Origin of the sequence: Caballeronia sp. PC1 (genome assembly GCF_021353155.1) — a bacterium.
Lineage (GTDB): Bacteria > Pseudomonadota > Gammaproteobacteria > Burkholderiales > Burkholderiaceae > Caballeronia > Caballeronia cordobensis.
This window is the reverse complement of record NZ_JAJUBH010000001.1, coordinates 797,442-910,785: the sequence shown is the minus strand read 5'-3', so window position 1 is coordinate 910,785 and position 113,344 is coordinate 797,442. Positions and strand designations below refer to the sequence as shown.

Below are 113,344 nucleotides of genomic sequence, written 5' to 3'. Positions count from 1 at the left end.
TATCTCGCGAAGGAACTCGGGCCGCACGGCATTACGGTCAACACCATCGCGCCGGGCGCGATCGAAACGGACTTCGGCGGCGGCGTGGTGCGCGACGATCACGACACGAACCGGTTCATCGCGGATAACACGGCGCTCGGGCGCGCGGGCGTGCCGGACGATATCGGCGGCGCGATCGCGGCGATGCTTTCGGACGGCAATCGATGGATGACGGCGCAGCGCGTCGAGGTGTCGGGCGGCATGTTCATCTGACGCGCCCTCTTCGCCCCGCGCGCGCAAAAAAAAAACCGGACGCCGCGGCGTCCGGTTTTTTGCATGCAGCATGCGTAATGCTTGATGCATTACGCCGCGTCGCTTACACGTCGCTTAGAAGCGGTGGATGATACCCACGCCCGCCGCGAACATGCTGCGCGATGCCGACGGCGCGCTCTGGAAGCCGTCGCCGATCGTCGCGATCGCAGCACCCTGAACCGGGCGCGTCGTCGCGCCGTTGCTCGGGTAGAACAGCGTATTGCCGTTCGCGCGCTGGAACGCTTCCAGTGCGTACAGACCCGTGCGCTTCGAGAGCGAGTAGTACTGGGACAGGTTGAACTGATGGTAAGAAGCCGCGTCGTTGATGCCGTTCGACTTGCTTGCCCACGTGTAGCTGTAGCCTGCCGCGAAGTCCCATGCCGACGTCGCCTTCCAGTGCAGCACCGTGCCGGCCGTGTTGAACACGGCTTCGTCGGTGAAGCCGGAGTTGATGCCCGGGATGTACTGAACGTTCGTGTACGTGACCGAGATATCCCACGCGCTGTTGAACTGGTAGCCGCCCGCGACTGCGAAGCGTTGCTGAGCCTGCGCGCGCTGATAACCCGCGGTCACAGCCGACACGCCCGGCTGGCCCGAGCCGTCCGTCGCCGCCGTGTTGTTGACCGTCGTCGACTGGCCGCTGTAGATGCCGCCGCCGTTAGCCGCGTTGTTGATGCGCGAGAACGCCACCGCACCGCCGATCGGGCCTTGCTGATACTGGAGCGCAGCCGACCACGTCGAGCCCTGGTACACGCTGTCGGGCACGCCCGCGAACGAGTACGAGCCGCTCACCGTGAAGCCGTAGAGCTTCGGCGACGTATACACCACCGAGTTGTTCGCGCGGTAGATCGTGTCCAGGCCGTCCAGATCGCCCGGGTGCGCGCCGAAGTAGCCGGTCAGCCAGTTCGTCGGGCTATACGGCGAGAGCAGCGTGTAGTACGAGGTGTACTGGCGGCCCAGGGTCAGCGTACCGTAGCCGGGGTTCGTGAGACCGACCCATGCCTGGCGGCCGAACATCGCGTTGGAGAACTGCTGGCCGCCGCTGTTGATGTCGAAGCCCGATTCCAACTGGAAGATCGCCTTGTTGCCACCGCCCAGGTCCTCAGCGCCCTTCAGGCCGAAACGGCTGCCCGCCCAGATGCCCGACGCCATCTTGACGTTCGAGCGGCCCGGCTGCGTGCGGTTCAGGTTCGTCTGGCTGTTCTGATAGACGATCGAATCGTCGACGATACCGTACAGCGTGACGCTGCTTTGCGCGAACGCCGGCGCCGCGGCTGCGAACGCCGTGGCTGCGACGATGGCGACCTTGGTCATCGTGAAACCCTTCATTTTTTCTCCTCAAGCGGTGGGCAATTACTTCCGGGCGAGTCTTGGAACCGGTGCCGCCGTGGCGACTTCGTATTGTTTCAACTCGTAACTTTTGTCGCTCGCAAGTGTATGGCTTACAGCCGCAATGGGAAAGAAAGACGCATCTTTGTGTCGTTTTTTTTCACTGTCTGGTTAACCAGTATTTTCCGGCATGCAGATATTGGGCAATCCGTCACGAAACTGACGGTGAGCTGACAAGAACGGGGCGTATGAGCGGCTGGAAAAGCCGCCGCGGAATCGCCCGCAGGCTTATCGCGCAAGGGTTACGCGAAGATTGCCCCGCCTGGCGTGGCGTGAGGAAACGAGGATGAAGGCTGGAATCCGCCCAGACCGGCGGCCGCTTTTCAGAACGATGAAAAACGCCGGCGCATCGAAAGGTTTTCGCAAGAAAACCTTTCGATGCGCCGGCGTCAAAACAGGCTGCGCCCGGAGGCGGCGCGAAGCGTCAATGCTCGATCTTCGAGCGCAGTTCGCGTGCGGTTTCGAGCAGCCCTTCGTAGCCCGAGCGGGCATGCGAGGGCAGATCCGGGTCGCCGACGAGGGTGCCGAGCGTCTCGATGATGCTGTAGAGAATGCCCTTCGCCGCGCCCGCCGCCATCTTGCCCGCGGCATAGGATTCGTCGACGTGGGAGATGGCCGCATCGAACTGTTCGACCTCGGGATGCGCGTCTCCGATCTCCGGTGCGTCGTCGCGCGGGTCGGTCGGGTCGCTGTTCATGATGAGGGTCCTCCTTACGTGGTGTCTGCCTTCTGTATAACGCGACGGCGCGACGGGCGCAAATAGCGGTTTGCCGCAGTCGTCAGGACGCGGGCAGGTCCTGCACCGGCTGGATGAAATGCACGCGCCGCGTCTCGCCCGCGCCCTTCCCCGCGCCATGCGGCACGCCGCGCTCCATCAGCAGCGCGCGCAATTCGTTGATGACCGGAAAGACCTCGTGGTTGTGGTCCGCGCCCTGCCTGTCGTGCGCCTCCTGCTCGCGCTCGACGATCCAGCGATCCTCCTTGAAGATGCGCTCGGTAAACCAGACGAGCAGCGGCCACGCGGCGTCGAGCAGGCCCGGAATCTTCGGGCGCTTGATCGACAAGAGACCGAACGTGCGGTTCGTGCGCTGTTCAGCGTCGAGCGGCACGTAGGCGATCCACAGGTCCATCACCATCGTGTCGTCTTTCGTGCGGATCTTGAGTGTCTGATACGGGTATTCGGTGCGGATCGTCATCACGTCCTTGTGGCCGTCGTCGGGCTTCGAGCCGCGCTTCTGACCAAAGACGAGCGCCTCGCCGATCGGCTGCTTGCCCGCCTCGCGCGCGAACGTGTAATCGACCTCGATCCAGTCGTCGCCGCGCCGTCTGCCGAGCGAGCGCGCGCGCATGTTGCCCATCTGCCGCCGATGCAGGAACTGATGGTTCATGTCCATCAGATTCTCGTGCATGAAGGTGTAGTGGCACTTCACTTCCTGGCCGAAGCGCCGCGTCTTGTACGCGGGATCGCTGGCGGAGACGAGGTCGGGGAATTTCGCGGTCGCGGCGAGCGCCGGGTCGCCCGTGAAGACGAAGACGAGCCCGCCCGCCTCGCGGCACGGATAGGCGCGCACGCCGTTGGGCAGCCGTTCGCGGCCGAGATAGGGAATGTCCGTGCAGCGGCCGGTGCAGTCGTACGTCCAGCCGTGATAGCAGCAGCGGATCGATTCGCCGTCGACGACGCCCGCCGAGAGCGGCACCTGCCGATGCGCGCAGCGGTCTTCCAGCGCGAACACGCTGCCCGATGCGGTGCGCACGAGCACGATCGGGTCGCCCGCAAAGCGCACGGCGTGCGCGTGCCCGGTCTTGACCTCGCGCGACCACGCGAGCGGATACCAATGATCCGGATGAATGTCGATGCGGCGCAGATCGCGCGGCGGCCTCGTCGGGGTATCGATGGAACCGGCTTCCTGCTCGCCCTGCGGCAACGCTGCGTGCATGTACGACGCCTCCGCTAAAAAGGAGATCGGATGGAGCGCCGCGTTCACCTGCGGCGCAATGAACGACCATTCGCAGTCTACACGGCGTCGAACAATTCGGCGCGCGGCGAATTGCCGGGGAATGTGCGCATCCGCGCGGGCGTCATGCTCGCTCTCCGAGATGCGCGTGCAGATGATCGATCAGCGCGCGCACTTTCGGCGGCAGAAAGCGGTTGGGCGGATACAGCAGCCAGACCGGCCCCCGATACGCGCGCGCCTGCAATTCCCAGTCCGCGAGCACCGGCTGCACGCGGCCCGCGGCGAGCGCGTCGCGGGCCGCGAAATCCGGCAGCGTGGCGATGCCGAGCCCGCCCTCGGCCGCCTCTAGCCGCGCGCCCGCGTGATTGGCGAGATAGCGCCCGCGCACGGCGACCGTCACCGTCTCGCCGTCGCGCACGAAGCGCCAGCGGTTGTCGTCGGCGGTTTCGCCCAGCGGGATGCAGGCGTGCTGCGCGAGCTCGCGCGGATGCGCCGGCGCGCCATGCTCGCGCAGATAGACCGCCGAGGCGCACAGCAGCCAGCGCACGCGTCCGAGTTGCCGCGCGGCGAGCCCTTGCGGCGGGTCGCTCGTCGCGCGAATGACGAGATCGACATCGCTGTCGAGCGGATCGATGTCGTGATCGGCGAAGACGAGCTGCAGGTCGACATCCGGATACGCCGCAAGAAACGCCGGCACGAGCGGATGAATGACCGATTTCGCATAGGCGGTCGGCGCCGAGAGCGCGACGCGGCCCTGCGGCTTGCCCGACGACTGCCCGGCGGCATCGACCGCGCCGGATGCGGCGGCCGCCATGTCGCGGCAATGCCGATACACCTGATAGCCCGATTCGGTGACGCGGATCTTGCGCGTCGAGCGTTCGAGCAGCCGCGTGGCGAGCGCCTCCTCGAGACGCTTGATGCGCCGGCTGACGGTCGATGGCGTGCTGCCGAGCTGGCGCGCCGCGACCGAAAAATTGCCCGTATCGACGACGCGCGCGAACACGGCCATGTCGGGCATCAGGTCGAAGAGATCGGCGGAATTCATTCGGGCTTTTATGCGTTATCGACAACAAGGCTGTGCGTCGCGACCCGATTATCGCGCCGGCTGCATCATTCGACAATGGCGGCTTCCCGCTCCCGGAGCCGCACAATGACCGCCCGACGCCTCCTCCCTCTCTCCGATCTGCTGCTCTTCGCCGTCGCGATGGTGTGGGGCAGCAGCTACGGCATCGTCAAGAGCGCGCTCGCGTTCTATCCGGTGCTGGCGCTGCTCGCCCTGCGCTTCGGCATCACGTTCTGTCTGCTGGCCGTGAACCTGCGGCATCTGCGGCACGCCAATGCGGCGGCGCTGCGCGGCGTGCTCGTTCTGGGTTGTCTGCTGCTGTCGATCTTTCTCGCCGAAACCTTCGGCGTGCTCCACACGCGCGCCGCGAACGCCGCGTTTCTCATCAGCCTGTGCGTGGTGCTGACGCCGCTCGTCGAATGGGCGCTGCTCAAGCGCCGTCCGGCCGCGGCCGAGTGGCTCGCGGTCGGCGTGTCGCTGGCGGGCGCGTGGCTGCTCGCAGGCGACGGCGCCCTGTCCTTCGACTTCAATCTCGGCGATGGCCTGATTCTCGCCGCCGCCGTGCTGCGCGCATTCGCGGTCTGCGTGACCAAGCGCGTGCTGCGCGCGACGCCCCTGCCCGCGCTCACCGTGACGGCCGTGCAGGCGGGCGTCGTGGCGTCGGGCAGCGCGGCGCTCGCCTTGCTGTTCGCGCCGTCGCAATGGCAGCCCTTGCCCGCGCTCGCCGGACACGGCGTCTTCTGGGCTTCGGTGCTGTATCTCGTCGGCGCCTGCACGCTCTTCGCCTTCTTCGCGCAAAACTATGCGATCGGACGCAGCAGTCCCACACGCGTCTCGCTTCTGATGGGCAGCGAGCCCGCGTTCGGCGCGCTCTTCGCGAGCGTATGGCTCGGCGAGCATGTGTCGATGACGGGCTGGATCGGCGGCGGCATGATCGTCGCGGCTTCGCTGATGGCGACCGCGCCCTGGCGCAGCCTCTTCGCGGCGCGTCCGAGCGAAGCCTGAGCCCGCGCCGGCTTACGCGTTCTTCTCGAACACGACGCTGAAGTTATTGGCCGGCATCGCGACCGTTTCGACGAGCGTGAAGCCGGCCGTCTTTGCCAGCGCTTCGACGGCTTCCATGTCGCGCACGCCCCAGCGCGGATCGCTCGCGCGCAATTGCTGATCGAACGCCTCGTTGCTCGGTGCGGTATGCGCCCCGTTGCGCCGGTACGGCCCGTACATGAACAGCACGCCCCCCGCGCTCAGGCGCACGCCCGCGCCGCGAAAGAGCGCTTCGGCCGCTTCCCACGGCGCGATGTGGATCATGTTGATGCACACGATGGCCGCCGCTTCGGCGATGCCCCAATCCTCGTTCGTCACGTCGAGCGCGAGCGGCGCGTTCAGATTGACGAGCCCCGCGTGAGCGCGCCATGCGGCGATGGAATCGCGCGCGCCGGCATCCGGATCGCTCGGCTGCCACACGATGCCCGGCAACGCCTGCGCGCAGTGAACGGCGTGCTGCCCGGTGCCGCTCGCGATTTCCAGCACGACACCGCCAGGCGGCAGCACGCGCGCAAGGACCGACAGGATCGCATCGCGATTGCGCTCGGCCGCGGGCGCGCGGCGGCGCACGGCGGATTCGGGATGCGGCGTGTCGCCGTCGGAGTGGGATGCAACGGGAGGCACTCGATTCATAAAGCGATGGCGCATGCGCGCGGTAGCAAAGTCGTATCGAGCCTAAATGGACCCGCAGCGAAGCGTCAAGCGCGCTTTCCTGACGATGGCGAGCGCGCGGGAGGCGTGGCGCGATTCGTGCTGCATTGCCGCGCTTAAAAGCGCGGCCCGCGAGCAAACCTGTGTATGCTCCGGGTTGATCCCGCGTCCGCATTCGCATTTTGCATGCACGCACGATGCATTCTGAATGCCAAATCGAATGCCGCCCGAATGCGTCGCGCACGCATGCATCGCGATCGACATGGAGTAAACGAACATGCAGCACGACTCGAACCAGAATCCACCGAAGCAATCGAACGACGGCCCCGACGACGACATGATCGCCTTCGCGAGCCAGGTGTTCGATGTCGCGCGCCGCGGCGACGCCGCGATGCTCGAAGCGCTCCTCGCCAAGGGCTTGCCGCCCAACCTGCGCAACGACAAGGGCGACAGTCTCGTGATGCTCGCGAGCTACCACGGCCACGCGGACGCCGTGCGCGTGCTGCTCGAACACGAAGCCGATCCGAACCTGCGCAACGACAATGGCCAGACGCCGATCGCGGGTGCCGCGTTCAAGGGTTTCGCGGAGGTGATCCGGACGCTGCTCGATCACGGCGCGGATGTCGAAGGCGCATCGCCCGACGGCCGCACGGCGCTGATGATCGCGGCGATGTTCAACCGCGTCGAGATCGTCGACTTGCTGATCGCGCGCGGCGCCGATCCCGATGCGCGCGATGCCGGCGGCTTTTCCGCGCGCGACGCCGCCGCGAAAATGGGCGCAGCGGATACGCCCGCGCAACTCGCGAAAGCGTCCGATGCGCGCACGCCGAAGGCGTGATGACGGACGCACGCTCATGACGCGATGTTCATTGCATGCATGATTCAATCCGCTTCGCGCGCACGCAAAATACAAACCAAAGCGAACGAATGCCCCCGCGCGCGCGTCGAAGCGATCCGACAACGAACAAAACAAGCAGGTGACTTGGAACCATGGAGCTTTTGCGATGACAGGCGGTTTCCCGCATCGGGGTGATGCGTCGTCGATCGGCCTTCAGGTGCTTATGCGAGCGTGTCGGGCGGCGGGCGCCTTCCATGCCGCCGCGCGCCTGATCGTGCGGATGGCCGCGCTCATCGTCGCGACCGTGCGCAGCGTGCGCGCGCTGCGCCTGACGACGAGCCTGTCCATCGCCGCCACGTTCGCGCTTTCCGCGTGCGGACTGATGCCGCAGCAGACGCCCGCGCCGATCGTCGAGCACTCCTATATCCCGACGCCGGACGAGGCAGGCTCCGGCGAGCCCGAGGAACCGCTGCCCGCCGTGCAGGCCCCGGAACCCGCCTCCGCCGTCAAACCCGCGCCCGCGCCGAAGCCCAGGCGCCGCGTCATCAAGCCGAGGCCGCCTGAGCCGGTCGTGGTCCCGCCGCCCGAGCCGCCGGAGCCGCCACCGCCGCCGCAGATCATTTCGACGCGCATCATGCAGCACGACCAGTTGCACGGCCTGCTCGATGCCGAGGTGCAGCGGCCGGACGGCAAGGTCGTCGGCCGCGCGGTGGACATGTATGTCGATGCGGCCGCGAAGCCGAAGCTCCTGATGGTCAATCTGGCGGGCTTCATGGGCGTCGGCGACCGCAAGGTCAACTTCCCGTGGAACGCGTTCAAGTTCACGCCCAATTCGAAGACCGCGCCGATCACGTTCGTGCCGCCCGCGCCGGCCGCCAAGGGCAAACCGGCCGAACCGGTGGTCAAGCCGCAGCCTGTCAACGAGGCGCCCGCGAACCTCATGCAGCTCGTCGATTCGACGGTGGCGCAAAAGAGCGGCGCGCGCATCGGGCGCGTGGTGGATGTGCTCGTCGATTCGCAGGCGCAGCCGCAGGCGCTCGTGGTCGATCTTTCCAGTTCGCTCGCGGGCGACAAGCGGCATGTCGCGGCCAACTGGAGCGACCTGCACGTCCTCGCGCGCAATAAACAATGGTTTTTGCAGATGGATTTCAACGACGCGCAACTGAAGGCCGCGCCGACCTACTCGCCCGAGCAGCCGATCAAGATCGTGTCGCCCGTGGTGCCCGCGCCGGCTTCGACGGCAAGCGCTGCATCGGCGCCGGGTGCATCGGGGACAGCGGGCGCGACGGCTTCCGGCGCCGTCTCGACGCCCGCGCAGGCTTCCGGCGCGCGTCTCGCCAGATAACGGATAACGACATCGGAAACAGATTCACAACATGGTAATTGCACGCAGTCTGCGCGCGCTCGACTGGCTGAACTTCTTCGTCGCCAACGTGCAGACCGGCTTCGGCCCTTTCATTGCTTCGTACCTCGCGGCCAATAAATGGACGCAGGGCGAGATCGGCCTGATGCTTTCCGTCGGCACGATCAGCGCGATGGCGAGCCAGTTGCCGGCAGGCGCGCTCGTCGACGCGATGCGCAACAAGAAGTTCGCTGCGCTTTCCGCGATCGTCGCGATCATCGTGAGCGCGCTGTTGCTCGCCGCGAGCCCGACCTTCGTCCCCGTTTTCGCCGCCGAAGTGCTGCACGGCTTCGCGAGCTGCATGCTCGTCCCGGCGATGGCGGCGATCTCGCTCGCCCTCGTCTCCCGCGCCGATCTCGGCGACCGGCTCGGGCGCAATGCGCGCTGGGCGTCGATCGGCAGCGCGTTGACCGCGGCGTTGATGGGCGCGTTCGGCGAGTATCTGTCGCTGCGCTCGGTGTTCTTTCTGACGGCGGCGCTCGCGTTGCCTGCGATCGTCGCGCTGCGCATGATTCACTATGACATTCCGCCCGCCGTCCCGCGCGTGCCGAAGGGCACGCCGAAGAGGACGCCCGAAGGTGAAGAGCGCGAATCCTTGCGCGAGCTGCTGAAGGACCGGCGCCTTTTGATTTTCGCGGCGTGCGTGGTGCTCTTTCACCTGTCGAACGCGGCGATGCTCAATCTCGCGGCCGGCGAAGTCACTGCGCACATGGGCGACAACGTTCAACTCGTGATCGCGGCGTGCATCATCGTGCCGCAGTTCATCGTTGCGGCGTTGTCGCCGTGGGTGGGGCGGCAGGCACAGAAATGGGGGCGCAGGCCGGTGCTCATTCTCGGGTTCTGCGCGCTTCCCGTTCGCGCGATTCTGTTCGCGGGGGTGTCGAGTCCGTATCTGCTCGTGCCGGTGCAGATGCTCGATGGCATCAGCGCTGCTGTGTTTGGGGTGATGCTGCCTCTCATTGCCGCGGATGTCGCCGGTGGGCGGGGGCACTACAACCTGACGATCGGGTTCTTCGGGTTGGCTGCTGGTGTTGGGGCGACGCTTTCGACGGCTGCGGCTGGGTTCGCTGCTGATCGGTTCGGGACTGCGATGAGCTTCTTTGGGCTCGCCGGGGCGGGGGCGCTTGCGGTGGCGATGGTTTGGCTTGCTATGCCGGAGACGCGGGGGGCGGATGGTGTTAAGGAGGATGAGGCTGAGCCTCGGGTGGGGGTTTGAGGGGTTGGTTTTGTTTTTCGTGGAACTTGCTTTGTTGTTGGTTTATTAGCACTGCCCCTCCCCGGGGCGGGGGTAACTTTCTTTGCTGCTGCAAAGAAAGTCACCAAAGAAAGCAGCTTTCTCACCGCCCGCGGTCACACGTAGTTTGGCCACTCTTCTCCTCGGGGAACGGCCCTCGCCTAAAGAGTGTCCTCACAGGACCCATCGGGCTTGGATCGCGCACGGTCTGCCGCATCGCGCCACTTAATGTGTTGGTACAGCCATTTCAAGTTCCGGCCCGCTTCGCGGCCGATGGGAAGAGCGGGTTTGCGTGCGCCTTCGTGTTCCGCTGGTTTCCCCCGCATACCCCACGGCAGCGCGCAGCGCTGTGCCGAAGCTATTTCGTGCTGAACCAGCGCGTTCAAAGTTATGGCTTGTCAGACCGTGCGCGATCCAAGCCCGGTTGTTTCTTTGAGGGCACTCTTTAGGCGAGGGCCGTTCCCCGAGGAGAAAAATGGCCAAACTGCGTGTGACCGCGGGCGGTGACAAAGCTGCTTTCTTTGGTGACTTTCTTTGCAGCAGCAAAGAAAGTTACCCCCGCCCCGGGGAGGGGCAGTGCTAATAAACCAACAACAAAGCAAGTTCCACGAAAACCAAAACCCGCAATTCACCTCAACGGCCCCAACCCTTCAAGCAAAGTAGGAACCAACTCACTCACAGTAGGATGCACATGCATAGCCCGCTGCAGCGTCACAAACGGCGCATCCGCATTCATGATCTCGATGAAAGTATGAATCACCTCATCCCCTTCGATGCCATAAATCGCCGCGCCTAAAAACCGTTGCGTACGCGCATCCACCAGCGCCTTCATGAACCCATCGGTTTCCCCGCGCTCCCGAGCGCGCCCCACCCGTGTCATCGGCATCGTCGCGATCAGGGCCTCGCGGCCGTCCTTGCGCACCTCCTCTTCGCTCATCCCGACACGCGCGAACGGCGGATCCACGAAAACGGCATACGCCATAATGCGCGTATCGACGCTGCGCGATTCGCCATCGAGCACATTCGAAGCAATGATCTCGTAGTCGTTCCACGACGTATGCGTGAACGCGCCACGCCCGTTCACGTCGCCGAGCGCATACACGCCCTCGACGCCCGTGCGCAACTGCCCGTCCACATCGATCATGCCGTGCCTGTTCACCTCGATGCCCGCATGCGCAAGACCAAGATCGTCGGTGTTCGGCGTGCGGCCCGTCGCGAACAGCAGATGCGATGCGTCGATCGTCTCATCGCCGACAAAAACGCGCACTCCGCCCGCCGACCGCTCCACCTTGCCAATCTGCGCGCCAAAGCGAAACTCGACGCCCTCGCGCACGAATACCTCCTGCATCGCGCGCGCGACATCCTCGTCCTCCCGCGTCAGGATGCGCTCGCCGCGCACGAGCAAGGTCACGCGGCTGCCGAAGCGCCGGAACATCTGCCCGAATTCGAGCGCGATGTAACTCGCGCCCACGATCACGAGATGCGCCGGCACCTCGGTCAGTTCGAGAATCGTGGAATTGGTCAGGTACGGAACCTGTTCGAGCCCGTCGATCTCCGGCACCGTCGCGCGCGTGCCCGTGTTGATGAAGATCAGATCGGCGTCGATGTCTTGCGTCGAGCCATCGCTCGCTTCGATCGAAAGCGCATGCGGGCCCGTGAAGCGTCCGTGGCCCTTGAAGACAGTGAGATTCTTCGTGCCGCGCAGCCATTTTTCGATGCCCGTGCGCGAGCCGCCGATCACCTCGTCCTTGCGCGCCTTCACGCGCGCCATGTCGATGGCGATATCGCCGCCGATCATCACGCCGTACCGTGCCGCCGTGCGTGCGACATGCGCCGCGCGCGCGCTCGCGACATAAGTCTTGGTCGGCGTGCAGCCGACGTTCACGCAGGTGCCGCCGAACAGATGCCGCTCGATCACGGCCGTGCGCCTGCCGCTTTTTGCGAGCCGCGCGGCAAGCGGCGAGCCGCCCTGCCCCGTGCCGATGACGACCGCATCGAAGTGCTGTGACATGTCGCGTTCTCCCTGGTTTTTTGCATCCGTCATGCAAAAAAACATGCAAATAAAGCGGATGACGAATGGAGATGCCCGAACCGAAATGCATCTTACGCGCAAGTCGATAAGCAGGCAGACGCGCTGCTCGAACCACCGTTTGAGGCGCGCGCTTCGGACACGGGCATGGCTCGTGCTGCGTTTTCCGGAACGCGCCGCGCGTTGCGGCGCGCGGCCCCTCGACAACCCGCGGCAAGCAGTCGAAACCCGCACCCGAAGCCCGAAGGCATTCATGACCGAGACGATCTGGTTTCTCGTCGTCGGCGGTGTGCTCATCTTCATGGGCCTCGCCAGCTCGACGTTCAAGCGCCTGCCGATCAGCACCGCGATGTGCTATCTCGCGATCGGTTTCGCGATGGGCCCCGCCGCGTCGAATCTGCTCGCGCTCGACCTCACAAGCGATGCGACGGTCCTTCGACGCATCACCGAAGTCGCGATGCTGGTGTCGCTCTTCGCGATCGGCCTGCGCCTGCGCGTGCCGCCCACCGACCGCATCTGGATTCTGCCGATCCGCCTGGGCCTCGTCGCGATGGTGCTCACCGTCGCCGTGCTCACGCTCTTTTGCGCGTACGTGCTCGGACTCGGCTGGGGCCCGGCGCTCCTGCTCGCGGCGATGCTCGCGCCGACCGATCCCGTGCTCGCCCACGACGTGCAGGTCGAAGCGCCCGGCGACATCGACTTGCTGCGTTTCTCGCTGACGGGCGAAGGCGGCCTGAACGACGGCATCGCGCTGCCCTTCGCGCTGCTCGGCATCGCGGTGTGCCGCATGCAGGCGACGCCCAGCGAAGCGCTGCACTGGAGCTTCGCGTTGCAGGCGGCGTGGGGCATCGCGGGCGCGCTCGTGAGCGGCTGGCTGCTCGGCGCGCTCTCGGTGCGGCTCGTGGCCTGGCTGCGCACACGCCACGGCGAGGCGCTCGGACCGGAGGGCTTTTATGCGCTCGGCCTGATCTCGCTGTCTTACGGCGTCGCCGAACTGCTGCACACCTATGCCTTTCTCGCGGTCTTCGCCGCGGGTCTCGCGATGCGCCGCGTCGAGCAGAAGGCAAGCGGCGGCAAGTCCGCGCGCGAGGCGGTCGGCAAGATCGATGCGGACGATGTCGGCGCCGCCGCGTCCGATCCCGAGCGCGCGCACGCATTCATGGCCGAGCGCGTGCACGGCTTCACGCTCGAACTCGAACGGATCGCCGAAGTGGCGATCATGCTGATCGTCGGCGCCGTGCTTGCGACGATATGGCGCGAGCTTTTCACATGGCAGGCGGCCGCGCTCATCGTCGCGCTCTTTCTCGTGCTGCGGCCCGCGGCGGTGGAAGCATCGCTCATCGGCTCGCACGCGGCCGGCGCGCAACGGCGGCTCATGAGCTGGTTCGGCATACGCGGCGTCGGCTCGTTTTACTATCTGCTTTATGCGCTCGAGCACGCGCCGCACGACGTGGCCGCGCCGCTCGTGCCGCTCGTCATCGCGACGATCACCGCATCGGTCGTCGTGCATGGCATCACCGCGACGCCGCTCATGAAGCGATATCGACGCACGATAGCCGACGACTGATTTCAAGGAACGAAGCGTGAAGCATCTGATTTTCTTCTGCGGGCACGCGGGCGCGGGCAAGACGACGCTCGCGAAGCGGCTCTTCGCGCCGCTCATGCACGCGAGCCGCGAGCCCTTCTGCCTGCTCGACAAGGACACGCTCTACGGCGCCTACAGCGCCGCGGCGATCGGCGCGCTGACCGGCGATCCGCACGATCGCGACAGCCCGCTTTTCATCGAGCATTTCCGCGATCCGGAGTATCGCTGTCTCCTCGATACCGCCGCGGACAATCTCGCGCTCGGCGTAAGCGTCGTGGTGGTCGCGCCGCTCACGCGCGAAGTGCGCGGCTCGCGGCTTTTCGATCGCGCGTGGCTCGGCATCGGCGAGGATGTGGAGATTCGCGTCGTGTGGGTGCAGGTGGATGAAGACGTGGCGCGCGAGCGCATCGTCGCGCGCGGCGATCCGAACGATGCGTACAAGCTCGCGCATTGGGAAGACTATCGGCAGCGGCTGTTCGTGCCGGACGCGGCGCTCGCGCAGACGCTCGTCATGTTCGACAACACCGCGCCGGACGATGCCGCGCGCGAGGCATTGCTCGCGCGCCTGCTGGCCTGATTACTGACTTAGGCCGCCGCGAGTTGCCGCGCCGTCGCCAGCGCGTTCGCGCCTTCGTACAGCTTGCCGAAGCGGTTGTTGAGGAACGCGTCGAGCGGCACCTGCTCCTGGCGCACGAAGCCGCGTTGCGGCAGCACGCCTTCGCGGAAGAGATCGAGTTCCGCGCAGATCGCGCCGGCGGTCGTGATCTGGATCGCACTCATCGGCACACCACACACGTCCTTCGCGAAGATCTTGCGCGTGAACACGTCCTGCACGAGCTGGCCGCGGCGCATGCCGGTGACGGTGACGAAGATCAACACGACATCCTGCGCCGTGGACGGCACCGCGCGCTTCAACATCGTCTTCAGACCGTCGCGGTCGGTGGACATGCGCAGATCGTCGAGCAGGAATTTCATCAGCTCGCGATGGCCGGGATAGCGCACCGACTTGTAATCGAGCGTCTCGACTTTGCCGGCGAGCGTTTCGCACAGCGTGCCGAGACCGCCCGACGTGTTGAAAGCCTCGTACTCGATGCCGTCGAGCGAGAAATGCTCGACGCCTTCGAGCGGCTGCACCCATTGCGTGCGGCCTTCGCGAATGGCTTCGCACGGCTGGCAGTACTCGTTGATGAGGCCGTCGATGCTCCACGTGAGGTTGTACTTCAGCGCATTCGTCGGAAACTCGGGCAGCGCGCCGACGCGCATCTTCACTTCGCGCACGTCGTCCAGACGCTTGGCCAGATCGTGCGCGACGATGCCGATGAAGCCCGGCGCGAGACCGCATTGCGGCATGAAGGCGAGTTCCGAATCGTCGGCGATCGCGCGGATCGCGTGCGTCGCGCGCACGTCTTCGGTCAGGTCGAAGTAATGCACGCCCGCCGCTTTCGCCGCCGACGCGACATTGATCGCGAGGTAGTAAGGCAGCGCGTTGACGAGCGCATCGAAGCCGATGAGCGCCTGGCGCAACGCGGGCGTATCGGCGGAATCGACACGGCGCGTCGGGATGCCCTGCGCATCGAGGAGCGCGAGCGCGTGTTCGTCACGATCGAACGCGACGACGTCGAAGTCCCCCGTTTCTCGCAGCAAATGCGCAATGCTCTGACCGATCAGTCCGGCGCCGACGAGGGCCACTTTCATATTCATCTCCTTTATGTGCGTTTGGGCCATAACCACTTACTCACACAGTTTAGGAGCGGGCGAATACTGATCCTAGACACAAAATGATGCGCTTCGACGATGAATTTCGTCATTTCGACGATGAAACGCGACGAATCGTCGTGCCCGGCCGCGATCAACCCGCGCGCTCACCCCGCGCGATCGATCTTCCGCGCCAGGATGATCGATGTCGTGGTCCGCTCGACGCCTTCCAGCGCGCCGATTTCGTCGAGCAGGTCGTTCAGCCGGTCGGGCGAATCGGCGCGCAGCCATGCGACGTAATCGAACTCGCCGCTCACCGCGCAGAGCAACTGGATCTCCGGCATGCGCGCGAAGCGCTTTTGCAGATCGCGGCCGTACTTCGGCGTGAGCTTGATGCCGACATACGCCTGAATGCTCGCATCGAGCACGTCCTGCCCGAGCCGCACGCCATAGCCCGCGATCACGTTGTTCTTTTCGAGCCGCGCGATGCGCGCGATCACCGTCGTGCGCGCGACGCCCAGTTGCCGCGCAAGGTTCGCGACGCTTTCGCGCGCGTTCATCTGCAAGAGCGCGATGAGATTGCGGTCGATGTCGTCGAGCTGATCGAGGCGCGGCGGTCTCATGCGGGTGTCGTCCTTGGCATTTTGCGTTTTGAGTTATGCGTTTTGAATGCCATCGGGCATTCCGCGTTTTGTGTTTTGCATTATCGCCGACCCGCGTGCCCGTCAGACGCCCAGCCGGGCCACCATGAAATCGACGAAGCTCGCGAGCTTGGGCGTCGCACGCGTATCGCGCGGATAGACGAGATGCACCGGCGAAGGCTTCGGCAGGAAGTCGTGCAGCACCGCGACGAGCGCGCCGCTCGCCAGTTCATCCTCCACAAGCGCGTGCGGCTGAAGCACCAGACCGAAGCCCGCGAGCGCGGCCTTCTTGAGCGCCTGGCCGTTGTTCGCCCGAAAGCGCGAGGACTGCGCGCGGCGGGCGAGCGTGGCGTCGTCTTCGCCTTCGAGCCGCCAGCCTGCTTCGCGCCCCTGATGCACGAAGCCGAGGCATTCGTGAGCGGCAAGATCCGCGGGCGTCGCAGGCGTGCCCGCGCGCGCGAGATAGCCGGGCGAAGCGCAGACGGTCATCGCGTAGGCTTTTAGCGGACGCGCGACGAAGCTCGAATCGGCGAGCGGACCGATGCGCACGGCTGCATCGAAACCTTCCTCGACAATATCGACCATGCGATTCGTGAGATCCAGTTCGACGCTGATCTGCCCGAACGCCGCGAGAAACTCGGTCACGGCGGGCGTCACGAACTGCACGCCGTACGTGAGCGGCACCGTCACGCGCAGCACGCCGCGCGGCGTTGCGCCCATCGCTTCGGCGAGCGAATCGGCGGCGTCGACTTCCGCGAGGATGCGGCGGCATCGCTCGTAATACGCGCGCCCGATCTCCGTCAGACTCTGACGGCGCGTCGTGCGCACGATGAGCCGCGCATCGAGCCGCGCCTCCAGCGCCTGAAGATGCTTGCCCGCCATCGGCGCGGAGATGGAAAAGCGCTCGGCGGCGGCGCTCAGGCTGCCCGCCTCGACGATGGCGACGAAGACCCGCATGCTCAACAAGGTATCCACTGCGTTATTTTCCAGAGACGTTTCGAATGTAAGCAGTTGTGGCAATGCGGGCGATTCCGCGTGCAATCGTGATACTAATATCCGCCGATGGCGTGCTCACGTCGCCTTACAGGCTGGCTTACGAAGCGCGCCGCTATTCCTTGCCGCTATTCCTTATCGATCGAAGGTAAATTCCGAATGAAAAGAACTCTCGTTGCACTGGCCGCGTTCTGCGCACTGAGCCCGGTATTCGCGCAAACGCAAGCGCCCGCTGCGGCATCGGCGGCCGCGGTACAGGCTGCGGCGTCCGCCCCCGCCGCCAACAAGCGCGAGGCGCGCGTCGAAGAGCGTATCGCGGAACTGCATTCGAGCCTCAAGATCACGCCGCAACAGGAAGCGCAGTGGTCGAAATTCGCCGACGTGATGCGCGACAACGGCCGCACGATGGCGGATCTGTATCGTCAGCGCATCGCGCAGCGCGACACCATGTCCGCGCTCGACGACATGAAGCAATACGAGCAGATCACGCAGGCGAACGCCGACGGCACCAAGCGTCTCGTCGAGGCTTTCGAGCCGCTTTACGCGAGCCTTTCGCCGGAGCAGAAGAAGCTGGCCGACACGAACTTCCGCGAGGATCACGGCAAGGCGCGGCAGCATCGCGCGCATCGCCGTTCGCATGCGGCAGGCGCCGACGCCGCGTCCACGACGAAGCCCTGAGCCGGGCACACGTCGCAGAGAGAACCCGCATCGCGATGCGGGTTTTTTTCTTTCGCCGGATGCAAAATGGCGCGAATGCCGTTACGATCCGGCACCGTCACTGCCACCGCCCTTCCCGATAGCACCATGCTCCATTTGTCCCAGCTCGATCTCGCCGCCGATCCCGCCGCATGCCGCGTCGTGAAAGACGAAGCCGTAACCGTCGAATTCGCCATGTCGGCAGGCGAGCTGATGAGCCTCGAAGGCCCGAACCGCTATGCGAGCGGCGATGCGATCGTCACCGGCAGCGGCGGCGAGCGCTGGGTTGTGTCGCGCGAACGCTTCGACGCCAAGTACGTGCCCGAAGGCGGCATCGCGCATGGCGACGCGGGCACGTATCGCAACCGGCCGAGCATCGTGCTCGCGAAGCAGATGCAGGAGCCTTTTTCGATTGCGCGATCCGCCGCGGGCGACATCCTCACCGGCGACGCAGGCGACTGGGTGATGCAGTACGCGCCCGGCGATTACGGCGTCGTCAAGGCGGCGCGCTTCGCCAGCGTCTACCGGAAGGCCTAGGCGAAGTCCTCGCCCATTTCGATTTCCACTTCGCGCGGCACGGTCTCGCCGTTCGCATACGTCTCTTCGAGCGATCCGAGCGTCGCTTCCACATACGCGCGCAGCACCGCGTAACTGCGCGCGTGCATGCGCGGCGGCATTGCCCGATAACGTGCGAGCGCGGCCGGATCGAAGCGCACGTCGATCGTGATGCGCCGCGCCGTCGCGCCGAAGCGCATCGCCACATAGTGAATCACGAGCGACGTGCGTCCCGCTTCGTCCCGGCGTTCGGCGAATTGCGTCTGCTCGGGAAAGAGATCGCAGATCACGTGCGCGAGCATGTCGATGTCCGCGCTCGGACAGTCGTATTGATAGTCGTCCATTCGATGTCGATAGTCGATTGAATCGCCGCTCAGGTGCGTTCAGGCCCCTTCGGGCGTACGCGCGGCGGCACGGCGATAGTAGCGCACGAGCGCAACCGCAACGATCACGCCGAGCACGAGATACACGGCGTCGGCGGCGATCAGCGGCACGAGCCGCGCCTGAAAGAGCGCGGCGGGCAAGCCGACGAGCGCATGGGCGGCCACGAGAAACGCCAGCGCATGACGCGAGCGCTCGCGCAGCATCTGCCACATCAGCGCGGAAAAGCCGAGTTGCAGCACGAAGGCGCTCGCGCGCTCGACGAGAAAAATGCCCGCCGATACGGGCGAAAGACTCAGCAGCACGAGATGGATCCGCGCGATGGCTTCGAGCGGCGCGTGCGCGAATTGCGCATCGAGCGTGCCGCGATTGGCAAGCACGGCGTAGACGATCCATTGCGCCTGGACGAACACGCCGACGATCCACGCCTCCGCCCCGCCATGCCCGATGCCGTATCCGAGCGCCGGACCGTGGCGATCGAGCGCGCCCGGCTCGCGCGAGACGAGCCATTTCATCGCGAGAAAGCGCCCGACCTCTTCGCACAGGCCCGCCGCGACCGCGCCGTAAATGACGAAGACCGCGGGATTCATCAGCCACGCGGATGTGACCGGGTTGCTCAGCATGAAGCCGTGCAGCGCGCGCTCGATGACCATCGCGAAGAGCGCGAACACGGCGATGCCGAGAATCGCCTCGCGCGGCGCGATGGAAAAGCGCGGCCGCAGCTTCCGGTACAGCACGACAGGCATGGCGGCGACGATGAGCGTCGCCACCGCGAGGCACAGCAAGGTCGAACCACTGACCATTCAGATTCCTTGTGATGCGTGTTGCTTGTCTCGTGCCGTCGATGCGCGCACGACCAGTTCGCCCGGCAGCAGGCATTCGCGCGCGGGCATCGCTGCGCCGCCGAGCCGTTCGTGGAGAAATTCGACCGCGCGCCGGCCGATATCGTACGTCGGCTGACGCACGGTTGTCATGCCGGCAAGCTGCGCCCATTCGGAATCGTCGATCGACATCAAGGCGACGCTCGCCTGCCAGTCCGGGCCGTGCCGCTCCTTGAGATGCACCGCGACGCGCAACGCCACCGGCCCGTTCGCCGCGAAGAGCGCGACCCGCCGGCCCGCCGCCTGCGCCGCCGTCACGCGCGTATCGAGCGCGGCGAGCGCGGGCGAGGCATCGGCGAGATCGATCACGAGCGTCGAGCCGCTTGCGCCGAGCGCCGCGACGGTCTCGCGAAACGCCGCTTCGCGCAGACGCCGCGAGCTGACGTGCGTGACGGGCTGCACGATGAACAGCAGCTCGTCGAACCCTTCATCGACGAGATGACGTGTCGCGAGTTGCACGGCGGCGGGATTGTCGAGCCCGACCATGTCGGTGATGAAGCCTTCCACGGAGCGATCGACGAGCACGACCGGAATGCCGCCTTGCGCGAAGCCTTGCAGCAGTTCTTCCTTCACCCCGAGCGCGTTGACGATGACGCCTTCGACGCGATACGTGGTGAGCAGTTGCAGATAGCGCCGCTCCATGTCGATTTCGTTGGCCGCGTGACAGATGAGCGGCATGTAGCCGAGCGCGTGGCACGCGGCTTCGACGCCTTGCAGCACTTCGACGGAATACGGATTGGTCAGGTCGGCGAGCAGCATGCCGATCAGGCGGTTACGGCCGCGCTTCAGCCCGCGCGCCATCTGATTCGGCCGGTAGTCGAGCTTCGCGATGGCCGCCTCGATACGCTCGCGCAGATCGGGCGACAGCACGCTCATCTCGCCGTTCAGATAGCGCGAGATGCTGGTCTTGCCGGTGCCGGCTTCGCGCGCGACATCGGTGATCGTCGCGCGGCGCGCACCGAATGCGACCGGGCGGTTGGTCAATGTGGGATCGTCGGACATAGTGGTCGTGGGCGCGCGCCTCGCGGTTAAGCGTGACGCGATGCCGTCGTTATCGTTCTCCTCGCATCGCATGTTAGCGCATGCGCGCGCCCGACCTTTTGCTTTTAGCGCGCAAGCACGTCGCGATTGACGATGTTCTGCGTGAGCGTGCCGTTCAGTGCGCCGATGAGATTTTCGGCGGCGTTGCGCGCCATTGCGTGCCGCGTTTCGTGCGTCGCCGAGCCGATATGCGGCAGCGCGACGACGTTCTTCATCGCGAGCAGCGGCGAATCGGCGGGCAGCGGTTCGGTCTCGAACACGTCGAGGCCCGCGCCGCGAATCGTGCCGTTCTTGAGGGCTTCGATGAGCGCGGCTTCGTCGACGGTCGGCCCGCGCGATGCGTTGATGAGTATCGCGCCCGGCTTCATTTTCCCGAGTTCGTTCGCGCCGATGAGATTGCGCGTTTCGGGCGTGAGCGGCACTTGCAGGCACACGAAATCGGATTGCGCGAGGAGTTCATCGAGTTCGACCCGCTTCGCGCCGTATTCCTTTTCCGCCTGCTCGTTCGCGCTGCGGTTGGTGTAGAGCACGTTCATGCGAAAGCCGAGCGCGGCGCGGCGCGCGACCGCTCCGCCGATGCGTCCCAGACCTACGATGCCGAGCGTCTTGCCTTGCACGTCGACGCCGAAGTTCGCTTCGCCGATGCTGGCTTTCCAGTTCCCTGCTTTCACCCATTCGGCGAGTTCGACGACGCGGCGCGCGCTCGCGAGGATCAGCGCGAAGACGGTGTCGGCGGTGGACTCGGTGAGCACATCGGGGGTGTGGGTGAGGACGATGCCGCGGCGCGTGAGGTCGGCGACGTCGAACTGGTCGAAGCCGACTGAGATCGTCGAGAGTGCTTTCAGGTTCGTTGCGCCTTCGAGCATGTCGGGGGAGATTTTTACGCTTGCACCGATGGCGCCGGTGGCGTGTTTTAGCGCCTCTACGAAGGCGGGTTTGTCGTTGGGGTCGACTTTGATCACTTCGGCGTGGGCGCGGAGGTAGGTTTCTACGTCGCTTGGTAAGGGTTTGTAGGCTACGATTTTTTTCATGGTTCGGGTGGGTTTGGGTTTTCGTGGAATCCTGATTTCGCGTCGCTCTATTAGCACTGCCCCTCCCCGGGGCGGGGGTAACTTTCTTTGCTGCTGCAAAGAAAGTCACCAAAGAAAGCAGCTTTTCAGGCCCGCGGTCACACGTAGTTTGACCACTTTTCTCCTCCTAGGTGACACTCGCCTAAAGAGTGCCCTCGAAGGACCAGTCGGGCTTGGATCGCGCACGGTCCGTCACATCGCACCACACAACAAACCGGTACAGCCATTTCAAGCTCCAGCCGCTTCGCGGCCGATGGGTCAATCGGGTACGCGAGTGCCTTCGTGTTCGCCGGTTTCCCTCGCATACCCCACGGCAGCGCGTAGCGCTGTGCCGAAGCTATTTCGTGCTGAACCAGTGTCCTTTGTGTACTGGCTTGTCGGACCGTGCGCGGTCCACGCCCAGCGCGGCAACGGGAACACTCGCTACTCTGGGTTCCATTCAGCCAATCGCCTGTGCCGCGGCCGGCGTGAAGTGCTTAGGCTGGGGAAAGCTGCTTTCTTTGCCTACTTTCTTTGCAGCAGCAAAGAAAGTAGGTGCCGCCCCGCACAGGGGCAGCGCAAATAGACCAACACGAAAACAAGCTTTCACGACCGAACAGCCACCCCAGCCCGCACAGAACCCTGCGGTTTAACCGCCAAAGTCAGCCAAACAGCCAACAACAACGCCACACTCATAAACACATAAGAGGCAGCCGGCGACCCCGTCGCCCCATTCAGATATCCAACGAAATAAGACCCGACAAACGACCCCAACGCCCCCATGCTATTGATAAGGGCCATCGCCCCCCCGGCGACATTCTTCGGCAATAACTCCGGCACGATCGCGAAGAACGGTCCATACGGCGCATACATCGCCGCACCGGCAATCACGAGCAACGTATAGGAAGCCCAGAAGTTCGTCGACCCGAGCAGATACGATCCCGCGAACGCCACCGCGCCGATCAGCAGGAACGGCCACACGAAAACCTTACGCGCCTGCAGCTTGTCGGAAGCCCACGAGGCCAGCAGCATCGCGATGGTCGCGGCCAGATAAGGCACCGCCGAAAGCCAGCCCGTCTCGACCATGCCGAGCGTCGAGCCGCTCTTCAGAATCGACGGCAGCCACAGCACGAAACCATACACGCCAATGCTCCAGCAAAAGTACTGCGCGCACAGCTTGATCACAGCCGGCGACTTGAACGCCTCGCGATAGTTCTTCACCGGCTTGATCGCCGCTTGCTCGGCACGCAGCGTCGCATCGAGATCGCGCTTTTCCTGATCCGACAGCCAGCTCACCTGCGCAGGCTTGTCCTTCACGATGAACCACCAGATCACCGCCCACACGACCGCGGGCAAGCCCTCCGCGATGAACATGTGACGCCAGCCGAACGAGTTCACGAGGTAGCCCGAGACGACCGACATCCACAGCACCGTCACCGGATTGCCGAGAATCAGGAACGTGTTCGCGCGTGAACGCTCGGACTTGGTGAACCAGTTCGCGATGAACACGAGCATCGCCGGCATCACCGCCGCCTCGACGACGCCGAGCACGAAGCGAATCGCCATCAGCGAAGGAATGTTGCTCACCATGCCCGTGAGCGTGGCGCACCCGCCCCACAGAATCAGGCTCCAGAACACGAGCTTCTTCACGCTGCGGCGCTCGGCGTAAATCGCGCCCGGAATCTGGAAGAAGAAGTAGCCGAGGAAGAACAGCGCGCCGATCAGCGACGACAAGCCCTTGCTGATGCCGAGATCCTGGTTGATGCCCGCAGCCGCGGCAAAGCCGTAGTTGGCGCGGTCGAGATACGCGAGGCTGTACGTGATGAAAACGATCGGCATGATCGCCCACCAGCGGCGCACCGCGAGCTTGGGAGTGGAAGATTGCATGGTTGTCTCCGAAGACATTTCGGTTGATCTCTCAGGTTCGCCCCTCGAAGGGCTGTGATTGATGTATTCGTCAGGCCAGATCGAACGCGGTTTTGACCGTCTTGTCGCTGGAATCCTGTGCTTCGAGCAGATCGAGCGCGGCGCGCGTCGGCAGCCCTTCGCTGTCGCCGATCACCTGAATCGCCAGCGCGCCGATGCGGTTGCCGCGCGCGATCGCATGACGCACGTCGCGGCCTTCCAGCAGCGCGCTCACGACGCCGACCGCGAAGCCATCGCCCGCGCCGACCGTATCGACGACGTTCTCGACCGGCACGCCCGGCACGATGCCCGCGTCGCCATCGACGGTGCGGAAATACGCGCCGTGCGCACCCAGCTTCACGACCACGCCTTTCGCGCCACGGTCGAGATAGAACGCGGCGATGTCTTCGGGCTTCGCGTAGCCGGTGAGCGTCAGGCCCTCGGACACACCCGGCAGCACCCAGTCGGCCAGCGCGGCGAGCGCGTTGAGCGATTCGGCCATCGCCTCGCGCGACGGCCAGAGCGTCGGGCGCAGGTTCGGGTCGAACGAGATCGTCTTGCCTGCCGCACGCATTTCGCGCGCCATGTGGAACGCGAGCTCGCGCGAACTCGCCGAAATCGCGGGCGCGACGCCCGTCAGATGCAGATGACGCGCGCCGAGCACGTAATCCGCGGCGTAATCGTCGAGCGACAGATGGCTCGCGGCCGAGCCACGGCGGAAATATTCGACCGCCGGATCGCTGCCGTCGTCGCATTTGCCCTTTAGCTGGAAGCCGGTCGGATAGCGCTCGTCGATAGTCACGCGGCGCGCATCGATGCCTTCGGCGGCGAGCACGTCGAGCACGTAGCGGCCGAACGAATCGTTGCCGACGCGGCTCATCCAGCCCACCTTGAAGCCGAGACGCGAAAGGCCGATCGCGACGTTCAGATCCGCGCCCGCGACGCGCTTCGTGAATTGAGCGGCCTTCGCGAGATCGCCGGTTTCGGCGGCGACGAACATCGTCATCGCTTCGCCGTAGGTGACGATATCGAGAGCGTGAGGCTTGGCTTGCATGTCGAGTCCTTGCAATTGAATGCTGAATGCTTGATGCGTAATTCAGAATGCCGCGATGCGCGCGACCTGGCGCGCCGCGTCCGCGTCGAGCGAGACGTCGACGCCGGGAATGAACGGATATTCGATGCCGCGCGGCACATCGTTCGGCAACTGCGAAAGCAGCGTCGCGAAGCGCGCGTCGCCGTTCGCGGGCGCGGCGGCGAAACGGCGCGCGCCCTCGCCCATCACGGCCTTGCAATGCACGTAGGCGACGTGCCGCGAAAGGCGCTTCGCCGCGTCGAGCGGGTCTTGCTCCGCCCAATGCCAGTTGCCGGTGTCGAACGTCATCGCGAGGCCGCTTGATTCCGGCAGCGCGGCGAACAGCGCTTCGAACGCGCCGATCGTGCCGCCCGCCTTCAGTTGCCCGTTCTCGACGACCACGCGCGCTTTTGATGCGGCGATGCCCGACATCAAGCGATCGAGCGTGACGGCGTCGGTCGCGACCGCGCTTTCGGTGCCGCCCAGTTGCAGCTTCACGATGCGCGCGCCCAGCGCCGCCGCCTCGTCGATACCGAGACGCAGCGCGTCGCTATCGAGCGCGCCGTCGTCGCGAAACAAGGTCGCGGGCGTCGAATAGACAGCCCATGCGCCCTGCGCGCGAATATGCGCGCCGAGTCGCGCGAGCGCTTCGGGCTGGGCATCGGTTTCGTCGGCGAACAGTTCGCGGCGCACTTCGAAACCATCGGCGCCGGCACGTGCGGCGGCTTGCGCCCAGACCGCGTGGCCGTCGCGACGGATCGCATCCGCGCCGAAGGCGCTTGCGACGATTACGACTGCCGCGCGCTGTACTTCGCTCGAAGAGACTGTCATCTGATTTGCTCGCTTTTTGCCGCCGTTCCGGCCCCAAACAACATATGGAACCGGTTCCATTTACGATTTTCAAAAAGGACGCCGCAGCGCCCTGTTGAGAACGAATGGTGCGTCAGACCGGCGTCCGCACGCCATAGTGGAATTCCCTAGCCGAGCGCGCCCGGCTCCTCGCACAGTTCGAGAAAGCGCGCCGCGGCGCGCGATGGCGTCGCGGCATGCGGCAACAGGATCGAAAAACGGCGTGTAAATGGCGCCGGCGCGATGCGCACGCGCCTGAGCGCGCTGTCCTCGTGGCGGATCGACATCGCCGAAACGAAGCCGATGCCCATGCCGGCGCGCACCGCTTCCTTCACGCCCTCGACGCCCGCGATTTCGAGCGCGACACGCATCGGCACGTCGACGTCCGCGAACGCGCGCTCGACGATCTGCCGCACGCCCGAGCCGGGCTCGCGCAGCACGAGCTTGTGCTCGCCGAGCGCGTCGAGCGTGACGGCCTCGCGGCCATCGGCAAGCGGATGGCCGTTCGGCAGGATCGCGACGATTTCGTCCTCGCGCCAGGACGTGACCGTCGTGCCGAGCGGCAGATCATGGCCCGGCGCGCCCTCGACGAGCGCAATATCGAGCGAGCCGAGCGCGGCGACGATGTCCGCCGTATTGCCGTCGATGGTGGTCACGACGACGTCCGGAAAAAGCCGGTGAAACGCCGCGATCAGATACGGCAGCAGATAGCTCGCGGGCGTCGTGCTCGCGCCGATGCGCAGCGTGCCGCGCTCCAGCCCGCGCAGCGCGTCGCGCAGCGCATGCGCCTGGCGAAAATTCTCGCGCAGACGCTCCGCGTGACCGAGCAGTTGTTCACCGGCGGCGGTCAGACGCACGCCGCGGCCATCGCGCTGATAAAGCGGCTCGCCGAATTCTTCCTGCAAAAGCCGCAACTGGCCCGACACCGCCGGCTGCGACAGATGCAACGCCACGGCCGCGCGGCTGATGTTGCCGTGTTCCGCGACGGTGGCAAAGGTTATCAGTTGTTCCGGGGTCATAAATCGCAAATATCAGTTTATCCGATACTTCACATTCTAAATCACGATTTTTCATATTCATATATCGAGAATAGGATTAGCCCATCGATCCTCCAACTTACCAACGGGTTCATCCATGTCTACGGTACAGTCCGCCCATTCCCTGGCGCCCGCCGCGTCCTCCACGCGCGGACAGCTCAACGGCATTCTTTTCGTCGCGTTGTTCGCCGCGGCCGTCACCCGGCTCGCCGCCGTGCCCGCCGTCGCCGGACTGGGCATCAGCCCGCTGATCGTCGGCATCGTCGCGGGCGCGATCTATGGCAACGCGCTGCGTCACGGTATGCCCGATAGCTGGGCCGCCGGCGTCAACTTTTCGGCGCGCAAGCTGCTGCGCATCGCGGTCGCGTTCTTCGGGCTGCGCGTGAGTCTTCAGGAAATCGCGCAAGTTGGCGTGTCGGGCTTCACGGTGTCGGTGCTCGTCGTCGTGAGCACGCTCGTGATCGGTACGTGGGCCGGCATGAAGCTGATGAAGCTCGACCGCGACACCGCCCTGCTCACGGCGGCGGGCAGCGCGATCTGCGGCGCGGCGGCCGTGCTCGCGTTCGAATCGACCCTGCAGTCGAAGCCGCACAAGAGCGCGATGGCGGTCGGCAGCGTCGTACTGTTCGGCACGCTCTCGATGTTCCTCTACCCGCTCGCGCTCAACGCCGGCTGGCTGCATCTCGATACGCTCGGCGCGGGCCTCTTTTTCGGCGGCACGATTCACGAAGTGGCGCAGGTCGTCGGCGCGGCGAGCAACGTGAGCCCGGAAGCCACGCATATCGCCACCATCGTGAAGATGACGCGCGTGATGCTGCTCGTGCCCGTGCTGCTCGTGGTCGGTTTCTGGATCAGCCGTTCGCGTAGCGAAGGCGCAGCGCAAGGCAAGGGCAAGATCGCGGTGCCCTGGTTCGCGCTCGGTTTCCTCGCGCTTGTCATCGTGAACTCGCTGCATATCCTTCCCGATGCCGCCACCAGCACCATCAACACGCTCGATACGTTTGCCCTCACGATGGCCATGACCGCGCTCGGCATGGAAACGCGCATCGCGCAGATCCGCCAAGCCGGCCCGCGGGCCCTTGCCACCGGCGCGATCCTGTATGCGTGGCTCGTCGGCGGCGGTCTTGCCATCACGCTCGGCGTGGAAAAGCTGTTCGGCTGACCGATGCACTGAAGCACTGAAGCACCCATCGCGCGAATACCCCATTCGCGCGATAACGCTTTGAAGGAGCACTCATGGAACACGGCACTCGCACCCAGAACGAGAAGCTCGATGTCAAGACCACGACGTGCTACATGTGCGCATGCCGCTGCGGCATCCGCGTGCATCTGCGCGACGGCGAAGTCCGCTACATCGACGGCAATCCGAACCATCCGCTCAACCAGGGCGTGATCTGCGCGAAGGGCGCGTCGGGCATCATGAAGCAGTACTCGCCCGCGCGCCTCACGCAGCCGCTCATGCGCAAGAAGGACGCGCTGCGCGGCGAAGCGCAGTTCGAGCCGGTGTCGTGGGACGTCGCGCTCGACATGCTCGAAAAACGGCTCGCGCATCTGCGCGCGACCGACCCGAAGCGGTTCGCGCTCTTCACGGGCCGCGATCAGATGCAGGCGCTGACCGGCCTCTTCGCGAAAAATTTCGGCACGCCCAACTACGCCGCGCACGGCGGCTTCTGCTCCGCGAACATGGCCGCGGGCATGATCTACACCATCGGCGGATCGTTCTGGGAATTCGGCGGCCCCGACCTGGACCGCGCGAAGCTCTTCTTCATGATCGGCACGGCGGAGGATCATCATTCGAATCCGCTCAAGATCGCCCTGTCCAAGTTCAAGCGCGCGGGCGGACGCTTCATCGCGATCAATCCGATCCGCACGGGCTACGCGGCGATTGCGGACGAATGGGTGCCGATCCGCCCCGGCACCGACGGCGCGCTCTTCATGGCGCTGATCCACGAGCTCATCGCCGCCGACGCCTACGATCACGAGTTCGTCACGCGCTACACGAACGCGGCGGAATTGCTCGACATGAACGAATCGAGCGAGACGTTCGGGCTGTTCGTGAAAGACGGCAACGCGCCCGAGTCGAACGCGCTCTTTCCGCAGAATCATCTTTGGTGGGACAAGAAGACGAATCGCGCGGTCGCGCATCATGCCGACGATACCGAACCCGCGCTCGACGGACGCTACACGCTTCCCGACGGCACGCCCGTCACGCCTTCCTTCGCCTTGCTGCGCGAGCAGGTCGCGTCGTGCACGCCCGAATGGGCGGCGGAGATCACCGGCATTCCCGCCGCGACGATCCAGCGCCTCGCCGCCGAAATGATCCAGGCGGGCCGCGATCACAAGATCACGCTGCCGATCGAATGGACCGACGCATGGGGCAAGAAACACGCGACGGTCACGGGCAACCCGATCGCCTTTCATGCGATGCGCGGACTCGCCGCGCACTCGAACGGCTTCCAGTCGATCCGCGCGCTCGCGGTGCTGATGTCGCTGCTCGGCACCATCGACAGGCCCGGCGGCTTCCGGCACAAGTCGCCGTTTCCGCGCGCGGCGCCGCCCTCCGCGAAACCGCCGAATCATCCCGATCAGGTGAAGCCGAACACGCCGCTCGCAAGCGGCCCGCTCGGCTGGCCCGCCGCGCCCGAAGATCTCTTCATTCACGACGACGGCACGCCTGCGCGCATCGACAAGGCGTTCTCGTGGGAGTATCCGCTCGCGGTGCACGGCGTGATGCACAGCGTGATCACGAACGCGTGGCGCGGCGATCCGTACACCATCGACACGTTGATGATCTTCATGGCCAACATGGCCTGGAATTCGTCGATGAACACGATGGAAGTGCGCAAGATGCTCGCCGACCGCCACGACAACGGCGAGTACAAGATCCCGTTTATCGTCGTGTGCGATGCGTTCCAGTCGGAGATGACCGCGTTCGCCGATCTCATCCTGCCCGACACGACCTATCTCGAACGTCACGACGCCATGTCGATGCTCGATCGCCCGATCTCCGAGTTCGACGGTCCCGTCGATTCGGTGCGCGTGCCGGTCGTGCCGCGCACGGGCGAATGCCGGCCGTTTCAGGAAGTGCTGGTCGAGCTCGGCAGCCGGCTCAAGCTGCCCGCGTTCACCACGCCCGACGGCGCGCGCAAGTATCGCGACTATCCGGATTTCATCGTCAACCATCAGACCGCGCCGGGTTCGGGCGTCGGCTTTCTGATCGGCTGGCGCGGCAAGGACGGCCGTGACGCGCTCGTCGGCGAGCCGAACCCGAATCAGTGGGAAGAGTACGCGAAGCACGACTGCGTCTATCACTACACGCTGCCCGAAGAACTGCAATACATGCGCGGCCAGAACGGACCGTATCTGCAATTCGCCGTCGACAAGGGCTTTCGCAAGTTCGATACGCCGATCCTCATCCAGCTCTATTCGGACGTGATGCAGAAGTTCCGGCTCGCCGCGCAAGGCCGCACGAAAGGCCGGCAGCCGCCGGATCATCTGCGTGCGCGCATCGAGCAGTATTTCGATCCGCTGCCGTTCTGGTATGCCCCGCTCGAACTCGAGACGACCGATCTCGCGCAGTTTCCGCTCGCGGCCGTCACGCAGCGCCCGATGGCCATGTATCACTCGTGGGACTCGCAAAACGCGTGGCTGCGGCAGATTCACGGCGAAAACCTGCTGTACATGAATCCGCGCATGGCGAAGGCGAACGGCATCGAGGATGGCGGCTGGATCTACGTCGAATCGCAATGGGGCAAGGTGCGCTGCATGGCGCGTTACAGCGAGACCGTCGAGCCGGGCACGGTCTGGACGTGGAACGCGATCGGCAAGGCGGCGGGCGCGTGGAGCCTCGGCCCCAACGCCAACGAATCGCAGCGCGGCTTTCTGCTCAATCACCTCATCACGGACGAGATTCCGGATGCTTCGCGCGAAGGCGCGCGCTTCTCGAACTCGGACCCGATCACGGGACAGGCCGCGTGGTACGACGTGCGCGTGCGCGTCTATCCCGCTGAAAGCGATGCGCGCCACACGCTGCCGCAATTCGCGCCGATGCCGCCCCCGCCCGGCATGGCAGGTTCGATTCAACGCGTCGTGCAGACCTACTTCGCCGGGCGCGGCGAATTCGCGGCGCGATTGCGCAACGCCGTCAAGCGAAACACGAACGACTGAAGGAGACCGACATGACCCAGATGGCCCTCGTGATCGATTTGAACGTGTGCGTCGGATGCCACGCCTGCGTGACGAGCTGCAAGGAGTGGAACACGTCCGGCGAAGCGGGCAGTCTCGCGGACCAGCGCCCTTACGACGCCGATCCGTCCGGCACCTTCTTCAACCGCGTGCAGACGTATGAAGCCGGCGAATTTCCGCTCGCCGATACGATCCACTTTCCGAAGTCGTGTCTGCACTGCGAAGACCCGCCGTGCGTGCCCGTCTGTCCGACCGGCGCGAGCTACAAGCGCAAGGAAGACGGGCTCGTGCTCGTGGATTTCGACAAGTGCATCGGCTGCAAGTACTGCGCGTGGGCGTGCCCTTACGGCGCGCGCGAACTCGACGAAGCGCGCCAGGAAATGACCAAGTGCACGCTGTGCGCCGACCGCATCTACAACGAGGCGCTGCCCGAGCGCGATCGCAAGCCCGCATGCGTGCTTGCGTGCCCGACATCGGCGCGGCTTTTCGGCGATATCCACGATCCGGAGTCGGTCGTGTCGAAGGCGATCGAGGAACGCGGCGGCTATCAGTTGATGCCCGAATGGGAGACGCGGCCCGCGAATCATTATTTGCCGCGCCGGCCGGTGAATGCGTGCAGTGGCGACAGCCAGTGCGGCTGCCATGACAACGACACGGCAGCGCACGGCGATCTCAATCTCGCGGCGATGGCCGTGCGCGTCTGACTTTCATCGGAGCTCGAACATGAAACCCGCGTTTTCCGTCGTGTTTCTCACGACACTGAGCGGCGCCGCGCAAGGCTTGCTGATCGCGCTCGTGGGCGTCGAGGCACTCGCGAAGCTCGGCCTCGTCGCCGCGCCCTCGCAGATGTTCTTCGTCGCTGGCGCGGCGTTGTCCGTCGTGCTGGGGGGCCTTGGGCTCGTCGCTTCGTTTTTCCATCTCGGGCATCCGGAGCGCGCGTGGCGCGCCATCGCGATGTGGCGCACGTCGTGGCTTTCGCGCGAATGCCTGTGCCTGCCCGTGTTTCTCGCATGCGGCGCGGCGTATGGCGTGGCGCACTGGTTCGGTTCGCCGTGGTCGCTTGCCGTCGGCGTGGCGGGCGTGCTGGCATCGGCGGCGCTTTTCGTGTGCACCGCGATGATCTACGCGTGCCTGCGCTTTCTTCAGGAATGGGCGACGCCGCTCACGATGGTCAACTTCGTGCTGCTCGGCTGCGCCTCCGGATTCACGCTCGCAACGGCTTGCGCCGCGTGGCTTGCGCCATCGCTCGCGGCGGGACTCGCGGCCTGTGCGTGCGCACTGACGCTCGCGGGCTGCATCTCGCGCGTGGCGTCGCTACGGCGCAATGCGCGTCTGCGTCCGAAGTCCACCGTGCAGAGCGCGACGGGCATCAAAGGGCCGAACGTCGTGCAGAAATCGCGCGGCTTCACGGCGGGCGCGTTCAATCTGCGCGAGTTCTTCCACGGACGATCGGCCGAAGCGATCGCGCGCATCAAGTGGACGTTTCTCGTCGGCGCGTTCGGCGTGCCCTTCGTGCTGATGGTGCTCGGGATCGGCGCGCAATCGGTCGCGCTGTTCTGCCTTGCGTGCGTCACGCAATACCTGGGGCTCGTCGCCGAGCGATGGTTCTTCTTCGCCGAAGCGCGGCATCCGCAGAATATCTACTACGCGCGCGCTTCGTGAAACTCGCTAGAGCGCGTCAGACGGCTAGCTTCAACGCCTGATCGAAGTCGGCGATGAGATCGTCGATATCTTCGATGCCCGCGGACAGGCGCAGCATGCCGTCGGAAATGCCCATCGACTTGCGCACCTCGGGGCCGGCCTCATAGAAGATCGTCGGCGCGACGGGGATGATCAGCGTGCGCGTGTCGCCGAGGCCCGTCGCCTTGACGGGCAATTGCAGCGCGTTCACGACGTCGATCATGCGTTCGGCGTTGCGCAGTTCGAACGACAGCAGCCACGACGCGCCCTTGAACAGCGCCTGCGCGATCTCGTACTGGGGATGACTCTTCAGGCCCGGATAGAACACATGGCCGATGGCCTCGTGCTTTTCCAGAAACTGCGCCAGCGCGAGCGCGTTCTCGCTGCATTTCGCGACGCGCAGCGCGAGCGTTTCCGCGCCCATCGCGATGGAGTGCGCCTGCTCCGACGACAGCGCCGCGCCCATGTCGCGCAGCCCTTTCTTGCGGATCTGCAACAGCCCCTGCTCTTTCGACGCCGAACGGCGATACTCGTCGGCGATATTCGGATACGCGCTCCAGTCGAAGAGACCCGTGTCCGTCACCGCCCCGCCGAGCGCCGCGCCATGACCGGCGATGGTCTTCGTCAGCGAATTGAGGACGAGACTCGCGCCGACCGCTTTCGGCTTGAAGAGCGCAGGCGACGTGATGGTGTTGTCGACGACATACGCGAGGCCGCGCGCGCGGCACAGCTCGCCGATGCCTTCGAGGTCGGGAATCTGCGTGCCCGGATTCGCGATGGTCTCGACGAACACCATGCGCGTGTTCGGCTGGATCGCGTTCGCAACGTTCTCGGCGGAGGTGGCATCGACCATCGTCACGTCGATGCCGAGCGTGCGCAGCGTGCCGAAGAGGCTATTCGTGTTGCCGAACACATAGCGGCTCGACACGAGATGATCGCCCGCGCGCAGCAAGGTGAGAAAGATCGCCGACAGACCCGCCATGCCGGTGCTGAAGCAGATCGATCCGACGCCCTCTTCGAGGCGCGTGATCTTGCGTTCGAGCGCGGCCGTGGTGGGCGTGCCCTGGCGCGCGTAGTTGAAGCCGCCCTTCTTCGTGCCCTGAAACACGCCGATCAGATCTTCGACGCGCTCGAATCCGTACTGCACCGACGTGTGAATGGCCTGACGCACGCCGCCGTGCTCCACGCCCGTGGTTCTGTCGCCGTGAACGATGCCTGTGGTGAAGCCAAGCTTTTCCATCCCATCTCCGCTACGTGTCGATACGCAAAACATCGATTTTGCCCGATTTTCTGACGGATACGTGTCTATCCCGCGTCGCCGCGATGCGGGAATGCGTGTTGCTCGCCCGTGCGGTATTTGCGCTATCAGTAACAAGCGCACTCTTTCGGAGACCCCTTTCTCATGGCTTACGAACTTTATTACTGGGATGGCTTGCAGGGCCGCGGCGAATTCGTGCGGCTCGCGCTGGAAGACGCGGGCGCGGAATATATCGACGTCGCGCGCGAATCGAAGAAAAGCGGTTACGGCATGGACGCAATGATGAAAGTCCTGAACAGCAAGACCGAGCCGCACATTCCTTTCGCCCCGCCGTTTCTGAAAGACGGCGAGCTGATCGTGCCGCACGTCGCGAACATTCTGCTGTATCTCGGACCGAAGCTGAAGCTCGAGCCAAAAGACGAAGGCCTGCGCTACGTCGCGCACGGCTTGCAGTTGACCATCGCCGATTTCGTCGCGGAAGTGCACGACACGCATCATCCGCTCGCAACCGATCTTTATTACGAGGATCAGAAAGACGCCGCGAAAATCCGCACGCAGAATTTTCTCGACAAGCGCGTGCCCAAATTCATGCATTACTTCGAGCGCGTGCTGAAGCAGAATCCGCATGGTCCGGCGCAGATGGTCGGCGAGGCGGCGAGTTACGTCGATCTCTCGATCTTTCAGATCGTCGAGGGCTTGCACTACGCTTTCCCACGCGCGACGAAGAAGTTCGGCAAGCAGTATCCGCACGTGAGCGCGCTGCACGATGCGGTGCTGCAAAGGCCGAACATCGCGGCTTATGTCGATTCGGAACGGCGTATCCCGTTCAACGAATCGGGCATTTTCAGGCACTATCCCGAACTCGATCAGGACGCTTGACGCCTGTTCGAAGCCTCAACGCAAACCAGGAGCCAGCATGGTAGAAACGATTCCTTCCTTCGGTCTCGGCACGTTCCGCGTCGATGCAGCGAAGACCACGAACGCCGTGAAGAGCGCATTGCAGATCGGCTATCGGCATATCGACACCGCGCAGTTCTACAACAACGAGGCGGCCGTCGGTCAGGGCGTGCGCGACTCGGGCGTGCCGCGCGACGATATCTGGATCACGACGAAAGTCTGGTGGGAGCGGCTTTCGCGCGATGCGCTCATCGCGAGTCTCAAGGACAGCCACGCGAAGCTCGATATCGGCACCCTCGATATCGCGCTCGTGCACTGGCCGTCGCCCGATCGCGCAGTGCCCATCGCCGAAACGCTCGCGGCGCTGCAGGAAGCGCAGAAGCTCGGCCTGATCCGTCATTACGGCGTGTCGAATTTCACCGCGCCGCTGCTCGAAGAAGCGTTGAACGCGCCCGGCGGCAAGGAGATCGTCACGAATCAGATCGAGGTGAGCCCGTTCCTCGCGAACCGCAAGCTCGTCGAAGCGACGCAGCAGCTCGGCGTCAAGGTGACGGCGTACATGCCGCTCGGCGAAGGTCGCGCGCACACGGACCCGACGCTTAAGGCGATCGCTGAGAAGCATGGCGCGACGCCCGCGCAGGTGACGTTCGCATGGCTGTTGTCGCGGGACATCGTGGTGCTGTCGGCCTCGACGAATCCGGCGCATCAGCAAAGCAACTGGGACGCGCAAAAACTCAGGCTCGACGCCGGCGATATCGCAAAGATCGACGCGCTCGACGAAGGCAAGCGCAACGCGAATCCACCGTTCGCGCCGCAGTGGTGAGACGCGAACGCTGCGCACTGCATCGCACGCAGCCCGGCTGGCGCCGGGCTTTTTTTCGTCTGCACAACCGCCTTGCAATGCTATCCTTGCGAGTCGCTTATTCCATTTGCTTCTAAGCTATCCACGATTTCGCAAAAGTGCTTTCATTCCTGCTCAAGCTCCGTACACGCGCCCAACGGCTCTTCCGTCTGTCGGACTCGCATACGATGCTCGTCTGGGCGGTCGTCGTCGGCGTGGCCGGGGCTTTCGCGACCTCCCTCTTCCGCGAAGGCATCGAGTTATTGCAACGGCTTTTCGGCAATCATTCGGAAGGCCTCGTTGCGCTCGCGCAGACCTTGCCCTGGCCCGCGCGCATCGCATTGCCGGCAGTGGGCGGGCTCGTCGCGGGCGGCTGCCTGCTGATCGCGCGCAAACGCGCCAGCAAGCACGCGAACACGGACTATATGGAAGCCGTCACCATCGGCGATGGCGTCGTGCCCGTCTGGCAGAGCTTCTGGCGCAGCCTGTCCTCGCTCATCACGATTTCGAGCGGCGGCTCGATCGGCCGCGAAGGCTCGATGGTTCAGCTCGCCGCGCTCGCCTCGTCGCTCATCGGACGCTGGGTCCACTTCGATCCGCCGCGCCTGCGGCTGCTCGTCGCATGCGGCGCGGCGGCGGGGATCACGTCGGCGTACAACGCGCCGATCGCGGGCGCGTTCTTCGTCACCGAACTGGTGCTCGGCTCGATGGCGATGGAAAGCTTCGGCCCCATCGTCGTCTCGTCGGTCGTCGCCAATATCACGATGCGCGAATTCGCGGGCTACAAGCCGCCGTACGAGATGCCGGTGTTCCCGGCCGTCACGGGCATCGAAATACTGCTCTTCGTCGTGCTCGGCCTACTGTGCGGCGTGCTCGCGCCGCATTTCCTGCGGCTGCTCGCGGCATCGAAAAAACGCTTCTCGACGCTGCCCCTGCCCTTGCCGGTGCGCCTCGCGCTCGGCGGCCTGATCGTCGGCGTGATCTCGGTCTGGTGGCCCGAAGTCTGGGGCAACGGCTATGAAGTCGTGAACTCGCTGCTGCACGAGCCGTGGGCGTGGACCACGCTGCTCGTCGTGCTGGTCTTCAAGATCATCGCGACGGCGGCCACGGCGGGCTCGGGCGCCGTCGGCGGTATTTTCACGCCGACGCTTTTCGTCGGCGCGGTGCTCGGCTGTCTCTTCGGCATCGGCGTGCATGCGATCTTCCCGCAATACACGTCCGCGCCCTTCGCCTACGCAATGGTCGGCATGGGCGCGTTTCTCGCCGCCGCCACGCACGCGCCGCTCATGGCGATCCTGATGATCTTCGAGATGACGCTGTCCTATCAGGTCATGCTGCCGCTGATGCTCTCGTGCGTGATCGCGTATTTCATCGCGCGCACCTCGGAGCAGACGTCGATGTACGAAGTCACGCTGCGCCGCAATCGTGAGGAGAAAGAACGCCTGCGGCTCGCCGCGACGCAGATGCGCGAGCTCGTCAAACCCGCCGATACCGTCGTGCCGCTCACGGCGGACATCAAGGACATGACGCGCGTGTTCCTCGAATATCCGGTGAAGTATCTTTATGTCGTCGATGAAGCGGAGCGTTTTCGCGGCGTCGTCGCGCTGAAGGACATCACGTCCGATCTGCTCGACGAGCAGGACACGAAAACCAAAACCGCGGCGGACTATCTTCAGCCGCAATTCGACGTGCTCACGCCCGACATGTCGCTCGGCGAAGCGTTGCAGCATTTCCTCGCGTTCCAGGGCGAGCGGCTGCCGGTGATCGAAAAAAAGACGCAGCCGCTCCTGCTCGGCGTCGTGTACAAAACCTCGCTTCTGGACGCATACTTCCGTTTGAATCCGACCTCGCGCTGAATCTGCGCAGCCGTGCAATTTCGCGGCGCGCAGGCCGCTTTGCGATCGCCTTTCGGGCGAGTTCGGACGACTTCACATTTCACTCGAAGTGTTTCCGCGCGACGCCCGCTCGTCGCGCCCGTGCATGCATCGCCCTGACGGGCCGCGTGCACGGCGGGCAGTGCAGAAGATTATCGGCATAGGCTTTGCTTGATGCTTCTCGCTGCCTGACAGAGGAGGGGTTGCCCGATGAAGACCTCAACGTTGTTGTCGATGGCGCTGGTTTCGGTGTCGTGTTACGCCGCGCCGCTGCACACGGGTTCGACGGACGAACCCACCGCCAACGCCGCCGCGATTCGCGCCGCGTTGCGCGTGAACGCCGCGCCCGTTTCGCCGCCCGCGCCGGAAATCTCCGCGCAGGATCTCGATCACGCCCGCTGGCGTCACGTGCCGATGCCGAAGTCGCGCGCGCCGAGCCACGGCATGGCGAGCCAGCGAATCCAGGTGCAGACCTGACACCCTCCTCTTTCGCACTTCGACACGGGACTCCGAATGACCGACACGCACGCAAAACACGCCTTGAATGACGAGCCGATCGACGACGAGATCGCCCAGGTGCTGCGCACCGTCAGGTACCCGGCCAACAAGGATGCGATCGTCGATGCGGCGCGCGCGGCGGGCGTCTCCAACGACGTCATCACGCTGTTCGACGGCCTGCCCGAGCAGGACTACCGCGACGCGGATTCGGTCGAGCAGTTGCTGGGCAGCAATGGCGCATCGGGGCTATCGATCTGAACCCGGCGGGTTATCCCCAGCGGATGGGGAGCACTCTGTTGAAAAGTCGCTGAAAACTGGCGCACACCCCTGATTTGCAAGAGAAAACCGCCGCTGCCTCGCAGCGCGGCGTCGCCCGGGCCATTCGCGTTCAGCGCGCACCCCAACTTCGTTTCGGATCACGCGCTTGCTTGCGGATAAGTTATCCCCAGGCAATGGGGAAAGGCCTGTGGAAATCGCCTGAGTGTCTCAAGCAGTTTCTTGATTTCGCGGCGAAATCCCCGTGCGATGCGGATCGCGTCACTTGCCACGCTCGCGCCATGCCGTGACACGATGCCCGAGTTATCCACAATTTCTGTGGACAGCTTTGTTGAGAAGGCCATCAACATGCGACTTAAGTGCTTGATGAATAAGCATTTGTCAGACGCGATGGGCTTCTCAGCTTCCCTTGTACGCCGCGCCGCTCGCCGCCGCCGGCGCAGTCGGCTTCTTCGTCGCCTTGTCGGCCGCCCCGCCCGCCGCCGCGTCCGACGACATATAAGCCGGCGCGGCCTTCGCCTTCTGCTTCTGGCCGGCCGGCGGCGCGGTCGGTGCACGGCTGATGTCGGCGAGCATCTGCTGGCACGGCAGCGGCTTGTTGTTGCTCGGCGCGATGAGCGGAATCAGCGCGGCGAACGGGTTGATGAGACCCAGCCCCACCGCTGCAGCGCCGCGCAGCGCGAGCACCGGGCTCACGCCGACGTGCGGATCCTTGAACGTGCCCTTCACATACAGCGGCGAGCGCAGCGAGAAGATGCGCAGGCCCTTCGTATGCGGATGGACGCCGAGATCCATGTCCTCCGTCTTCAGATTGATCGTGCCATCGACGTTGATGACGGCATCGTCGGTATCGAGCGCGAAGACGCGCGAATCGAGCACGCCGTCCGTGACGACGAAATCCGCCGCCGCGCAGTTGATGTTCACGTCGCGCTTGCCGAAGAGCTTCTCGTACACGACGTTCGCCACGTTCAGCCCCGCCGCCTCCATGTACAGGCGGCTCACGGTGCCCTCGGTGATGAGCGCCTTCACCTCGCCGTTCGACGAAGCCGCGAGCGCCGCGGGTGAATTGCCGGTCGCGGAGAGCGCGGCGTCGCCGTTGATTTCGCCGAGCGCGGACTGCATCGTCTTGACGGTCGGGAACAGTTGCTTGAGCTTCAGATGCCGCGCCTGCGCAGAGACACGGCCCTTGAGCGGCGCGACGCTGCCGTCGAGATGGATGTTCGACGCCATCGTGCCGCCCGCCACGCCGAACTTGAGCGGCTCGAACGACAGCACGCCGTCTTTCATGATGACGTGCGTGTACAGATCGGTGATCGGCAAGTCCGGGTCCTTGACGATGCGCTGGCCGGTGAACTTCACGTCGGCATCGATGGCCTTCCAGCGGTCCGTCTTGAACTCCTCGGTGGGCAGCGCCTTCGACGACGGCTGCTTCTCCGTCTCGCCGCGCTTGGCCTTGCTCGCGTTCGAATCCGCCCCGATGATCGGCGCGAGATCCTTGAATTGCAGCAGATGCGACACCAGTTCGCCCTGCAACAGCGGTCGCGGCTTCCTGCCCGCGTACACCAGCGAGCCGTTGATGTCGCTGCCTCCCACGCGGCCCGTGAAATTCTCGTAGTGGAACACGTTGCCGTCCTCGCGGAACTGCCCGGTCAAGCGTCCTTCGGTCGCGAACGGCGGCGTCTCGGGCAACGTCACGCCGGTGAACGGATACAGATGCGCCATGCTCACGGCCTGAATCCACAGGCGCAGATCGAGCGCGGCGAGATGCGCGGGATCGGTCACGGTGCCGACAAAGGCGATATGCGTGTCGCCAAGGCGCACATCGGCCTGCACGGGGAACGGGCGCTGCGCGTCGCGCACGGCGAGCACGCCGCCGAGCTTGCCGTCGCCGGACACTTTGCCGCCGTTGTAGGTGCCCTTCACGGTCCAGCCGAACGCATAAGGCGGAATCGGCGGCTTCGGCCCTTCCTTGGTGGTGATGCTCGCATTGGCCGACGTGCTCGCCGGATTGGGTGACGACGCATTCGCGGCGGCCGCCGCCGACGCCGCCGATGCCGCCGACGCTTCGGATGCCGCGGCCGCATCGGCCTGTTTGTTGAGCTTCGCCGCGCCGCTCTTGCCGACCATCTCCGCCGACGATTTCGCCGACGCCGCTTCCTGCTGCTTCATCGCCTCGCCGATCGGCACGGGCTGACCGAGCGTATCGACGACGATCTGCATCTCGGCCTTGGTGACTTCATCGCGCACGCCGATGGTGCCTTTCGCGAGCGAAATATCGCCGAGCTTCAGATTCCAGGTGGAAGGCTCGGTCGATTGCTTGAACTTGAACGTCCAGTTGTTGCGATTGTCCTTGAGCCGCTCGATATCGATCGACGGGTTCACGAGGTTGATGGTCGGGATCACGATGTCGTGCGCGAGCAGCGGCAGCACCTGCACCTGAAAGTCGATTTCGTCGAGCGTGGCGAAGTGCTGCTGCCGCGCCCAGTCCGGATTCGCGATGGTGATTTTTTCAGCGGAGAAGCGCGGCCACGGCACCCAGCGTTTCCAGCCCGTTTCGTTGGGCGGGCGCTGCCAGCCGACTTTCAGATCGCCGGTAATTTCGAAACGCCGGCCAATCGCTTCCGAGACTTTGTCGTCGATCCAGGGCCGCAGCCGGTTCCAGTCGAAAGTGAGGAAAATCACGACGAGTATTGCGATGAGAACCGCCAGAACGGCAAAAAACCACGCGACGATCCTTCCGATTTTTCCGGGCGTTCGGGCCTGCGCCATGATGCTCCATCCGTTTTTTCTGATTATGTGTGCGGTAGCACATCGTGTGCCCGCGCGATGCCGTGCTGCGGCGCGGCCAATGCAACGTAAGATGTGCGCTCCAAGAACGACAACCCACCCTACGATGCCCGACGCGACATCGCTCGTCTCCACGCACGGCGTCACGCGGCGCGACGCGCGGCGCGCCACGGTGCTTCTGCATCCCACGAATCTCACGCTTTACGCCGGACAGCGCGCGGCGATCACCGGGCCTTCGGGCTCGGGCAAGAGCGTGTTTCTGCGCACGCTCGCGCTGCTCGATGCGAGCGATGACGGTTTCGTCGCATGGCGCGGCGAGCGCATCGCCCGATCGGCCATTCCGGCGTATCGGCGGCGCGTCGCGTATATCGCGCAGCGCCCCGCAATGCTCGACGGCACTGTCGAAGACAATCTGCGCTATCCGTTCTCCCTCAGAACCTATCGGGATGCGCATTTCGATCGCGATACGGCCATGCGGCTCGCGCTCGCGGCCGGGCGTACCGCGGATTTCCTCGACAAGCTCGCAAGCGATCTGTCGGGCGGCGAGGCGCAGATCGCCGCGCTCGTGCGCGTGCTGCAACTCGCGCCGGACGTGCTGCTGCTCGACGAGCCGACCGCATCGCTCGATCCGGGGTCGGCGCGCGCGATCGAGGCGCTCGTGCGGACCTGGTTCGACGCCGACGCGGCCCGCGCCTGCATCTGGGTTTCACACGACCCGGACCAGGCGCGCCGCGTCGCCACGCGCCATCTGACGATGCATGCCGGCGTGCTCGGAGACAACACGCGATGAACGGCTATCAGGACCTCTCTCTCATCGATATCGGCCTTGCGGCGGCGTTGATCGTCGTGAACGGCGCGTTGTCGGTCGCGCTCAACCTCGGGCTCGAACGCAAGCTGCTCGTCGCGGCGGTGCGCACCATCGTGCAACTGCTGCTGATCGGCTACGTGCTCGGCTGGGTGTTCGCGTTCAACCGCTGGTACGTGGTGCTGCCGCTGATGGTGGTCATGACGGTCATCGCCGGTTTCGCCGCCTCGGACCGCGGGCGGCGCACCTACGCCGGACAGCGCGCGGACAGCATTCTCTCGATCTGGGGCAGCTCGTGGCTCATCGGCGCGTTCGGGCTCTTCGTCGTGATCCGCATTCAGCCGTGGTACGAGCCGCAATACGCGATTCCGATTCTCGGCATGATCCTCGGCAATTGCCTGACGGGCGTGTCGCTCGGCATCGAACGCATGACGGAGGAACTGACCGCCGGCCGCGCGGCGGTGGAAATGTCGCTCGCGCTCGGCGCGTCGCGCTGGGAAGCCGCGCAAGGGCCCGCGCGCCAGGCCGTGCGCGCGGGCATGATTCCCACCTTGAACCAGATGGCGGTGGTCGGCCTCGTCAGCCTGCCGGGCATGATGACGGGTCAGGTGCTCGCCGGGCAGTCGCCGTTGCAGGCGGTGCGATACCAGATCGTCATCATGTTTCTGATCGCGGCGGCCTCGGGGCTCGGCGTGGTCGGCGCGGTCTTGCTGACTTACCGGCGGCTGTTCTCGCCGGATCACCGGTTCATGGCGTCGAAGCTCGTCGAACGAAAAGCCAGAAAGCGCGCCGCCTGAGCGCGCTTATTCGCCGTTGTAGGCGCGGTCGAGCGCCGGGAGATCGAGCTTGATCATGCCCATCATCGCTTTCATGGTGCGATCGGCCTTCACCGGGTCGGGGTCCTGCAGCATCTTGAGCAGGCGCCGCGGCGCGATTTGCCACGTCACGCCGAAGCGGTCCGTGAGCCAGCCGCACGATATCGTCTGGCCGCCGTCCCGCAGCTTGTCCCAGTAGTGGTCGATTTCATCCTGCGTATCGCACTTGATGAACATCGAGATCGCCGGCGTGAACTTGAATTCGGCACCGCCGTTGAGCGCCATGAAGTCCTCGCCTTCCAGCTCGAACAGCACCGCGAGCACGCTGCCGGCCGGGCCCGGGCTCGATTCGGTATGGCGCATGATCTCCGTGATGCGCGCGTTCCTAAAGGTCTCGACGTAGAAGTTCACGGCCTCCTCGGCGCTGCCGTCGAACCAAAGACAGGGCGAAATCTTTTGCATGTGCGAGTCTCCGTTCGTTGGAATCGTGCTCACTGGCACGGCTGCTGCAACATGGCCTGCTTCATGTCCTCTGGCGTGACGTCGCGCTTGTGCGTGGCCACCGACCATTGATGGCCGAACGGGTCTTCGAGACGCCCGTAGCGGTCGCCCCAGAACATGTCCGCGACGGGCATCGTGACCTTCGCGCCCGCGCTTTCGGCCTGCTTGACGGTGGCGTCGACGTCTTCGACATACAGATGGATCGTGACGGGCGAGCCCTTCAGCGCCTTCGGGCCGACCGAGCCGAATTGAGGGAATTCGTCGACGAGCATCAGCATCGAGTCGCCGATCTTGACCATCGCGTGCATCAGCTTGCCGTCCGGCGCGGGCATGCGGCCCAGCTCGACGGCGTTGAAGGCGCGCTTGTAGAACTCGATCGCATCGGCCGCGCCCGCGCACACGAGATGCGGGGTCAGCGAATGCATGCCTTGAGGAATGGGATCGACAGCGGGACTGGACATGGATCGGCTCCGTTGAGTAAATGAGACGCGCCCGGTTCGGCGCACTCATACCCTACAACGAACGGGCATGCCGTGAATCGACATCGACGCGCGCCGAACGTTAAATTTTTTCGACGGCGTGAGCGAATCGGCTGCCTATAGCTTATTTCGAAGGCTGCTCCGCAAGCGATTGAATCAGCGCTTCGAGCCGCGAGAAGTTGACGGGCTTGGTCAGATGATCGCGAAATCCTGCTTCGCGGCAGCGGCGAATGTCCTCGTCCATGCCGTAGCCCGTGATCGCGACCGAGGGCCGGTCGGGCTGCAGGTTCTGCCACGCGCGCGCGATATCGAGACCGCTGCCGTCCGGCAGGCCGATATCGCTCACGAGCAGATCGAACGGCCCGGCCTTCGCGCGTTCGAGCGCCTCGGCGACGGTCACCGCGACCGTCACTTCGTGGCCGAGCATTTCGAGCACTTCGGCCATCGCGGACGAGGTCTGCTCGTTGTCCTCCACGAGCAGCACACGCAGCGCGCGTTCGTGCTCGCGGCTCGCCCGCTCGACGAGCGGCTCGTCCGCGCGCGCGGGCTGCACCTTCGCGAGCGGCAGCGTGAGCGTGAAGCGCGCGCCGGCGTCGCGGCCTTCGCTGTATGCCGACAGCGTGCCGCCGTGCTTCTGCGCGAGCGTGCTCGCGATCGCGAGGCCCAGCCCCAAACCGCCGAACGAGCGCGTGATGGAATCGTCGGCTTGCTCGAACGCCGAGAAGATGCGCGGCAGCGCCTCCGCGCTGATGCCGATGCCGCTGTCCGTCACCGATACGGCGATCGTCGATGCATCCGGGTTCCACGTGCGCACCTCGATGCGCCCGCCCGCCGGCGTGAACTTCACCGCGTTCTTCATCAGATTCCAGACGATCTGCTGAAGCCGCGCGGCATCGCCCAGCACGACCACAAAAGCCGCGTCGAAACGGGTTTCGAGCGTGAGCGTCTTCCCGCGCAGATCGGCCTCGGACATGTCGAGCGCGCTCGTGAGCAGCGTGTCGAGCGCGACGCTCGCGAAATTCAGCGACAGCTTGCCGCGCGCGATGCTCGTGAGATCGAGCAGATCGTCGATCAGGCGCGCTTCGAGCTCGACATTGCGGCGAATCAGATCGAGCGTCGGATGCGCCTCGCGCGGCAGCGCGTGCTTCATTTCGAGCAGGCGCACGGCGGCGAGGATCGGCGTGAGCGGCGTGCGCAATTCATGCGACAGCACCGCCAGAAAATGATCCTTCGCGCGATTCGCCGATTCCGCCTGATCCTTCGCGAGCCGCAGCGCGTCGGCGGCCATGTGGGCGTCGGTCGCGTCGCGCACGATCTTCGAGAAGCCGATCAGCTCGTCGTGCTCGCTGCGGATCGCGGTCGTCACGCCCGAGGCGAAGAACGAGTGGCCGTCCTTGCGCCAGAGCCAGCGGTCGTCGCTCGCGCTGCCTTCGCGCCGCGCGGTGTCGAGCTCGTTGTCGAACACGCCCGCTTCGCGGTCTTCCTGCGCGTAGAAGATGCTCGCGGACTGGCCGAGCACGTCTTGCGCGGGAAAGCCCAGAATGCGCTCCGAGGCCGCGTTCCACGTGCGGATGCGCCCTTCCGGATCGAGCGTGATGACGGCGTAATCCTTCAGCGCATCGATGAGCAGACGGAAATGCGTCTCCGTCTCGCGCAGCGCCCGTTCCACCGCGATGCGTTGCGCGCGCTCGGCGCTCTCGCGCATCGCGCGGCGCACGACCGCGGGCAGGCGCTGCAGACGCTGCTTCAGCACGTAATCGGTCGCGCCGCGCTTCAGCATATCGACGGCGTGCTCCTCGCCGAGCAATCCCGACACGAAGATGAACGGCGTGTCGGGCGTTCGCTCGCTCGCGATGGTCAGCGCCTCGATGCCCGAGAAGGTCGGCATCACGAAGTCGGCGAGGATCACGTCGAAGCGCTTCTTGTCCAGCTCGGCGATGAAGCTCGCGGCGTCGTACACGATCGACGCATCGACCGTATAGTCCGCGCGTTCCAGCTGGGCGATCGTCAGCTCCGCATCGAGTGCGTTGTCTTCGACGAGAAGCAGATGCAGCGGCTGCATGATCTAGACGCCCTCGCAAAAGGACGCACTGAACGGGAGCGCGGACATGGGCAAGGCGATCATGGCGCGGAGGGCGGACGGCGAAAGCGCGTGGACCCCGGCGGCGGCTCGTTGAGCACGGCCCAGAACACGCCGAGATCGCTGATCGCCTCGACGAATTCGGCGAACTCCACCGGCTTCACGACATACGCGTTGACGCCCAATTCGTAGCTGCGAATGAGGTCCTGCTCTTCGCGCGACGACGTCAGCATGACAACGGGAACGCTCTTCAACGACGCGTTCGAGCGGATCATGTCGAGCACTTCGAGACCGTCGATTTTCGGCAGCTTCAGGTCCAGCAGAATCACGGCGGGATTGCCGGGCGCGCGCTCCTTCCACTCGCCTTCGCAAGTGAGATAGTCGATGGCTTCCTGACCGTCGCGCGCCACGATCACTTCGTTCGCAAGCTGGCTCTTGTCGAGCGCAACGAGTGTGAGCTCGAGATCGTTCGGATTGTCTTCGACGAGCAGTATCGGTTTAAGCATGGTCTCTTCTTGGCTTCATTGCTGACATCCCCTGCGCTCCGCCGGCGTTGCGGAACACGACCGGCAGGGAAAAGTAGAATATCGCGCCCTCTCCCAGCCGTCCTTCGGCCCACGTGCGTCCCTCGTGCCGCTCGACGATGCGCCGCACGTTGGCGAGTCCGATGCCCGTGCCTTCGAACTCCTCCGCGCGATGCAGGCGCTGGAACACGCCGAACAGCTTCGCGCCATACTTCATGTCGAAGCCGACACCGTTGTCGCGCACGCCGATCACGTATTCGTCGCCGCTTCGGGACGCGAATATCTCGATTTTCGCCGATTCCCGCGTTCTCGTATATTTCACCGCGTTCGAAATCAGGTTGCGCAGCGCGAGCTGCAGGAACGCGGCGTCGCCGGTCACGCGCGGCAGATCGCCGATCGCCCATTCGATGCGCCGCCCGCCGCTGTCCTGCTCGAACTCCTGCACGACGCCGCGCACGAGCAGATTGAGATCGACGGGCGCGGGGCGCAGCGCGGCGCGTCCCATCTGCGAGAAAGTCAGCAAGTCGTCGACGAGCGTGCCCGCGAAACGCGCGGAATCGAGCATGTTGTTCAGAAAGCGCCGGCTTTTGTCCGACATGCGCTCGCCTTCCTGCTCGCGCAGCAGATCACCGTAGCCCGCGATATGGCGCAGCGGCGCGCGCAGGTCGTGCGACACCGAGTACGAGAACGCTTCGAGTTCCTTGTTCGCGCGCGCGAGTTCGGTCGCGAGTTCGGCGCGTTTCTCCGCGCGGCGCAGCACGATATTCAGCAGCGCGCCGCGCAATTCGCCGGCGATTTCCAGTTCGCCCTGACGCCACGAAGCGGAATGACCGCGCACCGTTTCGAGCCACGGCAAAAAACTCGTGCGCGGCGCGCTCGCGCCATTGGACTGCTCGATCTTGACCGGCTCGCCCGCCCACTTGATGGTCTGCATGACCTCGGGCCTGAACCACAGCAGATAGTTGCGAAAGATCTGCGAGACCGGCACCGCGAGCACGCCGCACGCCTTGTCCTCGTGCGCCTTCGCGGGCGGCCACTGGCGCGCGAGGGAGTCGGTGGCCCACACGCCCGAGGTGTGCTCCGCGAGCCAGTGCGTGAGCGCGCGCACCGTGTCTTCGTCGGGCGTGGCGCCGAGCAGCGTGACGTGATCGTCGAACACGATCGCAGCGCCCGCGGAACGCGCGAAGCTCAGCACCTCCTGCGGCACCGCCTGCAAACCCGCGACGAAGTCGTCATGCTCGCCCATCGCACCGATCAGGCGGCCCATCGTGCGGCGCAGCGCGGCGAGATACTCGCCTTCGGCGCGCTCTTCCTTCGCTTCGATCTGCAACGACACCATGTGCCCGAGATGCTCGACCGCGACGCGCGTGTTGAACGGCACGATGCGCGGGTCGTGATCGTGGCACGAGATGAGACCCCACAGCTGACCGCGCACGACGATCGACACCGACATCGACGCATGCGTGCCCATGTTGCGCATGTACTCCAGATGCACCGGCGAGAAGCTGCGCAGCGTGGTGTAGGTGAGATCGGTGGGACGGCCCGTGACGGGATTCACCGCGGGCACGAGGCGCGCGGGCCGATAGTTCACGTCGGCAACGAGCCGGATGCGGTTTTTCAGATACAGCGCGCGCGCCTGCCGCGGAATGTCCGACGCGGGAAAGAACTGATGCAGGAACGACACGTAGCTTGCGTCGCGGTCTTCCGCGAGGACATGGCTGCGGCCTTCCTCGTCGAAGCTGTAGAGCATCACGCGGCCGAAACCGGTGATCGCGCGCACTTCGCGCACCGCGAGCTCGGCGAGCGCCTGCACGGTCGGCGCGTCCTGCAGCACGCGCGCGAACGTGCGCACGAGCGGGTACATGGAGGCGAACGCATCGCCCGTCGCGGAGGCCGCTTCCATTTCGACGACGAGCGCGCCGTCATGACGATGCAGCGTGACGTCGAAGGACGCGGCGGACGTGAGTTCGATCGCGCCGATATAAAGCGGCGCATCGTCGAGCGCAGCCGAAGCGGCCGCCTGTTCGATGCGTCGCGCTCCCTGCGCGCCGAGCACGGCATCGAGCGGCTTGCCGGGCAAGGTATCGACGCTCGCGCCCGTCAGCGAAGACATGTTCTCGCTCGCCTGCAGGATGCGCAGATCGTCGGCGAGCACGAGCAGAAAGCCGTGCGGCTGGATGCCGCCCGGAATGTGGATCGGCTCGGCGTCGCAGTCCTTCGAGGCGACGCCGGAGCTGAGCGTGCGGCGGCGCGCTTCGGCATCGGGCGGCCCGTACGGCCGTTTGCTCGAAGCGTCGCTCATGACGCCGCTCCCGGCGCCGCTTCGATCTCGGCCGCTTCGGGGCACAGCCACACGCGCAGGCTTTCGAAGGTCGCGATGGCGGCCTGCACCGCGTCGTCGTACTCGCGCTCCGGCACTGACGCCGCCGCGGTCGCGCGAAACGCATTCCACATGCTGCCGGTGCGCGGCCCGTAGCCGTCGAAGTAGGCGTTGCCGACACCCGGTTCGAGATGGAGACGCGTGGCGACATGCGGCGCGATGAAGCGCCCGCCGAGCGTGCTGCCTTCCATCACGTACATCGAGCCGAACGCCTCGCCAAGCGTATGCATGCGCGGCAAGTCATGGCATGGATCGAGTTGCGGCTGTTTCCCCGTCAGCGCGGCGAGATCGGCGGCGAGCAGCGGCGCCTTGCGTCGCGCATCGAAGAAGTCCGCGAGCGATGCGGGCATGCACGCGGCAGCCGCGTCTTCCCACGGCGCGACGAAACCATAGAAACGTTCGAGCAGTGCGATGTATTCGTCGCGTTGAAGGTCGTCCCGCATCAGGTCGAGTGCATCTTCGAGCCGCGCGTGACACGCGGCGGTTTCGTGCTTCAGACGGGACAGGAGGTCGAGTGGCATGTTGCGTTGGATTGGCTGCTGGGCGCTGTGCGGGCGTGATGCATGCATCGGAAGGGCTTACCGGTTCGAAGGCTCGCGCAACGGGTGCATCGGTAGAAAGAACGCGGCGAGTGTTGTTTTTCAAATCCGCTTTCGATCAACGAATCATTCTACGCAAGCGCACCGCGCGGTGCCATTCGCCGCAGCGCTTCAGCGCTTGCCTTGAGTTTGGCGTTGATACTCGCTTCCGCCACGCCGGTCCGTATCGACGAGTCCGCGCTCGATATCCTCGTGCGCCTGCTTGCCGATATCGCGCGCCTCCTCTTCGTGCTGCGACTCGACGCTCTGATCGGTCTCGTGCGGCAGCGGCGCATTCGATGCATCGTCATGCGCTTGCGTATCGCGGTCCTTGCTCGCCATCTCGCGACCCTGCTCGGGCACGCTTTGCGGCGCTGTGTTCGACTGTTTCATCATCGTCTCCCTGTGTGTGCCACTTCACTTGCGCTCGCCGTTCATGCCGAGCCGCTTCTTCATCTCCGCGGTGAGCCTTTGACGCGCCTTCTCGTAATCCGCCCACGGATCGCGCTTCAATGCGTCGAGCCGCTCGCGCGCGTTGCCGATGTTCCATTGATCGCCGCTCGTGACGTCATCGAGCTCGTCCCACGATAGCGGCATCGACGCGCCGAGCCCGGGGCGCGCGCGCAGCGAGAATGCCGCGACCGTGCTCGAACCGCGGTTGTTGCGCAGATAGTCGATGAAGATCTTGCCCTTGCGGTTCTGCATGCCCATCTTCGCCGAGAAGAACTTGGGCAGCGCGTTCGCCATGTGCTGCGCGACCGCCTGCGAAAACGCCTTCATCTCGTCCCAGTCCGCGTGCTTCCTGAGCGGCACGACCACATGAAATCCCTTGCCGCCGCTCGTCTTGCAAAACGATGTGAGCCCGAGTTCCGCGAGCAGTTCCTTCGTGAGCTTCGCAGCCTCGATCATGCGTTCCCAGCCCACGCCTTCGCCGGGGTCGAGATCGAACACCATGCGATCCGGCTTCTCGATGTTCGATGCCACCGCATTCCACGTATGCAGCTCGATCGTGCTCATCTGCGCGGTGCCGACGAGCGCTTTCGACGATTCGATCGTGAGCAGCGGCGGATGTCCCGGATCGATATCGGGATGCTGCGTGATATGCGGAATCGCGAGCTTCGCGCTGTGCTTCTGAAAGAACAGCTCGCCGCCGATATCCTCGGGCGCGCGCACGAGCGACACCGGACGATCCTTGAGATGCGGCAGCATCCACTTGGCGACCGATGCGTAATATTCGACGACATCGAGCTTGGTGTAGCCGGCGGATTTATCGATCACACGATCGGGATGACTGATCTTCACGCCTTCGACTTCGGCCGAGCTTGCCTTGGCCTTTTTCACGGCAGCGGTTTTCTTCGCCGCCACTTTTTTCGCCGCCACCGGCTCTTCCTTCACGATCTGACGCGCGGGTTTATCGTCACGCAGACTGACGAACGATGCTTGTCGCACGATGCGCTCCTTGGTCCATTCCGCGAAATTGCACTCGGCCACGAGTTCGGGCTTCACCCAATGCACGGGCGTGCGGCTGCGTTCCTGCGGCTCGCTCGCAAACGGCATGCGCGGCGTCTCGCGCTTGTCGAGCTCCTTCTTCACCGCGACGAGCATCTTCTGATCGAAGCCGGTGCCCACGCGCCCCGCGTATTGCAGCTTGCCGCTCTTGTCGTACACGCCGAGCAGAAGCGCGCCGAACTCCCCGCGGCTGCCCGACGGCTCCGAATAACCGCCGATCACGAACTCCTGGCGGCGTCTGCACTTGAGCTTGATCCAGGAATTGCCGCGCCCCGGCACATACGCGCTGTCGATGCGCTTGCCGATGATCCCTTCGAGCGCCATGTCGCACGCGCTCTTGAGCAGCTCGTCCGCATGAAAGGCGAAGTCCTGCGAATAGCGCAGCACCGAATCGTCGACCGGCTCGATGAGCGCCTTCAGCATCGCGCGCCGCTGCACGAGCGGAACGTGACGCAGGTCGTAGCCGTTCAGATACGGCACATCGAAGAAATACACGACGATGTCCTGCGGCCGTCCCGCATCGAAGGCGTTTTGCAGCGCCTGAAAATCCGGCAGGCCGCGCTCGTCGAGCACCACGGCTTCGCCGTCGAGCCAGCCGCTTTCGATATCGAGCTTCTCGAGCGCCTTCACCTGCTTCGAGAACTTCGCGCTCCAGTCGTTGCCGTTGCGCGTATAGATGCGGATGTCGCGCTTGCCGCGGGTCGTTTCGATGCGCGCCAGCATGCGATAACCATCGAACTTGATTTCGTAGGCCCAGTCTTCGCCGGGCGGCGCGGCATCGACGAGCGTCGCGAGCTGCGGCTTGAACGTCGCGGGCAGTTTCGCCTTGACCGCGCCTTCGATGGCCGGCTCGTGCGACAAGGTGCGCAACGATTCCGCGCTGCGGTTCGCGACGATATCCGGATGCGCGTGCCCGTCCGACTGTTTGCGCGCCGCTGTCCTGCGCGCGGGCGCTTTCTTCGCGGCGGCCTTGCGTTCGGCACGGTCGATGAGCGCGCCGTTCTTCGCGCGCGCGCCGAGCGATTCGGAAAGCACGCTGCCCGGTTTTTTCAGCAGGATGTCGTACTCGGCTTCGGACCGCGCTTCGTCGTCGCGTTCCTTGATGAGCAGCCACTGCTCCTTGTCGCCGCTGCCGCGCATGTGGCTTTTCACGAGCGTCCAGCCGCCATGCAGCTTTTCGCCGTCGAGCACGAATTTGAGCTTGCCCTTCTCGTATTCGCGCGCCGCTTCCTCCACGCTGCCCGACTGCGGCGCCCAGGTCCCGCGATCCCACACGATCACGCTGCCCGCGCCGTAGTTGCCTTCCGGAATCTCGCCTTCGAACGACCCGTAATCGAGCGGATGATCCTCGACATGCACCGCGAGACGCTTCACCGATGGATCGAGGCTCGGGCCTTTGGGCACCGCCCATGACTTGAGCGTGCCGTCGAGTTCGAGCCGGAAATCGTAATGCAGACGGCGCGCGTCGTGTTCCTGGATGACGAAGGACATGGCCCGCTTTGCGGTCTTCTTCGTCGCGGTCTTTTTCGCGCGCGCGCCGCCGCTGCGCTTCGCCGCGCCGGACGGTTCCGGCGTCTTGTCGAAACGCCGCATCCGCTGATAGGTGTCGAGTTTCTCGGCCATCGTCGTGTGCTTCCAGACTCACGCGCGCTTGCGGCGCGTAGTCGTCTTGCGTGCGGGACGCGCGGTTTCCGCGGCTGCTTCGTCCTCGGCTTGCGCGGCTTTCCCGCCGCGTTTGGCCGGCGCCGCGCCGCCCTTCTTCAGGCTGCGCTTGAGCAGTTCCGACAGATCCAGAATATCCGCCGACGGCTTATCCCCGCCTTCCTCGATCGTCATGACTTCGGCGACCTTGCCTTCCTTCACCTTCTTGTCGACGAGCGCCATGATGTCGTCCCTGAAGGTGTCGTGATACTTGGACGGGTCCCACGTGTCGCTCATGTCGTCGATGAGGCGCTTGGCCATCTCCAGTTCCTTCGGCGTGACGCCGGCCTTCTTCGTGTTTTCGTCGGGGAACTTGAATTCGGTGAAGTCGCGGACTTCGTCGCCCCAGCGCAGCGTGTTGAGCGCGAGCGCCGGCCCGACAGGAATCAGCGCGGCGAGATGCTGCTTGTTATGCAGCACGACGCTCGCGATGCCCACTTTGCCGGTGTCCTTCAACGCGTCGCGCAGCAGCGCATAGACCTTTTCGCCCTTGCGGTCTGGTGCGAGGTAATACGGTGTATCGAGCGAGAGAAACGAGATGTCGGGCGCATCGACGAAGGCGAGGATATCGACCGTCTGCGTCGATTCGGGATTGGCCGCGCGGATTTCGGCGTCGGTCATCACCACGTATTTGCCCTTCTCGTATTCGAAGCCGCGCACGATGTTGTCGCGCGTGACTTCCTTGCCCGTGTTCTTGTTGATCTGCTTGTAGCCGATGGGGTCCATCGAGCGCTTGTCGAGCAGATTGAAGCCGACCTTCTCCGACTGCGTCGCCGGATAGAGTTGCACGGGCACGTGGACCAGCCCGAAGCTGATCGCGCCTTTCCAGATCATATGCGGCATCGCGGCACCTTCGCTGTCGGTTCGAGGCTTGCGCCGCGCGCGGACGCGGCGCGGCATCGTAAGGAATCGCACGAAGCGTGCCAAGAAGCGCACACACGGATAGGCGCGTCGCGCTCGGGCGATGGCGTAAACGTGCGCTGTCGCCGCGCCCTCACCGTCTGTAAGCCTTACTGCCGTGTTGTTTCTCGTGTGCGCGGAACGAAAAGACGGTTAGTTGCGATTCGATCGATAAAAAAACGCGCCGACGGGGAATCGGCGCATCCAAAAACTCACTTCCGGCTTGCGGTGACGGTCAGTTGCGTGCCGTCGTCGAGCGTGACGGTTTTCTTCGAGCCGGTCGATGTCGGCATCGAAAAACGGACGATCTGGCTCAACCGGTTATCGACCGGGCATTGCAGGCTCTTGCCGCCGACCGTGACCTTGTTCGTGCCTTTCGGCGCGTAGGCGCGAAAGCTGATCTGCACGTTGGCCGAACCGTTGTCGCCGACGACCGGCGCGAAACGGATCTGCACTTGCCGCACGGCCTGGCCGTCCGCGCTCTTCGGCACCGCAGCCGCGCCCGGGCAGCCGTCCGGCACGGCCTGCGCGCCGCTTGGCGCCGTGCCCTGCCAGGTGAAGTCATCGGTCTGTCCGGAGCGGATGGTGCGCGTTTCCTGCTCGTTGCCAAAGTTCTTCGACACCATTTTCACGGTGTATTTGATCGGTCCGTCGTTCGGCGCTTCGGAGAGAACCTTGATGCCTGGCGTCGCGTGAGCCGTCGCGGCGAACATCGCGAGCGCGGCGACGGAAACGATGCGACGAACGTTCGAAAGACGGTTCATGCCGCCACCTCCGTATCGAGCGCTGAGGAAGGCCGGCGTCGCAAGCGCGCCGGCATGCTGTAGGGCGGATCAAGTCTAGCGCCCCGCATGCCGGGTCATCCTAGTGGAAAACCCGCGTGAGCGGCAAAGTCAATGACGTTCGTCAACGCGCGATCAGAAGCCGGTCAGAACCAGCTTGCCAACCGTGCGCCCTTCCTCCAGAAGCCGATGCGCCTCGCGCAGATTGCTCGCGTTGATCGTGCCGAGATTCCTGCCGAGCGTCGTGCGGATCGTGCCTGCGTCGATCAGCCGCGCCACTTCGGACAGCAGTTTGTGCTGCTCGATCATGTCGGGCGTCTTGAACATCGCGCGCGTGAACATGAACTCCCAGTGAAACGCCGCGCTCTTCGATTTCAGCAATTCGACCGCGACCGGCTTCGCGTTTTCGACGATCGTGCAGATGCCGCCCTGCGGCTTGACAACTTCGGCGGCGGCCGGAAAGTGCCGGTCGGTGTCGTTGAAGATGAGCACGTAATCGACTTGCGCGAAACCGATGTCCTTCATCTGCTGCGCAATGTCACCGAAGTGATTGACGATGTGATCCGCGCCGAGGTCTTCCGCCCATTTCACCGATTCGGGCCGCGACGCGGTCGCGATCACCTGCAGCTTCGCGACGCGCTTCGCAAGCTGAATGCCGATGGAGCCGACGCCGCCCGCCCCGCCGATGATCAGCACCGACTTGCCTGCGTCCTTGCCTTCCGCCGACACGCCCAGGCGCTCGAACAGCGCTTCCCACGCGGTGATGGTCGTGAGCGGCAGCGCGGCGGCGCAGGTGAAATCGAGCGACTTCGGCTTGGCGCCGACGATACGCTCGTCGATCAGGTGAAATTCGCTGTTCGCGCCCTGCCGCGTGATGTCGCCGGCATAGTAGACCGGATCGCCGGCCTTGAAGAGCGTGACGTCCGGACCGACGGCTTCGACGACGCCCGCCGCGTCCCAGCCGAGCACGCGCGGCGCGTCCTCGACCTTGTCCTTCGGCGCGCGCACTTTCGTATCGACGGGATTCACGGCGATGGCCTCGATTTTCACGAGCAGGTCGCGGCCCGTGGGCGTGGGTTTGGCGAGTTCGATATCGACGAGCGATTCGGGGTTGGAGATCGGAAGGTAACGGGTAAGGCCGATGGCTTTCATGGGCGGGCTCCATTCATGGATTGAACTGGTTCCGATGTTAGTACGCGACCGGCATCTGTAAAACCGTCATAATCGCTGAAACATTCTTCGGGAAATCCATCAAATGACGAGCGAAGCTCTCGCGGATGCCACGACGCGCGACCGCCTCGATCTGCTCGATGTCGGGCTTTTCATGCGCGCGGCGGCGCTCGCGAATCTCTCGGCGGCGGCGCGCGAGTTCGGCCTGTCGCCGGCGGTGGCGAGCGCGCGCATCGCCGGGCTGGAGCGCATGCTCGGCGCGCGGCTCTTGCACCGGACGACGCGGCGCGTATCCGTCACGCAGGAAGGCGAGATTTTCGCGGCGCACGCGCGCGAGTTGCTCGACGCCGCCGAGACCGCGCGCGCGTCGGTCGGGCGGGCGCGGGAGCAGCCGCACGGACGCCTGCGCGTGACGATGCCCTCGTCGCTCGGCCGGCAGCACATCTCGCCGCTGATTCCCGCGTTCCTGCGCCAGTATCCCGGCGTCGCGGTCGAGCTGCGCATGACCGATCAGATCGTGGATCTCGTCGATGAAGGCATCGATCTCGCCATCCGTATCGGCGCGCTGAAGGATTCGACGCTGGTCGCGAAAAAGCTCGCGAGCAACCGGCGCGTGCTGTGCGCATCGCCCGCTTATCTCGCGGCGCACGGCACGCCGCGCCATCCCGCCGATCTCGCCCAGCACGAATGCGTGATCCTCGCCGATCAGCGCGACTGGAGCTTCGTGACGCCGACCGGCGTGTTCGACGTGCGCGTGTCGGGACGGCTCGTGACCGACAACGGCGAAGTGATCCGCGATGCGCTCGCGGCGGGCATCGGCATCGGGCTGAAATCGACATGGAGCGTCGCGCCGCTCATCGCGAGCGGCGAGCTCGTTACCGTGCTCGACGATTACCCGCTCGCCCGAGAGGTCGCCATCTGGGCGGTGTATCCGAGCCGCGCGTTCGTGCCGCCCAAGACGCTCGCGTTCATCGGCTTTCTGGCGGCGCAGTTCGGCGAGCCGCCGTACTGGGATGTCGATCCGGCGCGCGTGCAGCGCTGAAGGTTCTTTACAATGTCGGTTTCGCCGCCCTTCTTCTGCTCTTTTTTCGATGAATCTCGTCATTCAAGCCCTGGCACCGATTTCCGATTCGCATCTGCGGCCGCTCGCGGCGCTCGCCCGCTCGCGTGAAACGCATCGCATCGACGACACGCTCCTGCGTCTCATCGGCGCCGATCCATTGCAGCGTCCTGACATCGACGCCTATTGCGGCGCGCACGCGCTCGATTACGCCTATGTCGCGCCCGGCGCGAAGCTAGCGGACTTCGGCCTCGTCGCGATGGACATGGATTCGACGCTCATCACGATCGAATGCATCGACGAGATTGCGGATTTCTGCGGCCTGAAAGCGGAAGTCGCGGCGATCACGGAAGCGTCGATGCGCGGCGAGATCAAGGACTTCAACGAAAGCCTCACGCGCCGCGTCGCGCTGCTCAAGGGCCTGGAGGCGAGCGCGCTGGAACGGGTCTACGAGGAACGTCTGACGTTGTCGCCGGGCGCGGAACGCATGCTCGAAGGCGCGCGCGCGGCGGGCCTGAAAACGCTGCTCGTATCGGGCGGATTCACGTTTTTCACGGAGCGGCTGAAGGCGCGCCTCGGCCTCGACTACGCGCGCGCGAACACGCTCGAAATCGTCGATGGCAAGCTGACCGGCAAGGTCGTCGGGGAGATCGTGAACGCCGATGAGAAGGCGCGCACGCTCATCGATACGTGCGCGGCGATCGGCATCGATCCGAAGCGAGCCATCGTCATGGGCGACGGCTCGAACGATCTGAAGATGATGGCCGAAGCCGGTTTGTCGGTGGCGTTTCGCGCGAAGCCGGTGGTGCGGCAGTCGGCGAGCGTCGCGTTCAACTTCGTCGGCCTGGACGGGTTGCTGCGCCTGTTCTGACGGCGAAACGGCGCCTTCCGGCGCCGTTTGTCGTTCAGGCGAACGCTTTTGCGAGCGCCGCTTCCAGGTCCGCGCGCAAGTCGCTTTCCGCTTCCAGCCCGATATAGAAGCGCACCAGCACGCCCTCGTGCGGCCATTGCGACGCGGTGCGCATCGAGCGCACGTTGTACGGCATCGCGAGGCTGTGCGACCCGCCCCAGCTCCAGCCGATCGAAAACAGTTCGAGCGCTTCGACGAAGGCATCGACCTGAGCGGCGCTGTAGCGGCCATCGAACACGATCGAGAACAGCCCGCCCGCGCCGCCCTTGAAATCGCGCTCGAAGAAGGCGTGACCCGGGCAGTCTTCCAGCGCCGGATGCAGCACCGCGGCGACTTCCGGGCGCGTCTCGAGCCAGTGCGCGAGCGCGAACGCGGTGCGGTCGTGCGCCTCGTAGCGCGTTTGCATCGTCGGCAGGCTGCGCAGCACGAGCGATGCATCGTCCGCCGACACGCCAATGCCCATGCGCATCCGCGCTCGCTTCAGCTTCTTGTGCAGCTCGATATCGCGCGTGATGGTTGCGCCCATCAGCAGATCGCTGCCGCCCGACTGATACTTCGTCAGCGCCTGCACGGAGATGTCGACGCCATGCTCGAACGGCTTGAACGCGAGGCCCGCCGAAAACGTGTTGTCGATGGCGGTGACGATGCCCTTCGCCCGCGCGACCGCGACGATCGCCGGCACGTCCTGCACTTCCATCGTCACCGAGCCGGGCGCTTCGAGCCAGATGATCTTCGTGTTCGGGCGGATCGCATCGGCGATGCCCGCGCCTGTCATCGGATCGTAGTAGGTCACTTCGAGACCGAAGTCCGCGGCGAGCCAGTCCGCGTGCTCGCGGTTCGGCGAATACGCGTTGTCGGGCACGAGAACGTGGTCGCCCGCCTTCACCAGCCCGAAGTAGACGTTAGAGATTGCCGCCAGCCCCGACGGCTGCAGCAGCGCGTGTTCGCCGCCCTCGATCACGGCGAGGCGCTGCGCGAGCGCGATCGTCGTCGGCGTGCCGTGCAGGCCGTAGCGCCATTTTGAATCGTCGCTCCAGACGAGCGAGCGCATCGTCGCGAGATCGGGAAACACGACCGTCGATGCGCGCGCGACCGGCACCGAAAACGACTCGAAGCCGGGCGTGATGCGATCCTTCGGTTGCACGATGCGGGTTTGCAGATCGTGGTCGTTAGTGTTCTTGCGTGAATCGGTCATGGCTTCGATGTGAATCGCAAAAAAGAAAAGCCGCCGGATCGGGCCGGCGGCGTAAAAACAAGTCGGGCTACTCGCCGATGATGACGTTGCTCGTGCCGCCCACGGCGTTCTTGGGCGGCGCAGGCGGCGCCGGTTCCAGCGACGGCGCGGGTGGCGCCTTCGCCGCACCTGCCGGCGGTATCGCGGGCAATTTCACACCCGCCACGGCCGGACGCAGATCGAACGGCTGCCCGTTGGAATCGTCCGGGTCCATGCGCTCGCCCGACAGGCTGCCGTCCGCCGCGATCTTGCCGACCCAGTTGCCCGTGATGTGCGTGCCGTCGTTCGATTCCTCGATCTCCAGCGTGTCGCCGTCGCGATCGCCCGCGACGAGAATCACATTCGGACTGCCGGCGAAACGATACTCGCCGTGCAGGCCGGAAGGGTCGTCGGTTTTCGCGCCGAGCTTCATCTCGATCTGCCTGCCGCCGAGCGTGCCGACATAGCGCGGAAAGCGCGCGAACTCCGGATTCGGCGTGAGCGGCTTTTGCGGCGGCAGCGCGAGTTCCTTGATCGCCGCCTGCGCGCCGTGCACATCCGCGCCGGCGGGCTCCCGCTCGTTTTGCGGAATCACGCCGGTCGAGCTTTTCGGCATCGGCGAATTGCAGGCGGCGAGCGTCGCCGCGATGGCCAAAGCCGCGAGCATCCGCGGCCCCTTCATGCTGTGCGTCATCCTTGCTTCCTTTTGCGTCCTTCAGATGCGCTCGAAGATCGCCGCGATGCCCTGCCCGCCGCCGATGCACATCGTCACGAGCGCGTAACGCCCGCCGATGCGCTGCAGCTCGTACAACGCCTTCACGGTGATGAGCGCGCCGGTCGCGCCGATCGGATGGCCGAGCGAAATGCCCGAGCCGTTCGGATTGACCTTCGCGGGATCGAGCTTCAGTTCCTGCGACACGGCGCACGCCTGCGCGGCGAACGCCTCGTTCGCCTCGATGACGTCGAGATCGCCGACGGAAAGCCCCGCACGCTCCAGCACTTTTTGCGTCGCCGGCACCGGGCCGATGCCCATGATCTTCGGATCGACGCCGGCGTGCGCGTAGGCGACGAGGCGCGCGAGCGGTTTCAGGCCGCGCTTCTCCGCGACGGCGCGCTCCATCAGCACGACGGCTGCGGCCGCGTCGTTGATGCCCGACGCGTTGCCCGCCGTGACCGTGCCGTTTTCCTTCGCGAAGACCGGCTTGAGCTTCGTGAAGTCGTCCGGCGTCGCGTTCATGCGCACGTGTTCGTCGCGGTCGAAGACGATGTCGCCCTTCTTCGATGCGATCGTGATCGGCAGAATCTGTTCCTTGAAGTAACCGGCTTCGGTCGCATGCGCCGCGCGGCGGTGCGATTCGAGCGCGAGCGCGTCCTGCATCTCGCGCGTGATGCCGAACTTCCGCGCGACGTTCTCCGCCGTCACGCCCATGTGAATCTTGTCGAACGGATCGTTGAGCGCGCCGACCATCATGTCGATGACGCGCGCATCGCCCATGCGCTGGCCGAAGCGCGCCGCGGGCATGATGTACGGCGCGCGGCTCATGCTTTCCGCGCCGCCGCCGATGGCGACATCGGCATCGCCGAGCAAAATGGCCTGCGCCGCCGAGACGATCGCCTGCAAGCCGGAGCCGCACAGACGGTTCACGGTGAGCGCGGGCGCGTGCTGCGCAACGCCGCCGTCGAGCGCCGCGACGCGCGCGAGATACATGTCGCGCGGCTCGGTATGGACCACGTTGCCGAAGACCACGTGACCGACTTCATCGCCCTTCACGTTCGCCCGCGAGAGCGCCTCGCGCACGACGCGCGCGCCGAGATCGGTCGGGCTGAAGTCCTTGAGCGCGCCGCCGAAATCGCCGATCGCCGTGCGCACGCCGCTTACCACCACCACTTCTCGCTGCATGTTGTCGTCTCCTTTGCCTGGGTGTTCGTTTATTCCGCTCGATTATTCCGCCAGCGCGCGCTCGACCTCGTCCTTGCGCGGAATCGGCGCGACGGCGCCAAAGCCTTGCGTCGAGAGAGCCGCCGCCGCGTTCGCATAGCGCGCGGCCGCGAACGCGTCGTCACCCGCGACGATGCGCGCGATGAACGCGCCGCCGAAGCAGTCGCCCGCGCCGGTCGCATCGACCGCCTGCACGACGCGGCCCGGCACGACACGCCGCTCGTCCGGCGTCGCGATATACGCGCCTTCCCGGCCGAGCTTCAGCGCGATGATTGTCGGGCCGAGCGCCAGCAATGCGTCGACGATGGCGTCTTTGTCCTCGTGGCCCGTGAGCAAGGTGACGTCGTCCCAGCTCGGCAGGCAGATATCGGTCGCGCGGATCGCTTCGGTCATCACCGCGCGGGCGCGCGCGAGCGGCCACAGCTTCAGGCGCAGGTTCGTATCGAAGCTGACCTTCACGCCGTGCGAGCGCGCATGATCGATGGCGGCAAGCGCGGCGTCGCACGCCGCCACGCCGATCGCGAGGCTGATGCCCGACAGATGGATGATCTTCGCCGCCGCGATGGCATCGAGCGGCAAATGCGACGGCGCGTAGCGGCTCGCCGCCGAGCCCGCGCGCAGATAGTCGAAGCGATGCCCGCTCTCGCCGTGCGACACGAAATAGACGCCCGTGGGGGCGTCATGATCGACGCGCACGGTCGATGTATCGACGTTTTCCGCGCGCCACAGATCGAGCAGCAATTGCCCGAAATGATCGTTGCCGACGGCGGACACGAAACCGGTCGACGCCCCCTGACGCGACGCCGCGATCAGGAAGTTGGAGACATCGCCGCCAAAGCCCTGCAGATAGTTCGGCTGATCGCGCGTGGACTGATTGAACTCGACCATGGCCTCGCCGAGCGCGAGAACGTGCGGCATCGCTGGCATGTGCTTACACCTCGCCCCAGAGATCGTGGCCGTCCGCGCCGGTGATCTTCACCGAAACGAAGTCGCCGGCCTTGTAGCGCTTCGATGCCTTGGTCGCCGGCGCGATGTAGACGACGCCGTCGATTTCCGGCGCATCCGCTGCCGTGCGGCCGACGCCGCCATCCGTGCTCACTTCGTCGACGAGCACTTTCAGCGTCTTGCCGACCTTCTTCTTCATGCGCTTGGCCGACAGCTCTTCAGCCAGTTCCATGAAGCGCGCGCGGCGGTCCTCGCGCACATCGTCGGGCAAGGCGCCGTCGAGCTCGTTCGCGCTCGCGCCTTCGACCGGCGAATACGCGAAGCAGCCGACGCGGTCCAGGTCCGCTTCCTTCAGGAAATCCAGCAGCGTCTGGAACTGCTCTTCCGTTTCGCCCGGAAAGCCCGCGATGAACGTGCTGCGGATCGTCAGGTCCGGACAGATTTCGCGCCACGTCTTCACGCGTTCGAGCACCTTTTCGGCGTTGGCCGGGCGCTTCATGCGCTTGAGCACGTCGGGGTGCGCGTGCTGGAACGGCACGTCGAGATACGGCAGCACGTGGCCCCTGAGCGGACCTTCGGCCATCATCGGGATGACTTCGTCGACGCTCGGATACGGATACACGTAATGCAGGCGCACCCACGCGCCGTACTGCGAGGCGAGTTCGCCGAGCGCGCCGACGAGATCGGTCATGCGCGTCTTGAGCGGCTTGCCGTTCCAGAAGCCGGTGCGGTATTTCACATCGACGCCGTAGGCGCTCGTGTCCTGCGAAATCACGAGCAGTTCCTTCACGCCGGACTTGAAGAGATTTTCGGCTTCGAGCATCACGTCGGCGACGGGACGCGACACGAGATCGCCGCGCATCGACGGGATGATGCAGAACGTGCAGCGATGGTTGCAGCCTTCGGAAATCTTCAGATACGCGTAGTGACGCGGCGTGAGCTTGATGCCGGCGGGCGGAACGAGATCGGTGAACGGATCGTGCGGCTTGGGCAAATGCGTGTGCACCGCGTTCATCACTTCGTTGGTCGCGTGCGGGCCGGTGACGGCGAGCACTTTCGGATGCACTTCTTCGATGAGACCCGTGCCGCTCGCGCTCTTTTTCGCACCGAGACAGCCGGTCACGATGACCTTGCCGTTTTCGGAGAGCGCTTCGCCGATGGCATCGAGGCTTTCCTGCACGGCTTCGTCGATGAAGCCGCAGGTGTTGACGACGACGAGGTCCGCGCCGTCATACGTGCCGGAGATTTCGTAACCTTCGGCGCGCAACTGGGTCATGATCTGCTCGGAATCGACGAGCGCTTTCGGGCAGCCGAGGGAAACCATGCCGATTTTCGGCGCGGGATTCGTCTTGGCGATTGAATCTAAAGTGTTTTTCACGGGGAGAATGTCGTTTCTGGTCGCACGAGGCCAATCCATTATTTTACCCCGGCGCGCTGGGGCGGCGGATTTTGCGATTGCCGCCGGAGACCGCACAACCGCTATGCCGCGCCGATGAGCACGTCGGCCGGAATGTTCAAGCCTTCATGCAGGCGGCGAATCATCGCGAGGCTCAATGCGCGTTTGCCCGCGAGCACCTCGTAGACCCGGTTCGGGTTCCCGATGTACGGCTGCATATCGGGCACGGACAGGCCCGCCTGCTCCATGCGGAATTTGATCGCCTCGATCGGGCTGGGAGCGGCCAGCGGAAAGCGCTCGGCTTCGTATCGCTCAATGAGGATCGTCAGGATGTCGAGCGCGTCACCCTCTGGCGTGCCGGGAGCGGGATCGGCGTCCACGAGCACCGCCACGGCCGCGAGCGATGCGGTGTAATCGGCTTCGGTGCGAATCGGATGAATCTCCATGGTCTTACTCCATCTCGACGGTTGCCGCGTCGACCTTGTCGTATTGCGCATGCGTGCCGACGAATTTGATATAGGCGACGCCCACGCGATACGCCACAGCCACGATCAGTCGATACTCGTTGCCTTTGATATTGAAAACGACGCGATTGCGGCCCACGAAACTCGCGGACGAATACTGCTCCTTGATGTCCTGAGGCGTTCTCCACACCGCCTTGGATGCTTCCGCGTACCACGCCAACAAGGCTTGCTCGGCCTGCGCATGCCTTCGGATGAAAGCAGACAACGATTTTCTCGCGACGATTCGCATACGGCTCCACTTTAGTCCCATATTGGGACTGAGGCAATGGCCGAATTTTAGCGAATGTACGTGGCGCAGACCGGAAAAACACACACTTTTCCACAATTTGCAGCCATGACGCGCCCTACTATCACGTCCTCGCTCCGCAATCCGTAGGCAATATGCTCGACCACTCCGCGCTCCGCCATTTCAACCCGCTCTTCATCACCCCCTGCTATTCCGGCCAGGTCACGTCGGGCTACGCCACCAGCATGCTCACGCTGACGAACGAACTGTGGCGCCTCGGCGTGCAGGGCTCCATGCGCATCCGCGCCGGCGAAAGCCTCGTCACCCGTGCGCGCAACGAAGCCGTCGCGCATTTCCTGGCTCAGAAGCAGCACACGCATCTTTTCTGGATCGATGCGGACATCGCCTTCACGCCGGACCAGGCGCTGCGCCTTCTGCTCGCGGACCGCGATGTGGTCGCGGGCGTGTATCCGTTGAAGCGCATCGACTGGGCGGGCGAGATTCCCGCCGGACTCACGCAGGAACAATTTTTTGCCCGCGCCCTGCGCTATCCGGTGAATTCGCACGACGGCGCGCGCGGGACAATCGACGACGACGGGTTCATGGAAGTGAGCGAAGCCCCGACGGGCTTCATGTGCATCCGCCGCGCGGTGCTCGAAACGATGATCGAGCGCATGCCCGAACTGCGCTACGTGCCCGACGCGCCGCCGGACTCGCCGCTGCACGGCCACTGCCATCGCTTTTTCGACGTGATGGTCGAGCCCGGAACCGGGCGCTATCTTTCCGAAGACTACGCGTTTTGCCGGCGCTGGCGCGATCTGGGCGGAAAGGTCTATGTGGATACCCGCTCGAAGCTCGCCCATCACGGCGCGTTCACGTATCGCGGCGATTTCAGCGCGGCGTGGGCGCAGGACCCGGCGCGCGCGGTGGGCGGACTGTGAGCGGACGGCATGCGGGCGCTCACGCCAAGGCGCGAGAAGCCTCGACGCCGGCCGCGCCCGTGAAACCGGCTACTTCTTTTCCGTCGACGAAGGCGTGGGCGTCGGGAACGGAAACGTGTTGAACATCGATTTCGCCTGCGACTGCATCTGCTCCTGCATCTGCACGAACATGTTCTTCGACTGCTCGATGTAGCTCGTCATCATGCCCTGCATCATCGGCGCCTGCATGTTCATGAACTGCGACCAGACTTCCGGGTTGAGCGCGTTGCCGTCGTACATACCCTTGCTCTGCTCGGTCAGCTTCTGCTGAATGTCGATGAACGCCTGGATGTTCTTCTCCAGATACGTGCCCATCATGCCCTGCATCGCATGGCCGTAGAAGCGGATGATCTGCGACAGCATCACCGACGAGAACATCGGCAGCCCGCCGCTTTCCTCTTCGAGAATGATCTGCAAAAGAATACTGCGCGTGAGATCGTCGTTGGACTTCGCGTCGAGGACCTTGAAGTCTTCCTGATCGAGCACGAGTTGCTTCACGTCGGACAACGTGATGTAAGTGCTCGTCTCCGTATCGTATAGCCGACGGTTTGGATATTTTTTGATGAGTCGTTCGGCGGCTTTCTTTGTAGTAGTAGTGGTCATTTAACGCCTTTAAACGCAAAACTTTACTGCGATGGCAGCAAGCAGGTCTTGCGTTGTCGCAAAAAAGCGCTGCTGCGTGTTCGCCGCATCGTTGATTAAACCGGCGAGTGGCGGCTTCCCGCGCGCACTCGGGCGCGTCGCGGGAAGCCGCCGCCCGTCAGCCCATGTGCAAGCCGCCGTTCAGCGAGAAGTCAGCACCGGTCGAGAAGCCCGATTCGTCGGACGCCAGCCACGCGCAGATCGAGCCGATCTCGTCGGGCGTGCCCAGACGCCGCACGGGAATCGTCGCGACGATCTTCTCGAGCACTTCCGGACGGATCGCCTTCACCATATCCGTGCCGATATAGCCCGGCGACACGGTGTTGACCGTCACGCCCTTGGTCGCCACTTCCTGCGCGAGCGCCATCGTGAAGCCGTGGATGCCGGCCTTGGCGGTCGAGTAGTTCGTCTGGCCGAACTGACCCTTCTGACCGTTCACCGACGAAATGTTGATGATACGGCCAAAGCCGCGCTCCACCATGCCGTCGATGACCTGCTTGGTCACGTTGAAGAGGCTCGTCAGGTTCGTGTCGATGACGGCGGTCCAGTCTTCATGCGTCATCTTGCGGAACACGACGTCGCGCGTGATGCCCGCATTGTTGACCAGCACGTCGACCTCGCCGACTTCCGCCTTGACCTTGTCGAACGCGTTCTTGGTCGACTCCCAGTCGCCGACATTGCCTTCCGAGGCGACGAAGTCGAAGCCGAGCGCTTTCTGGTCTTCGAGCCATTTCACCCGGCGCGGAGAGTTCGGACCGCAACCCGCGACGACCGTGAAGCCATCCTTGAGCAGGCGCTGGCAGATGCTGGTGCCGATGCCGCCCATCCCGCCCGTTACATACGCTATGCGCTTCGTCATTCCTCACTCCATTTTGTTATGCGAGCGGCGCTCGAACTACACCGCCCGCTTGCCCTTCCCAATGTTGCCTTGTTACGGACGCTCCACCGCCAGCGCGACACCCATGCCGCCGCCGATGCACAGCGACGCCAGGCCCTTCTTCGCGTCGCGCTTCTGCATTTCGTGCAGCAGCGTGACGAGAATCCGGCAGCCCGATGCACCGATCGGATGGCCGATCGCGATCGCGCCGCCGTTCACGTTGATCTTTTCCTGATCCCAGCCCATCTGCTTGTGAACCGCCAGCGCCTGCGCCGCGAACGCCTCGTTGATTTCCATCAGATCGAGATCGTTCACGCTCCAGCCCGCGCGCTCCAGACAGCGCTTCGACGCCGGCACCGGGCCCATGCCCATGATCTTCGGCGACACGCCCGCGTTCGCGTACGCCTTGATGCGCGCGAGCGGCGTCAGACCGAGCGCCTCGGCCTTCTTCGCCGACATCACCACGACCGCCGCCGCGCCGTCGTTGATGCCCGATGCGTTCGCCGCCGTCACCGTGCCTTCCTTCGAGAACGCCGGCTTCAGGCCCGCGAGCGCTTCGGCCGTCACGCCGTGACGCACGAATTCGTCCGTGGCGAACTGGATCGGGTCGCCCTTGCGCTGCGGAATCGCGACCGGCACGATTTCGTCGTTGAAACGGCCTGCCTTTTGCGCGGCCTCGGCCTTGTTCTGCGACAGCGCCGCGAACGCATCCTGCTGCTCGCGCGTGATGCCGAATTCCTTGGCGACGTTTTCCGCCGTCGTGCCCATGTGATAGTTGTTATAGACGTCCCACAGGCCGTCGACGATCATCGTGTCGATGAGTTTGGCGTCGCCCATGCGGAAGCCGTCGCGCGAGCCCGGCAGCACGTGCGGCGCGGCGCTCATGTTTTCCTGGCCGCCCGCGACGACGATATCCGCATCGCCCGCGATGATCGCGTTCGCGGCGAGCATCACCGCCTTCAGGCCCGAGCCGCAGACCTTGTTGATCGTCATGCCGGGCACCATGTCGGGCAAGCCGGCCTTGATCAGCGACTGGCGCGCCGGATTCTGGCCCGAGCCTGCGGCCAGCACCTGACCCATGATGACTTCGCTCACCTGATCCGGCTTCACGCCCGCGCGCTCCAGCACGGCCTTGATAATCGTCGCACCCAGGTCCGGCGCCGCGATCTTCGCGAGCGAACCGCCGAATTTGCCTACCGCCGTACGCGCGGCCGATACGATCACTACGTCAGTCATTTCAGTTTCCTTTGGTATCGAATGTTAATGCGGCTTTGGGCCGGCATCGCGTGCTCTCATGCACGATCGCGCCGCTCAGTAGTCGCGTTCCAGAACGTAGCGGCCAGGTGCGGCCTCGATCACCGGATACTTCTTCGAACCCTGCGCCGCTTGAGGCTTGACCTGTTCGCCCGCGTTCTGCGCGAGCCACTTCGACCAGGTCGGCCACCAGCTTCCGGGATGCTCCGCCGCGGCGTCGAACCACGCGTCGGGATTGTCGGGCAGGCGCTTGTCGTCGCTGTCGATCATCCAGAAGCTGCGCTTGTTCTTCGACGGCGGATTGATCACGCCCGCGATATGCCCCGACGCGCCCAGCACGAACTTTTGCGGGCCCGTGAGGAGCGGCGCGGAGGCATAAGCCGATTTCCACGGCACGATATGGTCTTCGCGCGAGCCGTAGATGAAGGTCGGCAGCTCCAGGCTCGACAAGTCGATCGACTCGCCGCACACGGTCAGCGCGTTCGGATTCTTGAGCTTGTTCTCGAGGTAGGTATTGCGCAGATACCAGACGCACATCGGGCCGGGCAGGTTCGTCGAATCGCTGTTCCAGAACAGCAGATCGAAGGCCTGCGGCGTGCGCCCCTTGAGATAGTTGTCGACGACGTAGTTCCACACCAGATCGTTCGGGCGCAGATACGAGAACGTGTTCGCGAACTCGACGCCCCGCATGAGGCCCGCCGGCGCGCCGCCCTTGCCGCCGATCGCCTGCTCGCGCATCTGCACGTGCGCCTCGTCGACGAACACGTCGAGCACGCCGGTATCGGAGAAGTCGAGCATCGACGTGAGCAGCGTCATCGAAGCGGCCGGCTCCTCACCGCGCGCTTTTGCCACGGCGAGCGCGGTCGAGAGAATCGTTCCGCCGATGCAGAAGCCCAGCGTGTTGATCTGGTCTTCGCCGCTGATCTCCCGCACGACGCCGATCGTCTCGAGCACGCCCTGTTCGACGTAGTCGTCCCACGTCTTGTGCGCGATCGACTGATCCGCGTTGCGCCACGAGAGGATGTACACCTGATGCCCTTCTTGCAGCGCGTAGCGCACGAGCGAGCTTTCCGGCGACAGATCGAGGATGTAGTACTTGTTGATGCACGGCGGCACGATCAGAAGCGGGCGCGCGTAGACCTTCGGCGCGAGCGGCTTGTACTGGATCAGTTGCAGCAGTTCGTTCTCGTACACGACCGAGCCCTCGGTCGAGGCAATGTTCTTGCCCACTGAAAAGCGCGATTCGTCCGACTGCGAGATCTTGCCGCGCTGCATGTCGCCGAGCAGGTTCAGCATGCCCTGACGCAGGCTCTCGCCCTTGCTCTCGATGAGCGCCTTTTGCGCCTCGGGATTGAGCGCGAGGTAATTGCTCGGCGAAGCCGCCGCCGCCCACTGCTGCACCGTGAAGCGAATGCGCTCGCGCGTTTTCGGATCGCTCTGCACGGCATCCGCGAGTTCCTGCAGATAGCGCGCGTTGAGCAGATACCACGCGGCCGTGAAGGCATACGCGGGCGTCGATTGCCACGAGACATCGGTGAAGCGCCGGTCTTTCAGCGCGGTCGGATCGATGGCCTGCGCGCCGGCCTGCTTGAGCAGCTCCGAGGTATCGCGCGCATAGTCGCTCTGCAACTGCTGGAGCCGCTCGGGCGGGATCGCGGCGGTGGGAATCTTCGGCAGCGTGGGCAGACCCTGCATCGCCGCGCCGAAGCCCGGCATGCTGCTCGCGAGCTTGGCGAATTCCGCGAGGCCGTCCATCTTCGTGATGTCGGGCATCTGCGGCATGGCGCCGAGCGTCGGGAAGGCATTTGGGAATGCCGAGGGAAATCCGTTCGGAAAACCGTTGGCGAATGCGCTGAATGCCGCGAACGGCGACGCCGCTGCATTCGCGGTGTCGGCGGCGTTCGGCGCGCTCGACGCAGCTGCGCTATTCGTCTGTTGAGTGAGCTTCGCCCATTGCGCGGGGTCCGCGACGGAACGCCACGCGTTCAACCATTGATCGAACGCCTGCTGTACGCCTGTCGATTCGGCAGATGACGCCTGAGCCGAAGTGCTGTCGGCGGTACGGGAGCGGGAAGAGGAGGAAGTAGATTTGGAAGCCATACCCGCTTTTGACCTGTGAGTCTCGTAAGACCTGGATTGCTAATGCAGGCATCGCCGGGCTTTCCTGACCAGCGCGCAAGTATTGGTGCGCCTTATGCGCGTGGCAAGAAAGAGCCTTGCTACGCCGTGCCCGATTGAATGAATTCCGGGAACATTCTTGCTCCAGGATGTCAGGCATGTCAATGCTTCGTCCCGATTTTGCCGCAGTGCGATATTTTTTTAATTATCGTTTTCCCCCATGCGAAATATGTGTTTCACATGGGGTTTCGTCGGCGGCTTCGTTTCCGGTTTCGTACGGAGTTTCGTCACAACGAGGCAATGATTATCGGATAGCATCCAACACGATTTGCGCGCAGTTAATCGGCGAGCCAGATCATCGCCGCCATGCGGCCGGTTACACGGTCGCGCCGATACGAGTAGAAACGCTCTTTTTCCGTGACCGTGCAATGCGTGCCGCCGTGAATGCGCGCGGCATCGACGCCCAGATCGGCGAGGCGCAGGCGCGCGAGTGCGTAAATATCGGCGAAGTATTTGGCGGGCGCACCGCCAGCGGCCCTGAACGCCGCTTTCGTCGCGTCGCGGCGATCGGGCGGCGCGGCGGCGGCGAAGGCATCGAGCACGTCCTCGCCCACTTCGAACGCGGCCGGGCCGATGGCCGGTCCGAGAAACGCGTTGAGCGTCGAGGCCGGCACGCCCGCGAGCGCCGCGACCCGCTCGCCCGTTTTCTCGATGATGCCGCCCGCAAGCCCCCGCCAGCCCGCGTGCGCGGCGCCGACGGCGCGGCCTTCGTCGTCGCAAAAGAGCACCGGAAGGCAATCGGCCGTCATCACGACGCACACGACGCCCGCGCGGTCGGTCACGCTGGCGTCGGCGCGCGTGCGTTCGCCTTGCGCCAGACGTTCGATGACCGCGTGCGCGTCTTCGACTTGCGTGCCGTGAATCTGTTCGAGCCACGCGGCATGGGGCGAAGCCGTCAGGGCGAGCGCGCGACGGCGATTCTCGCGCACGGACTCCGGTGCATCGCCCGATGAAAAGCCGAGATTGAGCCCGCCCGCGCCGGGTGCGCCGCCACCGAAAGGCGCGATGCTCACGCCGCCCGCGCGCGTCGTGACGAACGCCCGCACGCGCGGCGACACCTTCCATTGCGGCCAGAGGCAGTCCTTCGATTGCAGATCGGCGGTGTCGTGCGTCATGCTTCGTCGTCCTCGTAGTCTTCGTCGTCCCAGTCGTCTTCGCCCTCGCCCATTTCGTAGGCTTGCGCGAAGTCGCCCTCCTCGTCGAATTCGACTTCCTCATCCTGCCCGAAGCCGAGTTCCGCGGCGAGCGCCGCGATGTCTTCCGGCACGTCTGCGCGCCAGTGCACGTCCTTGCCGGTCGCGGGATGGATCAAGCCGAGCCGCCACGCGTGCAGGGCCTGACGCGCGAAACCGTTCGGCAACGGCGTCACCGAACGCTTGCCGCGCGCGCGTCCGTACACGGGATCGCCGAGCAGCGGATGCCCCGCGTGCGCGCAATGCACGCGAATCTGATGCGTGCGGCCGGTTTCGAGATCGCAATGAATGGCGCTCACCGGCTGGCCGTGCCACGTCGTGCGGTCGATCGTCTTGAAGTGCGTGCGCGCCGGTTTGCCCGATGCGCTCTGCACCACCGCCATGCGCGTGCGCTCGCGCGGATCGCGGCCGATGGGCGCGTCGATCGTGCCTTCGTCGCGCATATTGCCCCACACGAACGCGACGTAGCGGCGTTTCACCGTGCGCGCCTGCAACTGACGCACGAGGTCGGTCTGCGCCTGCAGCGTGCGCGCGACGACCATGAGCCCGGAGGTTTCCTTGTCCAGCCGATGCACGATGCCGGCGCGCGGCAGCCCCGCGGCCGCCTCGCCGTAACGATGCAAGAGACCGTTGAGCAGCGTGCCGCTCCAGTTGCCCGCCGCCGGATGCACGACCATGCCCGCGGGCTTGTTGATGACGACGAGCGTCTCGTCCTCATACACGATATGCAGCGGCACGGCTTCCGGCGCGAACGCGAGCTGCTCGGGCAGCAGGTCCGGCACGAGCGTGATCATGGCGCCAAGCGGCACGGGCTGGCGCACCTTCGCGAGCGCGCCGTCGACGAGCACGCGCCCTTCCTCGATCCAGCCCTGCATGCGGTTGCGCGAGAACTCGGGGAAGATCCTGGCGAGCACCTTGTCGAGCCGCTCGCCCGCGAGCGCGTCGGGCACGCGCGCCTCGCGCGGCGCTTCGCGGTCCGCGCCGGCTGCGGAATCGGCGGATGCCGAGTCGTCGCCGGTGGCGCTTCGGCTATAATCTTTGAGTTGGTCTTTGGTACGACGAGTACTTGAGCGGGTCATTTGAACGAAAATTCGGCGGCATGAGGCTGCAAAGGCGGGCTGCATAAAGCGGCCCATGAAGCGGCAAGCCACGCCGGAAACACAGCTAGAAACAGCGAAGAATCTGCAAGAATCAGCCAGGAACAGCAAGCACTGATGCGAGCCTTCAACACCATTCATCACTCGATGCGTCAATCGATCAAGTATCTGGCGCTGGCCGCGAGCGTCGCCGTCGTCGCGGCCTGTCACGGACTGCCCGAGAAGACCGACGAAACGGCAACGTGGAATAACAACAAATTATATACGGAGGCTCAGGACGCGCTCTCCGGCAGCGACTGGGGCAAGTGTGCCAAGTACTTCGAGGCGCTCGAAGGGCGCGACCCGTTCGGCCATTTCGCGCAGCAGGCGCAGATCAACGTCGCGTACTGCAACTGGAAGGACAGTGAAACCGCGAACGCCGACCAGGCCATCGACCGTTTCATCAAGCTGCACCCGGATCATCCCGAGATCGCGTATGCGTACTATCTCAAGGGCATGATCCACTTCAACGACGACCTCGGCCTCTTCGGCCGCTTTTCGGGTCAGGACATGAGCGAGCGCGATCCCAAGTCGCTGCGCGAGTCCTATGACGCGTTCAAGGTCGTGGTCGACCGGTATCCGCAAAGCAAGTACGCACCCGACGCCGCGCAGCGCATGCGCTATATCGTGAACGCGCTCGCTTCGCACGAAGTCCACGCGGCAGATTATTACTATCGCCGTGGCGCGTATGTCGCCGCGATCAATCGCGCGCAACTCGCGATTCGCGAATACAAGAACGCGCCGGCCACGGAAGACGCGCTGCATATCATGATGCTGTCGTACGAGAAGCTCGATCAGCCGCAACTCGCCGACGACACCAAGCGCGTGCTCGCCGCGACGTTCCCGGACAGCCCGTACGTGACGGGCAAGCGCCGCGCGAACGCCGACAAGCCCTGGTACCAGATCTGGTAATTCAGGCACGACGCAAAAATGGCCGGTTATCAACCGGCCATTTTTTTGTTTCGACAAATAGTCAGGACTCCGAGCGTTATTCCGCCAGTTCCGTTTTCCATTTCGCCGCGTCGGTGAAAAACTCGCGCACCACGTCCAGTTCGCGCGTGCGCTTGAACGGCGGCAGGCTTTGCCAGATGCGCCGGCCGTAAGGCTTGTCGACGAGGCGCGTGTCACAAATCATCAACACGCCGCGATCCGTTTCCGCGCGAATCAGACGCCCCGCGCCCTGCTTGAGCGTGATGACGGCCTGCGGCAACTGATGCACGGCGAACGGGCTCAGGCCCTTCTTGGTGAGCGCGTCGAGGCGCGCGGCGAGCACGGGATCGTCCGGCGGCGCGAACGGCAGCTTGTCGATGACGACGAGCGAAAGCGCGTCGCCACGTACATCGACGCCTTCCCAGAAGCTTTGACTTCCCACGAGAATCGCGTTGCCGTAGGCGCGAAAACGGTCGAGCAATTCGGTCCGGCTCGCGTCGCCCTGCACCAGCAGCGGATTGTCCCAGCCGCGCCGCTCGATCACCTCGCGCAGACGCGTGGCGATGCGATCGACCGCGCGCAGCGTCGTGCACAACACGAACACGCCGCCGCCCGCCGATTCGATAACGGGCAGCGCCGCTTCGAACACGGCATCGGTGAATTGCGGGGACGAAGGCTGCGGCAGGTTGCGCGGCACGTACAGCAAACCCTGCGACGGATAGTCGAACGGGCTCGGCAAGGTCATCGAACGGCGCGCGTTCAGGCCCATTTGCGCCGCGTAATGCGTGAAATCGCCGCGCACGGAAAGCGTCGCCGACGTGAAGATCCACGCGCGCGGCACGCCCGCGCGCTGCTTCGCGAAAATCGGCGCGACGGACAGCGGCGTTTCGTGCAACTGGACCGTGTGCGAGAACACTTCGATCCAGCGCACCATTTCGTTCGGTTCTTCTTTCGCGGCTTCCCTGGCCGTGTCCTCGTCGGCGACGACAGCGCGCTCCAGCGAAGTCGGCGGCGTGGTCCAGCCCGCGAGCAGATCTTGCAACTCGCGCGCGCGGCGCACCAGCGCCTGCAACGATTCCGCGCGCTCCGCATGCGAGCCGAGCGCGGAGGCGAGCGCCGCGAGATGCGTTTCGAGCGTGTCGAGCGCTTCGAAGATCGGATGGCCATCCGGCAACTGGCCGAGCGACAGGCGCACCGAATCTTCCTTGAACGCGAGCCGCACGTCGCGCGCGGCGCGTTCGAGCGCGGCGCCGAGCTTCGTCCAGTCGGCGGCGTCGCGCGCATGCGAAAGACCTTCGGCGACCGTATCGCGTGCGAGTTCGAGCAGTTGAGTGGTCGAAAGCGTCTCGCCGAAAAAGAGCGTCGCCGTTTCGGGCAACTGATGCGCCTCGTCAAAAATGATCGTGTTCGCCGTGGGCAGCAGTTCGGCCATGCCGGTGTCGCGCAGCATCACATCGGCGAAGAACAGGTGATGATTCACCACGACGATGTCCGCCTGCTGCGCCTCCTTGCGCGCCTGCATGACGAAGCATTCCTTGTAGTGCGGACATTCCTGGCCGAGACAGTTGTCGCGCGTGGACGTGACCATCGGCCAGACCGGCGAATTCTCCGGCACGCTCGCGAGCTCGGCCTTGTCGCCGGTGCGCGTGATCTTCGCGAAACGGACGATCTCCTGCAGATGCGACGTGTCCTGGCGCGACGGCAGACGGCCGTTGTCGGCGGTGCGCTCGAGGTAATAGTGGCACAGGTAGTTCGCGCGGCCCTTCAGCATCGCCACCGACACCGGCACGGCAAGCGCGTCGCGCACGGTCGGAATGTCGCGCTGAAAGAGCTGATCCTGAAGGTGCTTCGTGCCCGTCGAGACGATGACCTTGCCGCCCCACAGCATGGCCGGAACCAGATAGGCATAGGTCTTGCCCGTACCCGTTCCAGCCTCGACGATAAGCGTGTTCTCGCCGCCGTCGATAGCCGTCTTCGCCGTCGCGATGCCGATATCCCCGGCCGGCTGCTCTTCCGGCTCATAAGGCTTGTCCGACGGGCCGAGCTTGCGCGCGGGGCGGCGCTGCGCCTCGAACATCGCGGGCTCGGGCATGGCGCGGCCGGACGCTTCCATCGCGGCCGCGACCGAGCGCGCCATTTCGATCTGCGACGCACGCGATCGATAACCGTCGATCGCGCGTGCGAGAAGCCCCTGGGCGGAGAAGATAGCGTCGAGCTCGGCGCTGCGCTTGGTCGTCAGCGCGAGCGACGCGGTCGCGTCGTCGCTGGTTTGTGCGGATGAGTTCAAGGCGTGCTAATTCCTGCGGGTTCCGGCGCGCTCAGCTTCGCGAGACGCCGGCGCCAGCGCGAGCCCGCGGCCGGCGCGCGGCGTTCAGTGCGCGTCCGAGTCCAGCTGCAATTGCAGCAGGAGAATGGTGTCCTTCACTTTGAGCTTGCGCTTTTTCAAGCGCCTCAGCTCCAGATCGTCGATGCCGGACAACTTGTCGATCAGCGTGTCCAGGCTGTGATGCTCGTCCTGCAATTGCGCGATGCGATCGCGAAGCACGGCGGCATCCGTGGCGGGTTGACGGGGTGCGTTCAAGCGCTGCTGCATGCTCGCCTCCTTTCATCCTCTTCGCTCGGGCTTGCCCGGCTCGCGCCACAGCCCGCCCTATTTACCTTGCTGCTGCTGTTGTTGCTGCTTGAGCTTCAGTTGTTCCTGGCGCTCCTGCTCCTGCTGCTGCGCCTTTTCCTGCGCCTTTCTCGCGGCTTCCTTCTGGCGCGCCTCGACTTCCGCGCGATGCTGCGCCGCTTCCTGCTGCTTCTGCTCGAAGCGCTGCGCTTTCTCGTCGCGTTCCTGCGCGTCCTGCACGCCGCGTGCGCGCGCTTCGTCGAGCTTCTTCTGGTAGTCCGCCTGCTTCTGGTCGTAGGCCTTCTGATTGGCCGCGCGCTGCGGCGCTTCGCCCTCGCGCTGCGCGGCGGCGAGCGCGTTCTGACGCTGCTTGTCCTCGAAAGCCTTCTGGCTTGCCTGCTCGTTCGCCGCGCGCTGCGGCGCTTCCGCCTGATATTGCGCCCGTTTGATCGCGGCCTGCTGATCGCGCTCCTTCGCATGTTCGGCGCGCTGCTCGTCGTCGAGCGCGAGCTGCTCCTGACGGATCTGCTGACGCGCGTCGCGCATTTCGTTGCGCGCGTTGTCGAGACAATGATTCACGAAGAACTTGCTATAGCAGTCGTGCTGCTTCACGCCGTAGCGGTAGTTGTTTTCTTCGGTGCGCTGATCCAGCACTTTCTGCCGCTCGACGAAGCCGGCTTTCAGCGCGTCGTCGGCGCTCTTTTCGGATGACGGCGCGGCGTCGAGCGGACGCGCACTCACGGACGTGCCGGGATCGATCGGTTTGGCGGATTGAGCGAGCGCGCTGGACGGAGCAACTGCGCCCGTTACGCACGACAGCAACACGGCCGCCGCGGCCGGCAGGTACGAAAGGCGAAAGTTGGGCAAATGAATGACGGGCAACGTGATAAGGAATCAGGTGCGAAGCGGCTTCGCCGATGCCCAAATTCTATCATCGCGCGCCGGAGCGCTCCGGCATTTATGGCAAAATGCCCGGCTCAGCAACCCGGTCCGAACCCCGCTCGTCACGCGGCCGCCCGCCCGCAGCGCCTCGCTCACGCGAATCCGGCGCACGCGGCGCGGACCGCGCCGCCGAGCCGAAGACAGCGCAGAATCATGACGGAAACCGTAGCACTCAAGATCGTACAGCGCATCGCCACCGAACTCACCGTGCAGCCGCGCCAGGTCGCCGCCGCCGTGCAGCTTCTCGATGAAGGCTCGACTGTCCCGTTCATCGCCCGATACCGCAAGGAAGTCACGGGCAACCTCGACGACACGCAATTGCGCACGCTCGAAGAGCGCCTGCTCTATCTGCGCGAACTCGAAGACCGCCGCGCCGCGATTCTGTCGAGCATCGACGAGCAAGGCAAGCTCACCGACGAATTGCGCAACGCCATCGAAGGCGCCGACAGCAAGCAGGTGCTCGAAGACCTTTACCTGCCCTACAAGCCCAAGCGCCGCACGCGCGCGCAAATCGCCCGCGAAGCCGGACTGGAGCCGCTCGCGCAGGCGCTGCTCGCCGACCCGACACTCGACCCGCAAGCCGAAGCCGCCAAGTACGTCGATGCGGACAAGGGCGTCGCCGATACGAAAGCCGCGCTCGACGGCGCGCGCGACATCCTCTCCGAGCAGTTCGGCGAAACCGCGGAAATTCTCGGCAAGCTGCGCGAGCATCTGTTCGGCCAGGGGCTCGTCATGTCGAGTGTGGTGGCCGGCAAGGAAGGCGAAGAAGGCGAGAAATTCCGCGACTACTACGACTACAGCGAAACGATCCGCACGGTGCCGTCGCATCGCGCGCTCGCGCTGTTTCGCGGCCGCAATGCGGGTGTTCTAAGCGTCAAGCTCGGCCTGGGCGAAGAACTCGACGCGCAGATTCCGCACCCGTGCGAAACGATGATCGCGGGCCATTTCGGCATCGCCAATCGCGGACGCGCCGCCGACAAATGGCTCTCCGACGTGTGCCGCTGGTGCTGGCGCGTGAAGGTGCAGCCGCACATCGAAACGGAATTGCTCACGCAGTTGCGCGAAGAAGCCGAACACGAAGCCATTCGCGTGTTCGCGCGCAATCTGAAGGACTTGCTGCTCGCCGCGCCAGCCGGTCCGAAGGCCGTCATCGGTCTGGACCCGGGTCTGCGCACGGGCGTGAAGGTCGCGGTCGTCGATCGCACGGGCAAGCTGCTCGCCACCGACACCATCTATCCGCACGAGCCGCGCCGCGACTGGGACGGCTCCATCGCGAAGCTCGCGCGCATCGCGGCGCAGACGCAGGCCGAGCTCGTGTCGATCGGCAACGGCACCGCGTCGCGCGAAACCGACAAGCTCGCGAGCGAGCTCATGGCCAAGCATCCGGACCTGAAGTTGCAAAAGATCGTCGTCTCGGAAGCGGGCGCGTCGGTGTATTCGGCGTCGGAACTGGCGGCGAAGGAATTTCCGGAACTCGACGTCTCGTTGCGCGGCGCGGTGTCGATCGCGCGGCGTTTGCAAGACCCGCTCGCCGAACTCGTGAAGATCGAGCCGAAGGCGATCGGCGTCGGCCAGTATCAGCACGACGTGAATCAGCGCGAACTGGCGCGCTCGCTCGATGCGGTCGTCGAGGATTGCGTGAACGCGGTCGGCGTCGATGCGAACACGGCATCGGTCGCGCTGCTCGCGCGCGTGTCGGGGCTGAACGGCACGCTCGCGCGCAATATCGTCGATTATCGCGACGCCAACGGGCCGTTCCCGTCGCGCGAGCATCTGAAAAAGGTGCCGCGTCTCGGCGACAAGACCTTCGAGCAGGCAGCAGGCTTCTTGCGCATCAACAACGGCGAGAATCCGCTCGATCGCTCGTCGGTGCACCCGGAAGCGTATCCGGTCGTCGAGCGCATGCTCGCGAAAATCAAGAAGCATATCGGCGATGTGCTCGGCAAGCGCGAGGCATTGACGGGACTCTCGCCGACGGAATTCGTCGACGATCGTTTCGGTCTGCCGACCGTGCGCGACATTCTCGCCGAACTGGAAAAGCCGGGCCGCGATCCGCGCCCCGAATTCAAGACGGCGACGTTCAAGGAAGGCATCGAGAAGATTTCGGATCTCGTGCCGGGCATGATCCTCGAAGGCGTCGTGACGAATGTGGCCGCATTCGGCGCGTTCGTCGATATCGGCGTGCATCAGGACGGCCTCGTGCACGTGTCGGCGCTGTCGACGAAATTCATCAAGGATCCGCATGAAGTCGTGAAGGCGGGCCAGGTCGTGAAGGTGAAGGTGCTGGAAACCGATGTGAAACGCCAGCGCATTTCGCTCACGATGCGCCTCGACGACGACCTTGCGCCGGCCAGTTCCAACGCCGGATCGCAGCCGCGCGGTGCGTCGCAAGATCGCCGGCGCGATGCACGTCCGAACCAGCGCCGCGAGCCGGAACCGGGAGGCGCAATGGCGGCGGCGTTCGCGAAACTGAAACGCTGAGACTTCAGGCTGCCAACAAAAAACCCCACGTCTTGCGACGTGGGGTTTCTTTTTGCGCGCCTGAAAAACGCTGCGTCAGATTTCGATCTTCGTTCCCAGTTCGACGACCCGATTCGCGGGAATGCTGAAGAAGTCCGTCGGCTTTGCCGCGTTCTGATGCATCCACGCGAATACGCGCTCGCGCCACACGGACATGCCCGGCAGTTCCGTTGGCACAACGGTTTCGCGCGCCATGAAGAACGACGTGTCCATCAGCTCGAAGGTCATCGCGTGCGTGCGCGTGATCTGCTCCAGCACGGCCTTCACGTCCGGCGTCTCGTTGAAGCCGTACGCCGCTTTCACGAGGAACAGGCCGCCGCCGATGTCCTTCACTTCGAGGCGATGCGCGTCATCGACATAAGGAATGTCGCGCGTCGTGAAGTTCATGAAGATGGTGCGCTCGTGCAGCACCTTGTTGTGCTTCAGGTTGTGCAGCAGGCTCACGGGCACGAGCGAATCGCTGCCGGTGAGATAGATCGCCGTGCCCGACACGCGATGCGGCGGATGCGCGAGCAGGCCTTGCAGGAACGGCATGAGCGGAATGCCGTCCGCGGCCGTGCGATCCTTCACGATCATGCGGCCCTTGTACCACGTCATCAGCAGGAAGAAGAGCGCGCCGCCGATGCACAGCGGCAGCCAGCCGCCCTGCTCGATCTTGAGCAGGCTCGCGCCGAAAAAGCCGATGTCGATCATCAGGAACACCGCGATCATCCCGCCGACGAGAAAGCGGTTCCAGCCCCACAGATTCACCATCACCACCGACACGAGGATGGTGGTCGTGAGCATGGTCGCGGTAACGGCGAGACCGTACGCCGCCGCGAGATTCTCCGAACTCTTGAAGCCGATGACGATGCACAGGATGATGAACAGCAGCATCCAATTCACGAGCGGAATATAGATCTGGCCGATCGCGAGTTCCGACGTATGCAGGATCTTCATGCGCGGCACGTAGCCCAGCTGGATCGCCTGACTCGTGAGCGAGTACGCGCCCGAAATGACTGCCTGCGAGGCGATCACCGTCGCGACCGTCGACAGAATCACGAGCGGCAGCAATGCCCAGTCGGGTGCGAGCAGGAAGAACGGGCTTTCGATGGCCTTGGGCGAATGCATCAGCAACGCGCCCTGGCCGAAGTAATTGAGCAGCAGCGAGGGCATCACGAGGCCGTACCAGCCGTAGCGGATCGGCTTCACGCCGAAGTGGCCCATGTCGGCATACAGCGCTTCCGCGCCCGTCAGCACCAGCACGACGGAGCCGAGCACGATATACGCCTGCAGCACGTGCTCCTTCATGAACGAAAACGCGTAATACGGATTGAGCGCGACAATGATGCGCGGCTCCATGATGATGTGCGCGGCGCCCAGCACGGCGAGCGTCACGAACCACACGACCATGATCGGGCCGAAGAGCTTGCCGACCACCGCGGTGCCGTGGCGCTGAATCCAGAACAGCGCGATCAGGATGACGATCGTGATCGGCAACACGTAGGGCGTGAGCTTGGGCGCGGCGATTTCGAGACCTTCGACCGCCGACAGCACCGACATCGCCGGCGTGATGACCGCATCGCCGTAGAACATGCACGCGCCGAAGATGCCGAGCATCATCAGCACGCCCGAGACCTTGCCCGCCTGATTCACGCTGCGCAGCGCGAGCGTGGTCATGGCGAACACGCCGCCCTCGCCGTTGTTGTCGGCGCGCATGACGAAGAGCACGTATTTGACGGCGACCACCATGACGATCGCCCAGAAGAGCAAGGAGATGACGCCGAGGATCGACGCCTCGGACAAGCCGATGCCGTGCGATGGGCTAAAGGCTTCCTTCAACGAATAAAGAGGACTCGTGCCGATGTCGCCGAAAACTACGCCGATGGCCGCGAGCGCAAGCGAGGACATGGGTTGTTTATGCTCGTGCGCGTGAGTCGTGTTAGTCATAAAAGCGATGTATCCGTCCAGAGCGGAATAAAACGAACGCCATTCTATCTAACGTCGCACGCGAAGATGTCTTCTTGCGTGTTGCTCATGCGCCACGAGAGCCGCGAGTGAGAGTTTAGCATCGCGCCCCGTGCGCGTCGGCGGGCGCGCTCGGCACGGGTTGCGAAGCCCGCCAGCCGTGCCCGCAAACGACAACGCCGTTGGCCCGGGCAGCGTGCCCGGACCAACGGCGCTCGTCTCGTGATGCTGTAAAAAACGATCAGGCGTCTCACCTTACCCGCGGCCGTTTTGCATGCCCCGCTTGATCCACGCGCCGAGGTTGTGCGGGCGCACCGTGTCCCACTCCTCGAACGGCTGATGAATCCACGGGTTCGTTTCGAGAAACTGAACGTGATAGTCGGGCTTGATCTTCGAGCACGCCTTGTACCAGAGCACTGCCGAGCGCACCGACGTGATGCCCGGGTAGCGCTCCTTCAGATGCTCCTGCACGCGCGCGAGCGTGACGCCGGAATCGACGAGATCGTCGACGAGCAGCACGTTGCCGGACAGATCGCCGCGCGTCATCGTGATGTACTGCGCGATGTCCAGCTCGCCCTGCTCCGTGCCCGCGGCTTCGCGGTACGAGCTCGTGGCGAGAATGGCGAGCGGCAGGTCGTAAATGCGCGAAAGCTGATCACCCACGCGCAGGCCGCCGCGCGCGAGACACAGGATCTTGTCGAACTTCCAGCCCGACTCGTGCACTTTCAGTGCGAGGACTTCGATCAGCCGGTGGTATTCATCCCAGCCGACCCAGAGGTTCTTTTCGTCGTTGCGCGGGTCCGTCATCGCGATCATGGTGAGGCTCTTTCAAATGCTTAGGTTATATACGAAATGTGGCCGCAGGGAGGCGGCCACATTTTTTACAGCGTCCGGTTCGGGTCGAGGCTCGGAAGCGCTCAGACCTTGAACGGATGGCGCAGCAGGATGGTTTCGTCGCGGTCCGGGCCGGTCGACACCATGTCGATCGGCACGCCCGCCACTTCCTGCACGCGCGTGAGATAAGCGCGCGCGTTCGCGGGCAGCGCATCCCATTGCGTGATGCCGATGGTGCTTTCCTTCCAGCCGCCGAAGGTTTCATACACCGGCTCGCAACGCGCCACTTCCGATGCGCCGCGCGGCAGGATGTCGACCGGCTTGCCGTCGAGCGTGTAGCCCGTGCAGAGCTTCACTTCGTCGAGGCCGTCGAGCACATCGAGCTTGGTCATGCACAGGCCCGAAATGCCGTTGATCTGGATCGAGCGGCGCAGCGCGGCGGCGTCGAGCCAGCCGGTGCGGCGCGGACGGCCCGTGACCGAACCGAATTCCTTGCCGACGGTCGCGAGATCGAGGCCGACCTTCTCCTGACGCTGCGGATTGTCGGCGTCGTACAGCTCGCTCGGGAACGGGCCAGAACCGACGCGCGTGCAGTACGCCTTCGTGATGCCGAGAATGTAGTTCAGCCGCTGCGGCCCGATGCCCGCGCCAGCCGTCGCCGCGCCCGCGACGCAGTTGCTCGACGTGACGAACGGATACGTGCCGTGGTCGATGTCGAGCAGCGTGCCTTGCGCGCCTTCGAACAGCAGATTGTTGCCGGCGTGGTTGGCGTCGTAGAGGCGGCGGGAGACGTCCGTGACCATCGGCGCGAGACGGTCGGCGTAGCCGAGCATCGTGTCGAGCGTTTCCTGGAAGTCGACGGCCTTCGCGCCGAGATACTGCGTCAGCACGAAGTTATGGAAATCGAGCGCTTCGCGCAGGCGTTCCTCGAACACGGCGGGCTCGAAGAGATCCTGCACGCGCAAGCCGCGGCGGGCCACTTTGTCTTCGTACGCCGGGCCGATGCCGCGGCCGGTCGTGCCGATCTTGCCCGCGCCGCGCTTGGCTTCGCGCGCCTGGTCGATGGCGACGTGATACGGCAGAACGAGCGTGGCGGCTTCGGAGATGAAAAGGCGCTTCGAAACGTCGATGCCCGCGGCTTCGAGTTCGTCGATTTCCTTGAACAGCGCTTCCGGCGACAACACGACGCCATTGCCGATGTAACAGGCCGTGCCCGCGCGCATGATGCCCGACGGAATGAGGCGCAGAATGGTTTTCTTGCCGCCGATGATGAGCGTATGGCCGGCGTTGTGACCGCCCTGGAAGCGCACGACGCCCTGGGCGTGGTCCGTCAGCCAGTCGACGATCTTGCCCTTGCCCTCATCACCCCACTGGGTGCCCACCACGACGACGTTGCGCCCGGGGTTCACATTCACTGCACTGGCAGACATGTTGATTCGTTAGCTGGTTAAAAACGTATTTTACCTAGGTTCGCGGAAGGTTCCGAGTTTTTCGGGCCGCGTTTCGCGATTTCGTCACGCTCGCATGATCGACATCGGCTAATAAAAAGTCCTTTCCGATCAAGCGACTGTATTTGCCGTGCTCAAGTGCGCGGCTCGATCGTCCATGCGCCGTCGCGCTCGACGAGCACGCGGTCGAACGCGAATTCGTCGAGCACGTGGTCGTGGCCGGGCAGCGCCTGAATGACGACTTCGCCCGCATCGCGCAGCGCGAGAATCGCCGCGCGCAGCGGTTCGTCGTGCTTCCACGGCGCGAGAATCGCGCTGCCGCGCGCGTCGACGGGCGAGATGCGCGCCACTTCGCGCAGATCGAGCGAGAAGCCCGTCGCCGGCCGCGCACGACCGTACGCGAGGCCAACGTCGTCGTAACGGCCGCCTCGTGCAACGGCATTGGGCACGCCATCGATGTAGGCGGAGAACATGACGCCGCTGTGGTACGCGTAGCCGCGCAAATCCGCGAGATCGATCATCAGTTCCGCGCCTTCGACCTGACTTGCGAGGAACGCGAGGTCGTCGAGCGCGCGCGCGATCACCGGCAGATTGGGCAGACGGCCCCGCGCAATTTGCAGCACCGAGGCATCGCCATACAGCGACGGCAACGCGCGCAACGCTTCGCGCGGCACTTGCCCGAGATGCGCGGTGAGTTCATTCAGACGCGGCACGTCCTTGCTCGCGAGCGCGTCGTAAAGCCCTTCGCCGAGCGACGCCGCGGCCGGTTCGAGCTCCAGCAGCGCGGCGAGCACGCCCGCGTGGCACAGATCGAGACGCACTTTCCTCAGACCTGCCAGATGCAGCGAATCGAGCATCAGTTGCTGAATCTCGAGATCCGCTTCGAGCCCTGCGTGGCCGTAGATTTCAGCGCCGATCTGGATCTGCTCGCGCGTCGCGTGCAGCCCGCGCGGCCGCGTGTGCAGCACCACGCCGGCATAACACAGGCGCGTCACGCCCTTCCGGTTCAGCAGGTGCGCGTCGATGCGCGAGACCTGCGGCGTAATGTCCGCGCGCAGGCCCAGCGTGCGGCCGGACAACTGATCGACGAGCTTGAAGGTGCGCAGGTTCAGATCGCTTCCGCCGCTCGTCAGCAGCGATTCGAGGTATTCGAGCATCGGCGGCATCACGAGCTCGTAGCCGTACGAACGGAACCGGTCGAGCAGGCGGCGGCGCAGCTCTTCGATCTTGCGGGCCTCCGACGGCAGAACGTCGGCGATATTCTCAGGAAGTAACCAGGTGGACATCGATGCGATTCCTACGGGACGCGAGCCTTCGCGCTTCAGGCGCGAGGACTTCGACGGTCAGGGACGAAAGGATAAAGACAAGATAGGCGATATGGCGGCGCGCTGCCCGCCGCGGTTTACGTGGCGATCAGCAGCAGGATCAGGCCGAGCACCATCGCGACCAGTCCGCCGATGCGGATATGGTGCGTGGGCCGCTCCGCGATGCGGCGAAAGGTATCGCGCCACGCGGTCGGAAAAACGAAGGGAAACATGCCTTCGATGATCAGCATCAACGCAACAGCGAGCAGTAACGTCTCGGCCATGTCCAGGGGATCGTAGGCGCCGCGCCGGCCGGAAGCCGGCGCGTGGCGCGGGCGGGAATCAGCGTTTCGCCGTGGCGGGAGGCGACGTGTCCGCCGCGCCGCCCGTCGGGCTCTTCATGAAGCGGAAGAAATCGCTGCTCGGGTCGACGACCATGACATCGCCCGGCTTGAACGTCTTCTTATACGCTTCGAGACTCTGATAGAACTGGTAGAACTGCGGATCGCGTCCGTAGGCATCGGCCGCGATGGCCGCCGCCTTGCTGTCTCCTTCGCCCTTGATCGACTGCGCCTGGCTGTAGGCGTCCGCGAGAATCGCCTGTTGCGTGCGTTCCGCGTCGGCCTTGATCTTGTCCGCTTCCGCCGTGCCCTTCGCGCGCTCGTTCGCCGCCGCCTGCTGCCGCGCCGCGATCATGCGCTTGTAGACCGAATCGGCCACCGCCGACGGAAAGTCGATGCGCGTCATCTGCAGATCGACGAGTTGCACGCCGAACGCCGCCGCCGCGCCTTCGACGCTCTTTTGCGCGTCGCTCGCGAGCGCCTGCTGATTACCGAGCGACTCGGTGAGCGTGTGCTTCGCGAAGCTGCTCGCGAGCGCCGTGCGCGCGAGCGCGAGGATGCGCTCCTCGGCCGTCTGCGTGTTCTTCTCGTTGCTCTCGAAAAGCTTCAGCGGATCGGCGACGCGATACTTGATGACCGTGTTCACCAGCACTTCGTTCTTGTCCGAAGTCGAGAAGCGGTCCGCGCCGGATTCGTCGATGGTGAGCGTGCGCGTGTCGATGAGCGTAAGCGTCTGGAACGGCGGCGGCAGCTTGAAGTGCAGGCCGGGGCCTTCGAGACGCGGGTTGCCTTCGCCATGCGCGGCGACGATGGCGGCATGTCTTTCGTCGACGGTGAAGATCATCGACGAACCGATGAACAGCACGATGACGACGGCGACGACGAGCGCGATGATTCGATTCATGTTCGCGCTCCTTATTGCAGGTCTTCGGAGCGGCTGCGGGAGCGGAACGCATCGCGCGAGCGCAGCGGATCGCTGCCCGCGTTCGCGCTGGCGCCGCTCGCACCGCTGGCGGCGCTTGCCGCGCTGGCGGGTGCGACCGCGGCTGCGGGAGCCGATGCGCTCGCCGCGGCCTGAGCGCGGGCCTGCGGCCCTTCCGCTGCGGGCGCTGCACCCGTCGCGGCCGCACCGCTCGCGTTCGCCGCCGACGACGACGCTGCCTGTTGCCGATTGGCTTCGACGAGCTTGTCGAGCGGCAGATACACCACGTTATTGCCGGCACGGCTGTCGACGAACACCTTCGTGGTGCGTGAATAGATCTGCTGCATCGTGTCTAGGTACATGCGTTGACGGATGACCGCGGGCGCCTTCGAGTACTCCGCGTAGACTTCCTTGAAGCGCTCCGCGTCGCCCTGCGCCTGCGTGACTTCGCGATTGCTGTAGGCACGCGCCTCGTCGATCAGCTTGGCCGCGTCCGCCTTCGCGCGCGGCAAGAGCTGATCGGCATAGGCCTGCGCGGTATCGCGGGCGCGCTCGTTGTCCTGACGCACGCGCGACGCTTCTTCGAATGCCGACTGAACCTGCTGCGGCACCTGCACGCTCTGCACCGCGACGCCCGTCACCTGCAGGCCGGTGCGATACGTATCGAGCGAGCGCTGGATCGATTCCATCAGGCGCGCGCGCAGCGCTTCGCGGTCTTTGTAGAGCATGTCGTCCGTGGTGAGGCTACCCGCGATCTCGCGAATCGCCGCCTGCGCGGCCTGTGTGACGCTGTCCTCGGCGTTGAGGCTGCGGTACAGGAAATCCGTGGGCGACTTGATCTGATACTGCACGGCGAAGCGCACGTCGACGATATCGGCGTCGTTCGTGAGCAGCGAGGCGTCGCGCACGTTGCCCTGCGAAAGCGCCGCGCCGCGCCCGACTTCGACCGAGCGAATCTGCGAGGTATCGACGATATCGCTCGACTGGAACGGATACGGCAAACGCCAGTGGATCCCCTGCGAGACCGTCTGACGATACTTGCCGAATTGCGAGACGACGCCGACATGCCCGTCCTGCACGACGAACACGCCGCTGCCGAGATAGATGGCGATCAGCACGCCGATGACGATGCCGAGCCCGATCTTCGTGCCGCGGCCGTTCTCGCGCGGCGCGCCGTTGCCGGGCTTCTTGCCGAACACGCCCGCGATGCGGCGATTGAACTCACGCCACATCTCGTCCAGATCGGGCGGACCCTCGTCCTTGCCGTTCGGGCGCTTGCCGTCCTGCGGACGCTTCGTGTCGTTCTTCACGCCATTGCCGTCGCCCCGCCCCCAGCGCGGATCGTTGATCGAAAAGACGGCATGCTCAACTTGCCGGATAGTCCGCTCTTTGTAGTCGTTCACTCGGTGATTCACCATTAGACAGCCGGGTCAAGGCCGGGCGGGGCCGATGCGATTCCGAAGCGGATCAGTGTCCGTGCTCAGGAACCTTGTGATCGTCACGTTCAGCGTCCTGCCGGTGGTCTTCCGGCTGCGCGTTCGTGCCGTGTATGTCGTTAGACCCGGCCTGCGTGGATTGCGTTGCTTCGGAAGCCTCTTGCGGCACCGGAAATTCGGCGAGCACGCTGGGTAGGCCCGCATCGGTTTCTTCGGCTTCCGCCGTGGCGATTTCGGCGATGGCAGCGCGCAGCGCATCGAGCCCCTGACCCGTGCGTGCACTCAAGAAAACGCGCGAAATATTACCATACTCGTCCCTTTCAACCGCCTCGCCGCGGGCCGCGAGTTCGGGCACCGCATCGATCTTGTTGAAGACGAGAATCTGGCGGATGCCGTCCGCGCCGATGCCGCGCAACACCTCGTTCACCTGATCGATCTGATCGAGGCGCACCGCGCTCGACGCATCGACGACGTGCAGCAGCACGTCCGCGTGAATGGTTTCCTCCAGCGTCGCGCGAAACGCGGCGACGAGCTGGTGCGGCAGTTCGCGGATGAACCCGACCGTGTCCGACACGACGACATGGCCCGCTTCCTCGCCGAGGAACACGCGGCGCGAGGTGGTGTCCAGCGTGGCAAAGAGCTGATCGGCCGCATACGCCTGCGCCTTGGTGAGCGCGTTGAACAGCGTGGATTTGCCCGCGTTCGTATAGCCCACGAGCGACACCGACATCGTGCGGTTGCGCACGCGCTGACGCCGCTGCGTGCCGTGCTGACGGCGCAGTTTTTCAAGCCGCGACTTGAGCGCCTTGATGCGCTCGCCGATGAGCCGGCGATCGGTTTCGAGCTGCGTTTCGCCCGGACCGCGCAGGCCGATCCCGCCCTTCTGCCGTTCGAGGTGAGTCCACGCGCGAATCAGCCGCGTGGACAGATATTGCAATTGCGCCAGTTCGACCTGCAGCTTGCCTTCGTGACTGCGGGCGCGCTGCGCGAAAATATCGAGAATGAGGCTCGTGCGATCCACCACGCGGCGGTTGAGCGCAACCTCGAGATTGCGCTGCTGCGCGGGCGCGAGCGCGTGATTGAAAATGACGAGTTCGACGTCGCTCGCTTCGCATTGAAGGCGCAATTCCTCGACCTTGCCGCTGCCGATAAACATCTTGGCATCGGGACTCTGACGGCGGCCGGTGAGCGTGACGGCGGGATGGGCGCCCGCACTTTGTGCGAGCAGACTGAGTTCTTCGAGACTGGCTTCGAAATCGATCTTGCCGAAATCGATGCCGACGAGCGCGGCGTTGATCAAATTGATGTTTTCAGATTTTTTGAAGCGACCGGCGAGTTGCTTAATGTTGATGTTCGGAATGCAAATCGCGCCGGTCGCGACGAGGTTTAGGACGATTCAGCGTCCGGGTGGAAATTCACCGGACGAGCCGGCACGACCGTCGAAATGGCGTGCTTGTAGACCATCTGAGTGACCGTATTTCGGAGCAACACGACGTACTGGTCGAAAGATTCGATGTTCCCTTGAAGCTTGATGCCGTTGACCAAATAGATCGACACCGGCACGTGCTCTTTACGCAGTGCGTTCAAAAACGGGTCTTGTAACAATTGCCCTTTGTTGCTCATAGCAAACTCCGTGTTTTTTTGCAGGTTGGAAGTATTGTGGACGAAGAAAAAGAGATCCGCCGACAATCGCTACACTATAGCTGATTTTCGCTGTTTTACGTTTTCGGCGCCGGGTCGGCCAAATGGCCAGCAGCGCCGTAACGCAAGGCTTCACGCGGTTCTCATTCCTTGTCCGCGTAAGGGTTTCGGCTCGACCGAAACTCTATGCGAAGTGGAGTGCCGGCGAGACCAAAAGTTTCACGAAAGCGCCCTTCCAGATAACGCTTGTACGTGTCCGTGATCGCGTCGAGCGCGTTGCCGTGCACGACGATAATCGGCGGATTCTGCCCGCCCTGATGCGCATAGCGCAGCTTCGGCCGAACCGGGCCGCGACGGCGCGGCTGCTGGAATTCCACCGCTTCGATCAGCGCGCGCGTGAGCTTGGGCGTCGGCAGCTTGGCCATCGCGGCGGCGTACGCGTCATCGACCGATTTCATCAACGCGCCGATGCCCGTCTTCTCCAGCGCCGAAACATAGTGGAACTTGGCGAAATCCAGGAACTTGAGCTTGCGCGACAGATCCGCCTTGGTGCGCTCGCGCACATGTGAATCCAGACCGTCCCACTTGTTCACGCCGACCACGAGCGCGCGGCCCTGCTCGACCACGAAGCCCGCAATGTGCGCGTCCTGGTCGGAAATATCCTGCTGCGCGTCGAGCAGGAGAATCACTACGTTGGCGTCGGCGATCGACTGCAGCGTCTTCACCACCGAGAACTTCTCGATCGCTTCAAACACCTTGCCGCGACGGCGCAGGCCGGCCGTGTCGATCAAGGTGTATTTGCGGCCTTGCCGCTCGAAATCAACATAGATCGAATCGCGCGTGGTGCCGGGCATGTCGAACGCGATCACGCGCTCTTCGCCGATCAGCGTATTCACGAGCGTCGACTTGCCCACGTTCGGACGACCGACGATCGCGATCTTGACGCCGTGCTTCGCTTTCTCTTCTTCCGTCTCTTCCGGCTGATCCTTGTACGCGATGTCGAGCGCGTCGTTGATCATTTCGACGACGCCGTCGCCGTGGGCGGCCGAGATCGCTCGCGGATCGCCGAGACCGAGTTCGTAGAAGTCCGCCGCGACCGCCGAGTACTTCATGCCCTCGGCCTTGTTCACGACGAGAAAGAGCGGACGGCCGGTCTTGCGCAGATAGTCCGCGATAGCCTTGTCCTGCGGCGCGAGCCCGTTGCGTCCATCGACGATGAACACGACGATATCGGCCTCTTCCACCGCCTGACGCGTCTGGCGCGCCATCTCGTGCAGAATGCCGTCCTTCGCGATGGGCTCGAAGCCGCCCGTGTCCACCACGAGGTACGGACGCTCGCCGCCCACGCGGCCTTCGCCGTAATGGCGGTCGCGGGTCAGGCCCGGCAGGTCCGCGACGAGCGCGTCGCGCGAGCGGGTAAGCCGGTTGAAAAGAGTCGATTTCCCCACATTGGGGCGCCCGACGAGGGCAATCACGGGTTTCATCTGATGTTGTTCAAGGTTGAACGCCAGGCGAACGCGGAACGGGCGGTAGAAACATCTCGTTGCGTTCCGCTACGCCGCGCAATGGCTGCGCTTGTCAAAATTAGCATGGATTCGGCTTGCCGAACGCGAGGCGCGTCGGGACTCGCCCTTCGGCGGTCGTGCCGGTTGCCTCTGTGGAGGCGCGTTTTGTACTTCGCACGTCGGCTTCGTGCGAGGTGCTTCAGTCTTGCGACCCTGCTCTTGCGTGCGGGTTTTATCGCGATGCGCACGCGGCGCACCGCTTCTTTCTCGTGCGGCTCGTCGTGGCGAGCCTGCCGCGCCGCCGGTTCGACGGCGCGCTCGCTGCTGCCGCTCAGTTGCTCGGGCGGAAGCCGTACAGATCGCCGTCATGCGTCTGCACGACGAGCGTGTTGCCCGCCATCACGGGTGCCGCGGTGATCGCAGTGCCGTCGGTCGGGGTGCGGCCGATCATCTCGCCGTTCTCCGTGTTCAGGAAGTGCACGAAGCCCTTGTAATCGCCCACCACGACCGCGCGGCCGAGAATATACGGCACGCTGACATTGCGGTTCTTGAGCGTGTCGGTCTTCCAGATCTGCGAGCCGTCCGACGCGCGGAACGCGTTGACGACCGACCAGTCGTCGCCCGCCGCGACCAACTGTTCGGACTGCGCGAGGCCGCTGTCGCTCGAGAAGTTCTTTTCCCACACCGGGCGGCCCGAATTCGCATCGAAGCAGCCGATGCGGCCCTGGAACGTCACCGCACACGTCTGCGCCCCGACGAGCCCCGGCGCGCCGGTCACGTCATTGATGCGCTCCACTTCGGTCACGCCCTTCGGATACGACACGGGCGCCTGCCAGTAGGCGTCGCCGGTCTGCAGGTTGATCGCCGCGAACGTGCCGCCAGGGAAACCCGCGAGCACGGCCTGGTCGCCCGCGAAGGTCATGCCCGCCGCGACGCGCAGATTCAGCGGCACGGCGCGCAACTGGAACACCCACCTCTGCTCGCCCGTTTGCGCGTTGAATGCGATCACCTTGCCGTCGATCGTGCGCACGATCACGAGATCGTTGCCGACGAGCGGCGGCGAAACGATCTCGCCGGGGGCCGTGGCGGTCCACAGCAATTTGCCATCGGCGCCGAGCACATCCACCTGGCCTTTCAGCCCGCCCACCGCCGTGAGATTGCCGTCGCTGCCGACGCCCGCGGACAGATCGTCCTTGAGCTTCGTGCGCCAGACATCCTGTCCGGTCTTCGCGTCGATCTTGGCCACGGTGCCGTTGGTGCCCGCGGCAAACACGAAGTCGTCCACGGCGACCGGCGAGAACAGATAGCGGCCTGCCTTGCCGACGCTCGCCTTCCACGCCTGGTTGACGTTCAGCACCGGCTTGAAGTCCGCGAGCGGCACCGGCACGCGGCGTTCATCCTTGGTCGACGAACAAGCGGCCAACAAGACGGTCATCGCGCAAGCGAGCGGTACGGCGTAGCGTTTCAAAAAAATCATCGGTGGACGCAATATGAAATAGTGAATTGGGTGGGTCGGCGCTGACCGCCGCGTCGCTTCATGGCGGCGGGGCTGGCCAGCGGGAGCCTATCGGGTCGATTCGGGTCGATACGAAAACGGCGCGGATCAGCCGCCGAGCGCATCGAGCTTGAACTGGACCAGTTGACGCGCGGAGGTATCGTTCGCGGGCAGCGCGTCGAGCGCGACCTTGTACGCCGTACGCGCGTCGTCGCGCTTGCCTTGCGCCGCGAGCAGATCGCCGCGGCGGTCCGCGATCACGCCCTTGAATGCGTCGAGCGGTTGATCCGCAAGCAATTTCAGGCCCGCGTCATAGTTCTTCTCGTCGAGCAGAACCAGCGCGAGACGCAGCTTCGCGATCTGCTTGTACTCGTCGTCCTTCGCGTGGTCGATCGCCCATTGGAGCTGCGCCTTCGCGCCCGCCGTGTTGCCCGCGCCATACAGCGATTTCGCGGCTGCGAGCGCGGTCATCTGCGCGTAAGCGGTGCGGCCGAACTTGTCTTCCATGTCCGCCGCGACCCGCGCGACGAGCGCCTGATCGTTGCTGTTCGCCGCCTGCTGCAAATGGTCGTACAGCACCGACGCTTCGGCCGCCTGACGACGCTGCCAGAAGTTCCATCCGTTGTAGCCGGCCCCGATGACGAGCGCCACGAGCACGATCCAGGTCGTGGCGTTACCCCATTTGGCCCACCAGGCCTTTACGCTTTCGAGTGATTCTTGTTCGTCGTGATAGCTCATCGTCCAGCTAGTCCTTACTGCGTTTCAATTCCCTCGACGAGCGCCGCGCGCCAGTCCGGATCGTGGTGATCGGGCGCGTTCTCGCGCGGCATTGCGCCTGAATGTCAGTCGCCCTCGTCTTCGGCGGTTGCAACCATCGCATTGATTAGGTATTCGGTCAAGTCTTCCGCCGGAACGTTCACCTGCTCGTTCTTTTGACCTTCGGACGTTTCGCCGCCCGCACGGCGCAGCGGCTTGACGCCGATCGTGCCCTGCGCGAGTTCGTCCTCGCCGAGCACGACCGCGAAAGCCGCGCCGCTCGCGTCGGCCTTTTTCATCTGCGACTTGAAGCTCGCGGACGCACCGTCCGGGCTGCAATGCAGAATGACGTCGAGACCCGTATCGCGCAGACGCTCCGCGACGATGAACGCCTGCTCGGCCGCCTTCTCGCCCTGATGCACGACGTAGACGTCCGTGCCTTCGGCTTCCGGCGCGAGCTGCTCTTCCTTCAGCAGTTCGAGGATCCGCTCGACGCCCATCGCCCAGCCGCACGCCGCGGTGGGCTTGCCGCCGAGCTGCTCGATCAGCGGATCGTAGCGTCCGCCGCCCGCGACCGTACCCTGCGCGCCGAGCTTGTCGGTGATCCACTCGAAGACCGTGAGGTTGTAGTAGTCGAGACCGCGCACGAGACGCGGGTTGATCGTGAACGGAATGTTGTTCGCCTTGAGCAGACGCTGCACGCCCTCGAAGTGCTTGCGCGACGTCTCGCCCAGAAAATCGACGAGCTTCGGCGCGTTTTGCGCGATCTCCTGCATCGCCGGATTTTTCGTGTCGAGCACGCGCAGCGGATTCGTATAGAGGCGGCGCTTCGCTTCTTCATCGAGCGAATCGACGTGCTTCTCCAGATACGCGATCAGTTCCTTGCGATGCGCCGCGCGCTCCTCCGCCTGACCGAGCGAATTCAGTTCGAGGCGAATGCCGGTGAGTCCGAGATCGTCCCACAGACGCTGGCACATCATGATGATTTCGGCGTCCGTGTCCGGACCCGCGAAACCGAGCGCTTCCACGCCGACCTGATGGAACTGGCGATAACGCCCGCGCTGCGGACGCTCGTGACGGAACATCGGGCCGATGTACCAGAGACGCTTCGGGCCGTCGTACAGCAAATTATGTTCGATGGTCGCGCGCACCACCGCCGCCGTGTTTTCCGGGCGCATCGTGAGATGCTCGCCGTTCAGCGCGTCGGTGAAGCTGTACATCTCTTTTTCGACGATATCGGTCACTTCGCCGATACCGCGCGTGAACAACTGCGTATGCTCGATGATCGGCGTGCGGATGTTCTGATAGCCGTATGCGCGCAGCATCGACTTGACGGTGGATTCGAAGAACTCCCACAACGCGGCATCCTGCGGGAGGATGTCGTTCATGCCCTTCACGCCGCTCAGTTTGTCGAGCCGTTTCTTCTGTTCAGTCATCTGTCTTCAGAGTGTTGCGGTGGAAGTCTCTTCACGCTTGCCGTAGGTGCGCTCGACGTAATCGCTGACGATCTGCTGGAATTCGCCGGCGATGTTCTCGCCACGCAGCGTCTTCACCTTCACGCCGTCGATGAACACGGGCGCCGCCGGATTCTCGCCCGAACCCGGCAGGCTGATGCCGATGTTCGCGTGCTTCGATTCGCCCGGTCCGTTGACGATGCAGCCCATTACCGCGACGTGCATCTTCTCGACGCCGGCGTATTTGTCGCGCCATTCGGGCATGGAGCTGCGCAGATACGTCTGGATTTGCGACGCGAGCTCCTGGAACAGCGTGCTCGTCGTGCGGCCGCAGCCAGGACACGCGATGACCATCGGCGTGAACGAGCGCAGGCCCATCGTCTGCAAAATTTCCTGGCCGACGACGACTTCGCCCGTGCGCGCGCCGCCCGGCTCGGGCGTCAGCGAAATGCGGATCGTGTCGCCGATGCCTTCCTGCAGCAGCACCGAAAGCGCCGCCGTCGATGCGACGATGCCCTTCGAGCCCATGCCCGCTTCGGTGAGCCCGAGGTGCAGCGCGAAGCTGCAGCGTTTCGCGAGCTCGCGGTACACGGCGATCAGATCCTGCACGCCGCTCACCTTGCACGACAGGATGATCTTGTCGCGGCCGAGACCCAGTTCGACCGCGCGCTCCGCCGAGCCGATCGCCGACTGGATCAGCGCTTCGTACATCACGCTTTGCAGTTCCCACGGCGTCGAGCGCGCGGCGTTTTCGTCCATCATGCGCGCGAGCAGGTCTTGATCGAGGCTGCCCCAGTTCACGCCGATGCGCACCGGCTTGTCGTACTTGACGGCGGCTTCGATCATCTGCGCGAACTGCGTGTCGCGCTTCGCGCCCTGGCCGACATTGCCCGGATTGATGCGGTACTTCGACAGCGCCTCCGCGCACGCGGGATAGTCGCGCAGCAGCAGATGGCCGTTGTAATGGAAATCGCCGACGAGCGGTACGGACACGCCCATGCGATCGAGCTGGTCGCGAATATGCGGCACTTCGGCCGCCGCTTCCGGCGTGTTCACCGTGATGCGCACGAGTTCCGAGCCCGCCTGCGCCAGTTCCTTGATCTGGATCGCGGTACCGATGGCGTCGGCGGTGTCGGTGTTGGTCATCGACTGGACGCGCACCGGCGCGTTGCCACCGATCGTGACGAGCTGGCCGCCCCAGCGCACGTCGACCGCATGCGATGCGCGGCGCGCCAGCGGCCCGCCGAAGACCGGCTCGGTCGAACAAATCTTGCTGCTGATCAGGGATTGAGCTTCGGATTGCATCGAAAAACCCTTTGGCAATCTGCGCGCCGATCAGGCGCCGCGTTGCGTGAGTGAAACCTCAAACGGGCGTCGCGGCTTGCACCGTGACGCCCCTGACTTGTCCGTCGCGCGTATCGATCGTCTCGATCGGGCCGCCTCGCGCCTTAGGGCAGCGAGAGGCGCGCGACGTTTCCGCGAGCGGAGGAATAGCGCTTGGCATCGACCGGTTCGTCGTCGACCGACAACGACTCGACGCCCTTCACGTTGCCGACGGTCACCTTGAACGGCGCCTCGCCTTCCACGCGCTGCGTGCTGCCGGCGCGAACGAGACCGGAATACAGTTCCTTGCCGTCCTTGCCGCGCACGCTGAACCAGCTATCTTCCTTGACCTTCAGTTCGATTGCGCCCGAGCCGCTGCCCGCGACCGACGGTGCGGACGCCGCGGCAGCAGCCACCGCGGTCGCCGCCGATGCCGCCTTCGCCGATTTCGCCGCCGATGCGGGCGCCGCCGCGCCGGGCGCGCTTGCACCCTGGCTTGCACCCTGCACCGCCGAAAGCGTGGACGACGAAGCCGGGAGCGCGTTCGTGCCGAGCGGACGCGGCATCGGCTGCTCGCCGGGCGCTGCCGCGACTTCGGGCAGCGAGGCCTCGCCCGTGTTGGCCGCGGCGGCTTCATCCGGCGTGGGCGGGGATGACGCAGCGGCCGGCTCGTTCGAACCCGGCGCCGACGACAAACCCACGCCCGTCGTCGCCTTCAGGCGAGCGAGCCAGTTGCTCGAATCGCCGCCGGTATGCCACATCACGAGCGCCGCCAGTACGACGATGATCGCGAGCACACCCCACAGCCACGACTTGCGGCGGCCCGACGAATTGCCGAGCGGCACCGACACGCGCCCGCGCGGCAAGCCCGCGCCCGACGATACCGGCACCTTCAGATTGTGCTCGATCGCGCCGTCGTCGCGCCGGAACGCCTGCGTGAACGGCGCCGGATCGGCGCCCAGAATCTTCGCATAGCTACGCACGATGCCCGCGGCAAACGTGCGGTCGGGCATCTGGCTGATATCGCCCGATTCGAGCGCGAGCAGTTTCGACGGCGACACCTTGAGCCGCGCCGACACATCGTCGATCGACCATGCCTTCGCCTGACGGAGTTGCGCGAGACGCGCGCCGACCGCCTGCACCGAGTCCAGGGGCCCCGCCTGACTCGCGCCGAATGCCGCCCCTTGCGCACCGGCCTCGCCGTCGTGCTGACCGCCGGCCCGGTTGCCGGTATGACTACCAAAAGGCGTCGGGTGCTGCGGCTCACTCATGCCAAATTCCTCGCATCGATTCTTCTCTATCGCTATAACGCTGTTGCTTCGTTCGGTTCCAAAACCCCGTGCACGATACAACTCCGGCGCCATTGCAGACCGCTTTATAACAAAATGTTCGGCTTTTCGTGCCGCGTCCCGGCGTGCTGCGCCGGGCTCCGCGGCTTTTTTGATTCGAACGCCCCGTCAGACCGCCCGCACCTCGATCGTCTTGCTTCCGGCGCGGCCCGTGCGCTCCGCAAGACGCGTGCGATCCTGCACCGCGCCCGCGAGCTGGCCGCAGGCGGCGTCGATGTCGTCGCCGCGCGTCTTGCGCACGGTGGTCACAACGCCCGCGTCGATCAGCACCTGCGCGAAGCGCTTGATCTGCTCGTTTTTCGAACGCGTCAGCCCCGATTCGGGGAACGGGTTGAACGGGATGAGGTTGAACTTGCACGGCACGTCGCGCGTGACGGCGAGCAACTCGCGCGCATGCGCTTCGCTGTCGTTCACGCCATCGAGCATGCAATATTCGAACGTGATGAAGTCCCGCGGCGCGACTTTCAGATACCGCTGGCACGCGGCCATCAGCTCGCGCAGCGGGTACTTCTTGTTGAGCGGGACCAGCATGTCGCGCAGCGGGTCGTTCGGCGCATGCAGCGATACCGCGAGCGCCACCGGCAGGTCCGCGGCGAGACGGTCCATCATCGGCACGACGCCGGACGTGGACAGCGTCACGCGCCGGCGCGACAGACCGTAGGCGTTATCGTCGAGCATCAGGCGCATTGCCGGCACGACGGCGTCGTAGTTGAGCATCGGCTCGCCCATGCCCATCATGACGACGTTGGTGACGACGCGCTCGCCCTTGCCCGGCCCGCCGACCTCGCGCCCCAGCGAGCGGCGCAGAGCGAATTCCGCCATGCGCAACTGGCCGATGATCTCGCCCGTCGTGAGATTCCGGGAAAAGCCTTGCTTACCGGTGGAACAGAACCGGCAATTCACCGCGCAGCCCGCCTGCGACGACACGCACAGCGTGCCGCGCGTTTCTTCGGGAATGAACACGGTTTCGACCGCGTTGCCGTTGCCGACGTCGATCAGCCACTTGCGGGTGCCGTCGGTGGAAACGTGGTCGCTGATAATGCCGGGCATCGCCATATTGGCGCGGCCCTTGAGTTTTTCGCGCAGCGATTTCGCTAGATCCGTCATGCCGTCGAAATCGTCGGCACCGTATTGATGGATCCAGCGCTGCAATTGCTTGGCGCGAAACGGCTTCTCGCCGAGGCTCGCGCAATACGCGGTCAGCCCGGCGGCGTCGAGATCGAGAAGGTTGACGGTGGTGCTGCTCGTCATGTCGAGTTCTGCCATTTCTGATTGCGAAGCCCGGAATGGATGTGCTCCGGGACCGTTCGCGCCAATTCCTGCTTTCTTACGACTTCTTGTGCCTCGAGGCGCGATGCCGGGCTGGCCGCACGGCCAACACGGCGACCCACGCGAAAATTAACGCGAGTAAACGTTCACTTGCGGGAAGAAGAACGCCACTTCCTGGGCTGCCGTTTCCGCGGCGTCCGAACCGTGCACCGCGTTCGCGTCGATGCTGTCGGCGAAGTCGGCACGGATCGTGCCCTTGTCGGCCTTCTTCGGATCGGTCGCGCCCATCAGGTCGCGGTTCTTGACGATGGCGTTCTCGCCTTCCAGCACTTGGATCATGACCGGGCCCGAAACCATGAATTCCACGAGATCCTTGAAGAACGGACGCGCAGCGTGCACGGCGTAGAACTTCTCCGCGTCGGCGCGCGACAGGTGAACCATGCGCGACGCGATGATCTTCAGGCCTGCGTTCTCGAAACGGCTGTAGATCTGGCCGATAACGTTCTTTGCCACTGCGTCCGGCTTAATAATCGACAGGGTGCGTTCGATCGCCATGAAAAACTCCAGAAAATGAATGGTTTACGGATTAAAACGAATCGACAATTGTAGCACGAAGCAAGGTATCATTGCGATTGAAACCTTACGGTGCCGTAAGAATCAAACCAGCAAGACCTTAAACGTCGGGGCGTCCGAATCAGCCTTTCGAACTATTGAATTCGGGGCGCGCCGGGGCCATATTGGAGCAGAGCGCCGCATTGCAACCGGGATTGCAACCGAGAAGCGCGCGGTGCGGCGAAAACGGCCCTAATGCTGGTTTAAGTCCGAGAACTTATCATTCGTGTATGACGGAAGTCGCGGGAAGACCGAACGACAATTGGAGCAAGGAGAAACCATGAACGAATCACCCTATGGCTTTGGCCGTAATGGCAGCGTCACCTCGGTCGAGGTGCGCAACCGCGTGCTGCGCAATACCTACTGGCTGCTCGCGCTTTCGATGGTGCCGACGGTGCTCGGCGCGTGGGTCGGTGTCGCAACGGGCTTCTCGCTGTTCGCCGCCACCAGCCCGGCGATGAGCTTCATCGCGTTCCTCGCCATCGCGTTCGGCTTCATGTTCGCGATCGAAAAGACGAAAGACAGCGGCATGGGCGTGGTGGTCCTGCTCGGCTTCACGTTCTTCATGGGTCTGATGCTCTCGCGCCTGCTGAGCTTCATCCTCGGGTTCTCGAACGGGCCGCAGCTGATCATGATGGCGTTCGGCGGCACGGGCGTGATCTTCGCCGCGATGGCGACCATCGCCACCGTCAGCAAGCGGGATTTCTCCGGCCTCGGCAAGTGGCTGTTCATGGGCGTGCTCGTGATCCTGCTCGCCGCGTTCGCGAACATTTTCCTGCAGTTGCCGGCGCTGATGATGACGATCTCCGTGCTCGCCATCGTGATCTTCTCGGCGTACATGCTTTTTGATGTGCAGCGCGTCGTGAACGGCGGCGAGACGAATTACATCAGCGCGACGCTCGCGATCTATCTCGACCTGTACAACGTGTTCACGAACCTGCTGGCGCTGCTCGGCATTTTCGGCGGCAACCGCAACTGATCTGCCTCACGCTGACAGAAACGCAAAACCGGCCTTCGGGCCGGTTTTTTTGTGCCTGCAGAATTCCGCAGCCGGATCAGTCGCGCTCGAACAACGCAATCGACTCGACGTGCGACGTATGCGGAAACATGTTCACCACGCCCGCGCCCTTCATGCGGTAGCCGGCTTCATGCACGAGGAGGCCCGCGTCGCGCGCGAGGGTTGCCGGATTGCACGATACATACACGATGCGTTCGGGCAACGGCCCGTCGCCGCTTTGCGCAATGTCCGCGAGCGCCTTCGACACGGCGAGCGCGCCCTCGCGCGGCGGATCGATCAGGAACTTGTCGAAGGCGCCGAGCGCGCGCAGATCGTCGGCGGTGACTTCGAAGAGATTGCGGCACGCAAACGACGTGTGCGCATCGACGCCATTCGCCTTCGCGTTCTCGAGCGCACGCGCGGTCAGCGCCTCGCTGCCCTCGATGCCCACGACTTCGCGCGACACCCGCGCGAGCGGCAGCGTGAAATTGCCGATGCCGCAGAAAAGATCGAGCACGCGGTCCGAGCTTTCGGGTGCAAGCAGACTCAGCGCCCGGCTCACCAGCACGCGATTGATCTGATGATTCACCTGCGTGAAATCGGTCGGCTTGAACGGCATGCGAATATCGAATTCCGGCAGCGTGTACGCCAGTTCGCGATCGAGCGGATAGAACGGATACACCGTGTCCGGGCCCTTCGGCTGGAGCCAGAACTGGACATCATGCTCGTCGGCGAATGCGCGGATCAGGGCTTCGTCGGCCTCGGTCAGCGGTTCGAGAATGCGCAGCACGAGCGCGGTCACGTCGGAGCCGACCGCGAGCTCGATCTGCGGCATGCGATCGCGGATCGACAAGCCGGCCACCAGATGACGCAGCGGCACGAGCATCGCGGACACATGCGGCGGCAGCACTTCGCAGCTCGTCATGTCCGCGACGTAGCTGCTCTTGCGCTCGTGAAACCCGACCAGCACGCCGCCCTTCTTTTCGACATGCCGCACCGTCAGGCGCGCGCGATACCGATAGCCCCACGACGGCCCGTGAATCGGCCGGAACATCGTCTCCGCGCGCAGCTTCGACAGATGCTGCAGGCTGTCTTCGAGCACGCGCTGCTTGACCGCGATCTGCGCGAGCACGTCGAGATGCTGCATCGAGCAGCCACCGCAGATGCCGAAAAACTGGCACTTCGGCTTCGCGCGGATCACGCTTTCGCGCAGCACCTTGACCACTTGCGCCTGCTCGAAGCTCGGTTTCTTGCGATAGCTCGAATAGCTGACCCGCTCGCCCGGCAGCGCGCCTTCGACGAAAATGACCTTGCCCGGCTCGCCGTCCTCGTTGACCGTGCGGCCGACGCCGCGTGCTTCCATATCGAGCGACTCTATTTCCAGCTCGGGCGCGACGAAATCGGGATCGGGCGTGACGAATTTCGCCGGCGCGGCGCGGCGGCGATGCGAAGTTTTTCGAGCGGCTTCAGACACCTGCGTACTTCCTGGCTAACGATTGAAGGCGAGATTGTAGACGAACGTCACCCCGGCGCTTCGCTTACTTCCCGAATGCCGCCAGATACTCGGCCCAGTGCGGCGACGTTTCCTGCGCGAGCGCGTTTTTCACGAAGTTGATTTCGTCAGCATACTCGTCGGGCGTGAAGCCGCCACGCATCATCTGGAAGCGGCAATACATTAAGTACGTGTTGACGACGTCCGTCTCGCAATAGTTGCGAATTTCGTCGAGATGGCCGTCACAGTACGCGTCCCATACCTTGCCGCCGTCCATGCCGAGCTTGCCGGGAAAGCCGCAAAGCTTCGCGAGCGCATCGAGCGGCGCGTTGGCGCGCGCCTGATACATCGCGAGCACGTCCATCAGGTCGATGTGACGCATGTGATAGCGGCTGATGTAATTGTTGAACTTGAACTCGCGGTCGTCCTGCCCGAGGTCCCAGTATCGCGGCGCGGCGATGCCGTGCACCAGCGCGCGGTAATGCAGCACGGGCAGATCGAAGCCGCCGCCGTTCCACGACACGAGCTGCGGCGTGTACTTTTCGATCACGCGATAGAACGATTGAATCAGCGCCGCCTCGCCATCGCCGGGCGTGCCGAGCGAGCGCACGCGAAAGCCGGCGTTGTCGCGGAACACGCAGGAAATCGCCGCGACGCGCTGGAGATGGTGCGGCAGGAAATCGTTGCCGACGCGCTCGCGGCGCGCTTCGAACGCATGTTCGGCCACCTCGCGGTCGGAAAGATCGCCGGGCAAATCTTCGAGACGGCGAATGCCGTCGACATCGGGGATCGTCTCGATGTCGAAAACGAGAATCGGTGTCATTGAATCCTGGAACGCGACGCCCTTCCGGGCGCCGCCAAAGCGTTAAAGCACGGCGTCCTTACGAACGCCGTTGGAGGCGAAAAAGCGCTTGAGCCGCACGAGCGCCTCTTGCTGGATCTGGCGCACACGCTCGCGCGTGAGGCCCATCTCGTCGGCGAGCTCTTCGAGCGTCGCGGGCTCGATATGGTTCAGCCCGAAGCGCCGTTCGATCACATGCCGGTGTTTATCGGACAAACGCGAGAGCCACAGGCGCGTAAGCGATTCGAGCTCGCGATGCTGCACTTCCGCGTCGGGCGACTGGCTCTGGTCGTCGGAAAGCAGATCAAGCAGGCTGCTGCCCGGGTCGAGGTCGAGCGGCGCGTCGAGCGAAGCGGTGTGCTCGTTGAGCGCGAGGATATCGGTGACTTCCTCGGGCGTCTTGCCCGTGAGATACGCGATGTCGTCGATGCTCGCGTCGCGGCGCTCGGGCGCGACGCTGTCGGTGGAATTGGCGGAATTCTTCTCGATGTGGCGCTTCGCGCGCAGCACCTGATTGAGCTCGCGGATCACGTGCACCGGCAGGCGCACCGTGCGCGCCTGATTCATGATCGCGCGCTCGATGCTCTGGCGAATCCACCAGGTGGCATAGGTCGAAAACCGGAAACCGCGTGTCGGGTCGAACTTTTCGATCGCATGCATGAGACCGAGATTGCCTTCCTCGATCAGATCGAGCAGCGGCACGCCGCGATTCAGATAACCCTTCGCGATACTGACGACGAGCCGCAGATTGCGCTCGATCATGACCTGACGCGCCTCGAATTCGCCCGCCTTCGCGAGCCGCGAATAGCGCTGCTCTTCCTCGACGGTGAGCAGCGGCTTCACGCTGATGCGGTTCAGGTAATGCTGAATGGTGTCGGCCGTGAGCTCGGCCTGCAGCAGCGAGCGGAAGTCGTCGGCGTCCGGAGGGGAATCGTTTGCGCTCTCACCCGCTTCGTCACTGCCCTTTCCCCGGCTGCCGCGCTCTTCTTCGGAATCGGATTCCGAATCGATATCGACGTCGACGTTTTCGATTTCGTCGTCATGAGTCGAAGCACCGTCTTCCACCGACACTTGCAAAGGTCGGCTGATCGTCTCAGTCTCGGCTTGCGGCAGGCGGCGCTTCGTTTTTGGCATGATGGTTTCGCTTTATTGCGGCGGCAAATACTTCAGTGGGTCAACAGGTTTTCCCTGCCGGCGAACTTCGAAATGCAACATCACGCGGTCCGAATCGCTGTTCCCCATCTCAGCGATCTTCTGCCCTTTAGTTACCGCGTCTCCTTCTTTTACCATCAAAGCACGGTTATGTGCGTACGCTGTCAGAAAAGTCGCGTCGTGTTTGATGATAATGAGATTGCCGTAGCCGCGCAGCCCATTTCCGGAGTAAACCACTCGGCCATCCGCCGAGGCGTTGACTGCATCTCCCGCCGCACCGCCAATATTCAAACCCTTGTTGCTCGCTTCGTTGAACGTGCCGAGAATCGGACCGCGCGCCGGCCAGATGAACGCCGGCTGAGCCGCCGGCGCTGTCGCGTCTGCGCCCGCGCCCGGAACGCCCGATGCCATGCCCGCCGCCGCGCCCGCAGTCGCTCCCGGCGCCGCGCCCATGCCCGAATTCGGACCGTAATACGGCGGCTGCGCGGCCGTGCCTGGCTGCGGCGCGGCATAGGCGTTCGCGCCGTTGAGCGGCTGCGCCTGCACGCCGCCGCCCACGATCGGCGCGGTCGCCACACCGGGCGTCGCCGCCGCGACGTTCGCGCCCGGAGGCGCCACGCGCATCAACTGGCCGACTTCGATCTGGTTCGGGTTGGTCAGGTTATTCCACGCTGCGATGTCGTGATAATTCTGACCGTTTTCCAGTGCGATCCGATATAGGGTGTCGCCCGGTTTTACGCGGTAATAACCCGGCGGCGGCGGACCGTTGTCCGGCGTCTGCGCCGCGGTAGTGCCGATGGGCGCGCCCGTTCGGTCGACGACCGGCGCCATGTCCATGCGCGTCGAACACGCCGCCAGCGCGGACAACGCCAGCACGCACGCGCCGCGCTGCACGACGCTCAGGCGCTGGTCCGCACTTTCTACTCGCAAAGCACGCAGGATACTCATCGGTTTCAAATCACTCCGGATTTTAAGGGTACAAAGAAAACGCGATCGAGCTGCTCTTCACGCCATTGCGTGGCCGACACGCGCGTCACGAGCGTGAGCACTTGCGACTGCGCGGCCTGCGAGCCGACCGGTGCGACGAGCTTGCCGCCCACCGCCAGTTGATCGAGCAAGGCTTGCGGCACGTCGAGGCCGGCGCAGGCGATCACGATCGCGTCGAACGGCGCGGCCGCGGGCAAGCCCAGGCGGCCGTCGCCGTAATGCAGTCTGATGTTCGGCACGCGCAGCGGCCGAAGGTTGAGCTTCGCGCGCTCCGACAGCGGGCGCACGCGCTCGATCGAATAAACCTCGGTGGCGACCTGCGACAGCACCGCCGCCTGATAACCGCAGCCGGTGCCGATCTCCAGCACCTTGGCGAGCGTGCGCCCGGCCGCGACCAGTTCGATCATGCGCGCCACGACGGACGGCTTGGAGATGGTCTGGTGATGGCCGATGGGCAACGCGGCATCTTCGTAAGCCTGCGCGGCGAGCCCCGGATCGACGAACATGTGGCGCGGCACCACGGACATCGCGTTCAGCACGCGCGCGTCGGTCACGCCGTTGGCGCGCAGCCGTTCGACCATGCGCTCGCGCACCCGTTCCGAGGCGAGCGTCTGCGTGCTCGCGAGCGCGACGTTCGGCGCGCCCTTTCGGGTGGCGGCCGCGGCGGCATTCAGGGGGCGCTCGGCCGGGCGCGGCGCGGCGCGCAATGCGCTCATGCGCGGCGCGTGATGCGTCTGCGCGGCGCTCTTGTTCGCACCCGGAACCGGTTTCGCGTTCGCCGCGCCCGGCGCCGCGGGCTTGACGCCGGAACGCACGGGAAAGACGGAAGTGGCCGGCGTGGCGGAGGCGGCAGCCGTTGCCGGATTTTTCATCGCCGCGTTCGCCGCGCGCGCGGGCCCGGGTTTCGCCGCTTGGGGCGTCGCTGCCTTGAGCGTGGCCGCGCCGCCTTGCCTGCCGCGCGCGTCCTGCACGCGGGCCGTGGGCGAGCGCCGTTCGCGAACCAGATCCGCGAGCGCCAGCGGAAAGCGCTTGGCGCGCTCGTCGGTCATGTGCGGCCGCTCCCGGCGCGCGCCCATTCGCGAGTCTCGGCCATGAGCTTCGTATGCGTCAGATCGAGCTGCAGCGGCGTGATCGATACGAAGCCGTTCGCGACCGCGTGGAAATCGGTGCCTTCGCTCGCGTCGAGCGCGTCGCCGGACGGGCCGATCCAGTAGATCGGATTGCCGCGCGGATCGCTCTGGCGAATGACCGGCTGCGAAGGATGGCGCTTGCCGAGGCGCGTCACTTTCCATTCGCGCAGCTGGTCGTAAGGCAGGCTCGGGATATTCACGTTCAGCAACGGATGACCCGGCATCGGATGTTCGAGGAAATGCGCGACGATCTCGGCGGCGACGCGCGCTGCGTCTTCGAGATGCAGCCAGTCGCGGCCGACGAGCGAGAACGCGATTGCCGGTATGCCGAACATGAAGCCTTCGGTGGCGGCCGCGACGGTGCCCGAATACAGCGTGTCCTCGCCGACGTTCTGCCCGTTGTTGATGCCGGACACGACGAGATCCGGCTGATGTTCGAGCATGCCGGTGAGCGCGATGTGCACGGAATCGGTCGGCGTACCGTTCACGAAGTTGAAACCGTTCGGCGCCTGATGAACGCTCAAGGGTCGCGACAGCGTAAGCGAGTTGGAGGAGCCGCTGCAATTTTGCTCGGGCGCCATCACGGTCACTTCGCCGAGCGGCTGCAGGACGCCATGCAGCTCATTGATGCCGCGTGCCAGATAACCGTCGTCGTTGCTGAGTAGGATTCGCATCCGACGATTGTAACCGAGGAAACATGGCGCGACGACGACTCGCAAGCTCGCTTCGAACGCCTTCCCTGCCCTACACTGAGGCCACTTCAACGAGGAGAAGACATGCGCGCCGTCAGATGCAACGAACACGGATTGCCCGATACGCTTTCCATCGAAACGCTGCCCGACCTGCATCCGCAAGCCGGCGAAGTCGTCATCGACGTGAAAGCGGCGAGCGTGAATTTCCCCGACGTGCTCATCATCCAGAACAAGTATCAGTTCAAGCCGCCGCTGCCGTTTACGCCCGGCGCGGAGTTCGCGGGCGTCGTGCGCGAAGTGGGCGCGGGCGTGACGCGCCTTGCGCCCGGCATGCGCGTGGCCGCCTACACGGCGCAGGGCGCGTTTGCCGAACAGGCGCGCGCGAAGGAAGCGGCCTGCATCGCGCTGCCCGATGACGTCGATCTCGCCGAAGCTGCCGCGTTCACGCTCGCCTACGGCACCGCGTATCACGCGCTCGTGGATCGCGGCGCGTTGCAGGCGGGCGAAACACTGCTCGTGCTTGGCGCCGCGGGCGGTGTCGGCATGGCGGCGATCCAGATCGGCAAGATCGTCGGCGCGCGCGTGATCGCGGCGGCGTCGAGCGCGGAGAAGCTCGCCTTCTGTCGCGAACATGGCGCGGATGACATCATCGATTATGCGAAAGAAGATCTGCGCGAGCGCATCAAAATGCTGACGGACGGCAACGGTCCGGATGTCATTTTCGATCCGGTCGGCGGCGCGTATGCGGAGCCCGCGTTTCGCAGCATTGGCTGGCGCGGGCGGTATCTGGTCGTCGGCTTCGCGAACGGCGAGATTCCGAAGCTGCCGCTCAATCTCGCGCTGTTGAAAGGCGCGAGCATCGTCGGCGTGTTCTGGGGCGGTCACATGCAGCGCGAACACGCCCTCGCCGATGGCGAGTTCGCGACGATGGTCGACTGGATCAAGGCGGGCAAGTTGCGTCCGGTCGTGACGAAGCGCTATTCGCTCGATGAAACGCCGCAAGCACTCGACGACATGATGAACCGCCGCGTGACCGGGAAGGTCGTGATCGAGCCGTAAGAACTAAAGGCGCCGCGATTGCGCGCCGGGCAGCATGCCGATGCGCGCGGCCGGCGGCGTTGCCGCGTCGGTGAAATCGGCGGCGGCGAAATGAGGCTGCGCGTGCGTATCGTGCAGCGTCTGGAAGGCCGCCAGCACGCGCCGCACCGTCAGCATGCGTTGCCAGAGCCGCTCCCTGAGCGCGCCGAACGGCAGCACTGTAAGCGGCAGCACGACGGCGCCCGGCCCCCAGCCGGGACGCCACGAGCGCGCGAGGCCCTGACGCATGAAAAGCGACAAGGTCGGCACGCCGATGGCGGACGCGAGATGCCCGAGCCCCGAATCGTTGCCGATGAACCAGGACGACTCGGCGATCCACGTCGCGACTTCGCCGAGCTTCGGCAGCGCGTTGACCTCCCATCCTTCTTCCGCGAGATCGCCCCAGACGCCGAACTCGGCAGGCGCGACGAGAAAACTCGGTTGCCAGCGACGATGCGAGAGTCCGCGCGCGAGCCCCAGAAACTTCTTGCGGCCCCACATCTTTTCGGGATGGCTTCCCGTGGGATGAATGGCGACGCGATTGGCGAAGCGCCCTTTCACGATGCCTGCCGGAACGACGAGACCGTTCTCGCGCGTGACGTCACGCAGGCCGAGTACTTTCGTCGCGACCTCGGCCGCACGGTCCACCATATGCTTCGAGCCGCGATATTCGGGCAGCGTCGAGACACACAAGGTTTCGCCCGAGCGGCTCAGTGCCGATGCATAGCCGGTCGGCAGCAGCTCGATCACGGTATCGAACGCGCCCTGCCAGGCATCGGCCTGACCCACGGTGACATGGGGAAACCAGTCCGCAAGATGCTCGGCGACCCAGCCGAACACGACGGGCCGATAACCGTTGCGGATGAGATTGTTGACGAGGACGAGCCCGATGAGGCTGTCACCGATCGGCGATGGCAGCGCCACCGCAATCGAACTGTCAATTCGCAAATTCATTCTTGTTCTCGCGGAATCGCGCGGACGAGCGCCGCGCCGATGGGGCGCGGTCGCACCGGATTCAGAGTGTCGCCCCGGTTGCGTGACGGCTTGATGTGCTTCGACGCCGGCTCCGGCGGGTCACGCCGCCTGGCCAGCGGACCCGCGTCGCGCGGCGCAGGAATAGCGCAGCATGATAAAGCTATCAGCCGCGCATGACCATAACCGATTCATCCGAAACCGGTCTGACGCGTTTTGTCACGAGCACGCCGGCCGCGCGCCGGGCCGATCCCGTCAGAGCTTTTCCGTCTCGCCGGTTTTCGGCTGCCACCGCATGAGGCGCCGCTCGACCAGCGCGACGAGGCCGTCGAGCACGAGCGCGAAAGCCGTCAGCACGAGAATGCCGGCGAAGACCGTGTTGATGTCGAAGGTGCCTTCGGCCTGAAGGATCAGATAGCCGACGCCCCGCGCCGATCCGAGATATTCGCCGACCACCGAGCCGACGAAGGCCAGCCCGACCGACGTATGCAAGCTCGAAAACACCCAGCTCGTCGCGCTCGGCAGATAGACGAAGCGCAGCAATTGCTTGCGGTTCGCGCCGAGCATGCGCGCGTTCGCGAGCACGACCGGGCTCACTTCCTTCACGCCCTGATAGACGTTGAAGAACACGATGAAAAACACGAGCGTCACGCCGAGCGCGACTTTCGACCAGATGCCGAGCCCGAACCACACGGCGAAGATCGGCGCGAGAATCACGCGCGGCATCGAATTGGCGGCCTTGATGTAGGGATCGAGCAGCGCGCTCGTCGTCGGTGCGAGCGCGAGCCAGAGGCCGACGCCCAGGCCGAACACCGTGCCGATCACAAACGCGAGCACCGTTTCGATCAGCGTCACCCAGAGGTGGATGTAGATCTCGCCGCTCGTGAACCACTCCCAGATGCGCACGAGCACCTTCTGCGGCTCGCCGAAGAAGAACGCGGCCTTGTTGGCGTCATCGAAATAGAAAGGCGGCAGGAGCGTCGGGCTCGTCAGCGCGTACCACAACACGAAACACGCGAGCAGCAGCAGCCATTGCCACACGATGAGATTGCCCCGATTCGGGCGCAGCTTGTTCCACATGGTCGACTCGTCTTATTCGGCGGCGGCGGGCTTCAGTTGCTGCTGATAGCCCTTCAACACTTCCTCGCGCAGCACGCCCCAGATCTGCGCATGCAGTTCGACGAAGCGCGGATGCGAACGGATCTCGGCGACATCGCGCGGGCGCGGCAGATCGATCGCGAATTCGCCGATCGGGTGCGTGCCCGGCCCCGCCGAGAGCACGACCACGCGATCGGACATCGAGATCGCCTCATCCAGATCGTGCGTGATGAAAAGCACCGCCTTGCGCTTGGCCGCCCATAAATCGAGCAGCTCGTTTTCCATCAGTTGACGCGTCTGGATGTCGAGCGCGGAGAACGGCTCGTCCATCAGGATAATGTCGGGATCGAGAATCAGCGTTTGCGCCATCGCGACGCGCTTTCTCATGCCGCCCGACAGCTGATGCGGGTAACGGTCGCCGAAGCCGCCGAGGCCCACGCGCTTCAACCACTCCTCGCCTCGCGCATCGGCTTCCTGCTTCGACACGCCCTGAAATACGAGGCCGGCCGTCACGTTGTCGAGCGCGGAGCGCCACGGCATCAGCGCGTCGGCCTGGAACATGTAGCCCGCGCGCCGGTTGATGCCCGTGAGCTTTTCGCCGAAGACGCTCACGCTCCCCGATGACGGCTCCAGCAACCCCGCCGATACGTTGAGCAGCGTGGACTTGCCGCAGCCGGTCGGCCCGACCACGGAGACGAATTCACCGGGCGCGATGCCGAGCGTCGTATTGCGAACCGCCGTGTAACGGTCCTTGCGGCTCTCGCGCGAGGCGAACGTGCAGGTGACGTCTTCCAGCGCGAGCGCGTGAGTCGCTGAAGCATGAGTCGATGGCGCGTTCATCGATCAGACCTTGACGTTGGCAAGCGCCTTCTTCACGAAGTCGTTGGTCCACGTCTTCGACAGGTCGATCGGCTTGCCCTTCACGGTTTCGTCGAAGGCCTGCAGCGTCTTGAGCGACGTCGCGGGGCCGTCGGCGGGCATCAGGCCGTCCGGCGACAGCGCTTCCTTGACGTGCTGCCAGGAATCGAGATACAGCGCGCGATCGCCGAGCAGATAGCTTTCCGGCACCGTCGAAATGAGGTCCTTGCCCGATGCGCTCTGCAGCCATTTCAACGCGCGCACCATCGCGTTGGTGAGCGCCTGCGTCGTGTTCGGATTCTTCGTGATGAAGCTTTGCGATGCGTACAGGCAACCCGCCGGCATGTTGCCGCCAAACACCTTGACGGTATCCGCGAGCGTGCGCGTGTCCGACACGATACGGATATCGCCCGCGCGGTCGAGCTTGGTCATCACCGGATCGAGGTTGGCGATGGCGTCGATCTGCCCGGATTGCATCGCGGCGATCGCGCCCGCCCCCGCGCCCACGCCGATGAACGACACATCGGTCGCCTTCAGCCCGGCCTGCGCGAGCACGAAGCCCGCCATGATCGACGTCGATGAGCCCGGCGCCGTCACGCCGATCTTCTTGCCCTTTAGATCCGCGACCGACTTGTAGTTCGGCATCGTTTTCTTCGACACGGCGAGCACGATCTGCGGCGCGCGTCCTTGCAGCACGAACTCGCGGAAATACTGATTCTTCGCCTGAAGCAGGAGCGTGTGCTCGAACGCGCCCGACACGACATCCGCGCTGCCGCCGACCGCCGCCTGCAGCGCCTTCGCGCCGCCCGCGAAATCCGCGATCTCGACTTCGAGCCCTTCGTCCTTGAAGTAATTGCGGCGCTCCGCGATGGTGAGCGGCAGATAGTAGAAGAGATTCTTGCCGCCGACCGCGATCGATACCTTGGCCTGTTCCGGCTTGTTCTGTGCGAACGCGAGCGGCATGCCCGACCAAGCTCCACCTGCGAGCACGGCGCCGCTCGCGATGAACGTTCTGCGTTTCATCGTCTTCGTCTCCTTCGAAATTTTTGTTGTCTGCGAGCGCGCTAGATCACGTTGGCAGCCCGCAGCCGCGCAATATGGTCGGCATCATACCCGAGCGTCTGAAGTACTTCATCCGTGTGTTCACCGAGTTGCGGGCCGAGCCAGCGCGTTTCTCCCGGCGTTTCCGAGAGCTTCGGCGTGACATTCGGCAGCGCGATCTCGCGGCCGTCCTGCCACGGGAAACGTTGCAACATCTGGCGCGCGATGTATTGCGGATCGGTGAACATGTCCGCGACGCTGTAGATGCGGCCCGCGGGCACATCGACGGCATTGAGCACGGCGAGCGCCTCGTCGATGCTGCGCGTCGCGAGCCACGCGGCGATGGCGTCGTCGATTTCCTGCGTGCGTGGCACGCGGCCGTCGTTCGAGGCGAGCGCGGGATCGTCGGCGAGATCCGCGCGGTCGATCGCGTTCATCAGACGCTTGAAGATCGGGTCGCTATTGCCGCCGATCACGATGCTGCCATCGCGGCACGGATACGTGTTCGACGGCACGATGCCCGGCAGCGACGCGCCCGCGCGCTCGCGCACCATGCCGTACACGCCGTACTCGGGCACGACGCTTTCCATCATGTTGAAGACGGCTTCATACAGCGCGACGTCGACGACCTGCCCCTTGCCGCCGTTCACGCGCACGTGATGCAGCGCCATCATGCCGCCGATCACGCCATGCAGCGCCGCGATCGAATCGCCGATCGAGATGCCGATGCGCGGCGGCGGCAAATCCGGATAGCCCGTGATGTGGCGCAGCCCGCCCATCGATTCGGCGATCGCACCGAAGCCCGGCCGATCGCGATACGGGCCCGTCTGCCCATAGCCCGAGAGCCGCACCATCACGAGGCCGGGATTTTCCGCGGAGAGCACTTCGTAACCGAGCCCGAGCTTCTCGAGCAAACCGGGCCGAAAGTTCTCGATGACGATATCGGCTTCCTTCGCGAGCTGCCGGACGATCTCTTTGCCCTCTTCGGCCTTGAGATTCACCGTCACCGATTTCTTGTTGCGCGCCTGCACCGCCCACCACAGCGACGTGCCGCCCACTTCGGGATACAGCTTGCGCCATTTGCGCAACGGATCGCCGCCGTTCGGATCTTCGATCTTGATGACGTCCGCGCCGAATTCGCCCATGAAGCGCGCGGCGAACGGGCCGGCGATGAGCGTGCCCAGTTCCAGAACCTTGACGCCGGCGAGTGGTCCCGTCGTTGCGTTCATGGTTGCGTCTCCTTTTTTTGCTGGTCTTTTTACAGCGGAATGTCGAGCGGCTTGAAGCGCGGCGCGCCGTCGGCGAGCGTCTCGTTGAACATCGCCGCCGGACGCACCCACAGGCCACGATCATGCGGCCAGAGATGCTCGTAGACGATCATTGCTTCCTCGGTCTCCGAGTGGCGCGCCACGCCGATCACGCGATACAGCCCGCCCTTGTAATGGCGATGCGTCGCGAGCGCGAGGGCTTCGGTTTCTGTCATCGGTTTGAATCCTTTAAACGGAGCGCCGGTCAAGCACCGCGCGCGCGATGGTGCCCGCATCGACGTATTCGAGCTCGCCGCCCACCGGCACGCCGCGCGCGAGCCGCGTCACCTTCAGGCCCTTGCTCTTCAAGGTCTGCGCGAGATAGTGCGCGGTCGCTTCGCCTTCGTTGGTGAAGTTGGTGGCGAGCACCACTTCCTCCACGATGCCGTCGAGCGCACGGCTGATGAGCCGCTCGAAGTGGATTTCCTTCGGACCGATGCCGTCGAGCGGGCTCAGCCGCCCCATCAGCACGAAATAGAGCCCGCGATACGTGAGCGTCTGTTCGAGCATGATCTGATCGGCGGGCGTCTCGACGACGCACAGCAAGGCCGGATCGCGTTCCTCGTCGAGGCAGACTTCGCAGATTTCGCTTTCCGTGAAGGTGTTGCACTTCTCGCAGTGCTTGAGATGCTCGGTCGCGAACAGCAGCGACGCGCCGAGCTTCTCGGCGCCCGCGCGGTCGTGCTGCATCAGGTGGTACGCCATGCGCTGCGCCGATTTCGGTCCGACGCCGGGCAGCGCGCGCAGCGCTTCCACGAGCGCCGACAAAGCGGAAGGTTGTTTCATGTGTCCTCATGACACGCCGGAATCGCTCCGGCGCGCTGATTTAGAACGGCAGCTTGAAGCCCGGCGGCATCGGCATGCCGGCCGTCATGCCGCTCATCTTTTCCTGCGTGGTGGCCTCGGCCTTGCGCACGGCGTCGTTGAACGCGGCGGCGACGAGATCTTCCAGCATGTCCTTGTCGTCGGCGAGCAGGCTCGGGTCGATCGACACGCGCTTGACATCGTTCTTGCAGGTCATCGTCACCTTCACGAGACCGGCGCCGGACTGGCCCTCGACCTCGATCAGCGCGAGCTGATCCTGCATCTTCTTCATGTTTTCCTGCATCTGCTGAGCCTGCTTCATCAGCCCGGCGAGTTGGTTCTTCATCATGGTTCGGCTCCTTACTGGAAAACGTGTGGCGGGTGAGCGCGCGTTTGCTTCACGCGCCCGGCATTCGATTGGCTAGCGCGGCGTTTTCGCGCATCGATTCAAGACGGACTCGCGCCCGATGCGGCAATCGGCTTGATCGAGCCCTGCACGATGCTCGCGCCGAAATCGCGAATCAGCGATTGCACGAACGGGTCCTGCCTGATCTCCTGCTCGGCCTCCTGCTGACGGCGGGCGCGATCCGCTGCATCGAGCGCGGCGGCGGTGCGGCGCGCGGGCGCGACATTGACGTTGACTTCGATCGCGCGGCCGAGCTTGTCGGTGAGCGCGGCCTTGAGCTTCGCGACGTGCGAGGCGTCGGTGTACATCTGAACGGCCACGGCGAGCGTGACGGAGTTCGCGTCGCAGGCGGTGAGTTCGCTATTGAACGCGAGCTGATGGGCGACGCCCTTGAGCGGCAGATCGATCGCGAGCGCGGGCCATTCGACGCTCACGCCGAGCGCATCGAGCGACACGGCGGGCGGCAGCGGCGTCATGTCGATGACGGGCGCGGGCTTCGCCGCCGGCTCGGCGTTGAACCGCATGTCGTCGGGACCGCTGTCGAACGCGGGCACGAAGCCGTCGTCCGGCGGCATGAAGTAT

105 protein-coding genes (2 of these 105 only partly in view) are annotated in these 113,344 nt (G+C 64.6%); 27 read left to right on the top strand and 78 right to left on the bottom strand.

All coding sequences use genetic code 11. The annotated features are described in order from the left end of the window. Positions 1-252, top strand: partial view of an SDR family NAD(P)-dependent oxidoreductase gene (locus LY284_RS04375; RefSeq protein ID WP_014191525.1) — the final stretch only. Its footprint begins 507 nt before the window's first position; only the last 252 of its 759 coding nucleotides appear in the window; the start codon falls outside the window, past its left edge; its stop codon occupies positions 250-252. Positions 253-366: 114 nt separating this feature from the next. On the opposite strand, the gene LY284_RS04370 is transcribed toward LY284_RS04375, so the two are convergent. From LY284_RS04370 to LY284_RS04355, 4 genes are all read right to left on the bottom strand, one after another. Beyond that, positions 367-1,620: a porin gene (locus LY284_RS04370; RefSeq protein WP_014191526.1), complete on the bottom strand. Its 1,254-nt coding sequence runs from the start codon at positions 1,618-1,620 to the stop codon at positions 367-369. A 484-nt stretch (positions 1,621-2,104) separates the two neighbouring features. Next, on the bottom strand, positions 2,105-2,377 hold the full coding sequence (locus tag LY284_RS04365) for a hypothetical protein (RefSeq protein ID WP_014191527.1): 273 nt from the start codon (positions 2,375-2,377) through the stop codon (positions 2,105-2,107). A gap of 82 nt (positions 2,378-2,459) precedes the next feature. Then, positions 2,460-3,617: an aromatic ring-hydroxylating dioxygenase subunit alpha gene (locus tag LY284_RS04360; protein WP_014191528.1), complete on the bottom strand. Its 1,158-nt coding sequence runs from the start codon at positions 3,615-3,617 to the stop codon at positions 2,460-2,462. A 142-nt stretch (positions 3,618-3,759) separates the two neighbouring features. Beyond that, entirely contained in the window at positions 3,760-4,680 is a 921-nt protein-coding gene (locus tag LY284_RS04355; RefSeq protein ID WP_014191529.1) for a LysR family transcriptional regulator, read from the bottom strand. 105 nt (positions 4,681-4,785) lie between these two features. Here LY284_RS04355 and LY284_RS04350 point away from each other — a divergent pair, with 105 nt between their 5' ends. Next, a complete protein-coding gene (locus tag LY284_RS04350) occupies positions 4,786-5,703 on the top strand; it encodes a DMT family transporter (protein ID WP_014191530.1) in 918 nt (305 codons plus the stop codon). Positions 5,704-5,715: 12 nt separating this feature from the next. Here LY284_RS04350 and LY284_RS04345 read toward each other — a convergent pair whose 3' ends face one another. Further along, positions 5,716-6,375, bottom strand: a complete 660-nt coding sequence (locus tag LY284_RS04345; RefSeq protein ID WP_014191531.1) for a DUF938 domain-containing protein — start codon at positions 6,373-6,375, stop codon at positions 5,716-5,718. 355 nt (positions 6,376-6,730) lie between these two features. Here LY284_RS04345 and LY284_RS04340 point away from each other — a divergent pair, with 355 nt between their 5' ends. The 3 genes from LY284_RS04340 (at position 6,731) to LY284_RS04330 (ending at position 9,849) form a co-directional block, all read left to right on the top strand. Further along, the gene (locus tag LY284_RS04340; protein WP_374730278.1) at positions 6,731-7,231 is read left to right on the top strand and encodes an ankyrin repeat domain-containing protein; all 501 of its coding nucleotides are present in this window, start codon (positions 6,731-6,733) and stop codon (positions 7,229-7,231) included. Between the two features lie 166 nt (positions 7,232-7,397). Beyond that, complete coding sequence (locus tag LY284_RS04335) at positions 7,398-8,576, top strand: hypothetical protein (protein WP_041730440.1); 1,179 nt, start codon at positions 7,398-7,400, stop codon at positions 8,574-8,576. A 31-nt stretch (positions 8,577-8,607) separates the two neighbouring features. After that, positions 8,608-9,849, top strand: coding sequence for an MFS transporter (locus tag LY284_RS04330; RefSeq protein WP_041730442.1), 1,242 nt, complete (start codon positions 8,608-8,610; stop codon positions 9,847-9,849). Between the two features lie 646 nt (positions 9,850-10,495). Here LY284_RS04330 and LY284_RS04325 read toward each other — a convergent pair. Further along, the gene (locus LY284_RS04325) at positions 10,496-11,878 is read right to left on the bottom strand and encodes an FAD-containing oxidoreductase (protein ID WP_014191535.1); all 1,383 of its coding nucleotides are present in this window, start codon (positions 11,876-11,878) and stop codon (positions 10,496-10,498) included. A 271-nt stretch (positions 11,879-12,149) separates the two neighbouring features. Here LY284_RS04325 and LY284_RS04320 point away from each other — a divergent pair, with 271 nt between their 5' ends. Together LY284_RS04320 and LY284_RS04315 are read left to right on the top strand one after the other, a co-directional pair. Further along, positions 12,150-13,463 (top strand): sodium:proton antiporter, encoded by a 1,314-nt coding sequence (locus tag LY284_RS04320; RefSeq protein ID WP_053568291.1) that lies wholly within the window; start codon positions 12,150-12,152, stop codon positions 13,461-13,463. Positions 13,464-13,479: 16 nt separating this feature from the next. Continuing rightward, positions 13,480-14,058: an ATP-binding protein gene (locus LY284_RS04315; RefSeq protein WP_014191537.1), complete on the top strand. Its 579-nt coding sequence runs from the start codon at positions 13,480-13,482 to the stop codon at positions 14,056-14,058. 8 nt (positions 14,059-14,066) lie between these two features. Here the strand turns inward: LY284_RS04315 and LY284_RS04310 are convergent, their stop codons facing one another. The 3 genes from LY284_RS04310 to LY284_RS04300 form a co-directional block, all read right to left on the bottom strand. Beyond that, positions 14,067-15,176, bottom strand: a complete 1,110-nt coding sequence (locus LY284_RS04310) for a saccharopine dehydrogenase family protein (RefSeq protein WP_014191538.1) — start codon at positions 15,174-15,176, stop codon at positions 14,067-14,069. Between the two features lie 167 nt (positions 15,177-15,343). Further along, positions 15,344-15,799 (bottom strand): Lrp/AsnC family transcriptional regulator, encoded by a 456-nt coding sequence (locus LY284_RS04305; protein WP_014191539.1) that lies wholly within the window; start codon positions 15,797-15,799, stop codon positions 15,344-15,346. Positions 15,800-15,901: 102 nt separating this feature from the next. Then, a complete protein-coding gene (locus tag LY284_RS04300; protein ID WP_014191540.1) occupies positions 15,902-16,792 on the bottom strand; it encodes a LysR family transcriptional regulator in 891 nt (296 codons plus the stop codon). A 177-nt stretch (positions 16,793-16,969) separates the two neighbouring features. On the opposite strand from LY284_RS04300, the gene LY284_RS04295 reads away from it, so the two are divergent. Both LY284_RS04295 and LY284_RS04290 read left to right on the top strand, forming a co-directional pair. Continuing rightward, complete coding sequence (locus LY284_RS04295; protein WP_014191541.1) at positions 16,970-17,488, top strand: Spy/CpxP family protein refolding chaperone; 519 nt, start codon at positions 16,970-16,972, stop codon at positions 17,486-17,488. Positions 17,489-17,614: 126 nt separating this feature from the next. After that, a complete protein-coding gene (locus LY284_RS04290) occupies positions 17,615-18,043 on the top strand; it encodes a PGDYG domain-containing protein (protein ID WP_014191542.1) in 429 nt (142 codons plus the stop codon). Here LY284_RS04290 and LY284_RS04285 read toward each other — a convergent pair. The 8 genes from LY284_RS04285 to LY284_RS04250 all read right to left on the bottom strand — a co-directional run bounded on the left by LY284_RS04285 (position 18,040) and on the right by LY284_RS04250 (position 26,258). Beyond that, positions 18,040-18,405, bottom strand: coding sequence for a DUF3022 domain-containing protein (locus tag LY284_RS04285; protein ID WP_014191543.1), 366 nt, complete (start codon positions 18,403-18,405; stop codon positions 18,040-18,042). The genes LY284_RS04290 and LY284_RS04285 overlap by 4 nt on opposite strands. A 39-nt stretch (positions 18,406-18,444) precedes the next feature. Next, complete coding sequence (locus LY284_RS04280; RefSeq protein WP_014191544.1) at positions 18,445-19,245, bottom strand: YhfC family intramembrane metalloprotease; 801 nt, start codon at positions 19,243-19,245, stop codon at positions 18,445-18,447. Beyond that, the gene (locus LY284_RS04275; RefSeq protein WP_050878285.1) at positions 19,246-20,325 is read right to left on the bottom strand and encodes a LacI family DNA-binding transcriptional regulator; all 1,080 of its coding nucleotides are present in this window, start codon (positions 20,323-20,325) and stop codon (positions 19,246-19,248) included. 104 nt (positions 20,326-20,429) lie between these two features. Further along, on the bottom strand, positions 20,430-21,395 hold the full coding sequence (locus LY284_RS04270) for a D-glycerate dehydrogenase (protein WP_014191546.1): 966 nt from the start codon (positions 21,393-21,395) through the stop codon (positions 20,430-20,432). Between the two features lie 624 nt (positions 21,396-22,019). Then, the gene (locus tag LY284_RS04265; protein ID WP_014191547.1) at positions 22,020-23,300 is read right to left on the bottom strand and encodes an MFS transporter; all 1,281 of its coding nucleotides are present in this window, start codon (positions 23,298-23,300) and stop codon (positions 22,020-22,022) included. Between the two features lie 70 nt (positions 23,301-23,370). Next, on the bottom strand, positions 23,371-24,372 hold the full coding sequence (locus LY284_RS04260; protein ID WP_233384642.1) for a sugar kinase: 1,002 nt from the start codon (positions 24,370-24,372) through the stop codon (positions 23,371-23,373). Between the two features lie 42 nt (positions 24,373-24,414). Further along, positions 24,415-25,221: a sugar phosphate isomerase/epimerase gene (locus LY284_RS04255; RefSeq protein WP_014191549.1), complete on the bottom strand. Its 807-nt coding sequence runs from the start codon at positions 25,219-25,221 to the stop codon at positions 24,415-24,417. A 146-nt stretch (positions 25,222-25,367) separates the two neighbouring features. Beyond that, positions 25,368-26,258 (bottom strand): LysR family transcriptional regulator, encoded by an 891-nt coding sequence (locus LY284_RS04250; RefSeq protein WP_233384640.1) that lies wholly within the window; start codon positions 26,256-26,258, stop codon positions 25,368-25,370. A 115-nt stretch (positions 26,259-26,373) separates the two neighbouring features. Here LY284_RS04250 and LY284_RS04245 point away from each other — a divergent pair, with 115 nt between their 5' ends. The 4 genes from LY284_RS04245 to LY284_RS04230 all read left to right on the top strand — a co-directional run bounded on the left by LY284_RS04245 (position 26,374) and on the right by LY284_RS04230 (position 32,123). After that, a complete protein-coding gene (locus LY284_RS04245; RefSeq protein WP_014191551.1) occupies positions 26,374-27,438 on the top strand; it encodes a YeiH family protein in 1,065 nt (354 codons plus the stop codon). A gap of 74 nt (positions 27,439-27,512) precedes the next feature. Next, the gene (locus LY284_RS04240; RefSeq protein WP_014191552.1) at positions 27,513-30,443 is read left to right on the top strand and encodes a molybdopterin oxidoreductase family protein; all 2,931 of its coding nucleotides are present in this window, start codon (positions 27,513-27,515) and stop codon (positions 30,441-30,443) included. 11 nt (positions 30,444-30,454) lie between these two features. Continuing rightward, positions 30,455-31,165 carry a 4Fe-4S dicluster domain-containing protein gene (locus LY284_RS04235; RefSeq protein WP_014191553.1) on the top strand — a complete coding sequence of 237 codons (711 nt, stop codon included), beginning with the start codon at positions 30,455-30,457 and terminating at the stop codon, positions 31,163-31,165. 19 nt (positions 31,166-31,184) lie between these two features. After that, a complete protein-coding gene (locus LY284_RS04230) occupies positions 31,185-32,123 on the top strand; it encodes a DmsC/YnfH family molybdoenzyme membrane anchor subunit (RefSeq protein ID WP_014191554.1) in 939 nt (312 codons plus the stop codon). Positions 32,124-32,139: 16 nt separating this feature from the next. On the opposite strand, the gene LY284_RS04225 is transcribed toward LY284_RS04230, so the two are convergent. Then, positions 32,140-33,381 (bottom strand): cystathionine gamma-synthase family protein, encoded by a 1,242-nt coding sequence (locus LY284_RS04225; protein ID WP_014191555.1) that lies wholly within the window; start codon positions 33,379-33,381, stop codon positions 32,140-32,142. Positions 33,382-33,543: 162 nt separating this feature from the next. On the opposite strand from LY284_RS04225, the gene LY284_RS04220 reads away from it, so the two are divergent. The 5 genes from LY284_RS04220 to LY284_RS04200 all read left to right on the top strand — a co-directional run bounded on the left by LY284_RS04220 (position 33,544) and on the right by LY284_RS04200 (position 37,767). Beyond that, positions 33,544-34,278 carry a glutathione S-transferase gene (locus LY284_RS04220; protein ID WP_233384638.1) on the top strand — a complete coding sequence of 245 codons (735 nt, stop codon included), beginning with the start codon at positions 33,544-33,546 and terminating at the stop codon, positions 34,276-34,278. Positions 34,279-34,315: 37 nt separating this feature from the next. Further along, positions 34,316-35,119 (top strand): 2,5-didehydrogluconate reductase DkgB, encoded by an 804-nt coding sequence (gene dkgB / locus LY284_RS04215; RefSeq protein WP_014191557.1) that lies wholly within the window; start codon positions 34,316-34,318, stop codon positions 35,117-35,119. A 137-nt stretch (positions 35,120-35,256) separates the two neighbouring features. Continuing rightward, a complete protein-coding gene (locus LY284_RS04210) occupies positions 35,257-36,993 on the top strand; it encodes a ClcB-like voltage-gated chloride channel protein (RefSeq protein WP_041730444.1) in 1,737 nt (578 codons plus the stop codon). Positions 36,994-37,221: 228 nt separating this feature from the next. Further along, positions 37,222-37,488: a hypothetical protein gene (locus LY284_RS04205; RefSeq protein ID WP_014191559.1), complete on the top strand. Its 267-nt coding sequence runs from the start codon at positions 37,222-37,224 to the stop codon at positions 37,486-37,488. 36 nt (positions 37,489-37,524) lie between these two features. Continuing rightward, on the top strand, positions 37,525-37,767 hold the full coding sequence (locus tag LY284_RS04200; RefSeq protein WP_014191560.1) for a DUF2795 domain-containing protein: 243 nt from the start codon (positions 37,525-37,527) through the stop codon (positions 37,765-37,767). A gap of 417 nt (positions 37,768-38,184) precedes the next feature. Here LY284_RS04200 and LY284_RS04195 read toward each other — a convergent pair whose 3' ends face one another. Next, entirely contained in the window at positions 38,185-40,554 is a 2,370-nt protein-coding gene (locus LY284_RS04195; protein WP_014191561.1) for an AsmA family protein, read from the bottom strand. A gap of 124 nt (positions 40,555-40,678) precedes the next feature. Between LY284_RS04195 and LY284_RS04190 the strand changes: the two genes are divergently transcribed. Together LY284_RS04190 and fetB are read left to right on the top strand one after the other, a co-directional pair. Further along, positions 40,679-41,362, top strand: coding sequence for an ATP-binding cassette domain-containing protein (locus LY284_RS04190; RefSeq protein WP_014191562.1), 684 nt, complete (start codon positions 40,679-40,681; stop codon positions 41,360-41,362). Further along, a complete protein-coding gene (gene fetB, locus LY284_RS04185; RefSeq protein ID WP_014191563.1) occupies positions 41,359-42,174 on the top strand; it encodes an ABC transporter permease in 816 nt (271 codons plus the stop codon). Before LY284_RS04190 ends, fetB begins: the two co-directional genes overlap by 4 nt. Positions 42,175-42,180: 6 nt before the next feature. Here the strand turns inward: fetB and LY284_RS04180 are convergent, their stop codons facing one another. The 11 genes from LY284_RS04180 to LY284_RS04130 all read right to left on the bottom strand — a co-directional run bounded on the left by LY284_RS04180 (position 42,181) and on the right by LY284_RS04130 (position 54,778). After that, on the bottom strand, positions 42,181-42,654 hold the full coding sequence (locus tag LY284_RS04180; RefSeq protein WP_014191564.1) for a VOC family protein: 474 nt from the start codon (positions 42,652-42,654) through the stop codon (positions 42,181-42,183). 29 nt (positions 42,655-42,683) lie between these two features. Next, positions 42,684-43,154, bottom strand: coding sequence for a VOC family protein (locus tag LY284_RS04175; protein ID WP_014191565.1), 471 nt, complete (start codon positions 43,152-43,154; stop codon positions 42,684-42,686). A gap of 142 nt (positions 43,155-43,296) precedes the next feature. After that, a complete protein-coding gene (locus LY284_RS04170; RefSeq protein WP_014191566.1) occupies positions 43,297-45,234 on the bottom strand; it encodes a response regulator in 1,938 nt (645 codons plus the stop codon). A gap of 59 nt (positions 45,235-45,293) precedes the next feature. Beyond that, complete coding sequence (locus LY284_RS04165; RefSeq protein WP_014191567.1) at positions 45,294-45,758, bottom strand: response regulator; 465 nt, start codon at positions 45,756-45,758, stop codon at positions 45,294-45,296. Next, complete coding sequence (locus tag LY284_RS04160; RefSeq protein WP_014191568.1) at positions 45,751-48,078, bottom strand: ATP-binding protein; 2,328 nt, start codon at positions 48,076-48,078, stop codon at positions 45,751-45,753. Before LY284_RS04160 ends, LY284_RS04165 begins: the two co-directional genes overlap by 8 nt. After that, the gene (locus LY284_RS04155; protein WP_041730448.1) at positions 48,075-48,677 is read right to left on the bottom strand and encodes a biliverdin-producing heme oxygenase; all 603 of its coding nucleotides are present in this window, start codon (positions 48,675-48,677) and stop codon (positions 48,075-48,077) included. The genes LY284_RS04160 and LY284_RS04155 overlap by 4 nt, the downstream gene beginning before the upstream one ends. A gap of 189 nt (positions 48,678-48,866) precedes the next feature. Beyond that, complete coding sequence (locus tag LY284_RS04150; protein WP_014191570.1) at positions 48,867-49,130, bottom strand: hypothetical protein; 264 nt, start codon at positions 49,128-49,130, stop codon at positions 48,867-48,869. A gap of 21 nt (positions 49,131-49,151) precedes the next feature. Beyond that, a complete protein-coding gene (ligD, locus tag LY284_RS04145; protein WP_233384629.1) occupies positions 49,152-51,866 on the bottom strand; it encodes a DNA ligase D in 2,715 nt (904 codons plus the stop codon). Positions 51,867-51,884: 18 nt separating this feature from the next. Then, positions 51,885-52,787, bottom strand: coding sequence for a Ku protein (locus tag LY284_RS04140; protein ID WP_014191572.1), 903 nt, complete (start codon positions 52,785-52,787; stop codon positions 51,885-51,887). 269 nt (positions 52,788-53,056) lie between these two features. Beyond that, the gene (locus LY284_RS04135) at positions 53,057-53,608 is read right to left on the bottom strand and encodes a DUF6013 family protein (RefSeq protein ID WP_014191573.1); all 552 of its coding nucleotides are present in this window, start codon (positions 53,606-53,608) and stop codon (positions 53,057-53,059) included. A 153-nt stretch (positions 53,609-53,761) separates the two neighbouring features. Next, entirely contained in the window at positions 53,762-54,778 is a 1,017-nt protein-coding gene (locus tag LY284_RS04130; protein ID WP_014191574.1) for a zinc-binding alcohol dehydrogenase family protein, read from the bottom strand. Positions 54,779-54,881: 103 nt separating this feature from the next. Here LY284_RS04130 and LY284_RS04125 point away from each other — a divergent pair, with 103 nt between their 5' ends. Together LY284_RS04125 and serB are read left to right on the top strand one after the other, a co-directional pair. Continuing rightward, positions 54,882-55,838, top strand: coding sequence for a LysR family transcriptional regulator (locus LY284_RS04125; protein WP_041730451.1), 957 nt, complete (start codon positions 54,882-54,884; stop codon positions 55,836-55,838). 49 nt (positions 55,839-55,887) lie between these two features. After that, positions 55,888-56,727 (top strand): phosphoserine phosphatase SerB, encoded by an 840-nt coding sequence (serB, locus tag LY284_RS04120; protein WP_233384626.1) that lies wholly within the window; start codon positions 55,888-55,890, stop codon positions 56,725-56,727. 34 nt (positions 56,728-56,761) lie between these two features. Here serB and LY284_RS04115 read toward each other — a convergent pair whose 3' ends face one another. The 7 genes from LY284_RS04115 to LY284_RS04085 form a co-directional block, all read right to left on the bottom strand. Then, positions 56,762-57,961, bottom strand: a complete 1,200-nt coding sequence (locus tag LY284_RS04115) for a cystathionine beta-lyase (RefSeq protein WP_014191577.1) — start codon at positions 57,959-57,961, stop codon at positions 56,762-56,764. A gap of 67 nt (positions 57,962-58,028) precedes the next feature. Then, positions 58,029-58,673, bottom strand: coding sequence for a hypothetical protein (locus LY284_RS04110; protein ID WP_148276051.1), 645 nt, complete (start codon positions 58,671-58,673; stop codon positions 58,029-58,031). 21 nt (positions 58,674-58,694) lie between these two features. Further along, positions 58,695-59,879, bottom strand: coding sequence for a beta-ketothiolase BktB (bktB, locus tag LY284_RS04105; RefSeq protein WP_014191579.1), 1,185 nt, complete (start codon positions 59,877-59,879; stop codon positions 58,695-58,697). A gap of 42 nt (positions 59,880-59,921) precedes the next feature. Next, positions 59,922-60,845: a sugar kinase gene (locus LY284_RS04100; protein ID WP_014191580.1), complete on the bottom strand. Its 924-nt coding sequence runs from the start codon at positions 60,843-60,845 to the stop codon at positions 59,922-59,924. A gap of 4 nt (positions 60,846-60,849) precedes the next feature. Continuing rightward, positions 60,850-62,241: a 30S ribosomal protein S12 methylthiotransferase RimO gene (rimO, locus tag LY284_RS04095; RefSeq protein ID WP_375294231.1), complete on the bottom strand. Its 1,392-nt coding sequence runs from the start codon at positions 62,239-62,241 to the stop codon at positions 60,850-60,852. Positions 62,242-62,342: 101 nt separating this feature from the next. Next, positions 62,343-62,705, bottom strand: coding sequence for a type II toxin-antitoxin system HigA family antitoxin (locus tag LY284_RS04090; RefSeq protein ID WP_014191582.1), 363 nt, complete (start codon positions 62,703-62,705; stop codon positions 62,343-62,345). Between the two features lie 4 nt (positions 62,706-62,709). Next, entirely contained in the window at positions 62,710-63,012 is a 303-nt protein-coding gene (locus LY284_RS04085; RefSeq protein ID WP_014191583.1) for a type II toxin-antitoxin system HigB family toxin, read from the bottom strand. Positions 63,013-63,164: 152 nt separating this feature from the next. Here LY284_RS04085 and LY284_RS04080 point away from each other — a divergent pair, with 152 nt between their 5' ends. After that, the gene (locus tag LY284_RS04080; RefSeq protein WP_014191584.1) at positions 63,165-63,950 is read left to right on the top strand and encodes a hypothetical protein; all 786 of its coding nucleotides are present in this window, start codon (positions 63,165-63,167) and stop codon (positions 63,948-63,950) included. A gap of 69 nt (positions 63,951-64,019) precedes the next feature. On the opposite strand, the gene phaR is transcribed toward LY284_RS04080, so the two are convergent. From phaR to LY284_RS04050, 6 genes are all read right to left on the bottom strand, one after another. Continuing rightward, entirely contained in the window at positions 64,020-64,592 is a 573-nt protein-coding gene (gene phaR, locus LY284_RS04075; protein ID WP_014191585.1) for a polyhydroxyalkanoate synthesis repressor PhaR, read from the bottom strand. Positions 64,593-64,749: 157 nt separating this feature from the next. After that, entirely contained in the window at positions 64,750-65,490 is a 741-nt protein-coding gene (locus tag LY284_RS04070) for a 3-ketoacyl-ACP reductase (RefSeq protein WP_014191586.1), read from the bottom strand. 72 nt (positions 65,491-65,562) lie between these two features. Next, positions 65,563-66,744: an acetyl-CoA C-acetyltransferase gene (locus tag LY284_RS04065; RefSeq protein ID WP_014191587.1), complete on the bottom strand. Its 1,182-nt coding sequence runs from the start codon at positions 66,742-66,744 to the stop codon at positions 65,563-65,565. Between the two features lie 75 nt (positions 66,745-66,819). After that, a complete protein-coding gene (gene phaC, locus LY284_RS04060) occupies positions 66,820-68,862 on the bottom strand; it encodes a class I poly(R)-hydroxyalkanoic acid synthase (RefSeq protein ID WP_041730453.1) in 2,043 nt (680 codons plus the stop codon). A 356-nt stretch (positions 68,863-69,218) separates the two neighbouring features. Next, positions 69,219-70,055, bottom strand: a complete 837-nt coding sequence (pgeF, locus tag LY284_RS04055) for a peptidoglycan editing factor PgeF (RefSeq protein ID WP_014191589.1) — start codon at positions 70,053-70,055, stop codon at positions 69,219-69,221. Further along, positions 70,052-71,212: an RluA family pseudouridine synthase gene (locus tag LY284_RS04050; RefSeq protein ID WP_375294230.1), complete on the bottom strand. Its 1,161-nt coding sequence runs from the start codon at positions 71,210-71,212 to the stop codon at positions 70,052-70,054. The genes pgeF and LY284_RS04050 overlap by 4 nt, the downstream gene beginning before the upstream one ends. A gap of 135 nt (positions 71,213-71,347) precedes the next feature. Here LY284_RS04050 and LY284_RS04045 point away from each other — a divergent pair, with 135 nt between their 5' ends. Further along, entirely contained in the window at positions 71,348-72,181 is an 834-nt protein-coding gene (locus LY284_RS04045) for an outer membrane protein assembly factor BamD (RefSeq protein ID WP_014191591.1), read from the top strand. 76 nt (positions 72,182-72,257) lie between these two features. Here LY284_RS04045 and LY284_RS04040 read toward each other — a convergent pair whose 3' ends face one another. The 3 genes from LY284_RS04040 to LY284_RS04030 all read right to left on the bottom strand — a co-directional run bounded on the left by LY284_RS04040 (position 72,258) and on the right by LY284_RS04030 (position 75,692). Beyond that, positions 72,258-74,486, bottom strand: coding sequence for an ATP-dependent DNA helicase (locus tag LY284_RS04040; protein WP_014191592.1), 2,229 nt, complete (start codon positions 74,484-74,486; stop codon positions 72,258-72,260). An 84-nt stretch (positions 74,487-74,570) separates the two neighbouring features. Then, entirely contained in the window at positions 74,571-74,792 is a 222-nt protein-coding gene (locus LY284_RS04035) for a DUF465 domain-containing protein (RefSeq protein ID WP_014191593.1), read from the bottom strand. A gap of 57 nt (positions 74,793-74,849) precedes the next feature. After that, positions 74,850-75,692, bottom strand: a complete 843-nt coding sequence (locus LY284_RS04030) for a hypothetical protein (RefSeq protein WP_014191594.1) — start codon at positions 75,690-75,692, stop codon at positions 74,850-74,852. 213 nt (positions 75,693-75,905) lie between these two features. Here LY284_RS04030 and LY284_RS04025 point away from each other — a divergent pair, with 213 nt between their 5' ends. After that, the gene (locus LY284_RS04025) at positions 75,906-78,233 is read left to right on the top strand and encodes a Tex family protein (RefSeq protein WP_014191595.1); all 2,328 of its coding nucleotides are present in this window, start codon (positions 75,906-75,908) and stop codon (positions 78,231-78,233) included. 75 nt (positions 78,234-78,308) lie between these two features. Here the strand turns inward: LY284_RS04025 and LY284_RS04020 are convergent, their stop codons facing one another. The 17 genes from LY284_RS04020 to ndk form a co-directional block, all read right to left on the bottom strand. After that, positions 78,309-80,201 carry a potassium transporter Kup gene (locus tag LY284_RS04020; protein ID WP_014191596.1) on the bottom strand — a complete coding sequence of 631 codons (1,893 nt, stop codon included), beginning with the start codon at positions 80,199-80,201 and terminating at the stop codon, positions 78,309-78,311. 273 nt (positions 80,202-80,474) lie between these two features. Beyond that, the gene (locus LY284_RS04015) at positions 80,475-81,035 is read right to left on the bottom strand and encodes a phosphoribosyltransferase (protein WP_014191597.1); all 561 of its coding nucleotides are present in this window, start codon (positions 81,033-81,035) and stop codon (positions 80,475-80,477) included. 101 nt (positions 81,036-81,136) lie between these two features. After that, positions 81,137-82,483 carry an adenylosuccinate synthase gene (locus LY284_RS04010; RefSeq protein WP_014191598.1) on the bottom strand — a complete coding sequence of 449 codons (1,347 nt, stop codon included), beginning with the start codon at positions 82,481-82,483 and terminating at the stop codon, positions 81,137-81,139. A gap of 152 nt (positions 82,484-82,635) precedes the next feature. Continuing rightward, positions 82,636-83,787, bottom strand: coding sequence for an ATP phosphoribosyltransferase regulatory subunit (locus LY284_RS04005; protein WP_014191599.1), 1,152 nt, complete (start codon positions 83,785-83,787; stop codon positions 82,636-82,638). 116 nt (positions 83,788-83,903) lie between these two features. Then, positions 83,904-84,095 carry a DUF2065 domain-containing protein gene (locus LY284_RS04000; protein WP_014191600.1) on the bottom strand — a complete coding sequence of 64 codons (192 nt, stop codon included), beginning with the start codon at positions 84,093-84,095 and terminating at the stop codon, positions 83,904-83,906. A 52-nt stretch (positions 84,096-84,147) separates the two neighbouring features. After that, complete coding sequence (gene hflC, locus LY284_RS03995) at positions 84,148-85,050, bottom strand: protease modulator HflC (RefSeq protein WP_014191601.1); 903 nt, start codon at positions 85,048-85,050, stop codon at positions 84,148-84,150. Between the two features lie 11 nt (positions 85,051-85,061). Beyond that, entirely contained in the window at positions 85,062-86,471 is a 1,410-nt protein-coding gene (hflK, locus tag LY284_RS03990; RefSeq protein WP_014191602.1) for an FtsH protease activity modulator HflK, read from the bottom strand. Positions 86,472-86,535: 64 nt separating this feature from the next. Continuing rightward, on the bottom strand, positions 86,536-87,804 hold the full coding sequence (hflX, locus tag LY284_RS03985) for a GTPase HflX (protein WP_014191603.1): 1,269 nt from the start codon (positions 87,802-87,804) through the stop codon (positions 86,536-86,538). Positions 87,805-87,890: 86 nt separating this feature from the next. Beyond that, a complete protein-coding gene (gene hfq, locus LY284_RS03980; protein WP_006999489.1) occupies positions 87,891-88,127 on the bottom strand; it encodes an RNA chaperone Hfq in 237 nt (78 codons plus the stop codon). Positions 88,128-88,288: 161 nt separating this feature from the next. Next, the gene (der, locus tag LY284_RS03975; RefSeq protein WP_014191605.1) at positions 88,289-89,629 is read right to left on the bottom strand and encodes a ribosome biogenesis GTPase Der; all 1,341 of its coding nucleotides are present in this window, start codon (positions 89,627-89,629) and stop codon (positions 88,289-88,291) included. 352 nt (positions 89,630-89,981) lie between these two features. Beyond that, complete coding sequence (gene bamB / locus LY284_RS03970) at positions 89,982-91,127, bottom strand: outer membrane protein assembly factor BamB (RefSeq protein ID WP_233384611.1); 1,146 nt, start codon at positions 91,125-91,127, stop codon at positions 89,982-89,984. A 126-nt stretch (positions 91,128-91,253) separates the two neighbouring features. Beyond that, the gene (locus LY284_RS03965) at positions 91,254-91,883 is read right to left on the bottom strand and encodes a tetratricopeptide repeat protein (RefSeq protein WP_014191607.1); all 630 of its coding nucleotides are present in this window, start codon (positions 91,881-91,883) and stop codon (positions 91,254-91,256) included. 104 nt (positions 91,884-91,987) lie between these two features. Beyond that, positions 91,988-93,337 (bottom strand): histidine--tRNA ligase, encoded by a 1,350-nt coding sequence (gene hisS, locus LY284_RS03960; RefSeq protein ID WP_014191608.1) that lies wholly within the window; start codon positions 93,335-93,337, stop codon positions 91,988-91,990. A 6-nt stretch (positions 93,338-93,343) separates the two neighbouring features. Further along, positions 93,344-94,660, bottom strand: a complete 1,317-nt coding sequence (gene ispG / locus LY284_RS03955; protein WP_041730460.1) for a flavodoxin-dependent (E)-4-hydroxy-3-methylbut-2-enyl-diphosphate synthase — start codon at positions 94,658-94,660, stop codon at positions 93,344-93,346. Positions 94,661-94,803: 143 nt separating this feature from the next. Beyond that, positions 94,804-95,949: a RodZ domain-containing protein gene (locus LY284_RS03950; protein ID WP_045450700.1), complete on the bottom strand. Its 1,146-nt coding sequence runs from the start codon at positions 95,947-95,949 to the stop codon at positions 94,804-94,806. A 186-nt stretch (positions 95,950-96,135) separates the two neighbouring features. Further along, entirely contained in the window at positions 96,136-97,278 is a 1,143-nt protein-coding gene (gene rlmN, locus LY284_RS03945; RefSeq protein ID WP_014191611.1) for a 23S rRNA (adenine(2503)-C(2))-methyltransferase RlmN, read from the bottom strand. Positions 97,279-97,425: 147 nt separating this feature from the next. Continuing rightward, positions 97,426-97,851 carry a nucleoside-diphosphate kinase gene (gene ndk, locus LY284_RS03940; RefSeq protein ID WP_014191612.1) on the bottom strand — a complete coding sequence of 142 codons (426 nt, stop codon included), beginning with the start codon at positions 97,849-97,851 and terminating at the stop codon, positions 97,426-97,428. A gap of 337 nt (positions 97,852-98,188) precedes the next feature. Between ndk and LY284_RS03935 the strand changes: the two genes are divergently transcribed. Then, entirely contained in the window at positions 98,189-98,887 is a 699-nt protein-coding gene (locus LY284_RS03935) for a Bax inhibitor-1/YccA family protein (protein WP_041730462.1), read from the top strand. Positions 98,888-98,963: 76 nt separating this feature from the next. Here the strand turns inward: LY284_RS03935 and rlmD are convergent, their stop codons facing one another. The 6 genes from rlmD to surE all read right to left on the bottom strand — a co-directional run bounded on the left by rlmD (position 98,964) and on the right by surE (position 105,181). Then, positions 98,964-100,379, bottom strand: a complete 1,416-nt coding sequence (gene rlmD / locus LY284_RS03930) for a 23S rRNA (uracil(1939)-C(5))-methyltransferase RlmD (RefSeq protein ID WP_014191614.1) — start codon at positions 100,377-100,379, stop codon at positions 98,964-98,966. Between the two features lie 64 nt (positions 100,380-100,443). Beyond that, positions 100,444-101,220, bottom strand: a complete 777-nt coding sequence (locus tag LY284_RS03925; RefSeq protein WP_014191615.1) for a 3'-5' exonuclease — start codon at positions 101,218-101,220, stop codon at positions 100,444-100,446. 42 nt (positions 101,221-101,262) lie between these two features. Next, on the bottom strand, positions 101,263-102,372 hold the full coding sequence (rpoS, locus tag LY284_RS03920) for an RNA polymerase sigma factor RpoS (protein ID WP_014191616.1): 1,110 nt from the start codon (positions 102,370-102,372) through the stop codon (positions 101,263-101,265). 12 nt (positions 102,373-102,384) lie between these two features. Then, positions 102,385-103,338 carry a peptidoglycan DD-metalloendopeptidase family protein gene (locus LY284_RS03915; RefSeq protein WP_014191617.1) on the bottom strand — a complete coding sequence of 318 codons (954 nt, stop codon included), beginning with the start codon at positions 103,336-103,338 and terminating at the stop codon, positions 102,385-102,387. 5 nt (positions 103,339-103,343) lie between these two features. Beyond that, on the bottom strand, positions 103,344-104,426 hold the full coding sequence (locus LY284_RS03910; protein ID WP_041731091.1) for a protein-L-isoaspartate(D-aspartate) O-methyltransferase: 1,083 nt from the start codon (positions 104,424-104,426) through the stop codon (positions 103,344-103,346). Next, entirely contained in the window at positions 104,423-105,181 is a 759-nt protein-coding gene (gene surE / locus LY284_RS03905; protein ID WP_014191619.1) for a 5'/3'-nucleotidase SurE, read from the bottom strand. The genes LY284_RS03910 and surE overlap by 4 nt, the downstream gene beginning before the upstream one ends. A 102-nt stretch (positions 105,182-105,283) precedes the next feature. Between surE and LY284_RS03900 the strand changes: the two genes are divergently transcribed. Next, positions 105,284-106,258, top strand: a complete 975-nt coding sequence (locus tag LY284_RS03900) for an NADPH:quinone oxidoreductase family protein (RefSeq protein ID WP_014191620.1) — start codon at positions 105,284-105,286, stop codon at positions 106,256-106,258. A gap of 3 nt (positions 106,259-106,261) precedes the next feature. Here the strand turns inward: LY284_RS03900 and LY284_RS03895 are convergent, their stop codons facing one another. The 9 genes from LY284_RS03895 to dnaX form a co-directional block, all read right to left on the bottom strand. Next, entirely contained in the window at positions 106,262-107,230 is a 969-nt protein-coding gene (locus LY284_RS03895) for a glycosyltransferase family 9 protein (protein ID WP_014191621.1), read from the bottom strand. 273 nt (positions 107,231-107,503) lie between these two features. Continuing rightward, on the bottom strand, positions 107,504-108,328 hold the full coding sequence (locus tag LY284_RS03890; protein ID WP_014191622.1) for an ABC transporter permease: 825 nt from the start codon (positions 108,326-108,328) through the stop codon (positions 107,504-107,506). 12 nt (positions 108,329-108,340) lie between these two features. Continuing rightward, complete coding sequence (locus LY284_RS03885) at positions 108,341-109,186, bottom strand: ABC transporter ATP-binding protein (RefSeq protein WP_014191623.1); 846 nt, start codon at positions 109,184-109,186, stop codon at positions 108,341-108,343. 3 nt (positions 109,187-109,189) lie between these two features. Beyond that, positions 109,190-110,227, bottom strand: coding sequence for an ABC transporter substrate-binding protein (locus LY284_RS03880; RefSeq protein WP_014191624.1), 1,038 nt, complete (start codon positions 110,225-110,227; stop codon positions 109,190-109,192). A 41-nt stretch (positions 110,228-110,268) separates the two neighbouring features. Continuing rightward, the gene (locus tag LY284_RS03875; protein WP_014191625.1) at positions 110,269-111,474 is read right to left on the bottom strand and encodes a CaiB/BaiF CoA-transferase family protein; all 1,206 of its coding nucleotides are present in this window, start codon (positions 111,472-111,474) and stop codon (positions 110,269-110,271) included. Positions 111,475-111,503: 29 nt separating this feature from the next. After that, positions 111,504-111,728 carry a DUF1653 domain-containing protein gene (locus tag LY284_RS03870; protein ID WP_014191626.1) on the bottom strand — a complete coding sequence of 75 codons (225 nt, stop codon included), beginning with the start codon at positions 111,726-111,728 and terminating at the stop codon, positions 111,504-111,506. Positions 111,729-111,741: 13 nt separating this feature from the next. Next, entirely contained in the window at positions 111,742-112,338 is a 597-nt protein-coding gene (gene recR / locus LY284_RS03865) for a recombination mediator RecR (protein WP_014191627.1), read from the bottom strand. Positions 112,339-112,378: 40 nt separating this feature from the next. Then, positions 112,379-112,705: a YbaB/EbfC family nucleoid-associated protein gene (locus LY284_RS03860; protein WP_014191628.1), complete on the bottom strand. Its 327-nt coding sequence runs from the start codon at positions 112,703-112,705 to the stop codon at positions 112,379-112,381. 98 nt (positions 112,706-112,803) lie between these two features. Continuing rightward, positions 112,804-113,344, bottom strand: the 3' end of a protein-coding gene (gene dnaX / locus LY284_RS03855) for a DNA polymerase III subunit gamma/tau (RefSeq protein ID WP_014191629.1). It continues 1,718 nt past the right edge of the window; the window shows 541 of its 2,259 coding nt (coding positions 1,719-2,259); its start codon lies off the right edge, out of view; it ends in the stop codon at positions 112,804-112,806.

What these genes read in the sequence shown, in the direction of transcription:
- LY284_RS04035 (WP_014191593.1), bottom strand. Translation starts at nt 74,792, where the DNA reads ATGCAGCAGCGCTTGAACGCACCCCGTCAACCCGCCACGGATGCCGCC.
- LY284_RS04350 (WP_014191530.1), top strand. Translation starts at nt 4,786, where the DNA reads ATGACCGCCCGACGCCTCCTCCCTCTCTCCGATCTGCTGCTCTTCGCC.
- LY284_RS03870 (WP_014191626.1), bottom strand. Translation starts at nt 111,728, where the DNA reads ATGACAGAAACCGAAGCCCTCGCGCTCGCGACGCATCGCCATTACAAG.
- hfq (WP_006999489.1), bottom strand. Translation starts at nt 88,127, where the DNA reads ATGAGCAACAAAGGGCAATTGTTACAAGACCCGTTTTTGAACGCACTG.
- LY284_RS03935 (WP_041730462.1), top strand. Translation starts at nt 98,189, where the DNA reads ATGAACGAATCACCCTATGGCTTTGGCCGTAATGGCAGCGTCACCTCG.
- LY284_RS04020 (WP_014191596.1), bottom strand. Translation starts at nt 80,201, where the DNA reads ATGACTAACACGACTCACGCGCACGAGCATAAACAACCCATGTCCTCG.
- LY284_RS04295 (WP_014191541.1), top strand. Translation starts at nt 16,970, where the DNA reads ATGAAAAGAACTCTCGTTGCACTGGCCGCGTTCTGCGCACTGAGCCCG.
- LY284_RS04290 (WP_014191542.1), top strand. Translation starts at nt 17,615, where the DNA reads ATGCTCCATTTGTCCCAGCTCGATCTCGCCGCCGATCCCGCCGCATGC.
- LY284_RS03900 (WP_014191620.1), top strand. Translation starts at nt 105,284, where the DNA reads ATGCGCGCCGTCAGATGCAACGAACACGGATTGCCCGATACGCTTTCC.
- recR (WP_014191627.1), bottom strand. Translation starts at nt 112,338, where the DNA reads ATGAAACAACCTTCCGCTTTGTCGGCGCTCGTGGAAGCGCTGCGCGCG.
- LY284_RS04320 (WP_053568291.1), top strand. Translation starts at nt 12,150, where the DNA reads ATGACCGAGACGATCTGGTTTCTCGTCGTCGGCGGTGTGCTCATCTTC.
- LY284_RS04305 (WP_014191539.1), bottom strand. Translation starts at nt 15,799, where the DNA reads ATGAGACCGCCGCGCCTCGATCAGCTCGACGACATCGACCGCAATCTC.
- LY284_RS03950 (WP_045450700.1), bottom strand. Translation starts at nt 95,949, where the DNA reads ATGAGTGAGCCGCAGCACCCGACGCCTTTTGGTAGTCATACCGGCAAC.
- LY284_RS04015 (WP_014191597.1), bottom strand. Translation starts at nt 81,035, where the DNA reads ATGATCGCGATGACGGACCCGCGCAACGACGAAAAGAACCTCTGGGTC.
- LY284_RS04135 (WP_014191573.1), bottom strand. Translation starts at nt 53,608, where the DNA reads ATGAACCGTCTTTCGAACGTTCGTCGCATCGTTTCCGTCGCCGCGCTC.
- LY284_RS04235 (WP_014191553.1), top strand. Translation starts at nt 30,455, where the DNA reads ATGACCCAGATGGCCCTCGTGATCGATTTGAACGTGTGCGTCGGATGC.
- dkgB (WP_014191557.1), top strand. Translation starts at nt 34,316, where the DNA reads ATGGTAGAAACGATTCCTTCCTTCGGTCTCGGCACGTTCCGCGTCGAT.
- LY284_RS04160 (WP_014191568.1), bottom strand. Translation starts at nt 48,078, where the DNA reads ATGAGCGACGCTTCGAGCAAACGGCCGTACGGGCCGCCCGATGCCGAA.
- rpoS (WP_014191616.1), bottom strand. Translation starts at nt 102,372, where the DNA reads ATGCCAAAAACGAAGCGCCGCCTGCCGCAAGCCGAGACTGAGACGATC.
- phaC (WP_041730453.1), bottom strand. Translation starts at nt 68,862, where the DNA reads ATGGCTTCCAAATCTACTTCCTCCTCTTCCCGCTCCCGTACCGCCGAC.
- LY284_RS04340 (WP_374730278.1), top strand. Translation starts at nt 6,731, where the DNA reads ATGATCGCCTTCGCGAGCCAGGTGTTCGATGTCGCGCGCCGCGGCGAC.
- LY284_RS04080 (WP_014191584.1), top strand. Translation starts at nt 63,165, where the DNA reads ATGCTCGACCACTCCGCGCTCCGCCATTTCAACCCGCTCTTCATCACC.
- LY284_RS04310 (WP_014191538.1), bottom strand. Translation starts at nt 15,176, where the DNA reads ATGAAAGTGGCCCTCGTCGGCGCCGGACTGATCGGTCAGAGCATTGCG.
- LY284_RS03880 (WP_014191624.1), bottom strand. Translation starts at nt 110,227, where the DNA reads ATGAAACGCAGAACGTTCATCGCGAGCGGCGCCGTGCTCGCAGGTGGA.
- LY284_RS04220 (WP_233384638.1), top strand. Translation starts at nt 33,544, where the DNA reads ATGGCTTACGAACTTTATTACTGGGATGGCTTGCAGGGCCGCGGCGAA.
- LY284_RS04325 (WP_014191535.1), bottom strand. Translation starts at nt 11,878, where the DNA reads ATGTCACAGCACTTCGATGCGGTCGTCATCGGCACGGGGCAGGGCGGC.
- LY284_RS04090 (WP_014191582.1), bottom strand. Translation starts at nt 62,705, where the DNA reads ATGGAGATTCATCCGATTCGCACCGAAGCCGATTACACCGCATCGCTC.
- LY284_RS04140 (WP_014191572.1), bottom strand. Translation starts at nt 52,787, where the DNA reads ATGCCGCATATGATCTGGAAAGGCGCGATCAGCTTCGGGCTGGTCCAC.
- LY284_RS03875 (WP_014191625.1), bottom strand. Translation starts at nt 111,474, where the DNA reads ATGAACGCAACGACGGGACCACTCGCCGGCGTCAAGGTTCTGGAACTG.
- hisS (WP_014191608.1), bottom strand. Translation starts at nt 93,337, where the DNA reads ATGACTGAACAGAAGAAACGGCTCGACAAACTGAGCGGCGTGAAGGGC.
- LY284_RS04225 (WP_014191555.1), bottom strand. Translation starts at nt 33,381, where the DNA reads ATGGAAAAGCTTGGCTTCACCACAGGCATCGTTCACGGCGACAGAACC.
- LY284_RS04070 (WP_014191586.1), bottom strand. Translation starts at nt 65,490, where the DNA reads ATGACGAAGCGCATAGCGTATGTAACGGGCGGGATGGGCGGCATCGGC.
- LY284_RS03910 (WP_041731091.1), bottom strand. Translation starts at nt 104,426, where the DNA reads ATGACCGACGAGCGCGCCAAGCGCTTTCCGCTGGCGCTCGCGGATCTG.
- LY284_RS04085 (WP_014191583.1), bottom strand. Translation starts at nt 63,012, where the DNA reads ATGCGAATCGTCGCGAGAAAATCGTTGTCTGCTTTCATCCGAAGGCAT.
- hflC (WP_014191601.1), bottom strand. Translation starts at nt 85,050, where the DNA reads ATGAATCGAATCATCGCGCTCGTCGTCGCCGTCGTCATCGTGCTGTTC.
- ndk (WP_014191612.1), bottom strand. Translation starts at nt 97,851, where the DNA reads ATGGCGATCGAACGCACCCTGTCGATTATTAAGCCGGACGCAGTGGCA.
- LY284_RS04270 (WP_014191546.1), bottom strand. Translation starts at nt 21,395, where the DNA reads ATGAAAAAAATCGTAGCCTACAAACCCTTACCAAGCGACGTAGAAACC.
- LY284_RS03965 (WP_014191607.1), bottom strand. Translation starts at nt 91,883, where the DNA reads ATGAGCTATCACGACGAACAAGAATCACTCGAAAGCGTAAAGGCCTGG.
- LY284_RS04330 (WP_041730442.1), top strand. Translation starts at nt 8,608, where the DNA reads ATGGTAATTGCACGCAGTCTGCGCGCGCTCGACTGGCTGAACTTCTTC.
- LY284_RS04245 (WP_014191551.1), top strand. Translation starts at nt 26,374, where the DNA reads ATGTCTACGGTACAGTCCGCCCATTCCCTGGCGCCCGCCGCGTCCTCC.
- rlmN (WP_014191611.1), bottom strand. Translation starts at nt 97,278, where the DNA reads ATGACGAGCAGCACCACCGTCAACCTTCTCGATCTCGACGCCGCCGGG.
- LY284_RS03895 (WP_014191621.1), bottom strand. Translation starts at nt 107,230, where the DNA reads ATGAATTTGCGAATTGACAGTTCGATTGCGGTGGCGCTGCCATCGCCG.
- pgeF (WP_014191589.1), bottom strand. Translation starts at nt 70,055, where the DNA reads ATGACGCACGACACCGCCGATCTGCAATCGAAGGACTGCCTCTGGCCG.
- LY284_RS04130 (WP_014191574.1), bottom strand. Translation starts at nt 54,778, where the DNA reads ATGAAAGCCATCGGCCTTACCCGTTACCTTCCGATCTCCAACCCCGAA.
- LY284_RS04180 (WP_014191564.1), bottom strand. Translation starts at nt 42,654, where the DNA reads ATGCAAAAGATTTCGCCCTGTCTTTGGTTCGACGGCAGCGCCGAGGAG.
- LY284_RS04110 (WP_148276051.1), bottom strand. Translation starts at nt 58,673, where the DNA reads ATGACGCACAGCATGAAGGGGCCGCGGATGCTCGCGGCTTTGGCCATC.
- LY284_RS04065 (WP_014191587.1), bottom strand. Translation starts at nt 66,744, where the DNA reads ATGACTGACGTAGTGATCGTATCGGCCGCGCGTACGGCGGTAGGCAAA.
- LY284_RS04230 (WP_014191554.1), top strand. Translation starts at nt 31,185, where the DNA reads ATGAAACCCGCGTTTTCCGTCGTGTTTCTCACGACACTGAGCGGCGCC.
- LY284_RS04170 (WP_014191566.1), bottom strand. Translation starts at nt 45,234, where the DNA reads ATGCAGCCGCTGCATCTGCTTCTCGTCGAAGACAACGCACTCGATGCG.
- LY284_RS04165 (WP_014191567.1), bottom strand. Translation starts at nt 45,758, where the DNA reads ATGCTTAAACCGATACTGCTCGTCGAAGACAATCCGAACGATCTCGAG.
- LY284_RS03890 (WP_014191622.1), bottom strand. Translation starts at nt 108,328, where the DNA reads ATGTGGAACAAGCTGCGCCCGAATCGGGGCAATCTCATCGTGTGGCAA.
- LY284_RS04200 (WP_014191560.1), top strand. Translation starts at nt 37,525, where the DNA reads ATGACCGACACGCACGCAAAACACGCCTTGAATGACGAGCCGATCGAC.
- LY284_RS04365 (WP_014191527.1), bottom strand. Translation starts at nt 2,377, where the DNA reads ATGAACAGCGACCCGACCGACCCGCGCGACGACGCACCGGAGATCGGA.
- bktB (WP_014191579.1), bottom strand. Translation starts at nt 59,879, where the DNA reads ATGCAGCGAGAAGTGGTGGTGGTAAGCGGCGTGCGCACGGCGATCGGC.
- bamB (WP_233384611.1), bottom strand. Translation starts at nt 91,127, where the DNA reads ATGATTTTTTTGAAACGCTACGCCGTACCGCTCGCTTGCGCGATGACC.
- LY284_RS04280 (WP_014191544.1), bottom strand. Translation starts at nt 19,245, where the DNA reads ATGGTCAGTGGTTCGACCTTGCTGTGCCTCGCGGTGGCGACGCTCATC.
- LY284_RS04360 (WP_014191528.1), bottom strand. Translation starts at nt 3,617, where the DNA reads ATGCACGCAGCGTTGCCGCAGGGCGAGCAGGAAGCCGGTTCCATCGAT.
- LY284_RS04115 (WP_014191577.1), bottom strand. Translation starts at nt 57,961, where the DNA reads ATGACCGATTCACGCAAGAACACTAACGACCACGATCTGCAAACCCGC.
- LY284_RS04250 (WP_233384640.1), bottom strand. Translation starts at nt 26,258, where the DNA reads ATGACCCCGGAACAACTGATAACCTTTGCCACCGTCGCGGAACACGGC.
- LY284_RS04335 (WP_041730440.1), top strand. Translation starts at nt 7,398, where the DNA reads ATGACAGGCGGTTTCCCGCATCGGGGTGATGCGTCGTCGATCGGCCTT.
- LY284_RS04205 (WP_014191559.1), top strand. Translation starts at nt 37,222, where the DNA reads ATGAAGACCTCAACGTTGTTGTCGATGGCGCTGGTTTCGGTGTCGTGT.
- LY284_RS03860 (WP_014191628.1), bottom strand. Translation starts at nt 112,705, where the DNA reads ATGATGAAGAACCAACTCGCCGGGCTGATGAAGCAGGCTCAGCAGATG.
- LY284_RS04265 (WP_014191547.1), bottom strand. Translation starts at nt 23,300, where the DNA reads ATGCAATCTTCCACTCCCAAGCTCGCGGTGCGCCGCTGGTGGGCGATC.
- fetB (WP_014191563.1), top strand. Translation starts at nt 41,359, where the DNA reads ATGAACGGCTATCAGGACCTCTCTCTCATCGATATCGGCCTTGCGGCG.
- LY284_RS04275 (WP_050878285.1), bottom strand. Translation starts at nt 20,325, where the DNA reads ATGTCCGACGATCCCACATTGACCAACCGCCCGGTCGCATTCGGTGCG.
- serB (WP_233384626.1), top strand. Translation starts at nt 55,888, where the DNA reads ATGAATCTCGTCATTCAAGCCCTGGCACCGATTTCCGATTCGCATCTG.
- LY284_RS04025 (WP_014191595.1), top strand. Translation starts at nt 75,906, where the DNA reads ATGACGGAAACCGTAGCACTCAAGATCGTACAGCGCATCGCCACCGAA.
- LY284_RS04240 (WP_014191552.1), top strand. Translation starts at nt 27,513, where the DNA reads ATGGAACACGGCACTCGCACCCAGAACGAGAAGCTCGATGTCAAGACC.
- LY284_RS04125 (WP_041730451.1), top strand. Translation starts at nt 54,882, where the DNA reads ATGACGAGCGAAGCTCTCGCGGATGCCACGACGCGCGACCGCCTCGAT.
- ligD (WP_233384629.1), bottom strand. Translation starts at nt 51,866, where the DNA reads ATGGCCGAGAAACTCGACACCTATCAGCGGATGCGGCGTTTCGACAAG.
- LY284_RS04150 (WP_014191570.1), bottom strand. Translation starts at nt 49,130, where the DNA reads ATGATGAAACAGTCGAACACAGCGCCGCAAAGCGTGCCCGAGCAGGGT.
- LY284_RS04345 (WP_014191531.1), bottom strand. Translation starts at nt 6,375, where the DNA reads ATGAATCGAGTGCCTCCCGTTGCATCCCACTCCGACGGCGACACGCCG.
- LY284_RS04010 (WP_014191598.1), bottom strand. Translation starts at nt 82,483, where the DNA reads ATGTCTGCCAGTGCAGTGAATGTGAACCCCGGGCGCAACGTCGTCGTG.
- LY284_RS04260 (WP_233384642.1), bottom strand. Translation starts at nt 24,372, where the DNA reads ATGCAAGCCAAGCCTCACGCTCTCGATATCGTCACCTACGGCGAAGCG.
- LY284_RS04195 (WP_014191561.1), bottom strand. Translation starts at nt 40,554, where the DNA reads ATGGCGCAGGCCCGAACGCCCGGAAAAATCGGAAGGATCGTCGCGTGG.
- LY284_RS03925 (WP_014191615.1), bottom strand. Translation starts at nt 101,220, where the DNA reads ATGACACCGATTCTCGTTTTCGACATCGAGACGATCCCCGATGTCGAC.
- LY284_RS04100 (WP_014191580.1), bottom strand. Translation starts at nt 60,845, where the DNA reads ATGCCAGCGATGCCGCACGTTCTCGCGCTCGGCGAGGCCATGGTCGAG.
- LY284_RS04255 (WP_014191549.1), bottom strand. Translation starts at nt 25,221, where the DNA reads ATGACAGTCTCTTCGAGCGAAGTACAGCGCGCGGCAGTCGTAATCGTC.
- LY284_RS04005 (WP_014191599.1), bottom strand. Translation starts at nt 83,787, where the DNA reads ATGTCCACCTGGTTACTTCCTGAGAATATCGCCGACGTTCTGCCGTCG.
- surE (WP_014191619.1), bottom strand. Translation starts at nt 105,181, where the DNA reads ATGCGAATCCTACTCAGCAACGACGACGGTTATCTGGCACGCGGCATC.
- LY284_RS03915 (WP_014191617.1), bottom strand. Translation starts at nt 103,338, where the DNA reads ATGAGTATCCTGCGTGCTTTGCGAGTAGAAAGTGCGGACCAGCGCCTG.
- LY284_RS04355 (WP_014191529.1), bottom strand. Translation starts at nt 4,680, where the DNA reads ATGAATTCCGCCGATCTCTTCGACCTGATGCCCGACATGGCCGTGTTC.
- LY284_RS03885 (WP_014191623.1), bottom strand. Translation starts at nt 109,186, where the DNA reads ATGAACGCGCCATCGACTCATGCTTCAGCGACTCACGCGCTCGCGCTG.
- LY284_RS04155 (WP_041730448.1), bottom strand. Translation starts at nt 48,677, where the DNA reads ATGCCACTCGACCTCCTGTCCCGTCTGAAGCACGAAACCGCCGCGTGT.
- LY284_RS04285 (WP_014191543.1), bottom strand. Translation starts at nt 18,405, where the DNA reads ATGGACGACTATCAATACGACTGTCCGAGCGCGGACATCGACATGCTC.
- der (WP_014191605.1), bottom strand. Translation starts at nt 89,629, where the DNA reads ATGAAACCCGTGATTGCCCTCGTCGGGCGCCCCAATGTGGGGAAATCG.
- ispG (WP_041730460.1), bottom strand. Translation starts at nt 94,660, where the DNA reads ATGCAATCCGAAGCTCAATCCCTGATCAGCAGCAAGATTTGTTCGACC.
- LY284_RS04190 (WP_014191562.1), top strand. Translation starts at nt 40,679, where the DNA reads ATGCCCGACGCGACATCGCTCGTCTCCACGCACGGCGTCACGCGGCGC.
- phaR (WP_014191585.1), bottom strand. Translation starts at nt 64,592, where the DNA reads ATGACCACTACTACTACAAAGAAAGCCGCCGAACGACTCATCAAAAAA.
- LY284_RS04050 (WP_375294230.1), bottom strand. Translation starts at nt 71,212, where the DNA reads ATGACCCGCTCAAGTACTCGTCGTACCAAAGACCAACTCAAAGATTAT.
- LY284_RS04045 (WP_014191591.1), top strand. Translation starts at nt 71,348, where the DNA reads ATGCGAGCCTTCAACACCATTCATCACTCGATGCGTCAATCGATCAAG.
- LY284_RS04370 (WP_014191526.1), bottom strand. Translation starts at nt 1,620, where the DNA reads ATGAAGGGTTTCACGATGACCAAGGTCGCCATCGTCGCAGCCACGGCG.
- LY284_RS04175 (WP_014191565.1), bottom strand. Translation starts at nt 43,154, where the DNA reads ATGTCCAGTCCCGCTGTCGATCCCATTCCTCAAGGCATGCATTCGCTG.